97 protein-coding genes and 1 pseudogene are annotated in these 98,191 nt (G+C 64.9%); 58 read left to right on the plus strand and 40 right to left on the minus strand.

What is annotated here, in order from left to right; translation table 11 throughout:
- Positions 1 to 186 precede the first annotated feature (186 nt).
- From EDE08_RS39315 to EDE08_RS35250, 13 genes are all read left to right on the plus strand, one after another.
- The gene (locus EDE08_RS39315; protein ID WP_245524981.1) at positions 187 to 375 is read left to right on the plus strand and encodes a hypothetical protein; all 189 of its coding nucleotides are present in this window, start codon (positions 187 to 189) and stop codon (positions 373 to 375) included.
- A gap of 99 nt (positions 376 to 474) precedes the next feature.
- Positions 475 to 564: a hypothetical protein gene (locus EDE08_RS39445; RefSeq protein WP_283810591.1), complete on the plus strand. Its 90-nt coding sequence runs from the start codon at positions 475 to 477 to the stop codon at positions 562 to 564.
- Positions 565 to 640: 76 nt separating this feature from the next.
- Positions 641 to 820, plus strand: a complete 180-nt coding sequence (locus EDE08_RS39450) for an ATP-binding protein (RefSeq protein ID WP_283810590.1) — start codon at positions 641 to 643, stop codon at positions 818 to 820.
- Between the two features lie 336 nt (positions 821 to 1,156).
- Entirely contained in the window at positions 1,157 to 1,699 is a 543-nt protein-coding gene (locus EDE08_RS35205) for a hypothetical protein (RefSeq protein WP_131874624.1), read from the plus strand.
- 1 nt (position 1,700) lies between these two features.
- On the plus strand, positions 1,701 to 2,228 hold the full coding sequence (locus tag EDE08_RS35210; protein ID WP_131874623.1) for a hypothetical protein: 528 nt from the start codon (positions 1,701 to 1,703) through the stop codon (positions 2,226 to 2,228).
- Between the two features lies 1 nt (position 2,229).
- Entirely contained in the window at positions 2,230 to 2,763 is a 534-nt protein-coding gene (locus EDE08_RS35215) for a hypothetical protein (RefSeq protein WP_165941766.1), read from the plus strand.
- Position 2,764: 1 nt separating this feature from the next.
- A complete protein-coding gene (locus tag EDE08_RS35220; RefSeq protein ID WP_131874622.1) occupies positions 2,765 to 2,974 on the plus strand; it encodes a hypothetical protein in 210 nt (69 codons plus the stop codon).
- A gap of 2 nt (positions 2,975 to 2,976) precedes the next feature.
- A complete protein-coding gene (locus EDE08_RS35225; protein ID WP_131874621.1) occupies positions 2,977 to 3,180 on the plus strand; it encodes a hypothetical protein in 204 nt (67 codons plus the stop codon).
- 18 nt (positions 3,181 to 3,198) lie between these two features.
- The gene (locus tag EDE08_RS35230; protein ID WP_131874620.1) at positions 3,199 to 4,020 is read left to right on the plus strand and encodes a metallophosphoesterase; all 822 of its coding nucleotides are present in this window, start codon (positions 3,199 to 3,201) and stop codon (positions 4,018 to 4,020) included.
- Between the two features lie 517 nt (positions 4,021 to 4,537).
- Positions 4,538 to 5,008, plus strand: a complete 471-nt coding sequence (locus EDE08_RS39760; protein ID WP_502700663.1) for a DUF7693 family protein — start codon at positions 4,538 to 4,540, stop codon at positions 5,006 to 5,008.
- 16 nt (positions 5,009 to 5,024) lie between these two features.
- Positions 5,025 to 5,273, plus strand: coding sequence for a hypothetical protein (locus EDE08_RS35240; RefSeq protein WP_131874618.1), 249 nt, complete (start codon positions 5,025 to 5,027; stop codon positions 5,271 to 5,273).
- A gap of 87 nt (positions 5,274 to 5,360) precedes the next feature.
- Positions 5,361 to 6,740 (plus strand): AAA family ATPase, encoded by a 1,380-nt coding sequence (locus EDE08_RS39325; RefSeq protein ID WP_245524982.1) that lies wholly within the window; start codon positions 5,361 to 5,363, stop codon positions 6,738 to 6,740.
- A 165-nt stretch (positions 6,741 to 6,905) separates the two neighbouring features.
- Entirely contained in the window at positions 6,906 to 7,241 is a 336-nt protein-coding gene (locus tag EDE08_RS35250; protein ID WP_131874617.1) for a DUF6634 family protein, read from the plus strand.
- A gap of 894 nt (positions 7,242 to 8,135) precedes the next feature.
- On the opposite strand, the gene EDE08_RS35260 is transcribed toward EDE08_RS35250, so the two are convergent.
- Complete coding sequence (locus EDE08_RS35260; RefSeq protein WP_131874615.1) at positions 8,136 to 8,357, minus strand: hypothetical protein; 222 nt, start codon at positions 8,355 to 8,357, stop codon at positions 8,136 to 8,138.
- Positions 8,358 to 9,239: 882 nt separating this feature from the next.
- On the opposite strand from EDE08_RS35260, the gene EDE08_RS35265 reads away from it, so the two are divergent.
- The 3 genes from EDE08_RS35265 to EDE08_RS35280 all read left to right on the plus strand — a co-directional run bounded on the left by EDE08_RS35265 (position 9,240) and on the right by EDE08_RS35280 (position 12,187).
- Positions 9,240 to 10,190: a hypothetical protein gene (locus EDE08_RS35265; protein ID WP_131874614.1), complete on the plus strand. Its 951-nt coding sequence runs from the start codon at positions 9,240 to 9,242 to the stop codon at positions 10,188 to 10,190.
- 574 nt (positions 10,191 to 10,764) lie between these two features.
- On the plus strand, positions 10,765 to 11,538 hold the full coding sequence (locus tag EDE08_RS39565; RefSeq protein ID WP_349627715.1) for a MerR family transcriptional regulator: 774 nt from the start codon (positions 10,765 to 10,767) through the stop codon (positions 11,536 to 11,538).
- Complete coding sequence (locus tag EDE08_RS35280) at positions 11,522 to 12,187, plus strand: nucleotidyl transferase AbiEii/AbiGii toxin family protein (protein ID WP_131874613.1); 666 nt, start codon at positions 11,522 to 11,524, stop codon at positions 12,185 to 12,187. The genes EDE08_RS39565 and EDE08_RS35280 overlap by 17 nt, the downstream gene beginning before the upstream one ends.
- Here the strand turns inward: EDE08_RS35280 and EDE08_RS35285 are convergent.
- Positions 12,184 to 13,113: a LysR family transcriptional regulator gene (locus EDE08_RS35285; protein WP_165936358.1), complete on the minus strand. Its 930-nt coding sequence runs from the start codon at positions 13,111 to 13,113 to the stop codon at positions 12,184 to 12,186. The two genes, EDE08_RS35280 and EDE08_RS35285, sit on opposite strands and share 4 nt — an antisense overlap.
- A gap of 84 nt (positions 13,114 to 13,197) precedes the next feature.
- On the opposite strand from EDE08_RS35285, the gene EDE08_RS35290 reads away from it, so the two are divergent.
- Positions 13,198 to 14,184, plus strand: a complete 987-nt coding sequence (locus EDE08_RS35290; protein WP_131874611.1) for an MBL fold metallo-hydrolase — start codon at positions 13,198 to 13,200, stop codon at positions 14,182 to 14,184.
- Between the two features lie 70 nt (positions 14,185 to 14,254).
- Here EDE08_RS35290 and EDE08_RS35295 read toward each other — a convergent pair whose 3' ends face one another.
- The 3 genes from EDE08_RS35295 to EDE08_RS35305 all read right to left on the minus strand — a co-directional run bounded on the left by EDE08_RS35295 (position 14,255) and on the right by EDE08_RS35305 (position 15,770).
- Positions 14,255 to 15,052, minus strand: a complete 798-nt coding sequence (locus EDE08_RS35295) for an adenylate/guanylate cyclase domain-containing protein (protein WP_131874610.1) — start codon at positions 15,050 to 15,052, stop codon at positions 14,255 to 14,257.
- A gap of 279 nt (positions 15,053 to 15,331) precedes the next feature.
- Complete coding sequence (locus EDE08_RS35300; RefSeq protein ID WP_131874609.1) at positions 15,332 to 15,544, minus strand: hypothetical protein; 213 nt, start codon at positions 15,542 to 15,544, stop codon at positions 15,332 to 15,334.
- A 1-nt stretch (position 15,545) separates the two neighbouring features.
- The gene (locus EDE08_RS35305) at positions 15,546 to 15,770 is read right to left on the minus strand and encodes a hypothetical protein (protein ID WP_245524983.1); all 225 of its coding nucleotides are present in this window, start codon (positions 15,768 to 15,770) and stop codon (positions 15,546 to 15,548) included.
- 532 nt (positions 15,771 to 16,302) lie between these two features.
- On the opposite strand from EDE08_RS35305, the gene EDE08_RS35315 reads away from it, so the two are divergent.
- Complete coding sequence (locus EDE08_RS35315) at positions 16,303 to 16,671, plus strand: rhodanese-like domain-containing protein (RefSeq protein ID WP_131874607.1); 369 nt, start codon at positions 16,303 to 16,305, stop codon at positions 16,669 to 16,671.
- Between the two features lie 199 nt (positions 16,672 to 16,870).
- Complete coding sequence (locus tag EDE08_RS35320; RefSeq protein ID WP_131874606.1) at positions 16,871 to 17,050, plus strand: hypothetical protein; 180 nt, start codon at positions 16,871 to 16,873, stop codon at positions 17,048 to 17,050.
- A 468-nt stretch (positions 17,051 to 17,518) separates the two neighbouring features.
- On the opposite strand, the gene EDE08_RS35330 is transcribed toward EDE08_RS35320, so the two are convergent.
- The 5 genes from EDE08_RS35330 to EDE08_RS35350 all read right to left on the minus strand — a co-directional run bounded on the left by EDE08_RS35330 (position 17,519) and on the right by EDE08_RS35350 (position 23,251).
- Positions 17,519 to 18,709 carry an adenylate/guanylate cyclase domain-containing protein gene (locus EDE08_RS35330; RefSeq protein ID WP_131874604.1) on the minus strand — a complete coding sequence of 397 codons (1,191 nt, stop codon included), beginning with the start codon at positions 18,707 to 18,709 and terminating at the stop codon, positions 17,519 to 17,521.
- Positions 18,710 to 18,826: 117 nt separating this feature from the next.
- Positions 18,827 to 19,411, minus strand: coding sequence for a HutD/Ves family protein (locus EDE08_RS35335; protein WP_131874603.1), 585 nt, complete (start codon positions 19,409 to 19,411; stop codon positions 18,827 to 18,829).
- A complete protein-coding gene (locus EDE08_RS35340) occupies positions 19,386 to 20,342 on the minus strand; it encodes an alpha/beta fold hydrolase (RefSeq protein WP_131874602.1) in 957 nt (318 codons plus the stop codon). Before EDE08_RS35340 ends, EDE08_RS35335 begins: the two co-directional genes overlap by 26 nt.
- Positions 20,339 to 20,908 (minus strand): DUF2087 domain-containing protein, encoded by a 570-nt coding sequence (locus EDE08_RS35345; RefSeq protein WP_131874601.1) that lies wholly within the window; start codon positions 20,906 to 20,908, stop codon positions 20,339 to 20,341. Before EDE08_RS35345 ends, EDE08_RS35340 begins: the two co-directional genes overlap by 4 nt.
- A 246-nt stretch (positions 20,909 to 21,154) precedes the next feature.
- Complete coding sequence (locus EDE08_RS35350; protein ID WP_131874600.1) at positions 21,155 to 23,251, minus strand: adenylate/guanylate cyclase domain-containing protein; 2,097 nt, start codon at positions 23,249 to 23,251, stop codon at positions 21,155 to 21,157.
- A gap of 308 nt (positions 23,252 to 23,559) precedes the next feature.
- Between EDE08_RS35350 and EDE08_RS35355 the strand changes: the two genes are divergently transcribed.
- From EDE08_RS35355 to EDE08_RS35370, 4 genes are read left to right on the plus strand one after another with little or no spacing between them, the layout of a single operon-like run.
- Positions 23,560 to 23,865 carry a BufA1 family periplasmic bufferin-type metallophore gene (locus EDE08_RS35355; protein ID WP_061879360.1) on the plus strand — a complete coding sequence of 102 codons (306 nt, stop codon included), beginning with the start codon at positions 23,560 to 23,562 and terminating at the stop codon, positions 23,863 to 23,865.
- A gap of 43 nt (positions 23,866 to 23,908) precedes the next feature.
- The gene (gene bufB / locus EDE08_RS35360) at positions 23,909 to 24,826 is read left to right on the plus strand and encodes an MNIO family bufferin maturase (protein WP_131874599.1); all 918 of its coding nucleotides are present in this window, start codon (positions 23,909 to 23,911) and stop codon (positions 24,824 to 24,826) included.
- Positions 24,816 to 25,595: an HvfC/BufC N-terminal domain-containing protein gene (locus EDE08_RS35365; RefSeq protein ID WP_131874598.1), complete on the plus strand. Its 780-nt coding sequence runs from the start codon at positions 24,816 to 24,818 to the stop codon at positions 25,593 to 25,595. Before bufB ends, EDE08_RS35365 begins: the two co-directional genes overlap by 11 nt.
- Positions 25,595 to 26,104: a DoxX family protein gene (locus EDE08_RS35370; protein WP_131874627.1), complete on the plus strand. Its 510-nt coding sequence runs from the start codon at positions 25,595 to 25,597 to the stop codon at positions 26,102 to 26,104. The genes EDE08_RS35365 and EDE08_RS35370 overlap by 1 nt, the downstream gene beginning before the upstream one ends.
- 8 nt (positions 26,105 to 26,112) lie before the next feature.
- Here the strand turns inward: EDE08_RS35370 and EDE08_RS35375 are convergent, their stop codons facing one another.
- Genes EDE08_RS35375 through EDE08_RS35385 form a run of 3 tightly spaced genes read right to left on the minus strand, consistent with a single transcriptional unit; the run spans position 26,113 to position 28,196 of the window.
- Positions 26,113 to 26,958 carry an SDR family NAD(P)-dependent oxidoreductase gene (locus tag EDE08_RS35375; RefSeq protein ID WP_165936368.1) on the minus strand — a complete coding sequence of 282 codons (846 nt, stop codon included), beginning with the start codon at positions 26,956 to 26,958 and terminating at the stop codon, positions 26,113 to 26,115.
- A gap of 1 nt (position 26,959) precedes the next feature.
- Positions 26,960 to 27,520, minus strand: coding sequence for a carboxymuconolactone decarboxylase family protein (locus tag EDE08_RS35380; protein WP_165936359.1), 561 nt, complete (start codon positions 27,518 to 27,520; stop codon positions 26,960 to 26,962).
- Positions 27,498 to 28,196 (minus strand): TetR/AcrR family transcriptional regulator, encoded by a 699-nt coding sequence (locus tag EDE08_RS35385; RefSeq protein WP_131874595.1) that lies wholly within the window; start codon positions 28,194 to 28,196, stop codon positions 27,498 to 27,500. The genes EDE08_RS35380 and EDE08_RS35385 overlap by 23 nt, the downstream gene beginning before the upstream one ends.
- Before the next feature lie 167 nt (positions 28,197 to 28,363).
- Between EDE08_RS35385 and EDE08_RS35390 the strand changes: the two genes are divergently transcribed.
- From EDE08_RS35390 to EDE08_RS35410, 5 genes are all read left to right on the plus strand, one after another.
- A complete protein-coding gene (locus EDE08_RS35390; protein WP_131874594.1) occupies positions 28,364 to 29,575 on the plus strand; it encodes an ABC transporter substrate-binding protein in 1,212 nt (403 codons plus the stop codon).
- A gap of 2 nt (positions 29,576 to 29,577) precedes the next feature.
- Positions 29,578 to 30,471, plus strand: a complete 894-nt coding sequence (locus EDE08_RS35395; protein WP_131874593.1) for an MBL fold metallo-hydrolase — start codon at positions 29,578 to 29,580, stop codon at positions 30,469 to 30,471.
- Between the two features lie 230 nt (positions 30,472 to 30,701).
- Positions 30,702 to 31,670 (plus strand): Bug family tripartite tricarboxylate transporter substrate binding protein, encoded by a 969-nt coding sequence (locus tag EDE08_RS35400; RefSeq protein WP_165936360.1) that lies wholly within the window; start codon positions 30,702 to 30,704, stop codon positions 31,668 to 31,670.
- 247 nt (positions 31,671 to 31,917) lie between these two features.
- Positions 31,918 to 32,457: a VOC family protein gene (locus EDE08_RS35405; RefSeq protein ID WP_131874592.1), complete on the plus strand. Its 540-nt coding sequence runs from the start codon at positions 31,918 to 31,920 to the stop codon at positions 32,455 to 32,457.
- Positions 32,458 to 32,575: 118 nt separating this feature from the next.
- Positions 32,576 to 33,388, plus strand: coding sequence for a class I SAM-dependent methyltransferase (locus tag EDE08_RS35410; RefSeq protein WP_131874591.1), 813 nt, complete (start codon positions 32,576 to 32,578; stop codon positions 33,386 to 33,388).
- A 28-nt stretch (positions 33,389 to 33,416) separates the two neighbouring features.
- On the opposite strand, the gene EDE08_RS35415 is transcribed toward EDE08_RS35410, so the two are convergent.
- Together EDE08_RS35415 and EDE08_RS35420 are read right to left on the minus strand one after the other, a co-directional pair.
- Positions 33,417 to 34,970 (minus strand): L,D-transpeptidase, encoded by a 1,554-nt coding sequence (locus EDE08_RS35415; protein ID WP_131874590.1) that lies wholly within the window; start codon positions 34,968 to 34,970, stop codon positions 33,417 to 33,419.
- 265 nt (positions 34,971 to 35,235) lie between these two features.
- Entirely contained in the window at positions 35,236 to 36,672 is a 1,437-nt protein-coding gene (locus EDE08_RS35420; protein ID WP_131874589.1) for a lipopolysaccharide biosynthesis protein, read from the minus strand.
- 263 nt (positions 36,673 to 36,935) lie between these two features.
- Between EDE08_RS35420 and EDE08_RS35425 the strand changes: the two genes are divergently transcribed.
- Both EDE08_RS35425 and EDE08_RS35430 read left to right on the plus strand, forming a co-directional pair.
- Positions 36,936 to 38,024, plus strand: a complete 1,089-nt coding sequence (locus EDE08_RS35425; protein ID WP_131874588.1) for a glycosyltransferase family protein — start codon at positions 36,936 to 36,938, stop codon at positions 38,022 to 38,024.
- Positions 38,021 to 39,088: an endo-1,4-beta-xylanase gene (locus EDE08_RS35430; protein ID WP_131874587.1), complete on the plus strand. Its 1,068-nt coding sequence runs from the start codon at positions 38,021 to 38,023 to the stop codon at positions 39,086 to 39,088. The genes EDE08_RS35425 and EDE08_RS35430 overlap by 4 nt, the downstream gene beginning before the upstream one ends.
- A gap of 11 nt (positions 39,089 to 39,099) precedes the next feature.
- Here the strand turns inward: EDE08_RS35430 and EDE08_RS35435 are convergent, their stop codons facing one another.
- The 3 genes from EDE08_RS35435 to EDE08_RS35445 form a co-directional block, all read right to left on the minus strand.
- Entirely contained in the window at positions 39,100 to 40,050 is a 951-nt protein-coding gene (locus EDE08_RS35435) for a DUF6492 family protein (protein ID WP_131874625.1), read from the minus strand.
- A 95-nt stretch (positions 40,051 to 40,145) separates the two neighbouring features.
- Entirely contained in the window at positions 40,146 to 40,940 is a 795-nt protein-coding gene (locus tag EDE08_RS35440; RefSeq protein ID WP_131874586.1) for a protein-L-isoaspartate O-methyltransferase family protein, read from the minus strand.
- 1 nt (position 40,941) lies between these two features.
- Positions 40,942 to 44,403 (minus strand): ATP-binding protein, encoded by a 3,462-nt coding sequence (locus tag EDE08_RS35445; protein WP_131874585.1) that lies wholly within the window; start codon positions 44,401 to 44,403, stop codon positions 40,942 to 40,944.
- 136 nt (positions 44,404 to 44,539) lie between these two features.
- Here EDE08_RS35445 and EDE08_RS35450 point away from each other — a divergent pair, with 136 nt between their 5' ends.
- The 4 genes from EDE08_RS35450 to EDE08_RS35460 all read left to right on the plus strand — a co-directional run bounded on the left by EDE08_RS35450 (position 44,540) and on the right by EDE08_RS35460 (position 53,303).
- The gene (locus EDE08_RS35450) at positions 44,540 to 50,983 is read left to right on the plus strand and encodes a non-ribosomal peptide synthetase (protein WP_131874584.1); all 6,444 of its coding nucleotides are present in this window, start codon (positions 44,540 to 44,542) and stop codon (positions 50,981 to 50,983) included.
- A 139-nt stretch (positions 50,984 to 51,122) separates the two neighbouring features.
- Entirely contained in the window at positions 51,123 to 51,293 is a 171-nt protein-coding gene (locus EDE08_RS38745) for a hypothetical protein (protein ID WP_165936361.1), read from the plus strand.
- A 301-nt stretch (positions 51,294 to 51,594) separates the two neighbouring features.
- Positions 51,595 to 52,326, plus strand: coding sequence for a 4'-phosphopantetheinyl transferase family protein (locus EDE08_RS35455; protein ID WP_131874583.1), 732 nt, complete (start codon positions 51,595 to 51,597; stop codon positions 52,324 to 52,326).
- Entirely contained in the window at positions 52,323 to 53,303 is a 981-nt protein-coding gene (locus EDE08_RS35460) for an LLM class flavin-dependent oxidoreductase (protein WP_131874582.1), read from the plus strand. The genes EDE08_RS35455 and EDE08_RS35460 overlap by 4 nt, the downstream gene beginning before the upstream one ends.
- A 261-nt stretch (positions 53,304 to 53,564) precedes the next feature.
- Here EDE08_RS35460 and EDE08_RS35465 read toward each other — a convergent pair whose 3' ends face one another.
- From EDE08_RS35465 to EDE08_RS35480, 3 genes are all read right to left on the minus strand, one after another.
- Entirely contained in the window at positions 53,565 to 54,590 is a 1,026-nt protein-coding gene (locus tag EDE08_RS35465; protein WP_131874581.1) for a histone deacetylase family protein, read from the minus strand.
- Between the two features lie 277 nt (positions 54,591 to 54,867).
- The gene (locus tag EDE08_RS35475; RefSeq protein ID WP_131874579.1) at positions 54,868 to 55,809 is read right to left on the minus strand and encodes an SMP-30/gluconolactonase/LRE family protein; all 942 of its coding nucleotides are present in this window, start codon (positions 55,807 to 55,809) and stop codon (positions 54,868 to 54,870) included.
- Positions 55,766 to 57,838 carry a PQQ-dependent sugar dehydrogenase gene (locus tag EDE08_RS35480; RefSeq protein ID WP_131874578.1) on the minus strand — a complete coding sequence of 691 codons (2,073 nt, stop codon included), beginning with the start codon at positions 57,836 to 57,838 and terminating at the stop codon, positions 55,766 to 55,768. The genes EDE08_RS35475 and EDE08_RS35480 overlap by 44 nt, the downstream gene beginning before the upstream one ends.
- A gap of 203 nt (positions 57,839 to 58,041) precedes the next feature.
- Between EDE08_RS35480 and EDE08_RS35485 the strand changes: the two genes are divergently transcribed.
- A complete protein-coding gene (locus EDE08_RS35485) occupies positions 58,042 to 58,275 on the plus strand; it encodes a DUF6894 family protein (RefSeq protein WP_061879376.1) in 234 nt (77 codons plus the stop codon).
- A 9-nt stretch (positions 58,276 to 58,284) separates the two neighbouring features.
- Positions 58,285 to 58,461 carry a hypothetical protein gene (locus tag EDE08_RS38750; RefSeq protein WP_165936362.1) on the plus strand — a complete coding sequence of 59 codons (177 nt, stop codon included), beginning with the start codon at positions 58,285 to 58,287 and terminating at the stop codon, positions 58,459 to 58,461.
- 148 nt (positions 58,462 to 58,609) lie between these two features.
- Here EDE08_RS38750 and EDE08_RS35495 read toward each other — a convergent pair whose 3' ends face one another.
- Positions 58,610 to 59,383: an enoyl-CoA hydratase-related protein gene (locus EDE08_RS35495; RefSeq protein ID WP_131874576.1), complete on the minus strand. Its 774-nt coding sequence runs from the start codon at positions 59,381 to 59,383 to the stop codon at positions 58,610 to 58,612.
- A gap of 104 nt (positions 59,384 to 59,487) precedes the next feature.
- Between EDE08_RS35495 and EDE08_RS35500 the strand changes: the two genes are divergently transcribed.
- A complete protein-coding gene (locus tag EDE08_RS35500) occupies positions 59,488 to 61,077 on the plus strand; it encodes a gamma-glutamyltransferase family protein (protein WP_165936363.1) in 1,590 nt (529 codons plus the stop codon).
- Between the two features lie 2 nt (positions 61,078 to 61,079).
- Here the strand turns inward: EDE08_RS35500 and EDE08_RS35505 are convergent, their stop codons facing one another.
- The 4 genes from EDE08_RS35505 to EDE08_RS35520 are packed head-to-tail and all read right to left on the minus strand — an operon-like array spanning position 61,080 to position 64,539.
- A complete protein-coding gene (locus EDE08_RS35505) occupies positions 61,080 to 62,363 on the minus strand; it encodes an NAD(P)/FAD-dependent oxidoreductase (RefSeq protein WP_131874574.1) in 1,284 nt (427 codons plus the stop codon).
- A 13-nt stretch (positions 62,364 to 62,376) separates the two neighbouring features.
- Positions 62,377 to 63,108 (minus strand): amino acid ABC transporter ATP-binding protein, encoded by a 732-nt coding sequence (locus tag EDE08_RS35510; RefSeq protein WP_131874573.1) that lies wholly within the window; start codon positions 63,106 to 63,108, stop codon positions 62,377 to 62,379.
- Entirely contained in the window at positions 63,105 to 63,758 is a 654-nt protein-coding gene (locus EDE08_RS35515; RefSeq protein WP_061879382.1) for an amino acid ABC transporter permease, read from the minus strand. The genes EDE08_RS35510 and EDE08_RS35515 overlap by 4 nt, the downstream gene beginning before the upstream one ends.
- A gap of 22 nt (positions 63,759 to 63,780) precedes the next feature.
- Positions 63,781 to 64,539 (minus strand): ABC transporter substrate-binding protein, encoded by a 759-nt coding sequence (locus EDE08_RS35520; protein WP_131874572.1) that lies wholly within the window; start codon positions 64,537 to 64,539, stop codon positions 63,781 to 63,783.
- A gap of 179 nt (positions 64,540 to 64,718) precedes the next feature.
- On the opposite strand from EDE08_RS35520, the gene EDE08_RS35525 reads away from it, so the two are divergent.
- Positions 64,719 to 65,375: a helix-turn-helix domain-containing protein gene (locus EDE08_RS35525; protein ID WP_165936364.1), complete on the plus strand. Its 657-nt coding sequence runs from the start codon at positions 64,719 to 64,721 to the stop codon at positions 65,373 to 65,375.
- 154 nt (positions 65,376 to 65,529) lie between these two features.
- Here EDE08_RS35525 and EDE08_RS35530 read toward each other — a convergent pair whose 3' ends face one another.
- Positions 65,530 to 66,795: a D-amino acid dehydrogenase gene (locus EDE08_RS35530; protein ID WP_131874813.1), complete on the minus strand. Its 1,266-nt coding sequence runs from the start codon at positions 66,793 to 66,795 to the stop codon at positions 65,530 to 65,532.
- A 70-nt stretch (positions 66,796 to 66,865) separates the two neighbouring features.
- Positions 66,866 to 68,194: an omega-aminotransferase AptA gene (gene aptA, locus EDE08_RS35535; protein WP_131874812.1), complete on the minus strand. Its 1,329-nt coding sequence runs from the start codon at positions 68,192 to 68,194 to the stop codon at positions 66,866 to 66,868.
- A gap of 148 nt (positions 68,195 to 68,342) precedes the next feature.
- Here aptA and EDE08_RS35540 point away from each other — a divergent pair, with 148 nt between their 5' ends.
- Together EDE08_RS35540 and EDE08_RS38755 are read left to right on the plus strand one after the other, a co-directional pair.
- Positions 68,343 to 68,891: a cupin domain-containing protein gene (locus EDE08_RS35540; protein WP_018646206.1), complete on the plus strand. Its 549-nt coding sequence runs from the start codon at positions 68,343 to 68,345 to the stop codon at positions 68,889 to 68,891.
- A 188-nt stretch (positions 68,892 to 69,079) separates the two neighbouring features.
- Positions 69,080 to 69,232 carry a hypothetical protein gene (locus EDE08_RS38755; RefSeq protein WP_165936365.1) on the plus strand — a complete coding sequence of 51 codons (153 nt, stop codon included), beginning with the start codon at positions 69,080 to 69,082 and terminating at the stop codon, positions 69,230 to 69,232.
- A gap of 43 nt (positions 69,233 to 69,275) precedes the next feature.
- On the opposite strand, the gene EDE08_RS35545 is transcribed toward EDE08_RS38755, so the two are convergent.
- Genes EDE08_RS35545 through EDE08_RS35555 form a run of 3 tightly spaced genes read right to left on the minus strand, consistent with a single transcriptional unit; the run spans position 69,276 to position 73,079 of the window.
- Positions 69,276 to 71,537, minus strand: a complete 2,262-nt coding sequence (locus tag EDE08_RS35545) for a xanthine dehydrogenase family protein molybdopterin-binding subunit (RefSeq protein ID WP_131874811.1) — start codon at positions 71,535 to 71,537, stop codon at positions 69,276 to 69,278.
- On the minus strand, positions 71,530 to 72,585 hold the full coding sequence (locus tag EDE08_RS35550; protein WP_131874810.1) for an FAD binding domain-containing protein: 1,056 nt from the start codon (positions 72,583 to 72,585) through the stop codon (positions 71,530 to 71,532). The genes EDE08_RS35545 and EDE08_RS35550 overlap by 8 nt, the downstream gene beginning before the upstream one ends.
- Complete coding sequence (locus EDE08_RS35555; RefSeq protein ID WP_061879389.1) at positions 72,582 to 73,079, minus strand: (2Fe-2S)-binding protein; 498 nt, start codon at positions 73,077 to 73,079, stop codon at positions 72,582 to 72,584. The genes EDE08_RS35550 and EDE08_RS35555 overlap by 4 nt, the downstream gene beginning before the upstream one ends.
- A gap of 251 nt (positions 73,080 to 73,330) precedes the next feature.
- On the opposite strand from EDE08_RS35555, the gene EDE08_RS35560 reads away from it, so the two are divergent.
- Both EDE08_RS35560 and EDE08_RS38760 read left to right on the plus strand, forming a co-directional pair.
- Entirely contained in the window at positions 73,331 to 73,960 is a 630-nt protein-coding gene (locus EDE08_RS35560; RefSeq protein ID WP_165936369.1) for a TetR/AcrR family transcriptional regulator, read from the plus strand.
- A 208-nt stretch (positions 73,961 to 74,168) separates the two neighbouring features.
- Positions 74,169 to 74,345, plus strand: coding sequence for a hypothetical protein (locus tag EDE08_RS38760; RefSeq protein WP_165936366.1), 177 nt, complete (start codon positions 74,169 to 74,171; stop codon positions 74,343 to 74,345).
- On the opposite strand, the gene EDE08_RS35565 is transcribed toward EDE08_RS38760, so the two are convergent.
- Entirely contained in the window at positions 74,342 to 74,698 is a 357-nt protein-coding gene (locus EDE08_RS35565) for a hypothetical protein (RefSeq protein WP_245524984.1), read from the minus strand. The two genes, EDE08_RS38760 and EDE08_RS35565, sit on opposite strands and share 4 nt — an antisense overlap.
- Before the next feature lie 401 nt (positions 74,699 to 75,099).
- Here EDE08_RS35565 and EDE08_RS35570 point away from each other — a divergent pair, with 401 nt between their 5' ends.
- Entirely contained in the window at positions 75,100 to 75,504 is a 405-nt protein-coding gene (locus tag EDE08_RS35570; protein WP_131874808.1) for a DUF4864 domain-containing protein, read from the plus strand.
- Between the two features lie 7 nt (positions 75,505 to 75,511).
- Here EDE08_RS35570 and EDE08_RS35575 read toward each other — a convergent pair.
- A pseudogene (locus EDE08_RS35575) lies at positions 75,512 to 76,051 on the minus strand (hypothetical protein); the annotation flags it as partial.
- Between the two features lie 373 nt (positions 76,052 to 76,424).
- Between EDE08_RS35575 and EDE08_RS35580 the strand changes: the two are divergent.
- Genes EDE08_RS35580 through cydX form a run of 3 tightly spaced genes read left to right on the plus strand, consistent with a single transcriptional unit; the run spans position 76,425 to position 79,275 of the window.
- On the plus strand, positions 76,425 to 77,981 hold the full coding sequence (locus EDE08_RS35580) for a cytochrome ubiquinol oxidase subunit I (protein ID WP_131874807.1): 1,557 nt from the start codon (positions 76,425 to 76,427) through the stop codon (positions 77,979 to 77,981).
- Between the two features lie 13 nt (positions 77,982 to 77,994).
- Positions 77,995 to 79,137, plus strand: a complete 1,143-nt coding sequence (cydB, locus tag EDE08_RS35585) for a cytochrome d ubiquinol oxidase subunit II (RefSeq protein ID WP_131874806.1) — start codon at positions 77,995 to 77,997, stop codon at positions 79,135 to 79,137.
- A gap of 12 nt (positions 79,138 to 79,149) precedes the next feature.
- Positions 79,150 to 79,275: a cytochrome bd-I oxidase subunit CydX gene (cydX, locus tag EDE08_RS35590; protein ID WP_131874805.1), complete on the plus strand. Its 126-nt coding sequence runs from the start codon at positions 79,150 to 79,152 to the stop codon at positions 79,273 to 79,275.
- Between the two features lie 95 nt (positions 79,276 to 79,370).
- Here the strand turns inward: cydX and EDE08_RS35595 are convergent, their stop codons facing one another.
- Positions 79,371 to 80,636, minus strand: coding sequence for an MFS transporter (locus tag EDE08_RS35595; RefSeq protein WP_131874804.1), 1,266 nt, complete (start codon positions 80,634 to 80,636; stop codon positions 79,371 to 79,373).
- A 173-nt stretch (positions 80,637 to 80,809) separates the two neighbouring features.
- Here EDE08_RS35595 and EDE08_RS35600 point away from each other — a divergent pair, with 173 nt between their 5' ends.
- From EDE08_RS35600 to EDE08_RS35635, 8 genes are all read left to right on the plus strand, one after another.
- Positions 80,810 to 81,214, plus strand: a complete 405-nt coding sequence (locus EDE08_RS35600; protein WP_245524985.1) for a hypothetical protein — start codon at positions 80,810 to 80,812, stop codon at positions 81,212 to 81,214.
- 77 nt (positions 81,215 to 81,291) lie between these two features.
- The gene (locus EDE08_RS35605; protein WP_131874802.1) at positions 81,292 to 81,573 is read left to right on the plus strand and encodes a hypothetical protein; all 282 of its coding nucleotides are present in this window, start codon (positions 81,292 to 81,294) and stop codon (positions 81,571 to 81,573) included.
- A 9-nt stretch (positions 81,574 to 81,582) separates the two neighbouring features.
- A complete protein-coding gene (locus EDE08_RS35610) occupies positions 81,583 to 83,007 on the plus strand; it encodes a TolC family protein (protein ID WP_131874801.1) in 1,425 nt (474 codons plus the stop codon).
- 13 nt (positions 83,008 to 83,020) lie between these two features.
- Positions 83,021 to 84,358 carry a copper oxidase gene (locus tag EDE08_RS35615; RefSeq protein WP_131874800.1) on the plus strand — a complete coding sequence of 446 codons (1,338 nt, stop codon included), beginning with the start codon at positions 83,021 to 83,023 and terminating at the stop codon, positions 84,356 to 84,358.
- 32 nt (positions 84,359 to 84,390) lie between these two features.
- Positions 84,391 to 84,846 (plus strand): cupredoxin domain-containing protein, encoded by a 456-nt coding sequence (locus EDE08_RS35620; RefSeq protein ID WP_165936370.1) that lies wholly within the window; start codon positions 84,391 to 84,393, stop codon positions 84,844 to 84,846.
- Positions 84,847 to 84,860: 14 nt separating this feature from the next.
- Positions 84,861 to 85,163: a copper-binding protein gene (locus EDE08_RS35625; protein ID WP_131874798.1), complete on the plus strand. Its 303-nt coding sequence runs from the start codon at positions 84,861 to 84,863 to the stop codon at positions 85,161 to 85,163.
- 347 nt (positions 85,164 to 85,510) lie between these two features.
- Positions 85,511 to 87,652 carry a flagellar biosynthesis protein FlhA gene (gene flhA / locus EDE08_RS35630; protein ID WP_165936367.1) on the plus strand — a complete coding sequence of 714 codons (2,142 nt, stop codon included), beginning with the start codon at positions 85,511 to 85,513 and terminating at the stop codon, positions 87,650 to 87,652.
- Between the two features lie 294 nt (positions 87,653 to 87,946).
- Positions 87,947 to 88,147: a hypothetical protein gene (locus EDE08_RS35635; protein ID WP_131874796.1), complete on the plus strand. Its 201-nt coding sequence runs from the start codon at positions 87,947 to 87,949 to the stop codon at positions 88,145 to 88,147.
- Positions 88,148 to 88,336: 189 nt separating this feature from the next.
- On the opposite strand, the gene EDE08_RS35640 is transcribed toward EDE08_RS35635, so the two are convergent.
- The 6 genes from EDE08_RS35640 to fliI all read right to left on the minus strand — a co-directional run bounded on the left by EDE08_RS35640 (position 88,337) and on the right by fliI (position 94,634).
- Entirely contained in the window at positions 88,337 to 89,557 is a 1,221-nt protein-coding gene (locus EDE08_RS35640; RefSeq protein ID WP_131874795.1) for an NAD(P)/FAD-dependent oxidoreductase, read from the minus strand.
- Positions 89,558 to 89,671: 114 nt separating this feature from the next.
- Positions 89,672 to 90,631 carry a helix-turn-helix transcriptional regulator gene (locus EDE08_RS35645; protein WP_131874794.1) on the minus strand — a complete coding sequence of 320 codons (960 nt, stop codon included), beginning with the start codon at positions 90,629 to 90,631 and terminating at the stop codon, positions 89,672 to 89,674.
- 176 nt (positions 90,632 to 90,807) lie between these two features.
- Positions 90,808 to 91,866, minus strand: coding sequence for an anti-sigma factor (locus EDE08_RS35650; protein ID WP_131874814.1), 1,059 nt, complete (start codon positions 91,864 to 91,866; stop codon positions 90,808 to 90,810).
- Positions 91,867 to 91,903: 37 nt separating this feature from the next.
- Positions 91,904 to 92,449, minus strand: a complete 546-nt coding sequence (locus tag EDE08_RS35655; protein ID WP_061879405.1) for a sigma-70 family RNA polymerase sigma factor — start codon at positions 92,447 to 92,449, stop codon at positions 91,904 to 91,906.
- A 318-nt stretch (positions 92,450 to 92,767) separates the two neighbouring features.
- Positions 92,768 to 93,187 (minus strand): flagellar export protein FliJ, encoded by a 420-nt coding sequence (gene fliJ / locus EDE08_RS35660; protein WP_011084990.1) that lies wholly within the window; start codon positions 93,185 to 93,187, stop codon positions 92,768 to 92,770.
- Positions 93,188 to 93,308: 121 nt separating this feature from the next.
- Positions 93,309 to 94,634 carry a flagellar protein export ATPase FliI gene (fliI, locus tag EDE08_RS35665; protein ID WP_131874793.1) on the minus strand — a complete coding sequence of 442 codons (1,326 nt, stop codon included), beginning with the start codon at positions 94,632 to 94,634 and terminating at the stop codon, positions 93,309 to 93,311.
- A gap of 401 nt (positions 94,635 to 95,035) precedes the next feature.
- Here fliI and ctrA point away from each other — a divergent pair, with 401 nt between their 5' ends.
- From ctrA to EDE08_RS35685, 4 genes are all read left to right on the plus strand, one after another.
- Positions 95,036 to 95,737 carry a response regulator transcription factor CtrA gene (gene ctrA, locus EDE08_RS35670; RefSeq protein ID WP_016848562.1) on the plus strand — a complete coding sequence of 234 codons (702 nt, stop codon included), beginning with the start codon at positions 95,036 to 95,038 and terminating at the stop codon, positions 95,735 to 95,737.
- 395 nt (positions 95,738 to 96,132) lie between these two features.
- Positions 96,133 to 96,537 (plus strand): DUF350 domain-containing protein, encoded by a 405-nt coding sequence (locus EDE08_RS35675; protein WP_131874792.1) that lies wholly within the window; start codon positions 96,133 to 96,135, stop codon positions 96,535 to 96,537.
- 1 nt (position 96,538) lies between these two features.
- Positions 96,539 to 96,922, plus strand: coding sequence for a hypothetical protein (locus EDE08_RS35680; protein WP_131874791.1), 384 nt, complete (start codon positions 96,539 to 96,541; stop codon positions 96,920 to 96,922).
- A 3-nt stretch (positions 96,923 to 96,925) separates the two neighbouring features.
- The gene (locus EDE08_RS35685; protein ID WP_131874790.1) at positions 96,926 to 98,086 is read left to right on the plus strand and encodes a glutathionylspermidine synthase family protein; all 1,161 of its coding nucleotides are present in this window, start codon (positions 96,926 to 96,928) and stop codon (positions 98,084 to 98,086) included.
- Positions 98,087 to 98,191: the final 105 nt, after the last annotated feature.

Raw genomic sequence — 98,191 nt, forward strand, 5'->3', positions numbered from 1 at the left:
AGCCGGGAAAGCCATCTGGCGCGACCGATTAATCGACATCGGATCGTCATCGGCAATGGCGCCATCAGGGTAACATTCGCAGATGCGGCAATACGGGGGGGCAAACTTTGGCGCTTATTCACACGCAAGCGGCAAAATGCGGCCGTGATGGCGACGCAAGAGCTCGTTTCCAATTAGGAAAGAGACTTGGAGCGGGTGAAGGGAATCGAACCCTCGTATTCAGCTTGGAAGGCCGCCTTCGACGAGATCATGGCGACACCGGTCAAGCGCCAGCACGAACCTCAGCGCCTTCTCGGCCACCTGCTCAACGCCGAGATCAACGAGAAGCATGCCCGCTCAATCAAGTACCGGCTCACCATCGCCAAGCCCCGTTGACCAAAGACCTCAAGGACTTCCAGTTCGACTGGGTCGCCGATCAACCGGACGCTGGTCAATGAGCTCGGTGGCAGCGGCTTCATCGCCCAACGCATCGTCTTGGTCGGCGGCACCGGCACCGGCAACACCCATCTGGCCATGGCAATCGTCAGGAGCTGCATCCGATCCGGTGCCCGTGGCCACTTCTAAGTGTTCGATCTCGTCGACCGGCTCGAGATCGAGACCGCACGGACGGCAGGGCCGGCTTGCCGAGTGACTGACGCGGATGAACTTCATCGTCCTGGACGAGCTCGGGCTCTGCCCTTCGCCCGGTCCGGCGGCCAGCTTGTGTTCCATCTCGTCAGCAGGCTACGAGCGCGCCTCCGTCAGCGTCACCACCGATTTCGCCTTCGGCGAATGGCCAAGTGTGTTCGGCGACGCCAAGATGACCACTACGACGGGCTGACCCATCACCGCGACAGCTACCAGCGATTCTAGAGCCGAGACGTCAGCCCGCGCTCGTCTCGTCTCCGCGATCCCGACCTGCTCCGACGAGCCGAGCGCTACCGTCAAACCGCGGCGCGCGAACGGGGGGCAAATTTGAACGCCAATTAACAACGCCGGTTAGGGGTTAAAAGCCGCGCCCAGCCCGGGGGCGGCGCTCCACGTCGGACTCCGAGTTATGGAGACTCGGCGGGCTCTCGGAATCCGAATCATGCAGATAGCTAGCTATCTCGCTATTGACATCACCTGTTGTTCCTGCTCTGTTCTTGTTGGTTGGCGTTTGTCTTGAGGTCGTGTGATGCCAGGCGTCGTGCGAGATTGGCGGGTTGAACTGGTCGAGACCTACCCGGATCTCTTCCACCCGGTCGGCGATCCGCCATCAGCACAAGGCTGGCCCGAAGTTGGCGATGGCTGGCGCGACCTGCTGGACCGGGCCTGCGTTCGGATCCGAGCGGCGATCCAGGCTGACGGCGGGACGTTTCACGCAACGCAGATCAAGGAAAAATACGGGACGCTGCGCTTCTACTGGGAAGGCGCGCTGTCGCCCGAAGCCGACGCCAAGGTTGAGGAAGCGATCGACTTGGCCGAGGCCCGCAGCGCCTGCACCTGCGAAGTCTGCGGCGAGCCGGGCCGGCTGCATGGCTCAGGCTGGCTGGTGACGCGCTGCGCGGCATGCGCCGCGGGGCGGCCTCTCGTCGAGAGTCGCCCCGGCTTCGAGAACATTTTCGTCGTGGAGCGGATCGTGGGAGACCGGCGCGACGTCCGGTGCCGACGCTACGACCGGACGACCGACAGCTTCATCGACATCGATCCCGCGTCCGTCGGTATCGAGGAGGAATGAAATGACGCAGCATCGCGACTGGCGGATCGACCTCATCGAGGCACATCCTAGCCTCTTCCATCCTCCGGAGGGACATCCGGAGCAGGCGTCCGGCTATCCGTGGTGCGAAGCGGGCTGGCGCGATTTGTTGGAGCGCATGTGCGGTCGCATCGAAGCCGCACTGCGCGACCGGGAGACGATCCGCTTCTCCCAGATCAAGGAGAAATTTGCCGGCCTGAGAGTGTATTGGCGCGGCGACTTGTCCCCCGAGACCACGGCACGGATCAACGAGGCCTTAGCGTTGGCTCAGGCGCGCGCGGCCTGCACCTGCGAGGGATGCGGCGCAGTGGGTCAGCTCTATCAGCACGCCGGCAGACACCAGACACTCTGTCTCCCCCATGCGAAGGGCACGCTCATCCCTGCCGAGTCCGGCCGTGAGGACGTGCAGTTCGTCCGGGCTGTCACGGCTCGCGGCTTCAGGATCGGCCCGCGTCGGTACGACCGCGAAGCTGACCGCTTCATCGACCGTCCGCCCGGCGAAGAGCAGTGAGATGTCAATGAACTGGCCGCGCGACCTCATGCTGTGGCACCCGCGTCTTTTTCTGACGATGATGGAAGAGCCCAGCCGCTCGTTCGGCTACCCGCATTGCGAGCGCGGTTGGCAGGACATCCTGATCAGACTCTGCCGCCGGATCGAAATCGCGCTTGGCGAGCGCGAGGAGTTCGAATTCGTCCGCATCCGGCAGAAGATGGGCATCCTGCGCGTCGACTGGGACGCCGAGGCTTCGGAGGACACCGAGGCCAAGATCGGCCACGCCGTCGATCTCGCGGTCGCCCGTTCTGCTTGCACCTGCGAAATCTGCGGCGCCGAAGGCCGCCTCTATCACAACAAGGGTTGGCTCGGGACCCGCTGCGCCGAACACGCCGCGGGAGAGCCGGTGGCGCGCCGGTACGGACACGGCTTCGAGAACATGCGCCGACTGCGGCGGTGGCGCGGCCAGGCCGACATCTATTTTGCGCGCTACGACCGCGAGACCGACACATTGACCGAGGTGCCGCCGCCCTCGCAGGAACGGGAGCGCTGAGATGGCCGTATTTCGCTGCCGCACGTGCGGGAAGGAAGGCACCTGGGCCTACGACCGGGAGCGCTTCACGTGCCCATTGTGCGATTCCATCGACGTGCAGTTCATCATTTCTCGGGATGCAGTGCCCGAGGGCGATCCACTGCTCAATGATCCTGACTCTCCATCCAAGAAGAGCGACGAGACATCGCAATCGAAGAAAGCGGTGGAATAGCGATGGCCAGATTTCGCTGCCGAGCCTGCGGCCAGGAAGGCGAGTTCGTCTACGACCCGAAGCGTCACGAATGCCCGCGCTGCGATTCGCCCGACGTGCAGTTCGCACTCGGCATGGACGAGATGCCCGAAGAACTCATTGACCGGATCGTGCAGGCGCTGAGCCATGCCGAGCCGCTGGACGACCATCCAACCGACGAGGACTGAACCGTGTTGTTGTGGATCATGTCAGATCTGCATGTCGAGCTGACCCGCGGCTGGGACCTGCCGTCCGGCGACGCGCGTCCTCGATTCGACGTGCTGGTGGTCGCCGGCGATCTCATTCCGCGTGCGGAGCGTGGGGTGAAGTGGCTGCGCGAGCGTGTGACGGGTCATCCCGTCATCTACGTCATGGGAAATCACGAGGCCTACGGCACCGACATCCAGCGGACACTCGAGAAAGCCAAGAACGCGGCTGCCGGTACGAACGTGCACGTGCTGGAGAACGAGACCGTTCGGATCGATAACGTCACGTTCGCGGGCGCAACGCTCTGGACTGACTTCGCTCCCAAAGGTGACGCGCATCGCGCGATGATGATCGCCGGCGACCGGATGAACGACTACAAGAAGATCCGTATTGCGGCTTACCGGCGGCCTTTCCTGCCGCATCACGCCCTTACCCGACACTTGAAATCCCGTGCGTTTCTGAAGGCCGAAATGCGCAAGCCGCGCGGCGACGGAAAGCTGGTCGTCGTCACCCGTCACGCGCCTGTGCCCGTACCCGTGCCGGAGATGTCGCATGAAAGCCGAAGATTGGGTACCGATCATGGACTCGACGCCGCCTACCGCAGCGATCTCAGGTCACTAATGTCTCCGGTCCCAGACGATGACTGCGGCGCGCTGTGGCCGCCAGACCTCTGGATCTACGGGCATACCCACGAGTCCGAGGACACCGTGATCTTTTCAACGCGCGTGGTGTCGAACGCCAAGGGCTACGGCCCTTGGCCGCCGCAGCAGCGCGCCTGGGACAACCCGCACTTCGATCCGAATTTAGTAATTGAAATCTAAGCGACGCTAGCCATGACGGACAGACGAGCGCTCAAACATCGACACGAATTGCCCTATCCGGTTCGATTCGTCCCATCCACTGCACAGAGTTTGTCGGTGCTGTCGGCGGCGACAGGAGTCCAGATGAGTACAGATGCGTTAGACGGCGACGATCGCGCCCCAATGGGACTGGTGACGGACCACGCGGAGTGGAAGCCAGTCCTTGACGCTTTGGAGTCTGAGGGCATTCCCGCATCCGCGGCGACGATCCAGCAGGAGCACAGATGGGATCGGCAAGCGGTCCGTTATTTTTTGGGGCCTCACGTCAAGATTGAAGTACGGGATGCGCGCACTTGGGCCATGAACGAGTCCGAACGTATTGGGCTAGATGCGAAGCTTCGCACTGCCGCGCCGCCAGAATGGAACGGGCCTGACCTCGTCATACTCTGGTGCAGGCCGGTGGCCAAGGAGTGGGCGGGCGCTTGGCTCGATGCGATCGACAAGCTCTGGCGCGACTGGCGCCGCCGGCGCATCGCGGATGACGCATTCGAGGACGCCCGAGAGGCCCTCTCCGTGCTTCATCGACGAGTGTGGGACGAGACGGAGGATCACGGCCCGCTCCTGCCGAAGATCGCCGAAATCCTGGCCCAAGCACGCTGTCGTCCCGCCAGCATCGCGACAGTTTCCGCCGTTGTCACCGGGCGAAGTCGACGTTGCAGAGGTGATGAACGTTTTGCGGCGCATCGCGACCGGGTCAGCGCGCCCGCAGGTCGTTTTTCCAGCGGATGGCTGGAAGCATCTTTGGCACGGTGTCGGCGAGTTCATTGTCGATGGCTGGTCGATCGAGGCGTTCAAGCGCAATTTCGGGATGAAGTATGTGCAGGAGGCTCGCTCGCCGGATGGGCGGACGGGCGACTACGAAACGTTTGCCTCGCGAGAAGGCAATCCGTTCAGTCTTCTCGAAGACGATGAGCAGGACGCCATCTGCGAAATCCTCGAAAACCCCTAGGCATGGAGGCATGGAAATGTCCGAGGTCACCTACTATGTCGTTCTGCCTTTTGTCATTACCGACGATGGCATCGCGCCTGGCGAAGCTGTCCAATGCTTCAATCCGGACTCAGCCGTCGTGCGCGCCGAGGTGTTCTCACACAAACCCGGCTACGTCGGCGCAGTTGCGTTCAGCCGGACGGGTGATCCCGCGAGGGGGCACTTCCGGGACGCCAAGATCATACGCAGCTTCGGCAGTGTTCCAAACGATCTGACCGCGTTCTGATGCGGTTCGAGGCGGTTGCGTTTCGCCGCGCTCACGGTTTCGGTACCCATCTCCTCAACCGGCCTGCGCCAAGCGAGGAACCGAGCAATGTCTCAGACAAAAAGCATTCGGATGCCCTTGCCAGTCGAACTCCTATGGCAGAAAGGCTGGCCCGCGGCCGCCCTGCTCTTCTGGTCACGTATTAGTGAAATTGAAGTTTTATCGCGCGATCTGGTTGCCGCTGATTTCTGGTCGGGAGAGAAAGAGCGGTGCAAGGCCGCCTGCCAAACGCTCGCCGACCTCTTGTTCGCGGCAGGCCACGGCGAGGAGGCGATCGCGGCACTAATGCTCGCCGCCGACCCGGTCGAACCGCAAACGTTTGAGATCGTGCTGCCACAGCTTAGCTACGGCATCGAGCATCTCTGGGATTGGCCAGTTGCCACTATCACAAGAAATCACACCTTGCGGCGCTTGGGCGTTTGGTGGAGCGCAGCACGAGGCGATTTTCGAGACGATGAGCATAGCATCTTCTTCATAACTCGGCTCGAGATACTGGATCAGGAGACGGCCTCCAGCGACCTAGCCGTCACAGGTGAGCAGAATCAACCCAAGCATCGATACGAGCCCAGAGATTTCGGTCTTGTCGTCATACAGAAGGACAAGGCAACCTCGCTTAGCAAGGATCAGTCCGGGTTCAAGGAACTCCTCGATGTGCGATTGCCGCTGGTCGTCGCGCGCGATCTCGATATCGTGCGGACGACGCTGATGACGGAATACCCGCACGCCACCACTGCCATCGATCTTGTGCTGCGCGACCTGCGGGAAGGCGAGCCAGTGCGGCTAAAGCCAGTCCTGCTAACTGGACCTGCTGGGGTCGGCAAATCGCGTCTGGTGCGCCGGCTCGGTGATCTGCTCGGAATCGGCGTCTACCGCTATGACGGCTCCGGCGCTTCCGACAACATGTTCGGCGGTTGCCCCAAGGCATGGAGCAGTAGCATTCCGTCAGCACCAGCGCGCGCCATCAACCAAATGCGCATTGGCAATCCTATTGTGATGATCGATGAAGCCGATAAATCGGGCACCTCAACGCAGAACGGCCGGCTCTGGGACGCTCTATTGCCATTTCTCGAGCGCGAGACTGCGGCGAGGCACCGGGACGTCTCGCTCGACGCCGAGCTCAACTTATCCTTTATCTCGTACATCGCTACCGCGAACTCGATCGAGCTTCTCCCCGCTCCTTTGAAGGACCGGTTTCGTATCATCAAGGTGCCAGCGCCTGGAATTCTTGATCTGCCTATCCTTGCAGCAAACGTGCTTCAGGAGCTCGCCGTCGAGAATGGGGAGCACGGATTCGTGTGGCCCCTAGCTCATGACGAACTCGAAGTGATAGCCCGCGCCTGGGAAAAGGCTGGATTCAGCATCCGCAAGCTGCAGAAGATCATGGAAGCTACGATCGAGGCGCGAAATGCCAGCGCTGTCAGGCACTGAATGTCGCTGGTGCGGACGCACCCAGACCGGAACAGCGATCCAAAGCTGGCGAAAACGACAGACCTTGGAAAATGGCGAGAACCTGCACTTCTTCGTCAATCCGCTGACGTTCCAAGCTCGCCCGAAAGCATCGACAACGCCTAGTTGAATTTTGGAATCCTGCACATGTCAGCCGACGATATCGACGCCGCCGGAGAGCTAAAGCTCGACTTCGAGTCATATCTGAAGGGTGAGGAGCCGCCGCCGCCCGAACTCGCCTGCGCCCCACTGCTTCAGAGCTGGCGCGTGACCCTTGTGAAGCCCAAGCTCGAACACAGTACGTTGCCGATCGTCTTCGTATTGGTAGGATATGTGACCGGGCATCCGCTGTACACTAACGCGCGGGCGATTCATACGTCACAATTGATCTGGTTCGACCGTAATCGCAAGTGGGCTCGCACTTGGAATCGACTTTACCGGCTCGGGCACCCAGCAGAGGAGGAACCAGTAGTGGGGACCTAGCAGGGCATAACGATATTAGCGGTATCTGGGACCGTAACACGCCAACAACCCTTATAATCCGCAAAATTCGGCCCAATTGGGCCCGGCGGTTACCGAGATGTGGCCCGAAACCTGCTGGATTTCATGCGTAGTCGAGCAGCTCGCGTTAACACGCTGGTCCATACTTTTCGCTACCGCTTCCGCTTCTCCCTCGACAGCCACTCTTTGATCGCTTCTTCGGCCAACTCGTACGCCGGCTGCTCCCGCTCAAGCGCCGCTCGCTTGAGCGACATGATCAGCTTAGGCGACAAATAGATCAACAGCTGGCGTCGGCCGTCCTCTCTCTTGCGAGAGCTAGATGCCTTCCCTATCGGCTTTTGCACTCCCACCCTCTCCCGCAGATAGCCGGCTATTCGCGCCGGAGATTTCCACTAACACTTTGGCGCAAAAGGGAAAAGCCCAAATCGGCAGTATGCCGGCAGAGGTCCACAGCCTCGTTTTCTCCCTTTCAGAACCCAAACTCAGGCCCCATCGACACGAGTCACCGCGGATCTCCACTCAAATCCCACCAATAGCTATCCAGCTATCTAGCTATCTATTGACTCGTTGCTGCGCGGCGTGGTTATTTCCGAACGAACGTTGCGAGATCTCTAACGTACATAACGGTTGCGAAGAGGAGCGGCAATCGTGGTTCAGAAGACGGAGCTATCGTCGGCTAGCGGTCGGCCTCTTGCTCGCCCTAGAGGGCGTCAGACCGTAGATGCACTGCGCAAAGTTCGACGTGCAAGCTCTAACACGAGGCGTCCTCGAAACACCCCCGATCTTGTCCAAAGCTGCCCTTCTAAGTTTGCCGATCTGGCAATTCAGCTCCTGCTTGATCCGGCGGTTTTTAGACTCCGATACATTAGATCGATCTCATATCAGCGCCGCCAAGTGCCTGTCGAAATGCTGGTTGCTGAACTCGGAAGTGGCCGCGTTGCGTTCGATATTGTCGACGAGCGCCCCTCTAGAGACATCGATGAGGAAGGCCTTCTCCTCCTGGCTCTTGCCCACCATAAGATTCGGCTTATTGAAATTGATTGCGCCGGGATCGACGAGGAACCGCGCGCGGAAAACTGTCGACGCATCTGGAGTCACAGAAACTATGAGGTTCCGCCATCACATAAGACTGGCGTAGTTCGCGCCTTGGCGAAAGCGCCCCATCGACACCTTTCAATCCGCTCTCTAAGCAATTCGATCCGCGTTCGAGATCCAATGAACTTGGTCTGCGCGTTGATCAGTCAAGGCGTTCTCGCCATCGATTTGACCGCACCTCTTACGCTTGATTCAATCGTGGGCCCCCGATCGGACCGCCAGCACCCGCTTCCTCTTTCTGCCGCCGGGCTGGGCCGGTTCGGGATACATGCCAATGAGTAATGCTGCGCGAGTTATGTACGCTGAAATGCGTGGAGTTCGAGACGTCGAGGCCGCCGCGGTTCGGCTACGAACACAGGCGACACATGCCAGTCCTATGCGTCTCTTAGGCACGAAATTTGGCGTACTCCCGGATTATCAATCGTTGGTTAAGGGCGACGAGTGCGCAAAATGCATCTATGACCACGATTGTGCTGGTTTCTACGAGAGCTATGTGGCCCAAGGTTTATTTGAGTTTCGCTGCGTTAGGCCTTAGGCGTTCCGCGCTTTGATATTGGTCCCGTGATGGGATCGCCTTGCTCATCGAGTGACCCGAGGGTGTGAAATCCTTCCGCGCCTCCGAATCTAAGTCCTTCGAGGGCACTAGCGTGATCGCGATCCAATCCCCTCCTCAGACCCTTCGGATACCGCAGCCTTCCGCAGAGGTGAAGGTGGCGGAATTCATGATAGGGGCCGCCGATCGGCTGTCGCTCCAGGTTGAGACTGAGCGAATAGCCGCTATGCCGGTGCTTTGAGCAGGACTTGAGGATGCGCACGCACAAGGACGGTAAGTAAACTCCCGGCGCTCAGTGGATCAAACCTGCGACCTACGATAGGAAGCGCACGATGAGGCGTTCAAGGTACAAGTTCGTGTGCGACTCACGAGTTTTGGTTTTGGGCAAAAATCGACTCACGAATCTTTGGTTTTTCGACTCGCGAATTTTTGGCGACCAACAAGAAATCAATTACTTAGTCGACTCGCATTTGATTGGTCCCGACACTTCGGGCTACGCGTGGCACAGCCACGCAGGGGCCCGAACGGCGAAGCGTGGTGTCCGGCGTAGCTGGAGCGCAGCGGAAGCGAAGACGGACTGTTGCAGCGAGCTTCGGAGCGGCAAGCCGGCGCAACTCATCAAAGTGAGCATAAAGGCTGCCGTCCCGGAGCGGACGGTCGAAGCGGTTGGTGCTTGCAACTCCAAGGATCTTTTCGATAAATTTGCGACCATGACCACCTTTGCTCAAGCCCCGGAGAAAGAGGCTCGTAGGCTCCGGTGGCTCCCCCTTATTGCAGCTATTGCCACGGTTACGACCGCGACTCCGCTTGCGTGGGACAGTAAGAACTTTAGCACGTTTCTGCTTGTCATCTCAGTCTACCTGCCGGCAGTGGTAGCAGTTGGCCTCGGCCTTTGCATCTGGGCAGGAGTTGAGAGGAAATCCCCCCGAGCGCGTTCGATCGTAATCTCGCTGGTGGTCATGCTTACGCTGATCGGCGGAACATTCTGGGCAGTGCCGCCGCTGAAGGATGAACTTCGGCTTCTGACTGTGTCTCTCACTCGCAACGACGCACTGCGAGGGTTCGCAGACAAAGACGCGATCATTCTGGATTGGGAAAGCTGGGGGATGGCAGGTATGGAAAATGACGCTTACCTCGTCTCGAACCCAAGCGACACGCTTGCCGAGGACGGTGGAGCTTCGGAGTGGCTCCGCCACGTCGGATCGAGTTGCGAAATCGCGGATTCGAAACGGATGCGTCGTGGAATCTTTATCGTCACGACTTACAATTGTCCTCTCCGATGAGCAACGGCCAAGCGAGAACGTCAGATCACGAAGCCGGAACTGATCACCACCGTCGCGAGGAATGACCTTGCTGACTGGCGGCAAAAGGGCGGCGCTTTAGGCGTTCAACCTAAAGCCATTGCCTATCCGCTACTACCTCTTTTCAACTCTCATAGCTTCCACGATCCGCATAGTCTCGACGCTCACGGTCGTGACTCGCATTAGGAGATCAATGACCATTTCCTTGTGATCAGATAAACGATAAGCATTGAACTTCGCTTGTATCGTCGGGTCTTTAGACTTCTTCTCTTTGAACTGGTCAAGAAAGTCACTAAGCCGCGAACTGCTGGCAATGAAAGGCGAGACTTAGGACCATTTTCAGTTCGCTTGCCAAAAGACATTCCAGTCCAGCACTGTCGCCGAAATTGGGGGGAAAGCAAATCGGGCCGACGACACGGTGGCGGCGAAAAGCGAGTGAGCGCTGGTCCGAAGTCCGGTGCAGCGATGTGACCCTGCCGTCGAAGATAATACTCCTTTCAGATGTTGCAGTTAATTGGCCGCGGGGCCTATATTGAGGTTAGGAGAGGACCTCACCATGACCACCCACGTACTGCAATTCGTCGAGCTCTCGAACCGCGACCGCAAGGCGGCTACGTCCCTGGGCAAGCTTGGCAAGGGCGATCAGGTCGAGGTCCGGGTCCGCCGCAAGTCGGGCGAGGATCAGGTCGTCAGGCTGCCGCCGGAAGCTGCGGCGCTGCTCGAGACTGCACTCGGCCATCTCCTTCAGGGTGAACGCGTCGCCGTCCTTGTCGAGGATCAGGAACTCAGTCCGAACGACGCGGCAGATATCTTGGGCATCTCCCGACCGCTGGTCGTGCACCGCATGGACGTTGGCGATCTGCCCTTTCGATATGTCGGCAAGCACCGACGGACGAAGCTAAAGGACGTGCTGACACTGAAGACGAAAATGGACGCCCAACGGAAGGCGATGAAGGCCGTTGCCGCCGATGCAGAAGAATACGAGCGGGCCAGTCCCGTGAAGAAACTTGAGAAAAGCATCGGACGCTCCTCCAGCCGAGCGCCCACGCCAAAGGATGTCGATCAACTCGTTCTTGGCACAACGAACGCTCCGTACCGCCGGACAGTCAGTTCGACTGAACTTGTTGCTCGCCTCGCATCGAGAGATTGGCAAAATTGGATTGCACACGTCGTCACATTCTTCACGGAGGTACGACCGGAACTTGTTTTGCAGTTCGCCCAGCTTCACGCTATTCCCATCAAGGATTTGGCTGCCGCCTATCGATCGATGAAGTCGGTCACTGGCGAGACGAACCCCGCATTGGAGCGCGCACTTGAGCGGCTGGCGTAGGCTACTCGGTCGAACGCTCGATGGGCTTTCGGACCTGGAGCAACAGGGCCAGCCGGTGCCCGACTGGTTACTCGGTGGGGGCACGGCCTTGATGCTCCACGCCAATCATCGATTCAGTCGAGACATCGATGCGTTCATCGACGATCCGCAATATCTCGCCGTGTTGTCGCCGGAGACCACGGACGTCTGGAATTGCGACGATTGGGACAAGGCGGCCCACTACCTCAAACTCAGATATCCCGAAGGCGAGATCGATTTCATCGTCAGCGGCGCAATCTCGGATCTTGATCCCGTCGAGAAGGAAATCGACCTGACGTCGATTCGAGCGGGGTGGAAGCCAACGATTGCGATCGAGCCGCCAGCGGAAATCGCTCTCAAGAAGATGTATCATCGGGCGACGATGCTGAAGCCTCGCGACATTTTCGACATCGCAGTTATCAAGAAGATCGATGGCGGCCCCCTCATCGCAAACTTGGGCGAAGTCGCCTCCAAGAAGAATGACCTCGTTCGCCGTCTGGCCAGCATTCGCATCGACTACCTCAAGGCCGACCTTGCCGAATTGGACATCCAATCTGGATGGGAGCACGAACAGGAAACATGCCTCGAAACTGTCCGCTCGCTCGTAGCGCAGATTCCGAACGAGCCCTAGGTGTGCACCACGACACCATCGATCACGAGCCGGCGCAGCCAGATCGCGCCGGGATCGTCGTGGCTTCGTTCGTGCCAGAGCAGGCGATAGCCGTAGGGCGTCACCTGCGCTGGCGGTTTCAGCATCACGAGGCCGAGCCGCGGCGCGAGTTGCCGGGCCGCCCGCGAGGGCATGGTCACCAGGTAGTCCGACGCGGCCGTAATCACCGCGGCCGTTGCGAAATAGGGAACACGCAGCGCGACGTGCCGCTTGTAGCCGCGCTCGGCCAATGCGGTATCGATCGGCCCGCCCTGCCCGCCGAAAATGCTGACCACGATGTGCGGCCAGGCCGTGAACAGCTTGATCGGCAGCACGTCCTTCGCCCCGCGCATCTCCTTGAGCAAAGGGTGGCCTTGCCGGACCAGCGTCACGAAGCTTTCGCGGAACAGCTCGCGCGCCCGAAACGAGCCGGATACCGGATTGTCGGCATACAGCACGAAATCGACCTGACCGTCGGCGAGCATCCGAAACACATCACGCGAGAAGCTGACGATTTCGATCGCCGCATTGGGCGCCTCGCGCGCAAAGCGGGCGGCGACATTGGGCAGGATGGCGAGCGCGCCATAATCGGTCGTCGCGATGCGAAAGACGCGGTCGGTGGCGGACGGATCGAACTTCGGCTTGTGGAGAAATGTCTCGACGCCGCCGAGCAGGGTCGCCAGCGGCTCGCGCATCGCCTCGGCGCGGAGCGTCGGCATCATGCCGCTTGCCGCCTTCACCATCAGCCGGTCCCCGAACAGGCGCCGCAGCTTTGCCAGCGCACGGCTGATCGCCGGTTGGCTGCTGCCGAGACGCTCGGCGGCGCGCGTGACACTGCCGGTCTCGAGCAGCGCATGCAACACCACGAGCAGATTGAGATCGACCTTCGCCAAATCCATTGAACGCATAATGCAATTTCTATCATGATATTTGTGGATGACGCCAGGTGGGCGTACACAGCCTTCCATCGCCGCCAGGCCGGAGGAGCCGTCATGCCATTCCATCTGAACATCAGTCGCCGCCTCCTGCTCGCCGGCAGCACGGCCGGAGCGATGACGCCGCTGCTGGGCATGCCGACAGCGATCGCGCAAACGCCGGCGCCTAAGACCAATTCCGGCCACTACAGCTTCCGGGTCGGAGAGATCAAGGCAACCGTCGTCAGCGACGGCACGCTGAGCGGCGATCCGCGCATCTACGCCTCCACCGCGCAGGCGGAGGAACTCGGCAGGACGTTGAGCGATGCGTTCCTGCCGACCGACACTTTCAGGCTCAACCTCAACACGCTTCTGCTGGAAACCGGCGGCAGGAAAATCCTGATTGAGGCCGGTGCAGCGCAAACCCTCGGCCCCGATGGCGGACATCTGTTCCGCAATCTTGCGGCGATCGGCGTAGAGCCCGAGCACATCGACGCCATCGTGATCACGCATACCCATCCCGATCACGTCGGCAATCTCAGCCGCGCCGACGGATCGAGCGCTTTTCCGAAGGCGGCCGTCTATCTTCCCGAGAACGATTTTGCCTTCTTCATCCGGGGCGAGCCGGACCTGTCGCGGCTACCGATGCCGGAAGACTTCCGGCGCACCTTCATCGCCAACATCAAGCGCAGCGTGGCGCCGGTCGCCAGGTCTGCCGTGCTGTACCGGCCGGGCAGCGAAGTGTTGCCGGGCCTCACGACGATCGCCGCGGGCGGCCACACGCCGGGCATGTCGGCGATCCTGGTGCATTCCGGTGCGCAGCAATTGCTGATCACATCCGATGCCGCGTATAGCCCCCTGCTCAACATCGACAATGCCTGGCGGCCCGGCCCCGATCTCGATCCCGACTCCGCGTTGCAGTCGCGCAGGCGCCTGTTCGACCGCGCCGCGGCGGACCGCATCCCGGTGCTCGGGTTCCATTTTCCGTTTCCGGGCATCGGCAACATCAGGAAAACGGACGGCGGCTATCGCTGGGTGACGGCGAACTGGCGGTTCGAAGGCTGAGCAAGCGCAAAGATGCCAAGGCCGTCATCCGGGGTGACACGCGCATCACGCGCCGTGCTCCTTTGCCGCCTCACCCCTCCACGCGCCACAGCCGCCACCGCTCCGGCACGCCCTTGAGCCGGTGCACGCCGTGATCCCTCAGGCTGATCGTGGACTGCGCCGTCATCAGCTCCTTCACCGCGCTCGACACCAGCACCTCGCCCGCGCGCGCTTTCGCCGCGACGCGGGTGCCGATGTGGAAGGCGAGGCCGACCATTTCGCCGCCGCTGATGGTGTATTCGCCGGCGTGCAGGCCGACCCGGATCTCGAGGCCGAGCGTGCGCATGGCCTTCTGGATCGCGGTCGCGCAGGCGATGCCGGCGGCGGGCTTTTTGAAGGTCGCGAGCACGCCGTCGCCGGTGGTCACGACCTCCCTGCCGCCGCACGTCTTCAGCTCCTTGCGGACGGCGGCGTAATAGTGACCCATCACCTTGGTCCAGCGGGCATCGCCGAGCTTGGCGGCTTTCGCGGTGGAGCCGACGATGTCGACGATCAGGATGGTGGCGAGCGCCTGCTTGAGCTCGGTGCTGCGTGCGGCCGAGGGACGCTGGTTCGCGATGGGTCCGGTCAGCGGCTCATAGCGATGATTGCGGCGCCGCGCGATCGCGGCCTTCGTGTAGTCCTGCGCGCGCTGCGCGCTGCCGCAACGGACCGTCTTCTCCTGCGGCAGACGCGACCAATAGACTTTGCGGCCGGCACCGGCGCCATGCACCTCCACCGCGCCCCACTTCAGGAAGACCGCCGAGCCGACGCGCCTGACGCACCACGCCTTCGACGTGTAGCCGGAGACGTTGGACTGATGGACACCGATGCGAAGGAATTTCGGCATGAACGTGCGGCCAAAGACCGTTTGCGTAGCTTTCGCAAAAGCTAGCCGCACGACCCGGCGTTGGCAACCGGACTCCCGTCCCGCCCCTCCGCCCTGCAGTGCAATCGCATGTGAGAGCGACGTCTCTGTGGCCATCCTTCGAGACGCCCGCCGTTGGCGGGTCCTCAGGATGAGGACGGAGTGCGCGGTAGCAGCTTCAACGGGCACCGATGCCGCCTGGCCTTACGCTGAGGCGACGCCATGGCGATTGCCCTGCCCTGCGCATCCCAGGCTGGCAGCCTAAATTCCTCTGCCGCCGCCCTGCTTGCCGATCGTGCAACGCCACCCGGCCAGACGTTCGGCCGGATGCTGCGCCATCCATGCGGCGAGTTGCGGCGCGCCGATCAGGCAGGACTGCATCGTGACGTCGGCGAGGTCCGAGGTCGTGACGATTTGTTCATGACAGTCGGTCGGAGACGAGAGGCTGCAGAGCACGGCGATGATCCTGATCATCTCACACGAGCTCCTTCGGCCAATCGTATTCGGGCCTGGCCGCCGAGCGCGCCACCGGTTTGGCGGCATCGACGCTCGAGGCCTTTTCGGCGCGGCGCTGATAGTCGTCGGCTAGCAGCTTCAGGCGCGTCGCGACCACCTCGTCGGTCATGCTCATCGCAGCGCGCAGCAGGCTCTGCGCCGTTTCCATGTATTGCTTGCCTCGTCGTGACATCTCTAGGGTCATAGCATCCTCGCGCGGTTTTCTGGAGATAGATCGATGGCGATCGGGACACGGCCGAACCAGTCGCGGTCATCCTGGCGGCGCGTCGCGAGACGTTCGACGCACTTCTTCGAGCAGAGCGGCTTGCGCCAAGCGTAATACCTGACAAGACCGAACCGGCCGTCGCAGACGGCACAGCGTCCGGTTCGACCATGAGGACTTGCGGAGCAGGTTGGCATTGACGTCTCCTCTCGTTGTCGCGCCTGATGTCGCCGATCACCTCTTCTGTTGCACCGGGGCTTGCCTCGCCTCCCGATGACGCGGGCGGCATTCGTCGTCTGAGCCGCCAACGAAGCCAGTCTACGAGTCCTGCGCGGCGATCTCTTTCACCAAGGCGCCCTCAATTGCGCATCCGCACGACGCGCGGCCCGGCACATGACGGGCCGGCTAACGCCGGTCTGCCCGGCGCGGCTTCCATCGACTGGAGGAGGCGCAGCGAAAAGCGATGTGCTATCCTCCCGCAGGGGCGGCGGGATAGAGAACGCAGAGAGAAACCATGGCAACGAGTGTCAAGCAAATGCTGGAAGCTGCGAACGCGGCGGTCCCGAAGATCACCTCCGATCAGGCGGCCGAGATGATCAGAAGCGGCGACACGCTGGTCGTCGACGTTCGCGATGCGCCGGAAGTCGCCGCCAGCGGCAAGATCGCGGGCGCCGTGCACGTCTCGCGCGGGATGCTGGAATTTCGTGCCGATCCGGAGTCGCCCTATCACGACAAGGCGTTCGACAAGACCAAGACCGTGATCCTCTATTGCGCGTCCGGCGGCAGATCGGCACTGGCCGGGAAGGTGCTGAAGGATATGGGCTACGACAAGGTCTACAACGTCGGCGGCTTCAAGGATTGGTCCGGGGCGGTCGAGAAATAGGAACAGGCAGCGCGGTTCCCGTTTCCTGGCGCTTGCACATCACGTCCATGAACGATCGATCCCGGGGCGCGGACCTTGGTGCCGCGCCCCGGGCGATCGGCGGCGCCTGACTTGCTCGGTCGATCGAAGCTTCATCCTTGACGCAACGATCCGCCTTCACGCGCGTTTTCCCTTCGTCGAGAACCGCGCGAGGCGTGTCATGACCAGGGATAACGAACTGAAGCCCGACGATTTCCCGATCGAAGCCGACAAGGACAAGCTGAAGACGCACAAGGGCGAGCCCGTCGCCGAGGCCGAATCGGAGCAGATTGCGGACGAGATCGCCGAGCGGCTGAACGAGCACGCGCACCGGGAAGAGCAGGATCGCTGGTCGGCCTAGCGGCAGCCGCCGCCCAGCGGGATTCGGAACGACCAGGCGCTCCCGCGCATTGGCCCGCGCCGGATCCCACTTGTTCCGGCAATGGCGGCCCCGGCATGAACCGCCCCCGGACGGCCGGGGCCGCCTGACCGCGAGCGAAAGGAGCGAACATGAAAGCGCTTGTTCTTGCAGGGCTCATTGCAGCTCTCGCGTCTCAACCTTCCGCGTTCGCCCAAGGCGGCGCGGGTGCTTCCAGAACCGGATCGAGCATCGATGCAACCGGAACAGGCGGCGCGACGGGCGCGGGCGCATCGAGCCTCAACACGTCATCGGACGCCAACGGCGGCGGCTCGAGCGCACCGGCGAAATCAAAGACGGAACGCCCCGGGGCCAATGACACAAGGCAAAGCCAGGGCGGCCAGATGAACGCACCGGGCGCCGGCACGATGGGAACGAACCGCAAATAGGCGCGGGCGGAAGCTCGCTTCCTTACTCCGGATACGCGAACAGATCGATCGGCTCGTTGAAGCCGCGCACCTCGTGCCGGCCGACATGCTCCAGCGCGAACTCTTTCTCCACCAGCTCGGCGAAGGCACGCGACAGCAGCACCTTCTTGCCGATGGTCTTGGTCAGCGCCTCGAGGCGGGAGGCCATGTTGACGGCCGGGCCGATCACGGTGAAGTCGAGCCGGCTGGTCGATCCGATATTGCCGTACATGACGTCACCGACATGGACGCCGATGCCGTAGTTCAGCGGCGCGCGGCCGGTGCCTTTGTTCCGTTCGTTCAGCGCGGCCATCGCCTGCCGGGCCTCGGTCACGGCATGCAGCAGGTTCGCGCAGGCGCCGGGCGCGCTGAGCGGGAAGATCGCGAGCAGCCCGTCCCCGATGAATTTCAGGATCTCGCCGCCGTGCCGCGCGATCGGCTCCGACATCGCATCGAAATAGTCGTTGAGCAGGTCGATGACGTCGTCGCGCGGCCAGTTGTCGGAGATCTTGGTGAAATCACGCAAATCGCAGATCATGATCGCGGCGCGCACCGTCGTGCCGGTGCCGCGCCTGGTGGCGCCGGCAAGGATCAGCTCGCCGGCATGGGAGCCGACATAGGTCTCCAGCAGCGTGCGGGCCAGGCGGTTCTTGATGCGGATCTCGCTGACCAGCGCCAGCACCGGCAACAGCTTCTTGAGGCCGGCGATATGCGCATCGTCGAAGCCGCCGGGCCGGTCGGTCGCGAAGGTGACGATGTGCCGCTTGCCGAGCGTATGGTAGAGCGGCCAGGCGACATAATCGGTGAGGCCCTTGGCGCGCATCTCGTCGTAGAGGGCGTGCTTGCGGCCGAGCGAGGGATCCTGCTCGAGCCTCTCGCGCAGCTCGGTGGCGCCGTCATTGATTTCGTGGGCGGCGCTGCCGATATATTCGGGCCGCTCGCGCACTTCATAGTCGACCAGCGCAATTTCGGCCTCGCGGCTGCCGTCGGACCACATCATGCGGGCCCCCAGCCATTGCGGGTGATTGATCAACACGTGGAGCGTCGCCCGCTTCACGGGAATGCCGGCCTGCTGGAGGCGGATGCACATCTGCGCGAAAATGTCGTCGATGAAGCGCTCGTCGCGCGTGCCGTTGGTCAGCCAGTCGATGACGCCGTCGGCAGGCGTGGGGGCAAGATTGTCTGGCGCGTTCATATTCTGCCCCTACGAGCTGCGGTCTGCTACCGAAGCAGATATCATGCTCCGGCCCGGCGGCGTCAACCTGGCCAGTTGCATGGATTGTGCGCAGCGGGCGACCGGCGCAGCGGCCGCCTAGGCGAGCAGCCGGATCGATCCCAGCACTGCGAGGCCCGAGACGAGCGCGAGCTTCGCCGGCTCCGTCAACTCGACCTTCAACGTGCCCTCCTCGGGAATCGTAAAATTGTCGTCATCGAGACGGATGCTGCATTCGCCGCGCGCGGCATAGACGAGATGGGTGCCCGCCGCGAGCGGCCGCTCGCCGGGCTCCCTGAGCGCGAGCAGATCAATCTCCGCCGCACCGCGCCGCGCCATGAGGTTCACGACCTCGACCGGGCCGGCCTCGAGCTCGGTGACGATCTCGAGCTCGCCGGTGAAGCGCACCGTCGTAAAAGGTTCACGTTCGTCGAATGCCTGCGTGGGCGACTTCAGCACCAGCCCGCGCCCGCCCACGACCATCTGCAAGCGGTCGATACCGGGCATGTAGGAGAAGGGACCGGGCGCCACGATCGGCGTCGAAGCAAAGCGCCAGAGCAGGCTGTCCCAATTCTTCTGGCGCGCATCGTCCCGATGAGCGTCCGCAATGTCGGTGAAGATGCCGCCGCCGTTCTTCCAGGGCGAGCGGGTGTAGTGTTCAGGATTGAGCAGTGTGGTTTTCATCGAGATCCTCGACACGGTGCGGGTGCGATGAAGCGCCGGCGCGCGCTTCAAGAAACGGTTCGGCTTGCTCCCGCACGGCGTCCAAATGCGTGAACAGCGCCACATGGCCGCCATCGGCTAGCGCCAGCAGCCTCGCCTGCGGAATCGCCCGGCAGACATTCTCGGCATGCGAGAACGGCACGACGTTGTCGGCGCGGCCGTGCACGACGAGGGTGGGCGCCAAGATCGATCCCGCGGGCAACTGTCCCAGCGCGGCAAACTGCGCGATGTCGTTGACGGTCCTTGGAAGCCGCGCATGCAGATGCCAAAACACGCTCGACTGCAAGGCGCCGAACAGCGGACCTGCCGCCGGATGGCGCAAGGTCCGTTCGCGCATGGCGTCATCGGGAATCGAGCGGCGCGCGCCGACTTGCGGATTTCGTTCCGCCTGCCACCTCAGGACGCGCGGCAGCCCGGGAAGACGCGCAAGGTGGCGCATCATGCGCAGGCGCGCGGCGATCTCAGGCGGCGTTCGCAGCGTGCCCGTGCAGGCCGAGACCAGCACCAGCGAGCGGCAGCGCGAAGGGTGCCGCGCGGCAAATTGCAGCGCCGAGGGGCCGCCGGCGGAGACCGCAACGACCGCAACGGTCGAAATCCCAACCGCGTCGAGCAGCGCGCCGTAGACATCGGCCTGTTCGTCGGGCGACGCGCCAAGCTCGAGGGCCGAGCTGAGGTAGCCGGGGCGGGACACGGCCACCACCCGCTTGCCTCTGAGCGTCTTCGCGAGGGCGCGGGCCAGCAGCCACGACTGGTCGTGTCCGCCCATGCCGCCATGGATGGCCAGAATGGCCGGCCCCTCGCCCGCGATTGCGCACTGGATCGTGCCGCGGGAGGTCGTCACCGAGACCGGAGCGGGCCCGGTGAGCGGCAATGCGTCTGGATCTAGCGTCATGTCGCGGCTTCCGGTCGTCCGGCTGCGCCGGCCTTGAGGCAACGCAGAAGCGCCGCAGCCTCCGCCGGCGGCCGACGTTCGATCCGTCGATACGCGCGCCCATCGGAGGTGCGGACGACCAGGCCGTGATCATACAGCGCGCGGCGAAGCAAGGCATCATCGGCGAAGGCATGCAGCCTATTCAACAGCGTCTTCACGTCCGCCTCGGTCAGGCTGCAGCGCGGCGGGAAGCCGGCCCACAACACCCAGAGGCTCAGCTGCTGTAAATTGTGGCGGGCCGGCCAGCGAAGCAGCCTGCCGCGTTCGTCGAAATGGCGCGCCGCGCGCTGCACGCGCTTCAGATCGACCGCCTCGTCCCGGGCCGTCCGTATCCTGCGGTCATCAACGGCAGTGCCGACCGCGCCTGCACGGAAATGCTGATAGTTCCGGTGTCCCGTCGCACGCGCAAGAATGTTGAGCAACTCGACGTGCCCCGGTGGCGACGTGCGCTCCAGGAGCTGGGCGCGCAGGGATTTCGCGAGCGCGGAGATGTCGCCCGCAACGAACGCAATTGATGTTCTGGACATGACCAATCCTCGATGTGCCGATCCACAGGCGGATTGTCGGAGGTCACCGGCTTACGACGCGGCACGAGGTTTGGTGTCGGTTCGACTGAGCCTTGCAGGTTTAGCTTCCCTCGCGGGACGGTGACGCCTGGGTGAACTGCAGACCCGGACAAACCCTTACTATAGACGCCAGGCGAGCTCAAGGGCCCGCCATTTGGGACGCGCTGTACCATGGTCGGAGCGCCGAGCGTTGCGAAATTGGCGACGTCACTTCGTTGTCAATGCCGCTACGGCCCGCCAGGCGGGGTCGGGCGCAGCCGACATGAGCTGCCGGCAGCGGTCGCGCATCAAGGCCGCCGGACGATCGCGGCCGCGCTGCTTCAACACCGCTTCGAAATCGGCGAGCGCATCGGCAAACCGGCGTGCACGATAGGCGGCGAGGCCGCGCTCGTAATCCGCGATCCAGCCGATCGCGTCACTATCATCGACCGTCTCGCCCGCAATCCCGATCAGCTCGTGGACGGAGATCCCCTCCTCGCGTCCGTAGACCGCGATGCTGTCGACCTCGCGCGTGATGACGACGCCGCGCGCCAGACGTTCGGTCGCCGCACCGATCAGGATCTGCGTCCCGTAGGATTTGTTGGCGCCTTCGAGCCGGCTGGCGACGTTCACGGCATCGCCGATCACGGTGTAGTTCAGCCGCAGCTCCGAGCCGATATTGCCGACCAGCATGCGGCCGGAATTAATGCCGATGCGGATCTGGAGCGGCTGGCCGAGATCATCGACCAGACCGGACTCTGCCACGGCCTTGCGGCAGGCGAGCGCCGCGCGGCAGCATCGCGCGGCGTGATCGTCTTGCGGCTGCGGCGCGCCCCAGAACGCCATCACGGCGTCGCCGATGAACTTGTCGATGGTCCCGCCATTGGCGACGATGATCTCCGAATTGATATCGAGATAGCGCGACAGCAGCGGCACCACGCGGTCGCCCAGCCGCTCGGACAGCCCGGTGAAGCCGACAATGTCGATGAACATCACGCTGAGCTCCTGGACGCTGCCGCCGGGCCTCGCCTCGACGCCCTGGCGCAGCAAGCCGCGGACGAGATCCGCCGGGATGAACTTGCGGAAGGCCGACAATCCGGCCGCCATCTCGGCGATCGCGCCCGACAGGCTCGCGATTTCCCTGAGCCGCGACGGATGGCGGCGGACCTGTTCCAGCGCGAAGGCCTCGACATGACGCAGCTCGCCGGCGACGCGCGACAGCGGCGCGGCGATGACTGAGCGCGCCAGCATCGCCGAAGCCAGCGCCGCGAGCACGGCGCCGATGGCAAGGCCAAGGATCAGGCGCCGCAGCGTCGTCTCGACCGGCCCGAGAAATTCGGCCTCGGGGATCACGGTCGCGAGCGACCAGCCGGGAAACGGCAGCGGCGTCAGCGCCACTTCATAGGCGGCGCCGCCCGACATGAGCCGGCTCCGCCAGGCCTCCTTGCCGCCGGCCTCACCCGCCTTGCCGAGCGCCAGGCGCGCGAGCGGCAGCAGTGCCGTGTCGCCGCGCGCCGGATGAAGCTCATCGGCCTCCTTGTCCGGCGCCGCGACGAGCTCGCCGCTGTCATCGACGATGAAGGCGGTCCCCGTGCGCCCGACCTCGAGCTGCGACAGGAAGCGCGCGAGCCTGGTGTATTCGATGACGACGGCCAGTACGCCTTGCCGCTCCTGATAGACATCGATCGGCCCCGCAAAGGCGATCGACGGCCGCACGCCGGTCGCATGGTCCAGCACCCTGAACCATTGCGGATCATCCGCGGTCAGCCCGGCCTTGAACCAGGCCTGGTCGGCGACGCGAAACGAGGTCGGCTCGAAGCGGCGGTTGGCGAACTCGATGTCGCCGGGCACGACGTCATACTCATCGACGCGACGCTGGCCGGCATGGTCGGTCAGCGAGATCTCCATCATCTCCAGCCGGCGATCGCCGAGCTTGTGCGCGGCGAAGAAGGAGCCGTCGGGCCAGCCGAACGCGACCCAGGAAATCGTCGCCTGCGACTGCAATTGCGAGAGAAAGACGAACTCGCGCTTGTCGGCCTCGCGGGTGTCGAGCACGTTCTGGAGGAACAGCGTGCGGATGGCGGTGTGGGCGGCGCGCGCCTCGTCGACGATGGCCGACACCTCCTTGCGCACGGCCGCCACGATCTGCTCGTTGATGGTCGAGGCGAGCTGCCGGCTGGTTGCTTCCGCCGTGCGCCACCACAACAGACTCGACAGCGCGGCCGTCAACAGGATTGCCGCCAGAACCAGCGCGGAGACCGCAAGGCGGATGCTGACCGTCAGCCCTGCGATCGCACGAAGCCGTCGTTCGGGATCGACATTCATCGCTGCTTTCGCGCCTCGTTGCGAGTCACTGACATTGTTTTACGCCGCCGGCGCTCGTTCGTTACGTCTGGCAGGAGCGAGCGCGCGCAGCCAATGCCCGCTGGCTACCATCTCGATAGAAGCTGGGCATTGGCTTCGAGCCGCCGCTTGCCCGCTAATCGCCGCCCGAGCGCACCGCCCGTGCGCCCGATCCCAATCGGTCTCACGGATTCGTGAGCAGCCTGCCGGTAACGCAGGTGGCGAGCGGAGCGAAAGAGATCATGCGCAGTCGCCTGCCAGGCGACGCCGTCTCGAACAGGAGAATCTCGATGTCTGCCAAACATGCTGTCACCTCCCTCGTCCTCGCCGGTGCGATGTCGACCGCGCTCGCGACCCTTGCCGCCGCCGGGCCACTGACGAAGGCCGAGGGCGATGCGGCCGTCGCCGCCAAGAAGGAAAAGTGCTTCGGCGTCGCACTGAAGGGCCAGAACGATTGCGCGGCGGGTCCAGGCACGACCTGCCAGGGCACCTCGACCGTCGACTTCCAAGGCAACGCCTGGAAATTCGTGCAGGGCGGCACCTGCACCAGCATCGAGCTGCCGAACGGCAAGAAAGGTTCGCTGAAGCCGGTGTAACGGCCGGCGCGACATCGCCAGGACGCACGAACGGAGCAGCACGATGAGCACGGTGACCCAGTCGACCGGACCTGCGGCCGTGCCGCTCCGCTTCGCGAAGCCCATCGGTGGCGTTGCCGGGACGAGCTTCAAGCCCGAGCATCTCCCGGCCATCCTCGCGGCAGGGCCTCGGCGCGGCTTCTTCGAGGTCCACGCCGAGAACTACATGGGCGCCGGCGGCCCACCGCATCGTGCGCTGGAAGCGATCCGCCGCGACCATCCGCTCTCGCTACACGGCGTCTGTATGTCGATCGGCGGGCCGCGGCCGCTCGACAAGGCGCATCTGGCGCGCTTCCGCGGCCTGGTCGCACGCTACCAGCCGGCGCTGGTCTCCGAACATCTCGCCTGGTCGACGCATGAGACCAGCTTCTTCAACGATCTGTTGCCCCTGCCCTATACCGAGGCGACGCTGGCTTGCGTTTGCGATCACATCGACCAGGTGCAGGAGGCGATCCACCGTCCGCTGCTCTTGGAAAACCCCTCGACCTACGTCGCCTTCCGCGAATCCTCGATGAGCGAGACCGAATTCATTCGCGCCATTGCCGAGCGCACTGGTTGCGGCCTGCTGCTCGACGTCAACAACGTGTTCGTCTCCGCCACCAACCAGGGATTTTCGGCGCTCGACTATCTCGCGGACTTCCCGCTGTCGCGGGTCGAGGAAATTCATCTCGCCGGCCATGCCGAGCAGGCCGACGACGAAGGCGATCTGCTGTTGATCGACAGCCATGACGGTCCGGTCGCGGACGCCGTCTGGAAGCTCTACGAGATCGTGATCCGGCGCCGCGGCGCGGTGCCGACGCTGATCGAGTGGGACAGCAAGATACCGGACTGGCCGGTGCTGCAGGCGGAAGCCGCCGCGGCCCAGGCGATCCTCGACCGTCATCAGTCCGCCATGCCGGCAGGAGAGCGTCATGCCGCATGAAGCCGGCCTGTCCTTCGCCGCTTCGTTCGCGCCGGCGCTGCTGGAGCCGGCGCGCAGCACGCCCGACGGCGTGACCGGCCCGAACGGCAAGGCCGCCGGCCGGCGCTACGACGTCTACCGCAACAACGTCACGGTCAGCCTGATCGACGCACTGGCCGCGATCTATCCGGCAGTGCAGCGCATCACCGGCGTCGACTTCTTCCGCGCCATGGCGCGGACCCATGTCCGCGGCAATCCGCCGGCCTCGCCACTGCTGTTCGAATACGGCCGCGACTTCCCGGAGTTCATGGCGCGGTATGAGCATGCGCTGGCCATGCCCTGGCTACCCGACATCGCCCGCATCGAACGCGCCTGGCTCGATGCCTATCACGCCGCCGACGCGCTTCCGCTGTCGCCGGCCCGGCTGTCGGCGGTGACGCCCGATCGTTTGGCGGATCTGGTGTTCATTCCGCATCCCGCCACACGATGCGTGCGCTCTCAATATGCCGCCGTGACGATCTTTGCCGCCAACCGCGACGATGCACCGGTCATGCGCATCGATGCCTCCACGCCCGAGGATGCCCTGATCACGCGACCCGAGTTCGACGTCACCGTGCGCCGCCTTCCGGCCGGCGGGGCGGTCTTCGCGGACGGCCTGATGTCGGGGCGACCGCTCGGCGAGGCCGCGGCGGCGGCGCTGGAGGCCTCAAGCGAGTTCGACATCGCCGCGAACATCGCCGGACTGATCGAGGCCGGCGCCTTCACCTCGCTCGCTTGCGGAGACCAATGATGATCACGGACCAGCACATGAGCACCGACAGCGGCTCGCTCGCGCCAGGACTGCTCGTCGACAGGGCCAATCATCTGGTGCAAATGATTGCCGTCCCTTCGCTGGTCCAGCTCGTGCTGCGCGTCGCGCTGGCGGTGCCGTTCTGGCGCTCGGGCATCCTCAAATGGGACGGCTTCCTCAGGCTCAACGACACCGCCGTGACGCTGTTCAGCGACGAGTTCATGCTGCATCTGCCGGGCGGGCCCTATCACTTCCCGGCACCGACGGTGATGGCGTTCCTGTCAGGCTGTGGCGAGATCATGTTTCCGATCCTGCTGGTGCTTGGGCTCGGCACGAGGTTCGCCGCGCTCGGGCTTCTGCTTATGACCGTCATCGTCGAACTCACGGTGCCGGACGGCTGGCCGATCCACCTCACCTGGGCCGCGATGGCGCTCGGCATCATGGCCTACGGGCCGGGGCGCATTTCGCTCGATCATCTGATCTGTCGCGCGCGATCGACGGCGCGGTAGCGCGCCCGTCACATCCCGCTCAGGCCGCTATCCACCGCGAGGGTCTGCGCAGTCACGTAGACGCTTTCGTCCGAGAGGAAGAACAGCACGGCATAGGCGATCTCCCATGCGGTGGCCTGGCGGCCGAAGGGAACATGGCCCTTGCCGCGGTTGGGGCGGCCGGCGCCGGCCTCGCGGCCGTTGGGAGTGTCGACGAGGCCGGGATAGACGAGGTTGGCGCGGATGCCACGGCGCGATCCGAGATGGGCGATGTTGCGCATGAGGCCGCCGAGCGCGGCCTTGGAGGAATCGTACACCGCCATCTGCGAGCCGGCCTTCAGCGCGGCGATCGAGGAGATGAAGACGATGGCGCCGCCATCGTCGAATTTCGGCAGCGCGGCGCGGCAGCACAGCATGGGGCCGCGGACGTTGACGTCGTAGATTCTATTCCACTCCTCGGGGCTGATCGCGTCGAGCCCGACCTTGCCGAAGGTGCCGATGTTCAGCACCATACCGTCGAGCCCGCCCATCACGCGGTTGGCTTCCTCGATCATGCGCTGAACGTCGGCTTCGGAGGTCACGTCGGCCGCGATGGCGAAGCCCTCGCCGCCTTCATCGGTGATGCGTTTGACGGTCTGCTCGGCAGAGGGGCGATTGAGGTCGGCGACCGCGACCTTTGCACCTTCGCGAGCGCATAGAATGCTCATGGCGCGGCCGTTGCCGATCGGGTCGGTGGCGGCGTCGAAGACGCGCTGGCCGCCGCCGACGACGAGGATGCGGCGCCCTTTCAAGCGCCCCCTGCCCGGCGCTTCGCCCAGCGATTCCGCACTCGGCGGACGGACATAGCGCTCCGGCTTGCTCTCGGTCTCCGCCATCTCAGCCACCCGGCCTCTTGCCGCCGTCATAGACCTTCATGCCGGCTGCTGGATCCAGATCGGTCTCGGTGGCCTCGGTCAGCCGCGCCATCATCATGTAGAAGCCGAGCGCAACGATGGATTCGACGATCTCCTGGTCGCTGAAGTGGTTTCGCGCAGCAGCGAAGGTCGCTTCCCCCACACGGACGTTCTCGACCACCTCGCGGCCGAACTTCAGCAGCGCACGCTCGGCCTCACCCAGCGCGGCGGCGTCGTAATCTGCGCGTTCGATCGCATCGATCTGTTCTTGCGTACAGCCGACGCCGAACGCGATCGGCACGTGCTGGCGCCATTCATAGGCGCCGCCTTCGAGCTGCGCGGCCTGCAAGATCAGCAGCTCGCGGTTGACGGCCGAAAGCTTCTGCTTGTGCAGAATCGAATTGCCGAGCCGCATCGCCGGGATCATGTTGGCCTCGGCGTGGGCCATCATGCGGAAGATGTTGAGCTTGACCGGCATGCGGTCGAACGAGGCGCGGATGTCGCCGCTCGTCGTCTCCGGATCAATCAGGGGCAGCCTTGCCACGCGTTTCTCCCTTGGGCTTTCGTTTCTTGTTGTCGCCGTCATTCCCTGCCGCGATCAGCGACAGGAAGAAGGCGAGATAGCGGTCGATCGCCTCGATCACGTTCGCCCGCGGCGAGGGCACCGCGCCCATCACGTAATGCTCGAGCCGGATGTAGATCAGCCCGGCCGCGAACAGCCGCGCGGTCTCGCGCGGATCGGGGGTGGAAATCAAACCGGCTAGCGCAAAGCCGCGGAAGTAGTCCGTCATCAGGTTCTGCTCGCGCGCGTAGAAATGGTCGGCGAACTTGGCGCGGATGCCGGGCACCCGGTTTCGTTCGGCGGTGATGACCTTCTGGAACTGGTGCTCGCGCGGATCGGACCATTGCTCGACGAGGTCGAGCGCGAACTGCCGGCAGAACGCGGCGGGCTGCCGCGCGAGCTGCCTGTAGCGCGGCTCCTCCAGCCGGCTCGCCGAGCTGGCCGGACCATGCTCGGCAACGATCGCCTCCAGGATCGCGGCCTTGCCCGGGAAGTGATTGTAGAGGCTGCTCTCGCGGATGCCGACGCGCCGGGCGAGCTCGCGCATCGAGGCGCCGCCATAGCCGCTTTGCGCAAATAGATTGAGCGCTTCGGACAGGATCCGCTCGCGGGTCGTGGGCGCAGCCGCTTCCGCCGCGCTGGAGGTGTGGACAGCCATGCGGCTTGACTAACGAACGATCGTTCGCTAGTCAACCGTACGAACGATCGTTCGTTTCGCCAGTCTGGCGGCAACGGTCGCGGCCCGCAAGTTCGCTTTCGGGCAATGTTCTCGCGTTTCAACTCCGCTCCATCGAGAGGCGGAGAGCAATTTTGGGAGACGACGTCATGGCGCGCTTCGCCCGCCCTCGGCTTTATGCGGCTTGCATCCTGTTGCCGCTGCTCGCAGCAAGCACTGCCCAGACCCAAAGCGCGAAATACGATCCCGGCGCCGACGACAAGACCATCAAGATCGGCACCACCGCGCCGCTGAGCGGCCCGGTGTCGGCCTTCGCGCAGATCGCGAAATCGGCGGAAGCCTATTTCCGGAAAGTCAATGACGAGGGCGGCGTCAACGGACGGCGCATCCAGATGATCATTGCCGACGATGCCTACAGCCCGCCCAAGACGGTGGAGCAGACCCGGCGGCTGGTCGAGAGCGAGGAAGTGCTCCTGATCTTCGGCGGCGTCGGCACGCCGACCAACAGCGCCGTGCACAAATATCTCAACGAGCGCAAGGTGCCGCAGCTCTTCCTCGGCTCCGGCGCCGCCAAGTGGGACGACCCGAAGAATTTTCCGTGGACCGTCGGCTGGCAGCCGACCTATCGCGACGAGGCGATCGCCTACGCCAGATACATCAAGGCGAGCCACGCCAATGCCAAGGTCGGCGTGCTCTACCAGAACGACGATCTCGGCAAGGATTATCTGAAGGCGCTGGAGGAAGGGCTCGGCAGCGGCGAGGCGATCGTCGCGCGGGCGGCTTACGAGACCTCGGCCCCGACCGTCGACACCCAGATCCTGCAATTGAAGACCGCGGGCGCCGACGTGGTGCTGGTCGCGGCGACGCCGAAATTCGCGGCGCAGGCGATCCGCAAGATCGGCGAGATCGGTTGGAAGCCCGTGACCATCATCTCTAACGTCTCGGCCTCGATCAGCGGCGTGCTGGAGCCGGCGGGCAAGGACAATTCCACCGGCGTCATCTCCAGCCAGTATCTGAAGGACGCGACCGACCCCGCGCTGAAGGACGATGCAGGCTACAAGGAGTGGCTGGCGTTCATGGACAAGTACATGCCGGAGGCCAACAAGAGCGACTGGCTCAACGTCTACGGCTACACCATCGCGCAGACGCTGGTGACGGTGCTGAAGGCATCAGGCAGCGACCTCACCCGCGCCAACGTCATGAAGCAGGCGACCACCATGAAGGACGTTCGCCTGCCGATGCTGATCAACGGCACCGCCGTGAGCAATTCGCCCGAGCGCTTCACGCCGATGACGAGCCTTCAATTGATCCGCTTCGACGGCACGCGCTGGGTGCCGTTCGGTGACCTCCTGAAGAACTGATCATGCGGGGGTTGCGGATCGGCAGCATGCGGGTCGATCTCGTCAGCGAGATTCCCGCGCTCGCGTTCGACAAGAGCTGGTTGTTCGCCAACATCACCGACGATGTGATCGCGGAGAACCGGAGCTGGCTCGACCACCGCTATATCGAGCCGGAGACCGGTCGCTTCATTCTCAGCCACCACTCCTATCTCGTGCGCACGCCGCGCTGGACCGCGATCGTCGACACCTGCTGTGGCAATCACAAACCGCGGCCGCGCGTGCCGGCGTGGAACAACCTGAACCAGCCCTATCTCGAAAATTTGCAGGCGCTGGGCGTCGCCCCCGAGCAAGTCGATTTCGTGATGTGCACGCATTTGCATGTCGACCACGTCGGCTGGAACACGCGGCTTCACGATGGCCGCTGGGTGCCGACCTTCCCCAACGCGCGCTATCTGATGGGGCGGGACGAGTACCGCCATTTCGAGGCAGCGCACAATGTTGCGCCGAACAACCCGGTGAATCACGGCTCGTTCGCGGATTCCGTGCTGCCGGTGGTCGCGGCCGGGCTCGCCGAACTCGTCGAGAGCGACCACTGCCTGTTCAGCGATCGCGACGCGGCCCTGCGCTTCGCGCCGGCGCCAGGCCATACCGCCGGCAACATGCAGATCCACCTCAACGGCGACCACGATCACGCGGTGATGTCCGGCGACGTCATCCATCATCCGATCCAATGCGCCGCGCCGTGGCTGTCGAATGCCGCCGACGTCGATCCGGCTGCGGCACTCGCAACGCGGATGGCGCTGCTGGAGGAACTCGCGGACACGCCGAGCTACCTGCTCACCGGCCATTTCCCGGCGCCGACTGCGGGCCGCGTGATCCGGCACGGCGAGACCTACCGATTTCGTTTCGAGGACTAGACCATGAAGCCGAGTTCGATCGGCGGCCCCGGAGTTCACCTCTCCCCAGCGGGGAGAGGTCGGATTGCGCAGCAATCCGGGTGAGGGGCCGCAATGCGAAGCGAGACCGTAACCCCTCACCCGGATCGCATCTTCCGATGCGACCCGACCTCTCCCTATGGGAGAGGTGATCCGAGCTCGTGGCTCGCAATCGATTCAACCAAAACCTATTCATCTTCAGGAGATGCCACATGATGCTGCGCACGGTCACGCTCTCTTTGCTCGCATTGCTGTCGGCGGGATTGCCGGCACGCGCCGAGGACCCTGCCGCCTACCCCACCCGCAAGATCAAGATGCTGCTGCCCTATGCGGCCGGCGGCGGCGGCGACGTGGTCGGCCGGCTGCTTGCGGACAGGATGAGCAAGACGCTCGGACAGAGCATCTATATCGAGAACCACACCGGCGCCGCCGGCACGCTTGGCACGCAGATGGTCGCGACATCTCCGAATGACGGCTACACCATCACCGTCGGCGGCATGACCACGCATGTGCTTGCCCCCGCGATCTATCCAAAACTGCCCTACGATCCGATCAAGGATTTCACCACCATCGGCCGCGTCGGCACCTCCTCGATCATGCTGGTCGCGACCAAAAACTTCGCCGCCAATGACATCAAGGGCCTGGTCGAGCTGGCCAGGAAGGGCGAGCCGATCCAGTACGGAAGCTGGGGCGTCGGCTCGACCGGTCAATTCTGCGCAGAGATCCTGATGCAGCAGACCGGCATCAAGATGGACCATGTGCCGTTCAACGGCATCGCAAAATTGGCCGGCGATCTGCTCGGCGGCCACATCTCGCTGGCGACGCTCGACGTCGCCACGGCGACGCCGCTGGTGAAGGACGGCTCGATCAAGGCGCTCGCCGCCTGCGGCGAACGTTCGCCGAGCCTGCCGGATGTCGCCAGCTACAAGGAACAGGGCGTGCCGTTCGATCGCAGCCTGTCCTGGGCGATGTATGCGTCGGCGGGGCTCGCTCCGCCGACCGCGCAGAAGCTGTCGGCGGCCCTGAAGGAGGCGCTCGGCGACGAGGTGGTGAAGCAGAAACTTCTGGGCCTCGGCATCACGCCGCAATTCGTCCCCGGCGACGAGCAGCGCGACATCAATGCCCGCGACATCACGGCCTGGAAGCAGGTTGCCAAGGATGCCGGGATCGAGCTCAAGTGAGCGGCTGGGCTGTCACGTACGAAGAAGACGTGGCGGGCAGCTTGCCTGCAGCCCATCCTTCGAGACGCCCGCCTATGGCGGGCCCTCAGGATGAGGTCACGTCTTGCGGCAAGATTTCAGACCCGCATGGTGAGGAGCCCGCCAAAGCGGGCGTCTCGAACCACGCACGCCGTGCTCATGCGGCAGCCCTCCGCTGGTCGTATGCGATAGCGCTGAACTGATTGAGAGCAGAAAAAGGAGCGCGGGCATGAGCCGCATCTTCGGCGCGGTGCGCCAGAATGGATATGTGGTGCGTGACATCCACGCCGCGATGACGCACTGGATCGAGGTGATGGGCGTCGGACCCTGGTACTACATGGACCGCGTCAAGATCGATTGGTTCCGCCATCGCGGCCAGGATTCCGCCGTCGAGATGAGCATCGCGCTGGCCAATTCCGGCGATCTCCAGATCGAACTGATCCAGCAGCGCAACGACGCGCCTTCGCTGTACAAGGAGTTCTTGGACGCCGGGCACGAAGGGCTCCAGCACATGTCGTACTGGAGCCACGACTATCAGGCGCTCTACGACAGGGCGCTCGGGCTCGGCTACAGGATCGGCCATGAGGGCCAGATCGGCGGCGACAAGGGCCGCTTTGCCTATTTCGACACGCAGGCCCATCCGGGCACGGTGATCGAGATCTCCGACATCAGCGGCACCAAGGGACCGTTCTTCGAAAAGGTCCGCCAGGCCGCGATGAACTGGGACGGCACGCGGCCGATCCGCGAGGTCGGCGGCGGAAAATCGTAAGGCTCGATGTCCGGCTTTGCCGATGTTCGACGCCGTCCTGGGCCGGTCTATTTCACATCCTTGCCGGCGCATCCGTGGTAAGGTTTGGCCTCACGTCCGAACCTTCAGCGAGGCAGGCATGTCCGACACTGACAAGGTTTTCGCCGGCTCCATCCCAAAACTCTACGATGAGCATCTCGTCCCGATGATCTTCGCCGGCTACGCCGACGACATCGCAAGACGCGTCGCCGCGCTCTCGCCCTCCGTGCTGCTCGAGATCGCGTCCGGCACCGGCGCCGTGACGCGCGCCGTGGCGGCGGCTTTGCCGGGCCGCGTCCGCTACGTTGCGACCGACCTCAACGAGCCGATGCTCGCGGTCGCGGCGCAGCGTCAGGCGGGCGATAACCGCATCTCCTGGCGCCAGGCGGACGCGTTGGCGCTTCCGTTCGGCGACGCCGAGTTCGACGTGGTCTGCTGCCAGTTCGGCGTCATGTTCTTTCCGGACCGCGTCAAGGGCTATTCGGAAGCAAAGCGCGTCCTGAAGCCCGGCGGCACGTTTCTCTTCAATGTCTGGGACCGCATCGAGGAGAACGTGTTCGCCGATGACGCAACGGCCGCCCTGGGTAAGCTGTTTCCCGACGATCCACCCCGCTTCATGACGCGGACACCGCACGGCTATTTCGAACAGCCGATCATACGGGCCGATCTCGCACGCGCAGGTTTCGGCAACGTCTCGATCGAAACGCTGGCAGCGACCAGCCGCGCAGCGACGCCCGACCTCGTGGCGTTCGCCTATTGCCAGGGTACGCCGCTGCGCGGCGAAATCGAGGCGAGAAGCGGCGGCGATCTTCAGGCCGCGACGGACGCTGTCGCCGCTGCGATCCGCGCGCGCCATGGGTCCGGACCGGTCGAAGCCAAGATCCAGGCCCTGGTGATCACGGCGCGGGCATGAGCCTGCACCGCAGGCAAGCCCGGCTTCTTCACCAGAAGCCGCGCTGCATCGGCTGCGCCGGCTGATAGTACTGATATTGGCTGCGGCGGCGCGGATTGGCCGGCTGCACGTAGGGATCGCGCTGCTGGAAGAAGAAGCCGAAGCCGTTACCGCCGTTGTCCCAGCCGTCGTCGCTCGCGATCATGGCAGGCGCGGTCGGCTTGCGCGTGATGAAACCGCCCTGCGGCTCGTTGCTCAGCACCGCGACGAACTCGGTGCGGTAATTGGTCTCGCTGCTCAGGGGCTCATCCGAGACGACGATCGACGAGCGCGGCAACGCGGTCGGTCCGATGCGATCCCACACGTCCTGCGGGATGGTGATGCGGTCGAGCGCATTCCTCGCCTCGTCGCCGTTCTCGATCGTGACCACGTTCCAGCGCAGGCCGGTATCGGTCTTCGCCATCGCCGTGAAGATATGCGTGCCGAGCGGCTGGTCGGGATTGCGGATCGTAACGGGAACCTCGATGCTGGTGTCGAACACCTCGCCGCCGCCGTCGGGCGCCGGCTTGTGCGTGTTCCGCCGCACGTAGAGCTTCTGCGTGGCGCGGCTGATGTAGACCGAGACCGGCTCGCCTGCGAGCTTCGCGTCGGTCGCCGCCTTGACGGCGTCGGCTTTCCGGGTCGCGGCCGCCTTCGCGGCTTCCTTCGTGGCGGCCACCGCATCGCGCTTCTGCTGCGCGGCGGCCCTGGCGGCGTCGAGCTGCGTCGTCGCGTCGGCCGCCTTGGCCTCCGCCTTTTGCTTCAGCTCCTCGGCCTTGGCGCGGGCCTGATCGGTTTTGGCGTTCGCAAGCATCTTGTCGGCGAAGGCGAGCCCGGCATCTGCGCGGGCCTTCAGCTGTTCCAGCTTGCGCAGCGCGGCGGGAAGCGAGGCAGCTTCCTTCGCGGCAGCGGAAGCGGCCTTCTTGGCCGCATCGGCTGCCCTCGCGGCCTCCTCGGCCTCGGCGGAGAGCTTGTCGGCCAGGCCGGGCACTGCCGCGATGGCGTCCGGCTTCGGCACGAACAGCGAGGGGTGGGAGAAGTCGGTCGGGACTGCGTCGTGCGGCGAGATGATCACGCGCATCCCGATATTCGTCTTGTCGAACAGATTCTCGGCAAAGCCGAACGGCATGCGCACGCAGCCGTGCGAGGCGGCATAGCCGGGCAATGGTCCGCCATGCAGCGCGATACCGTTCCAGGTGATGCGCAGCATGTTCGGCATCCAGGCATCGTCATACATGGTCGAGCGGTGGTCCTTGTCCTTCTCGACGATGGCGAACACGCCGGCCGGCGTCTCGCGGCCCGTGGTGCCGGTCGACACCGGCGCGCGCATGATCCAGCCGTCGGCGTCGTAGAAAGTAACCTGCTGGCTCTTGATCGACACGATCGCCATGATCGGCTCGCCGGCCACACGCGGCGCCACGGCCTCGGCCGCCTGGCGCGGCTGCTTGGCGGCGGTTGCCGGGGTCGCGGTCAATGCGCCCATTGCCGCCAAGGCCACAATTGCGGAAGGGCCCCAACGCCGCATCGCCACGATGGATTTCGCCGTCGTCAGTCGGTTTTTCATGCCATCCTCGGTCGAAATGCCAGTCCGCCTGTGTCGATCACGCGTCAGATTGGAATCATTGGATTAAGAAATCGCAGCTGCCTTACGTTCCGTCTGTGGCGAGATTCGGCACGTTCCCGCGATAAATCTCTCATATACGACGGTCTGCGCTGGCGAAAGACGGCCTGCGGCCGAGGCTGGTCCGAAGCTGGCATCAATCGCTGCGGCAGAATGTCCGGGCACGCCCTGGTGCAGCCTTACGGGCCGACGTCGGACGGCACGCTCGCTAAGCGCCGAGCGCCTTGCGGTTCAACGTTCGCAGGAAACGCAGCGACAACGTCCGCACATTCGCAACATTCAGCAACCAGGCCGCAGCCGCATAAGCGAGGCCGCCGGCGAGACTGACGATGGCGAGCGGCACGAGGCCGGTGCCGCCCGCCTGCGATCGCGCGATCAGGATCGCGGCCGCCATCGCGGCTGCGGAGACGGCAACACCGGCGAGGCGGTTGAACTCGAACGGGACCGGGTGGGCCCGATGCATCAGAACGACGGCAGCGAGGAAGCCGATCGCCTCGGTCGCCAGCGTTGCCAGCGCCGCGCCGTGGAGGCCATAGCCGGGGATCAGCGCGAACATCAGGATCACGCTGACCACGAGCGTGAGGAAGGACTGCGCCGACAGCATGAAGGGCCGCTCGGCGAGCTGAAAGCTGATCTGCACGTAGAACTGATTGGCGATACCGAAGGAGCGGGCGAGCACAAGGGTCGGCAGCAGCGCCGAGACGCCGGCGCGGAAGTCGACGCCGACCAGCGTGCCGGCCACCTGGTCCGCGGCGAGCGCGAGCCAGACCGCAACGGGTGCAACGACGACGAGCAGGAGCTCGAGGCTTTCGGTCAGCCGCTCGCGTGTCGTCTCGCCGTTGTTCTCGGACAATGACCGGAACACCAGCGGCACGGTCGCCGCGGCAACGCTGGATGCGATCATGACCATGAACTGGCGCGGCAGATCGGCGGCAACGCCGAAGATGCCGGCAGCGTCCTTGCCGAGCAAATAGGCGACAATGAGCCGGTCGGAGGCCGAATAGACGGCGACGGACAATCCAGCCAGCGTCAGAGGCAGGCCATAGCGCGCCAGCTGCATGAACTGGCTGCGCTGGAAGCGCGCGATCCTGGTGCGGTCGCCGACGAGATTCAGGATGATGCCCGCAAGCGACCCCAGACCAAACGCGGCGAGCAGTCCCAATCCGCCCCAGCCGAGCCAGATGCCGAGCAGACCGAAGCCGACGCTGGAGACGCTGCGCACGATCGAGATCGCCGCGAACCGGTAGGGGCGCAATTTGGCGCGCTCGAACTCCTGGCCGACATCGACCGCGTTGGCCATGATCGCGACGAACATGCTGGCGAGCAGCAGCTCGACACTGACGTCGCTGCGGAACAGGACAACCAGCGGAGTGGTGGCGCAGAGCACCGCGGCCGTGAGGGCGAAGGCGACCATCGCCGTGCCGCGGAAATCGACCTCCGCCGACATCGCCTGATAGCGGGACACCGACAGCTTGATCCAGGCGAAGAAGATCGCGCCCAGGATGCCCGCAAGGCTGATGCCGACGACATAGACGCCGTACTCCGCAGGGCTCAAGAGCCGCGTATAGGCGGTGACAGCGAAGAAGCCCACCGCCGCGGGCAGGATGTAGGCGACCAGATAGATCGAGAAATGGCGGTTCAGCATGCGGGCACGGGACCGTTGGCGGCCATCAGGATTAACGAGACGTTAAGGCAGTTGGACTTTGGTGTGACAATCGGATTGCGCCGCTGGCATCGGCGAAGATAGCTGCATAAGCCTGCAAATCGGACCGCGAATGGAGCGAGCGCGCGGTTATCGCGCGTTAGCGTTAAATTTGCCCTGTCCTTGAAGCGGCCGGTGCGATCACGGAAAAGAAGCAATGATGGCGAAACGTCGCTCGACTCCTCCGATGCGCTGATGTGACCGACATGGACGTTGCCGAACCAACCCGGCTGAAACCGGCCTCGCTGCCGCGTCGCGGCACCAACGTGCCTGCGGTTCCTTCGGATTTCGGCGCAGGAGGCCGCGACAGGATGGTCCTCAACCTCTTTTTCGAAGAACGGGACGACCGCTGGTTTCCCGGCGACCGTCATCTCCGGCCGCTGCTGCGACGTTTGCTGCTGGGCAAGTCTTTCATCAGCGGCCAGCGGCGCGTCCTGCTCAATCTGTGCGCAGGCCTCGATCGGCTCGGCATCCGCTACCGCGTCAACGACTATCGCCACATCCGGAAGCACCCCGAGGAACTGGCCTGCATCATCGGCCGGCCGTTCGTGCTCGACTGGTTCGAGTGGAAGAACCCGCTCCTGCTCGGCGTCGCCATGTATGACCACCCGATCGATGCGCCGGAGAGCCTGAAGGACCTCGATGTGAGGCGCGTGCTGGTGCCGTGCGCCTGGTATGCCGACATGTTCCGCCCGCACTGGCCCCACGTCGGCGCCTGGCCGGTCGGCATCGAGACCGATCTCTGGACACCCGCGCCGGCGGATCGGAAGAGCGTCGACGTGTTGCTCTACGACAAGGTCCGCTGGGATCAGGGACGGTACGAGCGAGAACTGATCGAGCCGATCCGCAGGCATCTCGAGGCAAGCGGACGTACCGTCGAAGTGATCCGCTACGGGCACTACAAGGAAGACGATTACAAGGCCGCACTGGCGCGTTGCCGCAGCATGGTCTTCCTCTGCGAGCACGAAAGCCAGGGCATCGCCTGCCAGCAGGCGCTGTCGAGCGGCGTTCCCGTCTTTGCCTGGGACCGTGGCGGACCGTGGCAGGATCCGAAATATTTCCCGGACAAGGTGAGGTTCGAAGGCGACGTGTCCTCGGTGCCCTATTTCGACGGGCGCTGCGGCATGACCTTCACCGATGGGAGCGGATTCACCGCAGGCTGGGACGACTTCTGGTCACGCGTCGGCGCGGGGGACTTCGCGCCGCGCGACTATGTGCTGGACCACCTGACGCTCGAGAAAGGCGCGCTTCACTACTACGAGATCGCGGAAGCGGCGATGCAGCGTCACGCGTGACCGGGCTCGACAGACGCGAATTTCTCCTCGGCAGCGCCGCGGCCCTCGCGGCGGGCGCATCTGCGTCCGCCGTGCCGGCATCGAAACGCGCCCAGCGCCGGCCGGGCTATGGCGCTGCGGCGACGCTCTGGGACCTGCAAGCCGATCCCAGGCTCGGCGAGGCCATCAGCACCTATTGCACCCAGGTGGTTCCGGTGCTCGAGTTGAAATGGCCGATGCTGCGGCCGGACGCGCATACGTTCGCCTTCGAACGCGCCGACGCGATCCTTGATTTCGCGCAATCGAACGACCTGACGATGCGCGGCCACGCGCTCGCCTGGTATCACGACATTCCGGACTGGACCAAGCAGATCAAGGATTCCAAGGGCGTCGAGCGCGCGTATCGCGATCACATCGGCACCGTCGTCTCCTATTACAAGGACAAGCTGACGTCGTGGGATGTCGTCAACGAGCCGATCCCGGACAATCCCCGCAGTCCGAAGGACCGGCGCGACACGTTCTGGACGCAGCATCTGGGTCAAGGCTGGATTCCGCTGGCGTTCCGCACGGCGGCTGCGGCCGATCCCTTGGTCAAGCTCGCGATCAACGAATACGACATCGAGTCGGCAAAGGACTCGTTCATCGCCAAGCGGGCAGCCTATCGCAACCTCATCATGGACCTGCTCGACCAGGGCGTTCCGCTCCACGCCGTGGGCCTGCAATCGCATCTGCACGCCGAGCTCGAGATCGACACGCACGGGCTCGCCGCGTTCGTGGCCGAGCTGCGTTCCTGGGGGCTAGAGGTGCTGGTCACCGAGCTCGACGTCGACGACCAGAAGCTGAGCGGCAATCCGGCCGAGCGCGACGCCATCGTCGCCAAGCGCGTCGACGATCTCCTCACCGCGATCTCGACCAGCGGCCCGGTGCGCTCGATCCTGACCTGGGGCATCTCGGACCGCTACAGCTGGATCAACGGCACCTTCGCCCGCAAGGACAAGCAGCCGAACCGCCCGCTGCCGCTCGACGGCGAGTTCAAGCCGAAGCCGTTCATGGACGTCATCAGCAAGTTTACGAAGGACGCCTGAGGCGCCGATCCTCAGCGTGTCTTCGGCGTTTCGAACGCGGGCGCATCTCCGATGTGATCGGGAGCCAGGCTCGGACTGCGACGGTCGCGCGAGGAGAGGCGGAACACGTCGCGGATGTCGTCGATCGAGGTCGACGAATAGGACTGGATGCAAAGCGCGACCTGCTTGGGCGAGGCCGTGCGCATCATGGCCTCGATCGCCGGGCGGTCGAGCGGCGTGTCGTCCCAGTGCGAGACCGCGATACTGTCTTCCGTGACCCGATGGGCCGCCAGATGCTCAGGCGAATTGGCGACGAAATTGCCATACAGCAGGTATTCGGAGAACTTCTTCTTCCGGCACAGTGCCAGCGCCCAGCCGAGGCCCGTCGCCGACTTGATGGCGTTGGTCATCGCACGCGCGGTGCCCTTGTCCCAGACCAGCGCGTTGTCGACATAATCGTCCGCCGGGAACGAGCGCTCCTTGATACCCAGAAGCTGATCGATGGTGCGGAGCCACACGCCATGCACCGGGTGGTCCGCGCCGATCGCGCTGCGGGTGACGAAGAGCGGTGTCTTCTCGCCGCCGGCATATAGGCCGACGTCGAATTCGCGGAAGAACAGATTGTCCGAATCCAGGATGCAGACGCGCTGCTCGGGCGCATTGAGGACCCCGGCGATCTTCAGGATCTGCTGGATGTGCCAGCCATGCACGGGTGACGACAGCAGCGAGAGCCAGACACGCCGGTTGCTGAGGAACTGGAGGGCCGGCGGCACCGCGAACAGCCATTTCGGCAGGTAGCGCGAGGCCGGAACGATGACCCGCTTGTCGGAGGCGAACCGCGCGAACAGCGGAACGTCCTCATCGTTAACGAGAACATAATGCCGCGTATATCCCGACAGCCAGGTGTCGATGCTCTCGCTGAGCAGCGAAAAGCGCTCGATATCCTTGGCGTAGCTGGCAGTCAGCAGGGCAACGGAATGCATGGCGCGCGCTCGAATGGCAGTCATTCCGCACTCATAGCGGCAATGGGGGGCGTTGGAAACTTGCGATCGCAATCAAGGTAAAATGAAACGAAGTATTAGCCATCCGCCGGCAGCCCCTGCGCGAGGCTGCGAAAGCGCAGCGGTGCCAGGGCCGATGCTCGCTGCCACCAGTCGGCGACGCGGTCATCGAGGGCGGTCGTGCCGCGGCCCTGGCCGGGAAAGATCCGGATCTGCTGGATTGCCTCGGCTTCAAACCCCCTGCCCTTGCGCGTGATCCTGAGCGCCGCGCCTTCGCGATCCCGCTGCGTCAGCGGCACCAGGAGGCGGCCGCGCGGACGGAGCGACTGGAGCCAGAGCGGGTGCGGTTGCGGGAAGCCGGCATGCACGATGATCACGTCGGCGGGCTCGCCGACGTCCTTGCATCCGTCGCCGTTGACGACCGTGACGTTGCGATATCCGTGCAAGTGGCTCGCTGCTCGGGCCGCGAGCCGCTCGTCGCATTCGATCGCACATACGCTGCCCCTTGGACCGACCATCTTCGACAGCACCGCGGAGAAATAGCCAAGTCCGCAGCCGATCTGCACGACGCGGTCCCTCTCCCTGACGTCGAGAACGTCGATGAGATGCGCCCACAGGCTCGGCAAGCCGGTATCGAGCTTGCGGCGAGCGTCGATCGCGACCAGCACGTTGTCGTAGAGATGAACGGGATCCGCGTCGGGCGTCAGCCGATAGCTGCGCGCCGCCTCGCTCTTGATGCGCCAGGGCCCCTTCGACAGAAAATCCTCGCGCGGAACGGTGGCGAGCGCCTCGAGCAGGCGGTGCGAGGAAATCCGCTCGCGCCTGGCAATCCGCTCCACGTAGCGCGCACGCGCGGCGGCAAGATCGCGCATGTCACAGATCGGCCTGTTCGCGCGCGGGCGTGTCGGTCCCGAGCTCGGACACGAGCTGCATCGCCTGCTTCAGGTCGGGCGTGTTAAAACCTTCGCTGAACTTGCCCACGACCGGCGCGAGGAGACTTGCGTGCTCGCGCCTGCCGGCTTCGATCGACAGGCGCCCGAGGCTGACGGCGGTGCGAAGCTCCCAGGACAGCGCACCCTGCTTGCGCGCTGTCGCCAGCGACTGGGCGAACAGCTCCTCGGCCTCCTGTACCGAGGCCGGATCGCCATCCGACAGGATGATCTCGCCTTGAAGGCGATAGACCTCGGCGAGGTAGGAATGATCACCGGTCCGCCGCGCGATTGCGAGCGCGCCGTCCAGCGCGCGCAAGGCGGCATCCCGCATCCCGATCTTGGCGTAGGCTTCCGCGAGCAGGCAGCGGAACCAGCAGCCGGCGAGCCAGGAATCCATCGCCTCGTACTCGTCGAGGCCGAAGCGCATCTGGCTGAGGCCTTCGTCGGTCTCGCCGAGCTGCGTCAGCGCCCAGCCGCGCAGGATCGTCGCCTGCTGCTTCCAGTGCAGGAAATTGTGCTCGCTGGCGATGATCATGGCGCGGTTGGCGTGGTCGCGCGTACCCTCGACGTCGCGCAGATGCTGGCAGAGATAGGCGCCAAACACGAGCGCAAAGGCGAGCGTGAAGGGATGGCGGATCTTCTCGGCATTGGCGATCGCCTGCTCGCTGTGCTGGCGCGCCGCGTCGGGCCGGCCGAGGAACCAGAGGAGATAGCCGAGATAGGACCGCGAGACGACGCCGGGATCGGTGCCGTGCCGCTCCATCAGGTCGGAGTGCAAATCGGGGCTGTAGAGATTGATGCAGCGGTGCAGATGATGCTGTGAGGCGGCAAAGCGGCCGCGATAGAGCATGGTCATCGCGATCGCACGGTGCGCCTCCATCAGATACCCGGTCTGCTGCGCCGGCTGCGAACGCTCGCTCAGCCGCTGCCGCTTGGCGAATCTCAACAGCTCGACGCTGAGATCGTGCGCGCGGGTGAGATCGGCGCGGATGAAATGGCACACCCAGAGTCCGCGAGTGGCTGCGAAGACCTTTTCGTCGTCATCGAGCTGATGGCCGAGCTCCAGCGCGCGGATGTAGTTTTCCTCGACTTCCTGCACCGCATAGCCCTTGGCGGCAATCAGCGAATTGCCCAGTGCGATGCGCAGCTCGAGCTCCATCTCGTCGGCCCCCGGTATGCCCGCGCTGGCGTGCACGACGCTGAGGCCGCGGCGCAGATGGCCGATTGCCTCCAGGTTGGCGCCGCTCCTCGCCGCCTGCTTGCCGGCCTTGAGCCAAAAGCTGGCGGCGCCCTCGCTCTGGCCGGATTCGGTCAGGTGATGGGCGAGCAGCTCCGGCTCGCGCTCGGACTTCTCCGGATACATTTCGGAAAGCACCTGGACGATCCGGGAATGCAGCTTGCGCCGCTCGCTGTGCAACAGGCTCGCATGCGCGGCGTTCTGGATCATCACGTGCTTGAAGGAGTAGAGCGCGTCCGGCGGATGGCCGCGGCGCATGATCAGCCCCGCCTCCTCCAGATGATTGAGTGCCGCCACGATCTGCTCGGCCGGCGTGTTGGCGACGGCGTGCAGCGTCTCGTAGGAGAACTCGCGACCTATCGTGGCGCCGATCTGCGCGATCCGCTTGAACGGTCCCATCCGGTCGAGCCGCGCCATCAGCGAGTCGGTCAGGGTTGCCGGGATTGCGAGCTGCCGCCACGGCCCGGACAGCACATAGCGCCCGTGCCGCTCGGTCAGCAGGTCGGATTCGAGAACCGTCTTGGTCAGCTCTTCCAAAAACAGCGGCACGCCGTCGGTCTTGACGATGATCTCCTCGACGACCTCCTTGGGCAGCTCGCGTCCCGCCACGCGCTCGACCAGCGTCGTGCGCAGTTGCCGGCTCAGGCGGTTCAGGACCACGGTGGTGATGTGTGAATGCGCGTTCCAGCTCGGCTGGAATTCGGAGCGCGCGGTGATAATGACCAGGATCGGCCGGTTCTGCACCCGATCGACCAAAAGGTCGATCACTTCGCGAGACGTCGGGTCGATCCAGTGCAGGTCCTCGAACGCGATCACCAGCGGCATCTCGCGCGCAAGGCCGAGGAAATGGTTGACCAACGCCACGACGGTCGCATCCTTCTGCTGCCGCGGCGACAGTTCGAGCGGCGGATAGCGGTCCCCGGTCGGTATCGACAGCAGCGCGGCAAACAGCGGCGTGACCTGCTCGATGTCGCCATGTGCGGCGGCGATCGCGGTCTCGAGGCTCGCGAGCGACAGCGCGGACGACTCCTCGCGATCGAGGCCGAGGGAAAATTTGAGCTGGTCGACGAACGGATGGAACGCCGTGGAGGTGTAGTAGGGCGAGCATTGGAGCGAGACTTGTCCATGGCGGTCGCCCGATATCCGCTCGAAGATTTCCTGGATGATGCGCGACTTGCCGATGCCGGGCTCGCCGAACTTGACCACGACCTGGCCGTCGCCGTCCTTGGCCTGCTGCCAGCGCCCCATCAACAGCGCGATCTCCTCCTCGCGGTTGACGAGCGGCGTCAACCGCGAGCCCCTGGCGGCGGCGAAGCGGGTCTCCACCCGCGAGGCGCGCACCACGTGCCAGGCCTGTGCCTTCTCGGGGATACCCTTCAGGACATGGACGCCGAGATTGCGGTAGTCGAACTTCCCCTTCAGCAGCGACTGCGTCGAGGCCGAGATCACCACGCCATTGGGCGGCGCCAGGGCCTGCAGGCGCGCAGCGAGATTGACGGTTTCGCCGACCGCGGAGTCGCGTTCTTCGGTGCCCTGGCCGACGAGGTCGCCGACCACGACGAGGCCGGTCGCGATCCCGATACGGACGGCGGGTGAATGGCTGAGCGCACCGCGCTGCTCGACCGCGTGCGCCGTCGACAGCACCCGCACGATCTCGAGCCCGGCGCGCACCGCGCGCTCGGCATCGTCCTCATGTGCGGTCGGATAGCCGAAATAGACCAGGATACCGTCGCCGACGAAACGGGCGGCAAAGCCCTCATAATGCTTGACCACGCGAACGCAGGTTTCGCGGAAGCCCGCAATCATGTCGCGGACGTCTTCGGGATCGAACTGCGCGGACAGCGAGGTGGAATCCACCATGTCGCAGAACATCGTGGTGAGCTGGCGCCGTTCGGCTCCGACCTCCGCCCGTGCTTGCGGACGCACCGCCTCGATTGGCGCCTCCGCCGTTTCCGCTCGAAACAGCGCCGCCATCGCCCGCTGGATCCGCTTGCGATCGCCGAGCGGCAATCCGAGTTCGACCAGGTCGGATTCGGTCAGGTCCCCGATCACGTCGAGATCGAGACGGTGCTGCGCGAAGAGATCGGTGTAGTGACCGAGGCCGATACCGTCGAGCCAGCGCTTCAGCTCGCCTTCCGTCCCCGTGCCCGGCTCGTTCTCCAGCATAGTGATTCTGCCCGACCATCACTCCATCGAAGGGCTCCGATGCCCCTCAACCACAGATTTTGGGGCTCAAACTTCACCTCAGACTGGACGCGTTCCCCAACTTCTTGGAAGAATAGCCCAATCGGATCAAAAGGGAATGGCGTTGTCGGACATTGCATCCGGAGCAGACGAAGGATCAGCCGGTGCCACGGCCGAAACGAAGATATTCGCGCATATCAGCGGCCTTCTCGAGTTCTACGCGCGCAGGACACCGGCGGCGCCCGCACTCCTCGCCCCTGGCCGACCGGTTCTCACCTACCGCGCCTTGGGCGACCGGACGCAGGATCTGATCGGCACGCTGCGCGGGCTCGGCATCGCGCCTGCGGACCGCATTGCAGTTGCACTGCCGCGTGGCGCCGACAGCGCGTTGGCATTGATCGCGGTCGCGTCGGCCGCCGTATGCATCCCCGTCAGTCCGGATCTGACGGCGGACGAGCTGCAACGCTATTTCAGCGAATTGAAGCTGGCGGCGCTCGTGACCCGGGCCGACATGAACTCGGCGAGCCGCGACGTCGCCAGGGCGCTCGATATCGCGGTGATCGATTTCGTGCCGGGGCCGGAAGACGATCTCGGCGGTTGCGCGTTCATCGGCCCGCCGGTCGGACCGGCGAGCACCAGTGGTCCCTCGCGCGGCGACGACGATGCGTTCATCCTGTTGACGTCAGGCACGGCGGCGCGGCCGAAGATGGTGCCGCTGACGCATCGCAATGTCTGCCTGTCCGCTTACAATGCCGGCCATGTGCTGTCGCTCACGTCGCGCGATCGCCTGCTCAACGTCCTGCCGTTGTTTCATGCCCATGGCTTGATCTCCGGCCTTCTCACGGCGCTGGCCGCCGGCTCCAGCGTGATCTGCACCGACGGCTTCGATTCTTCGTCCTTCTTTGGCTGGATGCGGGAGCTGCAACCGACCTGGTACACGGCGGTACCCACCATTCATCGCGCATTGCTGACGGCGGCGGAGGCGAACCCGGACCGTGCCCGACCGTCGTCGCTGCGCGTGATCCGCTCCGCCTCGGCCTCGCTCGCGCCTGCGATTCTTCGAGGGCTGGAGGCGACGTTCGGCGTTCCCGTGCTGGAGACCTACGGGATGACGGAAGCGGCTTCGCAGATCGCGGCCAATCCGTTCGAGCTGCGCAAGGTCGGATCGGTCGGCCGCGCCGCCGGCCCCGAGATCACGATCATGGACGACACGGGCCGCACGCTTGCAAGCGGCACGCGCGGCGAGATCATGCTGCGCGGGCCCAACATGAGCCGCGGCTATTACAATGACGAGGCGGCGACGCAGGCTGCGTTCCGCAATGGCTGGTTCCGGACCGGCGACCTCGGCTATCTCGATGCCGACGGCTATCTCTTCATCGTCGGCCGCATCAAGGACGTCATCAACCGCGGTGGGCAGAAGATCTCGCCGCTGGAGGTGGAAGAAGTTCTGCTCGGCCACCCGGCGGTGCTGGAGGCCGGCGTGTTTGCCGTGCCACACCCGAAGCTCGGCGAGAACGTCGCCGCCGTCGTGGTGCTGCGGCCGAATTCCGAGGCCACGTCCGACCAGCTGCGCCAGTTCGCACGAAAGCGGCTCGCAGCCTACAAGGTACCGAGCCTGATCCGCAGCGTCGCGGCACTGCCGAAGGGCGCCAGCGGCAAGGTCAAACGCGGTGCGCTCGCCGGACTGATTGCAGCAGTGGACGGCCGTGACGAGACCCGGCTGCCGCGCAATGCGATGGAGACCCAGCTCGCCGAAATCTGGGCCGGTCTGTTGGAGCTGCCGCAGCTCGGCGCCGACCAGGATGTCTTCGCGCTCGGCGCGGACTCGCTCGCGGTGACGCAGATGCGCTCGCGCCTGCGCGAACGCTTCAATGTCGAGTTCTCGTTCGAGGACATCTTCGATTGCACCACGGTCGCAGCACTTGCGGCACGGATCGAAACCGCCGCAAGCCGGCGCGAGGCGGCGCTGCCGGCGTGGCGCAACGCTGCGGGCGCAGACGCACCGCTGTCGTTCCAGCAGCAGCGGATGTACGTCCTCTCGCGGCTCGACCCGACCCGCTACAATTACAATGTCGTCGAAGTTGCGCTCCTCGACGGCCCGGTCGACGGCGCCGCGCTTTCTGCGAGCCTCACTGCGATCTGCACACGCCATGAGGCGCTGCGCACAATCTTCATCGAACGTCGGGGCGAGCCGGTGCAGCTTGTGCTGTCATCGCCGCCGCAACTCGCGCGCGTCAAGCTCAGGCCCTGCCCTGCCGGCAAGCGGCTCGCGGTTGTCCGGCGCGAGGCGCTCAAGCTCGCGCAACATCCGTTCGACCTGGCTCACGAGCCGCCGCTGAAGGTCACGTTGCTGTCGTTCGACGGGAACAGCCATGCGCTGCTGGTCAACGTCCATCATCTCGTCACCGACGGCTGGTCGCAGCGGCTGTTCTGGCAGGAGCTCGCCGTCCACTACGCCGCGGCACGCAAGACGCACCCGGCCGCGCTGCCTCCGCCTGCCTTCCAGTATCGCGACTTCGCGCTCTGGCAGCAGAGCTGGGCGCAGACGCCGGCGGCGAAGGAGCAGCTCGATTATTGGAGGGCCCAGCTCAACGGCGTCACCACGCTGCCGCTGCGAACGGACCGGCCCAGGCCGGAGATCTGGAGCGGTCACGGCGCGCGCCACTATCTCGAATTTTCCAGAACGCTGTCGGGCGACCTGCGCGCACTGAGCCAGAGCCAGGGCGTCACGCCATTCATGACGCTGCTGGCGGCCTTCCAGTGCCTGTTGTTCCGCCACACCTCGCATGAGGATGTCGCGACAGGCTCGCTGATCGCCAACCGCAACCAGATCGAGAGCGAGCGCCTGATCGGGCTGTTCGCCAACACCCTGATCCTGCGCAACGATTTCAGCGGCGATCCGAGCTTCGGCGAGATGTTGCGGCGGGTGCGACAGGTCACGTTGGACGCCTACCGCAACCAGGACCTCCCGATCGAGGAAGTGTTGCGCGCGCTCCAGATCGCGCGCCGCAGCGACGGCAATCCGCTGTTCCGGATCATGTTCATCCTCCAGAACGCCTCGATCGAGGCGGCACGCTTTCCCGGCCTGTCAGCACGGCGGCTGGAAATCGATCCGAAAGTGGCGCGCTTCGACATTACGCTCGAACTGGTCGAGGCCGATGGCCGCTTCAGCGGATTCTTCGAATACGCCACCGACCTGTTCGACGCCGCGACGATCGCAGGCATGGCCGCGCAGTTCAGGACGCTGCTCAAGGCCGTCATCGCCAATCCGGAACAGCGCATCTCGCGCCTGCCGCTGCTGACCGAGGCCGAACGCCGGATGTTGCTGGCGAAAGGCCGGGGCGTGCCGGCCAATTTCACTACGCGCGGCAATTTGAGCGAACGCTTCGAGCGTCAGGCGAGGAAGACGCCGAACGCCGTTGCGGTGTCGGACGGCCGCACGTCCCTGAGCTATCGCGAGCTGGCGCATCGCAGCCTGGCGGCCGCGCGCTGGCTGGCCCGTGAGGGTATCGGCGCCGAGAGCGTCGTCGCCTTGCTCGCGGAGCGCGGGCCCGACCTGCTCGCCGCGATGATCGCGGTACAACGCGTGGGTGCGGCCTTCCTCAATCTCGATCCCGACCAGCCGACCGCCCGGCTCACGACCATGCTCGGATCGAGCTGTGCCCGCGTGCTGCTGACCGGACGGGCTCAGTTCCCCATGGTCGAGGCACTGCTCGAGCCGCTGGTCGAACGCATGCAGGTGGCCTCGCTCGAAGACGCGATTGCCTCGGGGGTGACCAAGCCCGCTCGCGCCGCACCGCGGGCCGCCTCCAGCCTCGCCTATCTCGTCTATACGTCGGGCTCCTCCGGCGCGCCGAAGGGCGTCATGATCGAGCAGCGCGGCCTGTCGAACCACCTCGCTTCGCTGATCTCCGAGCTCAACCTCTCCGCCGGGGACGTGATCGCGCAGACCGCGCCGCAGAGCTTCGTCATCTCGGTCTGGCAATTCCTCGCCGGGCCGATGGTCGGCGCGCGCGTGCATGTCTGCGGCAACGCGATCGCGCGGGACCCGATCCTGCTGGCGCGGGAGATCGAGCGCGAGGGCATCACGGTGCTCGAGATCGTGCCTTCGCTGCTGCGCGTCATTCTCGATCGCCTGGACGAAGTGCCGATGCTGCGCGCCTTCTCCAGGTTGCGTCTCTTGATCTCGACCGGAGAGCCGTTGCCCGTCGAGCTCTGCCGCGCCTGGTTCGCCCGCTGTCCGAAAGTGCCGCTGATCAATGCCTATGGCGCGTCGGAGTGCTCTGACGACGTCTCCCTGCATCGCCTGACCAAGGCCCCGGCGGTCGCGACCGGCAACGTTCCGGTCGGCGCGCCGCTGCCGAACACCCAGCTCTACGTGCTCGACGCGAACCTCCAGCCGCAACCGATCGGCGTGACCGGCGAGCTCTGCATCGGCGGTGCCGGCGTCGGCCGCTTCTATGTCAACGATCCCGCGCAAAGCCGGCAGCGTTTCCTCCCCGATCCGTTCTCGCGCCAGCAAGGCAGCCGGCTCTACCGGACTGGCGATCTCGCCCGGCGCCGCGCCGACGGAACGATCGAATGCCTCGGCCGTGCCGACCTCCAGGTCAAGATCCGTGGCCATCGTATCGAGCTCAAGGAGATCGAGAACGCGCTTGCCGATCATCCCGGCGTTCGCGCCGGCATCGTCGAGCCGCGCCGCGAGGCGAGCGGCGATATCAGGCTGATCGCCCATATCGTCGCAAAGCCCGGCAGCCGGAGCAGCGCCAGCGAGCTGCGCGAATTCCTCAAAGCCAGGCTCTCGGCCCACGCCATTCCGTCCGCCTTCCTGTTCCTGGATCAGGTGCCGCTCAACGCCCATGGCAAGGTCGACCGCTCCGCGCTGCTGGCCTCCGCCCCGCCGGAAACGTCCGGGCCGGACGCGGCCGTGCCGGCGCGGCGCTTCACCGAAAAGGTGCTCTCCGACATCTGGGTCGACCTGCTGAAGCTCGATAGCATCGGTGTAACCGACAATTTCTTCGATCTCGGCGGCCATTCGCTGCTAGCCGGCCAGACGATGGCGCGCGTTGCGCGCGCGCTTGGCGTGTCGCTGCCGATCAAGACCATCTTCGAGGCTCCGACCATCGAGGAGCTCGCTCGGCGGGTCGACGAGGCCGTGGCGGCGCAGCCGCACAAGCCCGTCGCAGGCGTGCCGCGATTGGCCGCGAGCGGGCCTCCCGCGCTTTCCATCGCGCAGGACCAGATGCTGCGGATCGAGCGGAATCTGCCGGAGCTGCCGTTGTTCAACCTGCCCTTCGCCTTCCGTCTAGAGGGCCTGCTCGATCCGGCCGCCCTGGCAAAGGCGATCGATGATGTCGTGCGCCGGCACGAATCGCTGCGGACCGCGTTCACCTGGAACGGCGAGGAGCCCGAAAGCCGCATCGTCGCGCCTCGCGCCCTTGCCCCCGTCATGACCGTCGAGACGATCGGCGACGGTCAGCCCCACAACAACAAGCGGCGGAGGGCGCTCGAACTCAGGAAGATCGATCTCCTGATCGAGCAGGAAGCCCACACCTCGATCGACACCACGCACGCGCCGCTGCTGCGCGCCCGGTTATTGCGGCTCCACGACGACGATCACGTGCTCTTGCTGACGCTGCATCACGCCGTTGTCGACGGCTGGTCGATCGGCGTGCTGTTCGAGGAATTGTCGAGCCGGTATGCGGCGCTGGCCGGATATCCGTCGGCGCCGCTGCCGAAACCGCCAGCGGCTTATTCGGCTGTCGCGCGCTGGCAGCGCTGGTGGTGCGATACCGACGCCGCCCGCCGCCAGGCGTCAGACTGGACGGAGAATTTGCGCGGAGCGGGCCCCGTCTTCGACGGCGAAGCGCGCCCGGGCGCATCCACCGGGCACCATCCGGTCAGCCTCGAGCGTGAACTGGTCGGCCGGCTGACGGCGTTCGCCGGCCGGCACAATTGCACGCTGTTCATGTGCCTGCTCACCGGCCTGAAGGGCATGCTGCTGGCGCGGACGGGCCGCACCGACATCGCGGTCGCGACCGCCATGGCCAATCGTGCCCAGCCGGACACCGACCGCATCATCGGCCCGTTCGAGAACACGGTGATCGTCCGTACGACGATCACTCCGGAGCTGTCGTTCGCGCAGGCCCTGGTGCGGGTGCGCCAGAGCGTGCTCGACGCGCATGCGCGACAAGAGCTGCCGTTCAGCATCCTGGCCGACCATCTGGAGCGGGAAGGGATCGATCCGGCCTCGCTGCTGCAGGTCTATTTCACGCTGCAGAATCCGCTGCGCCAGCCGCTCGATCTTCCCGATCTCGCGACAACATCGATCGGCAACGTCGCGCGCGAAGGCCAGCCGGTGCTGCCGATCGACCAGACCCGGCTGTCGCTGATGCTCAAGGAGCGGCCGACCGGCATCACCGGCTCATGCAACTACAAGCGCGAATTGCTCGAGGGCCGAATAGTCGGCGAGTGGATGGAGGATCTCGTCGCGCTGCTGACGGCGGCCGTCGCGCAACCCAACACACCGCTCGGCCGGCTACTCGCACGCAGGGCAGCCTGAGCGGATTACGTCGCGGACGAGTGCGGATTCACGTGCGAAGGCTGTGAATGATCAAGTTGCGTCTTGATTATTTGGCGTCGCCGCGCAAGATTATTCCCGCGCTTCGATTTGGACGATTGTTTTCAACCGGGGGAATATTATGGGTTTCGTCAAATTTACCAAGGGCACCTCGTTGAGCGACAAGGACCGCAAGGCCCTCCAGAAGCTGCTGACCAACGAGAAGAAGAAGCTGCAATCCGCGCTGAAGGACGTCGACGCCAGCCTTTCGATGCTGGGCGGGTCGAAGAAGACCAAGAAGAAAAAGAAGTAGAATTCGCCGGCCGGGAGGCCGCAGCAATCTCCAGACTTCAACGTTCGAGCTTCAGTTCTCGGACTTTGGATTTCAGTCTTTGACTTTCGGCCTTTAATTTTTGGCCTTTGGTCTTCGGTCGTGGGCCGCTCGCTGGTCGAGTTTGGGTCTCGCACAAGCTTGCGCCTGTAAACCGGCCGGCAAATCGACAAGAATTCGCCTGGGTGGACCGTTAGGAACGGTCCTCTTGGTGATTCTTGCGCAGTTGAATCTTCCGTCAGGACCGGGGATTTGGCCTCGCCTGACGTCATGGGCCCAAGTGATGGCGAACGACAGAATTGAACTCTTTGTCGGGCTGATCGAGGCCATTGACAGGCCGGGCGCGGTCGAGGCGTGCCGGCGTCTGCTCTCGGTCGACGAACGAGCCCGGGCCGATCGCTTCATGTTCGAGCGGCACCGGCGGCAATACATCTTCGCGCACGCCATGTTGCGCCTCGCACTATCGCAGGTCGCGCGCAACGTCGCGCCCTCCGACTGGTCCTTTGCCGCGGGCCGCTATGGGCGGCCGTTTGTCGCAGCGCCGGTCAGCTCGACCCCGCTGCATTTCAGCCTGTCGCATGCCGACGGCTGCGTAGCCTGCGTGGTGTCGCGGCATGAGGCCGTCGGGGTCGACGTCGAAACCGTGTCCCGGCGCGTCGCCCCGCTGTCCACCGCGCTCCGCTTCTTTGCGCCGGAGGAAGTCGAAACGCTGCGCGGACTGCCCGAGCCCGCGGCCATCGAGCGCTTCTTCGACTATTGGACGCTCAAGGAGGCCTATCTGAAGGCGCGAGGCTTTGGACTCAATCTGCCGCTCGACGCCTTCGCGATGCAGGTGTCGAGCAAGGCCATCGAGATCAGCTTCAAGCCCGACATCGCCGACGATCCGGACGGCTGGCGCTTCTCGCTGTGCTCGCCATCGCCCTCGCATCGCCTCGCGATCGCCGACGGCTCCCGTGCGGACGGCGGCCTGCCCATCAGCCGTCATGCCTGGCCGCTCCAGCAAGCGGCTGAATGATGCCGCCGCGGCTGCGCGTCTTTCCGGCGATTTCACGCAACCGCGATCCCAAGGCCTATGTCGGCGAGATGATGCGGGTGGCCGGGTTCGCCGACCGCAACGGCTTCGAAGGCATCCTGCTGTTCGAAGGCAATGACGTGTTCGTCGAGCCCTGGACGATGGCCCAGCACATCATGGCAGAGACGACGCGGAGTTCGCCGCTGATCGCCGTCAATCCGCTCCACATGCACCCGTTCACGGCCGCGAAATTCGCTTCGTCCTTCGCGCAGCTCTACGGCCGCAAGGTCTATCTCAACATGATCACGGGGACGGCGATCAGCGACTTGCAGGGACTGGGCGACGAGCAGTCGCATGCCGATCGTTACGTTCGGCTCGGCGAATACGTCGCGCTGATGCGCCAGTTGCTGGCAAGCCCGCGACCCGTCAATTTCGCGGGCCGGTTCTACCGCGCCAGCAATCTGCAACTTCGTCCGCGCCTGCCCGCGGAGCTGATGCCGGAGTTCCTCATCGCCGGCCAATCCGAGGCGGCCCGGCGCGTCGCGGAGGAGACCGGCTGCATCAAGATGCAGATGCTGCCGCCCGACCTCGATCGCGGGCTCGACGCAGCAGGCATGAATTTTGGAATTTTCGCGCGCGAGCGGCGCGACGAGGCCCGACAGGCCGCAACGGCGCGCTTCCGCGACAATCAAGATGATCGCGAGCTGCTCGCGCTCACCGTGGAGAACAGCGACTCCGTGTGGAAGCGCCGGCTCCACGAGGGGCAAAGCGGCGAGCTTCAGGACAACGGCTACTGGCTGCTGCCGTTCCTGACCTTCCAGGCCGACTGCCCGTATCTCGTCGGCAGCTACGACGAGATCGGCGCGAAGCTGAAGCAGTTTTCGGCGAAAGGCCTGACCACGATCATGCTCGACATGGTCGCCGACGAGTCCGAGATGCAGCACGTCTGCAAGGCGCTCGCGGCGAGCGGGACGTTCTAGGCTCTTCTCCTTCCCCCGCACGCGGCAGAGCTATGCATATGAGGAAACGCGGCGGGAAACTCGCCCTGCGGCCATCCTTCGAGACGCCCGCCTCCGGCGGGCCCTCAGGATGAGGGCGCGTTTTGCGGCGAGATATCAGACCCTCATGGTGAGGAGCCCGCCAAAGCGGGCGTCTCGAACTATGCAGGCCCGGCTCATCCGGCAACCCCCACTGTCATATGCGATAGCCCTGCTCGCTTGCGGGGAGAGGCGAAAGAGACCTCACCTTGCTTCTTCGAATCCTGCCAGCACCGAGGTCAGGTTCGCGCCGAGGATATCCGAGAGATAACCGCCCTCCTGCACGAACACGGTCGGCAGGCCCATTTTTGCGATGGCCTGACCGATGCGGCGGAAGCCGGGCGTGGTGACGGCCAATCCCTTCAGTGGATCGTGCTCGGAGGCATCGAGACCGAGCGCGATGACGAGGGCGCCCGGCGCAAACGACTCGATCGCCTTGCGCGCGAGGTCCAGCGCCTGGATGTAGCCGTCATCGCCGGTGCCGATGGCCAGCGGAATGTTGAGATTGGTGCCGAGACCGGGGCCTTCGCCGTGCTCATGCGCATAGCCCCACACGAAGGGGTAATAGGCGGTCGGATCGGCATGGATCGAGATCGTGTAGACGTCCGGCCGTGCGTAGAAGATGCCTTGCGTGCCGTTGCCGTGATGGACGTCGACGTCGAGGATCACGACGCGCTCGTGCTTGAGCCGCAGATGCGCGGCGGCGATCGCGCTGTTGTTGAGAAAGCAGAAGCCGCCGGCCATGTCGCGATAGGCGTGATGGCCGGGCGGACGGCACAGCGCGTAGGTCGCGTCCTCGCCGTCCATCACCATCTGCGCGGCGGTAACCGCGACGTCCGTGGCGGCACAGGCGGCTGCCCACGTGCCCGGCCCGATCGGCGCTGCGGTATCTGCGGTGTGCCAGCCGAGCTTGCCGACGATGTGGGTCGGATAGGTCGCAGCATGGCGCACCGGATGGATGTTGCCGATCATCTCCGGGCCGGAATCGCCGAGCGCAGTCCAGGCGTCCCAGGCTTCGCTCAGGAACGACAGATATTCCGGACTGTGAATGCGCGCGCGCGGCCCCTGCCCGAACCTGGTCGGCTCGACCAGTTGATGCTTGCCGTCCTTCAATCCCTTGAGCAGGCGGTCTGCGCGCTCGGGCTGCTCGGTGGTGCGCTTGACGACACCGCGCACCAGGAAGAATTGCGGATCGTGGCTGCGGTGCAGTTCGGTATGGACGGCTTTCACTCAAACACTCCGTTGTCGCATGCTACTGGGCGTGCCGCAGAGTCTTGATCGCCACGGCCGCCGGATGCAAGCAAGAAGAATGCCGCTCCCTCTCCCGCTTGCGGGAGAGGGTCGGGGAGAGGGTCTTTCCTCGATGGGACAATCCCCAAGAGGAGAAAGCCCTCACCCGGCGCGCGGGACGATGCTTCGCATCGTCCGGACGCGCCGACCTCTCCCGCAAGCAAAGCGGGAGAGGTGAGCCACCCGCGGCACCGCTTCAACCTCAAGCCTTTGCTCTTCAGCAACGCCCGCGCTGGAGGCAGTGCTCGCGCCCCTGCTGGTCGGTGTGGAAGGACTCGATGTAACCGCCCTGGCGCTGGGTGACGAAGACGGTCTTGCCGTCGCTGCCGCCGAAGGCAAGGTTGGTCGGCTCCTTGGCCCTCAGCGGGATCTCGCGCTCGACCGCGCCGGTCGGCTTCATCAGCGCGATCGTGCCCTTGAGAATGCGCGCGACGTAAAGGCGGCCGGCGACGTCGGTGCGCAGGCCGTCGACGGTGTCGGGCTGAAACGACTTGACGAGTTTTGCAGCCGTCAGTTCGTTGCCGCTGATCGCATAGGACCAGATCTGGCCGCTGCTGGATTCGCCGACATAAAGCGTCTTGCCGTCCGGACTGAGATCGATGCCGTTGGTGGTGCCCATCGCGCGCGGCGCAGCCATGACCTGGCCCTGCACCATGCCGTCGGCTCCCTTCGCGATGCGCCAGATGTATCCCTGGCGGCCCTTCCAGTTCGGATCGCTCGCATAGATCGTGCCGTCGCGGGCGATGGTGATGTCGTTGGGCTGGTTCATCTCCTCGGAGTGAAACCAGACGGCCGGCTTGGTCGCGCCCTTCGGGATCGCGAAGATATTGTGCTTCTTGTAGTCGGCAATGAACATGGTGCCGTTCCGATCGAAACGGATGGCATTGCCGACACTGCCTTCGGGAAGCACGGTGAACAGCTCCGACGCCGCGCCGCCGGCCGGCAGCCGGCCGATGGTGCCGGGCTTGCCGAGATTGACCACGAAGAGGTTGCCGTCGATGTCGGCGGCGGGCCCTTCGATGCCGAACGTGTATTCTCCCGCAGGCGTCACCTGCACGCTTTCGAACAGCCTGGTTTCGGCCCGGGCGGACGCGGTCGCAATGACGAGAAGAACGCTACCGCACAGGCACCAGAAATTCCTGCCGGATGTAATAGCCATCGCCGTCGGTGCACTCGCCGTTCAGATAGGGATCGGCCGGCCGGAAGAAGCGGCTGAAGCCGGGTTTGTCTACAGCGCTCCTTTGTGTCACGACGACGACCTTGGCGGCCGGTATTTCGCCGCATTCCTTGTTCGTCCTGCCGTAGAACTTGCGCTGCGGCGGACCCGACTTGATCCGCATCCGCGTGCCCGGAACCGTGTTCGCGACGAGCTGATCCGCGGTATCCAGCAGACGTTTGTAGCCGGGCTCGGTCTTCGGCAGGCTCTCGCCGCCCGGCGGCATCAGCTTCTCCGCGCCAAGGCCGCGCAGGCGCGTGCGCAGCTTGCCGGCGTCGGGATCGCCCGGATAGATCCAGCCGTCCTGCGACAGCATGAAGCGCAGCACGGCCCCGTCCTTCTCCGTCTCCGATTGACCCGGCGCCAGGCCGAAATCCGCGTGGCAGCCGACGCAATGCTTCTCGACGAGGCCCTTGCGCAGCGTGGTGAGCCGGGCGCTGTTCTGCGTGTCCCTGGCGACGAAGGCCGCGAGCTGGTCGATCATGGCCTGGCTGCGCATGTCACAGGGCAGCGGTGGCGGCGGATCACCCGCGGCGCGATCGATCCGGATGACGGTCTTGTTCTTGTCTTCGACCAGCCAGATCGCGCCGTCCTCGGCGACCGTCATGCCGACGGGCGCACCTTGCGGCCGCGCGCCGTTGACGCGGTGCCAGCCTGCAATCAGTTCCTCGAACGGCGCGGCAGCGACTTCGCCGGCGTCGGTCTGGAAGCTGCGGGTCGGGTCGGCGGCACAACTGACGTGATACCGCACCGGCGCCGGGGCAGGTTTGGGAAAGCCGTGATCGTCGACGTCATAGACGAGCAGGCGGCTGCCGGTCGGGCGATAGCCATGCAGGCCGACCAGCAGCTTGCCTTCGAGTTCCGGGAATTTGCCGCCGTGATAGTACAGCATCGCGAGCGGCGCACCGTGCGGCGGCAGCAGCGAGAACGGCGCCTTGTAGAGCGCATTGGCCGTGCAGAGCGATTTGTAAATCCCCGATTGCAGCACTCGCCTGAATTCGGGACTCGGCGTCGACAGGTCGTAGCAATAGGGCCAGCCATAGTGCCGGCCCTGCTCGATCGCGTTGATCTCCTCGTTCGGCTTGAAGATGTCAGGCAGATCGCGACCGTTCTCGCCCTGCAGGAAGGCGTAACCAGCGTCCGGAAACATCGGGTGCAGCACCAGCGCCATCGAATTGCGCAGGCCGCGCGCATAGACGGTGTGCGGCGGGTCGGGATCGCCAGGCTTCAAGGCCGGAAACACACCGCCCGCTGGCGGCGTGAACAGCCAGATCGAGGCCAGCGCTGACGCGCCCTCGGCCGCCGCACAGGGTTTTGTGATCGGCGCCGGCGTGACGCAGTCGTCGCTGTGCGAGCCGACATTGACGAACAGCCGGCCGTCGCGATCGAACACGAACTGCTTGAGCGGATGCGCGCTCTCGTCGAGCCTGGTGCCATCCGGCAGCCTGATCCGCCGGCCGGGCAGATGACGAATGATGGTCTCCATCGTGCTCCGCGGATTGTCCGCGAGCGGATCGAACCGGAAGATCGTCTCCGGGGTCGAGGCATAGAGCTTCCTCTCCGGGCCGATGACGAGGCCGAACGGATACTCGATTCCGGTCAGCAGCTCCTTGAAACGTCGGTCCTGTCGCGCGTGCGGGTCGAGCAGCAGCAGCCGTCCATCGGAATGACCCCAGCCGCCCATGTCGGCCACGACGAACAGGTCGCGGCCGGGCACCTGGACGATCGAACGCGGAAATTCGAGATGATCCTCTTCGCTGGCGACGAGCCCGGCGCAGAATCCCGCCTTCATGTCGATCTGAATCCTGGGAAAAGCGAGATCGCCGCTGCCGCAAACGTCCGTGCCGGTCGCATAGCCGCTTTTCCTGACCGGCTCGGAAGAAGCCGGGGCGAAGGCGAGCAACGCGCCGGCGACGGCCGCCGCAAACACGCGCAGGCCTCGGCGTTCGCTCAGGAATGTGAATTGGTTCACGGTGCCCCCGACCTTCCCGGAAAACTTGTTCCATGCCGCCGGAACGCCGTCCAGTTGATCATCACCCGCCTGTGATAAAACCTGTAGCGGCTTCCGCAGCGACCAACCTCCGTAGATTCCCTTACCGGGCTCGACCCGAATGTCTCGCGAATGCCTTGGGTGGTATCGATATGCCATCCCGATCGCTCTCACAGGAGGCGCACATGGTCCAGGTCTATTTCCACTGCTCCAATACCGAGGGCACGCTGATCGACCGCTCCGGCGCCGCCGTGTCCAATCTCACCGAGGCCCGCGACCATGCCGCCCAGATCATGCGGTCGATGATCCTGACGCCGAGCAGCGAAGATTGGCGCGACTGGGTGATTCACGTCAGCGACGATGACGGCGAGGAGATTTTCGATCTCCCGTTCACCGCCATTCTCGGCAAGCCGCATTGAGGTGATGCCATGTTGCTGTCGTCACTGAACCTGCTCCGCCAGCCCCTGACCTTCGTCACCACCAAATGGCAGACGATGATCCGCGTCGCGGGCACCCCCTACCGCCCCGAGCTGCATTACATGCGCGGGCCCGGCCCGAAATGGCGCGCCAAGCATCAGGCCAGCCAGCTGGACCGCTTGCGCTGAGGCGGCGCTTTCGGCGCTTTTTCACACATCTGTATTTTTCGTTATGGCCGGGCTTGTCCCGGCCATCCACGTTTTCGGATGCGGATATGAAGACGTGGATGCCCGGGACAAGCCCGGGCATGACGAGATTGGGGAGCAGCCCCGCACCTCACCTCCCGGTAAACATCGCCTTGCGCTTCTCGATGAAGGCATTGCGGCCTTCGATGGCGTCCGCGCTCTTGCGGATCGTGGCCTGGAGCTCGATCTCGCGGCGGAACTGCGCCTCGTAGGTCGCATGCTCGCTCTCCTCGATCAGCGCGCGCGTTGCCACCAAGGCGCGCGTCGGACCATCAGCCAGACGGCGTGCCAGCGTCAGCGCCTCCTCCATCAGCTTGGCATCGTCGACGACCTGCCGCACCAGGCCGATCTCCTGCGCACGTTCCGCCGTCAGCGGCTCGTTCAGCAGCATCAGCTCGAGCGCGCGCTGCCGGCCGACCAGCCGCGGCAGCAGCCAGGTCGAGCCGAGATCGGGCACCAGCGCGATGCGGCTGAACACCTGGATGAAGCTTGCTGACCGCGCCGCGACGATCATGTCGCCAGCCATCGCCAGACTGAAGCCGCCGCCGGCCGCCACGCCATTGACGGCGACCACCACGGGCACGCGGCACTCGCGCAAGGCCTTGAAGGCCGGCCAGTAGAAGCGCATGACGCCGGCGGCGATATCCTGGCCGAGCGCCTCCGAAGCCTTCAGGTTCTGGCCCGAGCAGAAGCCGCGCCCGGCCCCGGTCAGGATGAGGGCGCGGACGTCCTCGTCCTTCGTCATCTCGGCGAGGGCGGCGGCGAGCGCGCCGAGCAGGTCCGGCGTCATTGCGTTCAGGCTCGCCGGCTCGTCGAGGGTCAAGATCCCGACCGTGCCATCCCGCGCCTGTTTCACACCAGCCATGTCGCTGCTCCCTTTTGATGTTCTCGTTCTCCGCAATGTGCCATGGTCCGCGCGCTCCGCCAATTGCGGAGCCTCGATCTCAACGCAGCACACAAGACGACATCATGCCTCACCAGTTCAGCCTCAACCAAACCGTCCGCAAACCCGCCGTCAGATCCAAGGGCGGCATCGTCGCCTCGCAATCGCGGCGAGCGGCCGAGGTCGGCGCCGAGGTGCTGGCGGCGGGCGGCGACTGCGTGGACGCGATCGTGGCAACCACCATGGCGCTGAACGTGCTGGAGCCCTGGAACAGCGGCATCGGCGGCGGCGGTGCGATGGTGCTCTACCGCGCCAAGGAAAATCGCTACGAGGTGATCGACTACGGCATGTCTGCGCCGCAGAGCCTGCGCGCTGCCGACTATCCGCTCAGCGGCGAAGGCGCGGCCTCCGATCTCTTCCCCTGGCCGCGGGTGAAGGACGATCGCAACATCCACGGTCCCGGGTCGATCGCCGTGCCTGGCGTCGTCGCCGGAATGGAAGAGGCGCATCGCCGCCACGCCAAAATGCCGTGGAAGGATCTGGTCGCGCCGGCGGCCGCGCTTGCCGGTGAAGGCCTGCTGGTCGATTGGTGGACCACGGTGACGATCTCGGGCTCGGCCGCCGATCTCAGGCGCTATCCCGCGAGCGCCGCGGCGTTCCTGAAGGACGGGCTGCCACCGAGCGCACCATGGGGGATCAAGGCCGAGACGCGTTTGCCGCAAGACACGCTGAAAGCAACGCTGTCCCATCTCGCCGAAGCCGGACCGCGCGATTTCTATCAGGGTGACCTCGCCAGGAGCATCGCCTCCGACATCAAGGCTGATGGCGGTTCGCTGTCGGTCGAGGACCTCGCCGCCTTCCGCGCGCATTTGCGCGAGCCGCTGGCGATCCCGTATCGCGGCGGCAAGGTGTTTGCGACGCCGGAACTCACGGCCGGCCCGACCATGGCGCATGCGCTGCGCCTGCTGCAGCAGAATTTGAAGCCGGCAGGCACGCTGGACGCGGCCGCCTATGTCGAATATGCACTCGCCTTGCAGGCTGCCTTCCGCGAGCGGCTCAAGGACATGGGCGATGCCGACGGCAAGCGCTCGCTCGGTGCCGAATATCTCGCGCCCGCCTGCACCACGCATTTCTCCGTGGTCGACCGCCACGGCAACATCGCGGCGGTGACGCAGACGCTGCTCTCGTCGTTCGGCTCGAGATACGTCACGCCGCACACCGGCATCGCCATGAACAACGGCATCATGTGGTTCGACCCGACGCCGGGTACGACCAACTCGCTCGCGCCCGGCAAGCGCTGCCTCTGCAACTACACGCCTGTCATCGCGGAGACGAAGGATGGCAAGCGGCTCGCGGTCGGCGCCTCCGGCGGCCGCCGCATCCTGCCGTCGGTGATGCAGCTCGTGTCCTTTGCGATGGATTTCGGCATGGACCTCGATGCCGCCATTCACCAGCCGCGCATCGACGCCAGCGAGGGCGCGGTGGTGATCGGCGATGCGCGGCTGCCGGCGGAGGTGCGCAAAGCCCTGGCCGCGCGCTTCGACTACGAAGAGTGCCAGGTGCAGACACTGCCGCAGAAATTCGCCTGCCCGAGCGTTGTGATGCGCGAGGGCGACACGAATTCTGGCGCGGTCGAGATCTTTCAGCCCTGGGCCGACGCGGTGGCGGAGGTCTGAGGCTAAACTCCCAACCGGTCCCGCACGCGGCCCGCAATCACCGCGGTCGTCACCCCGACCGGCCAGAACGCGTGCAGCGGGATCGGCTTGATGCCTGTGATCGGCATGTCGATCTCGGCCTTGGCGCCGCCGATCAGTCGGCGCGCAAGTTGCGCCCCCATCGCGGTCGAGAGCGCGACGCCGCGGCCGTTGCAGCCGAGCGAGATCAGGATGTTTTCCGCTGGTTCATGCACGTGGGGGTAATGATCCGCGGTGATGGCGAGGCGGCTATTCCAGCCGTGCGTCCAGGCGACGCCCTTCAGCTGCGGCCACAGCCTCTCGGCATATCGCATAAGATAGGCAACGTCATATGGCGACTTGATCCAGCGCATCGGGCCGCGGCCGCCCATCAAGAGGCGGCTCTGCTGATCGATGCGGTAATAGACCGTGATGTGGCCGCTCTCGTAGAGGACGGGGCGCGTCGGCATGATCGAACGGGCGACCTCGTCGGAGAGCGGCGCGGTGGCGGCGATCGAGGAGAACACCGGCACGATGGTGCGGCGAAGCGCCGGCCAGAGGTCATCTGTGAAGCCATTGGTGGCGAGCAGCACCTTGTCCGCGTACACCACCGCGCGCGGCGTCTCGATGCGCCAGCGCGTGCCGTCGCGGCGCAGGGACAATGCCGGTGTCTCGCCAAAAACCTTCGCCCCCGCCGAGATCGCCGCGCGCGCAAGGCCACGGGCGTAGCTCAGGGGATGCAGATCGCCGCCGCGCGTGTCCAGCATGGCACCGATGTAGCGGTCGGTGCCCGTCATCTCACGGAGTTGCTCACGGTTCAGATGGGTCACCGGCATACCGCGACGGATGCACTGCTGCGCTGTCGTCTCGATCGCAGCGGCGCTGGCCTCATTGTAAGCCGCGCGCAGGGTGCCGTTCTGCCGCGCCTCGCAGGGAATCTGGTAACGGCGGATCAGCTCATGGGTGAAATTCGTGGTGCCGTAGGCGAACTCGATCATGCGGCGACCGAGGTCCGCGCCGAAATCCGCTTCGATCTGATCGGGATCGTGCTTCAAGCCGGGATTGGTGTGGCCGCCATTGTTGCCGGACGCGCCCCAGCCCGGCTCCTGCGCCTCCAGCACCAGCGCCTCGACGCCCTGCTCGGCGAGATGCAACGCGGTGGAGAGGCCGGTGTAGCCGCCGCCGACGATTGCGACCGAGACGCTCTTGTCGGCGTCGAGCGGCGGCGTGGCCACGGGTGCGACGGCGGTGTCGGCATAGAGCGAGGGCGGCAGAGGCAGGCGCGTCATTGGCGAAGACCGGTCAGAGCGGATGCAGCACACGGCGCAGGAAATCCTGCGTGCGCGGATGCTGCGGTTGGTTGAGCAGCGCCTTGGCCGGCCCCTGCTCGACGATGACGCCGCCGTCGATGAACAGCACGCGGTCGGCAACGTCGCGGGCAAAGCCCATTTCGTGGGTGACGACGACCATGGTCATGCCGTCGTCGGCGAGCTTGCGCATGACGCCGAGGACGTCGCCGACCAGCTCGGGGTCGAGCGCCGAGGTCGGCTCGTCGAACAGGATGGCCTTGGGCTGCATCGCGAGCGCCCGCGCGATCGCGACGCGCTGCTGCTGGCCGCCGGAGAGCTGCGGTGGATGCGCATCGGCCTTCTCGGCGAGCCCGACCTGGGCGAGCAGCATGCGGCCGCGCTCGAGCGCCTGCGCGCGCGACTCTTTCTTCACATAGAGCGGCCCCTCGACCACGTTCTCCAGCGCCGTGCGGTGTGGGAACAGATTGAAGCGCTGGAACACCATCGAGACCTGGGTACGGATATCCACGATCGACGGCGCGTCGCGGTCGACCTTCAGCCCCTCGACGCTGATCTCGCCGCGGTCGTAGCTCTCCAGCCCGTTGATGCAGCGCAGGATGGTCGATTTGCCGGAACCCGAGGGGCCGATGATGCAGACCACCTCGCCCTTCTGGACGGAGGCCGTGATGCCCTTGAGCACCTCGACCTTGCCGAAACTCTTGTGGACGTCGCTCAGCTCGATCATCGCTTGCCTGCCCGCTTCTCGAAGTGACGGACCAGCAGGATCAGCGGGATGCTCATGGTGAGATACATCAGCGCCACCAGCGTGAACACGCTGGTATTCTTGAAGGTCGACGAGGCGATCAGCTTGCCTTGCAGCGCGAGCTCGGCGACCGTGATGGTCGAGGCCTGCGACGAGTCCTTCAGCATCATGATCATGACGTTGCCGTAGGGCGGCAGCACGATGCGCACGGCCTGCGGCAGCACCACGCGCCGCATGGTGAGCCACCAGCCCATGCCGATCGACTGCGCCGCCTCGATCTGGCCCTTGTCGATCGCCTCGATACCGGCGCGGAAATTCTCCGCCTGGTAGGCCGAATAGGCGATGCCGAGCCCGAGGATCGCGGCCTGCAGGGCCGACAGCGTGACGCCGAGATCGGGCATCACGAAGTAGAGGTAGAACAACAGCACGATGATCGGGATGCCGCGGATCACGTTGATCAGGCTGGCGCTGAGCATCGACAGCGCCTTGATGCCGGAGACCCGCATCATCGCCCAGACGAGGCCGAGCACCGTCGAGAGCAGCAGCGAGCCGATCGTGACGACGATCGTCAGCGCGACGCCGTTCATCAGGATCGGGAAGAACTCGACGGCGTCGTGCCAGAAGCCTTTCATCGGGCAGCCTGGTCTCTACCGATCAACCCTGGGCCTTCAGGCCCCATTTATCCAGGATCTTGTCGATGGTGCCGTTGGCCTTGAGCTTCGCCAGCGAGGCGTTGATCTTGCCGAGCAGCGCAGTCTCGCCCTTGCGCACGCCGATGCCGACCGAGCCGACCGTGACCGGCTTGTAGCCGTCGACGAGGCGCACCTCTGGGAAGCCGCCCTGCTTCAGATTGTAGGCGAGGATCGGATAGTCGGCGTAGCCGGCCTTGAGGCGCCCGGTATTCACGTCGCGCAGGATGTCGGGAATGGTGTCGTAAGCCTTCACCTCGGCAAACAGGCCGGATTTTTTCAGCGCATCGACGAAGGCGGTGCCGACCTGGGCGCCGACCGTCGCGCCTTTCAGATCGTCCTGCGTGGCATAGGCCTTGGTGTCGGACTTCGGCACCACGAGGCCCTCGCCGTAGCTGTAGATCGGGTCGGAGAAGTCGACGACCTCCTTGCGCGGCGGCGTGATGAACATCGCAGCCGCAATGATGTCGATCTTGCTCGAGGTCAGCGACGGGATCAGGGCCGAGAACTGCATCGGCTCGATCTGCACGTTGAAGCCGGCGTCCTTGCCGACCTCGGTGATGAGATCGACCATGATGCCCTGGATGGTGTTGGTCTTGGTGTCGAGGAAGGTGAAGGGAATGCCCGTCGGCGTCGAGCCGACCTTCAGCACCTGCTGCGCCGAGGCCGGCACCACGGTTGCAATTGCGAGCGCCGCGATCGCGGCCAGACCAAAACGCTTCATCGCATCCCCCTTTGGGCTCGGCCGGTGGCGGCGCTCGCGCATGTCGTGATCAGACGTTGCGAGCCAAGCCATTTCGGCCTATTTTCACCAATATGAAAATTTGGTCATACTTTCACAGACGATGCAAGCGGTTTTCATGCACATGAAGGAAGCGGTTTGACGTGAGCGGTGGCAAAAGAATGCGCAAACCGGCCGCCGCAAAGCCGGCGAACAAGGTGAAGGCCAAGGCCAGGACCAAGTCTGTCACCAGGCAGGCGGAGCCGGCGATGGACGTCGCGGTCGGCCGCCGCATCAGGGATCTCAGGCGGATCCGGCAATTCTCGCTGGAAACGGTCGCCGCGCGGACGGACCTGTCGATCGGCTTTCTCAGCCAGATCGAGCGCGGGCTGTCGTCGCCGTCGCTGCGCGTGCTGGCAACGCTCGCCGACGTGCTCGGCGTCGGCATCGCCGCGCTGTTCGGCGCCAGCCCGGGCACCGACGGCGCCTCCGACCAGGTTGTCACGCGCGGCCTGCAGCGCCCGGAGCTGAAGCTCTGGCGCACCGGCGTGTCAAAACAACTGCTGAGCCCGGCCAGCGCCGACAACAAGCTCAACCTGTTCCTGGTGCACCTGGAGCCCGGCGGCTCCACCGGCGACGAGCTCTACACCCATGACGGCGAGGAAGCCGGCCTCGTGCTCGAAGGCGAGATGATGCTGACGGTCGACAGCGAGACGTGGTCGCTGAAGACGGGTGACAGTTTTCGCTTCGCGAGCCGCAGGCCGCACCGGTTTTCAAATCCGGCGAACGATGCGAAGGCCGTGGTGCTGTGGGTGAATTGCGTGACGGGGGCGGGGTGACTGCTCTCCCTCTCCCCGTTCTTACGGGGAGAGGGTTGGGGTGAGGGGCCGCTTCCGCAAAGACGGAACAGCGGGACTCGCGGAGGCTCCCCCTCACCCGGAATTTGCTGCGCAAATTCCGGCCTCTCCCCGCACGCGGGGAGAGGCGAAGAAATCACCCGAACCGATGATTGTACCTGTCCACCGTCAGCGCACTGACGTCGATCTCAGGCTTCCTGCCCGACAGCATGTCGGCGAGCACGCGGCCAGAGCCGCAGGACATGGTCCAGCCCAGCGTGCCGTGGCCGGTGTTGAGGTGGAGATTGGCGTATTGGGTCGGGCCGATCACGGGCGGGCCGTCCGGCGTCATCGGGCGCAGGCCGCTCCAGAACGTCGCCTTGGCGAGATCGCCGCCGCGCGGGAACAGGTCGGTCAGCGAATGATCGAGCGTGGCGCGGCGCGCGTCATAAAGCTTGTCCGAGAAGCCCGAGATTTCGGCGGTGCCGCCGACGCGGATGCGATCGCCGAGACGGGTGATCGCGACCTTGTAGCTCTCGTCCATCACGGTGGATTCCGGCGCGCCGGAGGCGTCCTTGATCGGCACCGTGATCGAATAGCCCTTCACCGGATAGACCGGCAGCGAGATGCCGAGCGGCGCGACGAGCCGCGACGACCAGCTGCCGAGCGCGAGCACGTAAGCGTCCGCCTGCAACAGGCCGGCGCTGGTCGCGACGCCGCTGACGCGGGCGCCCTCGGTGACGATGCGATCGATGCCGGTGTTGAACATGAAGCGCACGCCGAGCGCCTCGGCATGCTTGGCCAGCGACTGGGTGAACATGTGGCAGTCGCCGGTCTCGTCCTGCGGCAGGCGAAGGCCGCCGACGAACTTCTCCTTCACTCCGCCGAGCGCCGGCTCGACCGCAATGCAGCCCTCGCGGCTCAGCACCTCGAAGGGCACGCCGTATTGCTTGAGCACCGCGATGTCTTCGCCGGTGCCGTCGAGCTGGGCCTGGTAGCGAAACAGCTGCAGCGTACCTTGCGAGCGCTCGTCATACTGGATGCCGATGTCGCGGCGCAGATCGCGCAAGCGATCGCGGCTGTATTCCGCGATCGGAATCATCCGGCTCTTGTTGACCGCGTAGCGCTCACTGGTGCAGTTGCGCAGCATCTTGAGCAGCCAGACCCACATCACCGGATCGAGCTTCGGCCGGATCACCAACGGGCCGTGCTTCATCAGAAGCCACTTGATCGCCTTCACCGGCACACCGGGGCCGGCCCAGGGCGAGGAATAGCCGGGCGACACCTCGCCGGCATTGGCGAAAGAGGTCTCCAGTGCCGGCTCCGGCTGGCGGTCGACGACCGTCACGTCATGGCCGGCACGCGCGAGGTAGTAGGCAGAGGTGACACCGATGACACCGCTGCCGAGGATCAGAACTTTCACGCTTCGTCAAACTCCCGCGGCATCACGCTCGCCGCTGCAAGGAAACAACTCGCAACGGCGAGAGCAATTATCAGGCCACCTTCTTGATGGCGTCGCCGAGGATCGAAACCATCTGGTCGATGTGGCTCTTCTCGACGATGAGCGGGGGCGACATCGCAACGGAGTCGCCACCGGTGCGAAGGTAGAGGCCGCTGTTGAAGCATTCGACCAGCATGTCGTAGCCGCGTGCACCTACCGCGCCGTCACGTGGTGCGAGCTCGACCGCGCCCATCAGGCCGCAGTTGCGGATGTCGACGACGTTCGGCAGACCCTTCAGCGAATGCAGCGCATCGCGCCAGTATTCGGCGAGCGAGGCACCGCGCGTGAGCAGGCCTTCGTCCTTGTAGATGTCGAGGGTCGCGATGCCCGCTGCACACGCGACCGGATGTGCCGAATAGGTGTAGCCGTGGAACAGCTCGATCTGGTTCTCCGGGCCGTTCATCATGCCGTCGTAGATCTTGCGGCTGGCGAACACCGCGCCGCAGGGCACGGTCCCGTTGGTGATGCCCTTGGCGGTCGTCATCAGGTCCGGCGTGACGCCGAAGAAATTGGCGGCGAACGGCGTGCCGAGGCGGCCGAAGCCGGTGATGACTTCGTCGAAGATCAGCAGGATGCCGTGCTTGTCGCAGATCGCGCGCAGGCGCTGGAGATAGTTCTTCGGCGGCGGCAGCACCGCGGTCGAGCCCGGCACCGGCTCGACGATGACGGCGGCGATCGTCTCCGCGCCGTGCAGCGCGACCAGACGCTCGAGATCGTCGGCGAGCTCGGCGCCATGCTCGGGCAGGTCCTTGGCGAAGGCGTTGCGGGCGAGATCATGGGTGTGGCGGATGTGATCGACGCCCGGCAGGAGGGTGGTGAAGGCACGGCGGTTGGCAACCATGCCGCCGACCGAGGTGCCGCCGAAGCCGACGCCGTGATAGCCGCGCTCGCGGCCGATCAGGCGGGTGCGGCTCGCCTGGCCGTTGGCGCGGTGATAGGCGAGCGCGATCTTCAGCGCGGTGTCGACCGACTCGGAGCCGGAGTTGGTGAAGAAGACGCGGTCGAGACCCTTCGGCGCGACCTCGGCGAGCCGCTCGGCGAAGTCGAACGCCAGCGGATGGCCCATCTGGAACGACGGCGCGAAGTCCAGCGTCATCAGCTGCCGCTCGACGGCGGCGGCGATCTGCCTGCGGCCGTGGCCGGCGTTGACGCACCAGAGGCCGGCCGAGCCGTCGATCACCTGGCGGCCGTCGACGCTGGTGTAGTACATGCCCTCGGCCGAGGAGAACAGGCGCGGCGACTTCTTGAACTGCCGGTTGGCCGTGAACGGCATCCAGTACGAATCGGTCTTGATGGTGTTCGGAATCTGATGAAGGGTCACGGCCGCGCTCCTTTGCTGACCCAATAGCTGAGACACGGTTTCGGAACCGCAACAAGTCCTTTTCTGGCGACCTGCAAGCCATTGATTCGACTTGGCCCTTCGGTCCATATTTGCGCGATCCGCAACACCTGTAACAGGGACCAGGGGCATGAGCGTCGACATCGGTGGACGGCTGCGATTCATCCGGGCGCGCCACAAGCTGTCGCAGCGCGAACTCGCCAAGCGCGCCGGCGTCACCAATTCGACGATCTCGCTGATCGAATCCAACCAGATGAACCCGTCGGTCGGTGCGCTCAAGCGCATCCTCGACGGCATCCCGATGGGGCTCGCCGAGTTCTTCGCGCTGGAGCCGGAGTCGAGGCGAAAGATCTTCTACCGTGCCGAGGAACTCACTGAAGTCGGCAAGAAGCCGATCTCGTATCGGCAAGTCGGCGACAATCTGTTCGGCCGCAGCCTGCAGATCCTGAAGGAGCGCTACGAACCCGGCAGCGACACCGGCCGCGTGCATCTCGTCCATGACGGCGAGGAAGGCGGCATCGTGATCTCGGGCAAGCTCGAGGTCACCGTCGAGGACGAGCGCCGCATCCTCAATCCCGGCGATGCCTATTATTTCGAAAGCCGCCGGCCGCATCGCTTCCGCTGCGTCGGCGGCAAGCCCTGCGAAGTGATCTCGGCCTGCACACCGCCGACGTTTTGAAGGCGCGATAGGGTATCCGGACTCTTACGGAGTCACCGGTTTCTTACGGAGCTTGAGCCATCTCAATTTCCCCGGGCCGCACCGCTATATATTGCGAACCGTAGCCGAACAGCCTGGCGCAAAAGGTGCTGAGGTTATCGCCCGGTGTCCCAGGCACGCCGGGGACCGCGTCGTAACAGGGCTCGCAGATGAAGATCACGCTCGCCAATGCAGAAGCCGCGCTCGACGAAGTCCAGCGCGACGCCGACAAGCTCCATTCGCGCGAGCTGCGCAAGGTCATCGCCGACTACATCGCGATGCAGCGAGAGGCGCTGAAGGCGCTCCGCAAGAAGCTGCATTGACGAGGCGCGGCGGAGCGAGAAGATCTCGCCCCGCCCTTTTGCCTCAAAGCTGCGTCAGCAACTCCTCGATCCGGATCGGAAAGCGGCGGACGCGCACGCCGGTCGCGTGCCAGACCGCGTTGGCGACCGCACCGGCGCTGCCGGTGATGCCGATCTCGCCGACGCCCTTGATGCCGAGCGCGTTCACGTGCGGATCGTGCTCCTCGACCGTGATGACGTCGAGCGGCGGCACGTCGGCATTCACCGGGATGTGGTACTCGCCAAGATTGGCGTTCATGATCCGTCCGCTGCGCCGGTCGGTGATGGCCTCCTCGTGCAGCGCGAACGACATGCCCCAGATCATGCCGCCGAACAGCTGGCTCTGCACCATGCGTGGATTGACGATACGCCCGGCCGCGAAGGCGCCGACCATGCGGGTGACGCGGACCTGGCCGAGATCGGGATCGACCTTCACTTCCGCGAACACCGCGCCGTGGGCGTGCATCGCATATTCCTCCATCGCGGCAGGGTTCGGCGCGCCGGTGCCGCGCGCCTCGACCTCGGCGACGCCGGCGCGCGCGAGGATCTCGGGATAGCTCTCGCCGCGGCTCTCGTCGTCACGACGGATCAGCCTGCCATCGCGCGCGATCACGCCGGCATTGCCGGCGCCGAACAGCGGCGAGCGTTCGTCGTTGGTGGCGAGATCGGCGAGCCTGGCAATCACGGCCGCTCCGGCGCTGTGGATCGCGGCACCGGCGGTGGCCGTGTGCGCCGAGCCACCGGCGATGCCGGCATCCGGCAGATCGGATGTCCCCGCCTTGAACTCGACGCGGTCGACATCGAGGCCGAGACCGTCGGCCGCGATCTGGGCGAGCGCCGTCCAGGCGCCCTGCCCCATGTCATGCGCGCCGATCTCCATCAAGCCGGAGCCGTCGCGGCGGATCGCCGCCCGGGCTTCGGCCTGGAACATCAGCGCCGGGAAGGTCGCCGTGCCCATGCCCCAGCCGACCAGAAGGCCGGCATCGTCGCGCATCTGCCGCGGCCGGAGCGAACGCTTCGCCCAGCCGAAACGCGCCGCACCTTGCTCGTAACAGGCCCGCAGCGCTTTTGAAGAGAACGGCTTGCCGGTGATCGGCTCGACCTCGGCGTAGTTCTTGAGGCGGAAGGCGAGCGGATCCATGCCGCAGGCCCAGGCCATCTCGTCGATCGCGCTCTCGAGCGCAATCGAGCCGGTCGCCTCGCCCGGCGCGCGCATGAACAGCGGCGTGCCGGTGTTGACGCGCACGGCGTCATGCGAGGTGCGGATCGCGGGCGCCGCGTAGAGCGTGTGCGAGGCATCAGCGGCGGGCTCGTAGAAATCGTCGAACGTGCTCGACACCGTCCGCGCATGGTGATCGAGCGCGGTCAGACGTCCCTCGGCGTCTGCGCCGATGCGCAGGCGCTGTCGCGTCGGCGCGCGATGGCCGACCGGGCCGTACATCTGCTCACGACGCAACACCAGCTTGATCGGCCTGCCGACCAGCTTGGCGGCCATGATACCGAGGACCGGCGGACCGCCCATCAGCCCCTTGGAGCCGAAGCCGCCTCCGAGAAAGGGACTGCGAATGTGGATCTTGTCGTGCGCGATGCCGAACAGTTCGGCAATGCGCGCCAGCGACAGCATCAGACCCTGGGTCGGCATGTCCACGGACAGCCTGTCGCCGTCCCATTGAACCACGATCGCGTGCGGCTCCATCGCGTTGTGATATTGCGGCGGCGTCTCGTAAGTCGCGTCGATCCGCTTCTCGGCCGAGGCAAGGCCCGCCTCGACATCGCCGTGGTGATTTTCGGCGGGGTTACCGACACCAACGACCGGCGGCACGAAGCTCTCGCCGGCATCGAGGCCGACCAGCGGAGGCAGAGTCTCGTAACGGGGCGCCAGCAGCGCCGCGCCTTCCGTTGCGGCCTCCAGCGTTTCCGCGATCACGACCGCGATGGGCTGGTTGGCGTAACGGACTTCGTTGCTGTGCAACGCTTCCATCCGGAACACGAACGGATTGGTCTTAATCTCCGGATCGATCGCGAGCTCCGGCTTGTGGTCCGGCGTCATGACGTCGACGACGCCAGGATGGCGCTTGGCGGCGGCGACATCGAGCGAGACCACGCGGCCGCGCGCGATGCTGGACACGGCGATCACCGCGAACAGCATCCCGGGCGGATGATTGTCGGCGGCATAGGTCGCTCGCCCCGTGACCTTGAGGACGCCGTCACGGCGGGTCAGCGGCTGGCCGATGTTCGAGCCGTGCCTGAGATGGGCGGGCGCGCTGGTCAGGTTGAGCTCAGGCATGGATGGCTCCGGAGGTCGCGGCAAAGGGAGAAGCCGGCAGCGCGGGGATACGCGCAGGCGTGCCGGCGGCGGCGAGTAGCAGCGCGCGCACGACGATGCGGCGCGCGAGCTCGATCTTGAAGGCATTGTCGCCGGACGGTTTTGCGTCGGCCAGCGCCCGCCAGGCCGCCTCATGGAACGCGTCGGCCGTCGGCGCAACGTTCCTGAGCACGTCCTCCGCGGCACGGGCGCGCCAGGGCTTTGCGGCGACGCCGCCGAGCGCAAGCCGCGCCTCCGCGATCTTGCCGTTCTCGATCCGCAGCGCAGCCGTGGCCGAGACCACGGCGAAAGCATAAGACGTTCTCTCACGCACCTTCAGATAGCGCGCATGCGATGCAAACGCGCGCGCCGCTGGCGGCAGACGCACCGCGACGATGAGATCGCCGGGCTCGAGCACGGTGTCGCGCTCAGGCGTATCGCCGGGCAGGCGATGCAACTCGTCGATCGCGATCTCGCGCCGGCCGCCCCTGCCCTCGATCTCGACGACGGCGTCGAGCGCGACGAGCGGCACGCCGAAGTCGGACGGATGCGTGGCGATGCAGCTCTCGCTCCAGCCGAGCACGGCATGGCTGCGGTTCTCGCCGTCGCGGGCGTCGCAGCCGCTGCCGGCCTCGCGCTTGTTGCAGCGGCTGGCGGTGTCGTAGAAATATGCGCAGCGTGTCCGCTGCAGCAGATTGCCGCCGACGGTTGCGGCATTGCGCAACTGAGCCGACGCGCCGGAGAGCAGGGCCTCGGCGACGGCGGGATAGGACCTTGCAAAGTCCGCATCGTGCGCGAGATCGGCGTTGCTGACGAGTGCGCCGATACGCAGACTGCCGTCGGCGAGACGCTCGATCTGATCGAGGCCGTCGAGATGTGTGACGTCGACCAGCCGATCCGGACGACTGACGCCGCCCTTCATCAGATCGAGCAGGTTGGTGCCGGCGGCAAGAAAAACAGCGCCCGGCAGAGCGGCGGCGGCAACGGCCTCCGCGACCGTGGCGGGCCTGACGTAATCGAACGGCTTCATGCGGAGCGCCTCTGATTGGATTCGTCCATATGTCCTTGCGCCTCCAGCACCGCATCGACGATGCCGGCATAGGCGCCACAGCGGCAGAGATTGCCGCTCATGCATTCGCGGATGCGTTCGGGATCGTTGCCGGCCTGCGCCTCGCTCATCATGCCGATGGCGCTCATGATCTGGCCAGGCGTGCAGAAGCCGCATTGAAAACCGTCATGGGCGATAAAGGCGGCCTGCACGGGATGAAGCTGGTCGCCGCGCGCGACGCCTTCGATGGTGAGGATGTCGGCGCCGTCGTGGCTGATGGCGAGCGCGAGGCAGGAATTGATGCGCTTGCCGTCGACGAGGATGGTGCAGGCGCCGCACTGGCCGCGGTCGCATCCCTTCTTGGTTCCGGTCAGATGGAGGCGCTCACGCAGGAGATCGAGCAGCGTGACGCGCGGATCGTCGAGGACGAAGTCGCGCCGCGCACCGTTCACGGTGAGGCTGATGGAGTGGTTCATACAAGGCTCCGATCAGATTTGGACATGAGTCATCGCGCAGCGCGCCACCGCCGTGGCCGCCGTCGATAGCGCGCCGCCCGGACACGATGCGGGTCGACGCTCGACCGAAGATACGGAGGCACCCTCCGTTTAACAAGGGTCGCCCGCAAATATTTGGAATTCGTCAAAAGCCCTTGCGCTACCAACGCGATGCGGCCCTTTTGGGTTCGACGAGGGTTCAATCTAACCAATTCGTGATCTACATTGCCGCCATGGACGACCACGCCGATCACACCCGCAAGCCTCGCGCCGATGCCGTGCGCAATCGCGAGCGCGTGCTCGAAGCGGCCAAGCTGGTGTTCAATGCGGGCGGTTCGGAGGCGAGCCTGGAAGCCGTGGCGAAGCGGGCCGGCGTCGGCATCGGCACCTTGTATCGGCATTTTCCGACGCGCGAGGCCTTGTTCGAGGCGGTGTACCGGCGCGAGGTCGAGCAACTCAGCGAGCTGGCCGAGCAACTGAAGAATGCGAAGGATCCGGTCGAGGCGCTGCGACGCTGGCTGCGCTCGGGGGTCGAGTTCGTTGCGACCAAGAAGGGAATGATGGCAGCACTGGCGCTCGCGGTACAAAGCGGGTCGGAACTGCATGCCTTCTCCTTCGAGCGTCTGACCAAGGCGATCGGCTCGCTGCTCGACCGGGCGGTTGCGGCCGGCGAGATGCGCGCCGACATCGGCCCGGAGGATCTACTACGCGCCTTCTTCGGCATGTGCTACGTGCACGACCAGCCCGGCTGGCAAGAGACGGCGCTGCGCCTGCTCGACGTGTTCGTCGACGGCTTGCGCGTGCCGCCGCCCGACAAGGCCAAGGCGCGCGCGTCGAAGCCGGCGTCGAAGCGAAAGCGGTAGCGGCGTGTACGCATAAAAGAATGTCGGCTCGTGAAGGCCCAGTGGAAATCTGCTGATCGGCCAGAGCACTTCCGAGGGCTGAGCGAGAGAAGCGCCGCGGCGGAGCTGCCGAGGCAGCCTTTGTCTGCTGACCTTGTCACGCCGCGTGCCGACCGTCGGCCTTTAACCGGTGGCTGACGTCGATGGCCAGTGAGCAACGACCGCTAAAATGGGCACACCCAACAACAGAAAGGCGGCCACCCAAAACAATATGCCGATGAAGACTTCAACGAATGGATTTGATTTCATCCGCCAATGGGACAGGACTTTTCGGCCTGTGCTTTCGAACACCCCTTCGATCAAAAACGCCAATGATGCGCAGGATGATTTCGGCCATCGGCACTAGACAGGGTAGCGCCATTTCAACGCGCGGCGCAGGAAGAGCAAAGCTGCAATGATCGCGAGGGCGGCGAGCCAGAGGAAAGCTGGAACGGGCGACTGATCGTGTATGTGGGCGATGTACAACACGAGGCCCGACAGGACAGCAACCAGCGCGTTCGACACCCAAAACAACGGTGAGCGCCCAATTCCCGTTACTGCGAGTTCGGCGGCTCGTTCGCGTACTTTTGCTGCGCGCCACCAACAAAAGCCGGGAAATGCAAGAGCAATGAGCCAGTCCATCGCATCACAATCAATTCGATTTGCGTCGTTCGTCTTCGAACGGCGGACGACTGAGATGCCTCGTGAGGCGCCCTTCATTGCCCCACCCGTAGCGCTTAGCGAACGGAACGTACAGAAGGCCGGCTACGCCCAACCCTATCAGTACCATGATCAGGCTGAGGCCAAGGAACACGAACATGCTGGACGTGCCCCCGACGACGAGGGCGAGCATAAGGGTGGAACGAATGCTGAAAAGCGACATGCTCGCCAAAGTAGCATGAGGACGAACTTAGGTGGCAGCTCTCTGGCGAACAGGGTTTGCAGACCATTAAGTCAGCTTCTGGCCCATCGGCGCCCCTCAACCATCTCTGCTGTTGGTGCCGCCGTTGAGGGATCAGCGGGCATCCGGGGCACCAAGCCAAGCGCGTGATGAGTCCCCACCGCTGGCGCCGCAACTGTGCTAAAATCGCCTCCGCCGGGATCTCAACGCGGAGCCTGCCATGCGCATCGCAGCCTTGCTGATCGCTCTCATTGTTGCCTGTCATCACGCAGCGTTTGCCGGCGATGTCGCGGCGGCCCAAGGCGTCATTCGCGCCCAGGAGCAGGCCTTCATTCGCGACGATGCGGCGGCGGCCTATTCCTATGCGGCGCCGGCGATCAAGGAGATCTTTCCCGCACCCGACATCTTCATGTCCATGGTGCAGAGCGGCTACGCGCCGGTCTATCGTCACAAGAGTTTCGAATTCGGCGACAGCAAGACCGATAGCGACTGGATCGCCCAGCGTGTCCATATCGTCGATGCCAACGGCGAGGCCTGGGAGGCGCTCTACACGCTCGAACAGCAGGCGGACGGCAGCTACAAGATAACCGGCTGCTCGCTGCTGAAGGCGGGACAGTCCGTCTAGGTGGCAAACCCGCCCCCGTCTTGACCGAGCCCGTCCGCGCGCGGATCAAGAGCAGCACGACGATGCCGATGTTCAGCGCATTCCAGGCGACGCCGTTGGCGAACGCCGCCGCATACGAGCCGGTGGCGTCGAAGATGACGCCGGACACCCAGCCGCCGAAAGACATGCCGAACACGGACGCAAAGATCACGATGCCGACGCGGGTCGCCGCTTCGCTCGCAGGCATTGCCTCCGTACGATGATGGCATAGCTCGGCACGATGCCGCCCTGGAACAGGCCGAACATCGCGGAGGTCAGATACAGCGAGGTCAGGCTGTCGAAGAACAGATAGAACACCAGCGCAAAGCCCTGCGCCAGCGATCCCACCAGCAGCGTGTTGGTCGAGAGTTTGAGATCGACCCGCGGCGGCGGCGCATCGGCGTGATCGCGAACCTTGTCGTTCCCCATCTGCGCGCGCAGCACCAGCACCGTCATGAGGCCAGCGCAGACGACGCCAATGCTGAAATGGGTGAGATGGCCAACCGCAAGTCGAAGCGCGAGCGCTGATTGGACAATTTGTCCTGTTGAGCGACGCATCTCCTCGCACGAGTGTCTCACACCGATGTGAGGATGCGTTTTGCGCTCGATCAAGCCGCACCCGCCTCAGGAGATCTATCGGTATCCGTGGACCGGACCCGCTCGGATCTTCGATCGTGGTCGGCTGCATGGACCGAACGCATGTGCTTCAAGCTGGACGAATGACTCATGGCCGCATCCGGTCTGAGACGTAGCCTTACGATCGTACTCACGATCAAGATCGCAGTCATCCTTGGAGCCGCGATTTTCGTGTTCGCGCCGAGCAAGCGCCCTCGGATCGACGCCAGCGCCCTCGACCGCCAGTTTCTCGACCCCACGAACTCCGCCAATCAAGGACGCACGCAATGACATCGCTGGACGTCGTGTCGCTTTCACGGCTGCAATTCGGCCTGACCGCGCTGTATCATTTCCTTTTCGTTCCTCTGACGCTCGGACTTTCGATTCTGCTCGGAGTGATGGAGAGCGTCTACGTGATGACCGGACGCGCGATCTGGAAGGAGATGACGAAGTTCTGGGGCCTCCTGTTCGGGATCAACTTCGCGATGGGTGTTGCCACCGGCATCACCATGGAATTCCAGTTCGGCATGAACTGGGCCTATTACAGTCACTATGTCGGCGACATCTTCGGAGCCCCGCTCGCAATCGAAGGGCTGATGGCCTTCTTCCTGGAGGCCACCTTCATCGGTCTTTTCTTCTTCGGATGGGAGAAGCTGAGCGCCCTGCAGCATCTCACCGTCACCTGGCTCGTCGCGCTCGGCTCGAACATTTCGGCATTGTGGATCCTGATCGCCAACGGCTGGATGCAATATCCGGTCGGCGCCGAGTTCAATCCGGCAACCATGCGAATGGAAGTAACGAGCTTCATGGAAGTGCTGTTCAACCCGGTCGCACAGGCCAAGTTCGTTCATACCGTCAGCGCCGGCTACGTCACCGGATCGATGTTCGTGCTCGCGATCTCGGCCTACTACCTGCTCAAGGGACGACATGTCGAGTTCGCCAAGCGCTCGATGACCGTGGCGGCCAGCTTCGGCCTTGCCTCCGCCCTGTCCGTCGTCGTTCTCGGCGACGAGAGCGGATACACGGCCGGCGAAAACCAGAAGATGAAGATTGCGGCGATCGAGGCGATGTGGGAGACGGAGCCCGCGCCGGCATCCTTTACGCTGTTCGGATTCCCCAATCTCGAAAAGCACACCACCGAATATGAGGTGAAGATCCCCTGGGTGCTCGGATTGATCGCGACGCGATCCCTGGACAAGGAGGTGCCGGGCATCAAGGAGCTCGTCGCGCAGGCCGAGCAACGCATCAAGAACGGCCTCGTCGCCTACGACGCGCTCGAGAAGCTCCGTGCCGATCCATCCAGCGCAACCGAGAAGGCGCGCCTGGATGCAACGGCGGCGGATCTCGGCCACGCCCTGCTGCTCAAGAAGATCCGCCCCGACGTCCGCAATGCAACGCCGGAGGAGATCGCGAAGGCGGCGTGGAGCACCGTGCCGGCGGTGTCTCCGCTGTTCTGGAGCTTCCGCATCATGGTCGGGCTCGGCTTCTATTTCATCGCCCTGTTCGCGGTCGCCTTCGTGCTCGCCAGCAAGCGGCGGCTCGATCGGTACCGCCTCTTCCTGTGGGCGGCGCTGCTCAGCCTGCCTCTGCCCTGGATAGCGGCTGAGCTCGGCTGGATCGTCGCCGAGGTGGGACGTCAGCCATGGGTCATCGAGGGCGTGCTTCCGACCTTCCTGGCGGTGTCCAACCTTTCGGCCGCCAACGTCTGGACCACCCTGATCGGCTTCGTCGTGTTCTATTCGACTCTTGCGGTCGTCGACGTCTTTCTGATGGTGAAGACGGCCAAGGCCGGGCCCCAGGAGCCCCGCACCGAGCCGACCGTTCGTCTTGCCGCTGCCGAATAGGAGCATCACCGCCATGTTCGACTACGAAACCATGCGACTGATCTGGTGGGCACTGCTCGGGATTCTGTTGATCGGCATTGCCGTCATGGACGGCTTCGACTTCGGCGTCGCGATCCTGCTTCCCTTCGTGGCCAGGTCGGACGTCGAACGCCGCATCGTGATCAATACGGTCGGGCCCGTCTGGGAGGGTAATCAGGTCTGGTTGATCCTCGGCGGCGGCGCCATTTTCGCGGCCTGGCCGTTGCTCTATGCCACGGCGTTCTCGGGCTTCTATCTCGCGATGTTCCTGGTGCTCGCTGCACTGATCCTGCGTCCGGTCGCGTTCAAGTTCCGCAGCAAGGTCGACGATTTGCGATGGCGCGCAACCTGGGACGTCGCATTCTTCATTGCAGGCCTGGTGCCGGCGCTCATCTTCGGCGTCGCATTCGGCAACGTCATCGTCGGCGTTCCCTTCCGCTTCGACGACACGCTGCGAATGACCTACGAAGGCACCTTGCTGGGCCTGCTCAATCCGTTCGCGCTGGTTTGCGGACTGGTCAGCGTCGCCATGCTCACCCTGCACGGCGCCAACTACCTGGCCCTCAAGGCCGAAGGTCCGCTGGTCGCGCGGGGCATACGCATCGGGCGGATGGCCGCATTGGCAGCGCTCGCACTGTTCATCGTCGCCGGCATCTGGGTGGCCTACGGCATCGAGGGCTATTCGATCGCTCAGCCCATTCCCCATGACGGCCCGTCCAACCCGTTGCTGAAGACGGTGACGAAGGAGGCCGGTGCCTGGCTCGTCAACTATCGCCTGTTTCCGTGGACCAAGGCGGCCCCGATCGTGGCCATCCTGATGCTGGCGGCTTCCGCGCTGCTGCTCGGCAGGCAGCGCGCCGGGCTCGCACTTCTGGCCAGCGGACTCGGCATCGCCGCCATCATCGCGACGGCCGGCCTTTCGCTGTTTCCGTTCATGCTGCCGTCATCGCTCGATCCGCGCGCCAGCCTCACCGTCTGGGACACGTCGTCGAGTCTCCTGACGCTGCGGATCATGCTCGCGGCAACGGTGATCTTCCTGCCCGTGATCATGCTCTACACCGCCTGGGTCTACAGCGTGCTGCGCGGACCGATCAACGAAGCGTTCGTCAGGGACGACGGGCATTCGACGGTGTACTGACTGGAGACGACAATGTGGTACTTCTCGTGGATTCTCGGCGTCGCCTTCGCAGGGACCTTCGCCATCCTCAACGCGCTGTGGTTCGAGGCCAACACGCAGCGGGAACTCGGCGATACCGACACCGGACATCATGACTGAAGCGGACACCCGCACGCAGCCGTCCGTGCCGGTTCGTCGAACTTTCGCGCCGGCAGCTCCGGTCGACGCAGCCGGCAACGTTTGGGACGGAAGGCCTAAGTCGCGAAACCGGGACCGGTCTTCGTCGCGCTCATCCGCGAGCGGATCAGCAGCAGCACGACGATGCTGATGTTCAGCGCATTCCACGCCACGCCGTTCGCGAACGCCGCAGCGTAGGATCCGGTGGCGTCGAAGATGACGCCCGACACCCAGCCGCCGAAGGACATGCCGAACACGGAGGCAAAGATCACGATGCCGACGCGCGTCGCCGCCTCGCTCGCCGGCATCGCCTCACGCACGATGATGGCATAGCTCGGCACGATGCCGCCCTGGAACAGGCCGAACATCGCGGAGATCAGATACAGCGAGGTCAGGCTGTCGAAGAACAGATAGAACACCAGCGCAAAACCCTGGGCCAGCGATCCGACCAGCAGCGTGCGGATGCCGCCGATCTTGTCGGCGAGATAGCCGGAGCCGATCCGGCTGACGATGCCGCATGCCATCATCAAGGACAGCATCTCGGCGCCGCGCGCCACGCCATAGCCGAGATCGCCGCAATAGGCGACGATGTGCACTTGCGGCATGGCCATCGCCACGCAGCAGGCGATGGCCGCAATCGAGAGCAGCACCGTCAGTGTGTTGGTCGAGAGCTTGAGATCGACCCGCGGCGGCGGTGCGTTGGCATGATCGTGGACCGTGTTGCTGCCCATCTGCGCGCGCAGGACCAGCACCAGAATCGTCATCAGGCAAGCGCAGACGATGCCGATGCCGATATGCGTGTAGCGCCAGCCGATCTCCTGCGTGCCCCAGCTCACGATCGGCGGCCAAATCGCGCCCGCGACATAATTGCCGCTGGCGACGATCGTCACCGCCAGCCCGCGATAGCGCTCGAACCAGTGCGAGGCCTCCGCCATCAACGGGGCGAAGGTCGCCGCGGTGCCGAGCCCGATGAGGAAGTAGGCCGCCACGAACTGCCAGAGATGGCTCGACAGACCCGCGAGCACGTTGGCGACGCCGAGAAAGGCGATGCTGATCGCCATGGCCGGTACGATGCCGAACCGGTCGGTGATCTTGCCGGCGATCACCCCGCCAAGCCCGAAGCCGAACATCATGAGGGTGAAAGCCAGCGACACCGCGCCGCGCGTGGCGCCGAATTCGGCCTGCACCACGGGAATCACGACCACGACCGCCCACATGCCGACGGCGCCGATCGAGCCGATCAGCAGCGCAATGATCAGCCGCATCCAGGCCTGACGGGAATCAGGGCTGAATGATTGAGGCGTCTGCCCTGGATGATTTGGCGCGTGCACGGGCCGGACCATGGCCCGCGGATCGCCACAGGGTCAAGCATTGTGGCGCGATATTGGGCATGCGCGGTGCACTGCGGTAAGAAGGAGCTTGGCGACCGCGCAATTTGCCACTAGTTTGCAATCCGCGTGTGCACCTTTGCCGCGCGAGAGCATGCCGGCGGATGTTGCTGCGATTGACGCGATCGATGCGGATCAGGGTGGGGCGGATCATCGCCCTCGCCTACCTGTTCTGCGTGCTCGCACCGGCGGCAAGCCTTGCCTGGGGCAGCGCTGCGCCCTGCCTTGGCGACGAGGGTCTCGCTGACCTCGCTCCGACGCATCAACATATGGCTGCGAGCCATGGCGATGTTCCGCACGAGCATGCAGGAACACCCTCCCAGACCGCCGCGAAGGACGCACCTGCTCCGAATCATCACGACGGCAAGGGAACAGTGGGCCCGTGCTGTGCGATGATGTGCGTCAGCGCGCTGCCGGCCGATCTGCCCAGCGTCGCTACGCCGGTCCGCCCGATGTCGACCTGTGCGCCCGAGATCGCACCCAGCTTGCACAGCGCCGCGCCGCCCCAGCACTACCGCCCTCCCATCGCCTGATCTGACACGACGATTTCGGTTTCGATGCGCGCTTTTGCGCGCGCGGACCTGTGGTCTTTCAGATCGGGAATTAAGACATGGTTGCGCTTTCCGGGGCGAAATCTGCCGCATCTGCGGTGGGTGATCGACACTCTCATTTCATTTGGCTGCTGCTGGCCTTTGCCGCGCCGGCACTGTCCGGCTGTATGCCGGCAACGACGCACATGGCCAGCGCGGATCCTGCCGATCCGGCGGCGAAGGTCGCCCCAATCGGCTATCGCTCGACCATCGCGTCCTATACCAGCCTGCGCCCTGCGACGCTGGCGCCATGGCGTGGCCGCAACGAGGCGGTGACGCCGCAGCCGAAGCAAGAGCGGTAGGAGCGCGCCATGTCACAGCATTTTGCGCGAGGCCTGCTCGTGCTCGCCGCGCTCGGTCTTTCCGGCTGCGCCGCGTTCTCGCCCGACGGCGGCATGACTGACGTCTCGGGTGTGACGAGCCGGACCATCAACAAGGACGTCGCCTTCGTGCGCTCGGCCGAGGGCGCCGCCGCGGTCGACGCCCGCGTCCGCCAACTGCTCTCGCGCACGCTCAGCGGCGACTCCGCCGTGCAGATCGCGTTGCTCAACAACAAGGGACTGCAAGCCGCCTATAACGAGCTGGCGCTGGCCGAGACCGATCTCGTCGAGCAGAGCCTGCCGCCCAATCCCGTGTTCGCGATCTCGCGGATATCAGGCAACGGCGCCAGCGAGATCGAGCGCCAGGTTGTCGGCGACATCCTCGCGCTGGCCACCCTGCCGTTCCGTTCCGACATCGCCCGCGACCGATTCCGCGGAGCGCAGCTGCGCGTGGCCCTGGCGACGCTGCGACTCGCCGCCGACGTCCGCCGCGCCTATGTCCGCACTGTTGCCGCCAACGAGATGGTGGTGCTGCTAACTGACGCGAAGGCGACAGCGGAATCGACCGCACAGCTTGCGGTCCAGCTCGGCGAAACCGGCTCGCTCAACAAGCTCGACCAGGCCCGCGAGCAGGTATTTTATGCCGAGACCACCGCCGACCTTGCAACGGCACGCCAGGCGGCGGCGAGCGCACGCGAAAGGCTGGCGCGGCTGATGGGGCTGTGGGACGACGGTCTCGACTTCCGCCTGCCAGATCGACTGCCGCCGCTGCCGCGTCGGCCGCAGGCCTTGCCCTCGATCGAGACCGACGCAGTGGCGCACCGTATCGACCTGCAGATCGCACGGCTGGAGCTGGCCGCGCTGGCGAAGGCCCTGAACCTCACCGAGGCGACGCGCTTCGTGACGCTGCTCGATCTCGCCGGCATCTCCCGCCGCACCCAGGATCCGGAAGGGCCGCCCTTCCGCGAACGCGGCTTCGACGTGCAGTTCCAGATCCCGATCTTCGACGGCGGCGAGGTGCGGGTGCGGCAGGCCGCCGAGACCTACAATCTCGCCTTCAACCGCCTGACCGAGCGCGCCGTGAATGTGCGCTCCGAGGCGCGCGATGCCTATCGTGTCTATCGCTCCACCTACGACATCGCCGGCCATTACCAGCGCGAGATCATCCCCTTGCGGAAGATCATCACCGAAGAGATGCAGTTGCGCTTCTCCAGCATGCAGGTCGACATTTTCGCGCTGCTCACCGAGGCGCGACAGCGTCTGGCGTCGCTGCGCGGCGCGATCGACGCCAGGCAGCGATTCTTTCTCGCCCAGGCCGATTTGCAGACTGCCATCAACGGCGGTGGCGTGCCGGCGGCCGGCGGCGACAATCCAACCACCATCGCCGCGGCAGCGCCTGCCGGCGGCGGCCACTGAGATGGAGGCCAGCATGTTTTCCCGCCGAGGATTCTTAGGCAGCGCCGCGCTTGCCGGCGCGTCGGCCATCAGCGGCCGTGTCCAGGCCGCTTCGATTCCGGAAGCACCCACCATGGACAAGGCGGTGATGCAGCCGCCGCTGCATCCGAGCAGCGGCCCGGAATATCGCCCCGTGGTCACGCTCAATGGCTGGTCGCTACCGTTCCGCATGAACGGCGACTGGAAGGAATTCCATCTCGTCGCCGAACCCGTGGTGCGCGAATTCGCCGAGGGCATGAAGGTGAATTTGTGGGGCTACAACGGGCAATCGCCGGGCCCGACCATCGAAGCCGTCGAGGGCGACAAGCTTCGCATCTTCGTCACCAACAGACTGCCCGAATACACCACCGTGCACTGGCACGGCATGATCATTCCGAGCGGGATGGACGGCGTCGGCGGGCTGACCCAACCGCACATCCAGCCGGGCAAGACCTTCGTCTACGAATTCGAGATGAAGAAGAGCGGGACCTTCATGTACCACCCGCATTCCGACGAGATGGTGCAGATGGCGATGGGTATGATGGGCATGGTCGTCGTGCATCCGCGCGACCAGAGCTTCCGGCCCGTCGACCGCGACTTCGTCTTCGTGATGAGCACCTATCGCGTCGACCCCGGCACCTATCTGCCGCATGTCAACGAGATGACCGACTTCAACATGTGGACCTGGAATGCGCGGGTCTTTCCCGGCATCGATCCGCTCCCGGTCAGGCTCGGCGACAGAGCGCGCGTGCGCATCGGCAATCTCAGCATGACCAACCATCCGATTCACCTGCATGGCCACAGCTTTGCGGTCACCTGCACCGACGGCGGCTGGATCCCGGAGAGCGCACAGATCCCGGAGACGACCACCGACGTGCCGGTGGGAGCTGTCAGGGTGTTCGACGTGCTCGCCGACAATCCGGGCGACTGGGCGTTCCACTGCCACAAGTCGCATCACACCATGAACGCGATGGGACACGACGTGCGCAATCTCATCGGCGTGTCGCGCAAGGATCTCGCCAAGGCCGTCGGCAAGCTCGCGCCCGACGGCATGGCGATGGGCTCGACCGGCATGGCAATGGGCAACATGGAGATGCCTGCGCCCGACAACACGCTGCCGATGATGACCGGCACCGGCCAGTTCGGGCCGATCGAGATGGGCGGCATGTTCACGGTGATGAAGATCCGCGAGGACCTCGCGCGCGACGATTACCGCGATCCCGGGCCGTACAAATTCCCGCAAGGCACCGTCGCCTACGAGGTCACGGCGCCGGCCGCAGAGCCCGCCCGGCAAAAGCCAGGCGGCCCGCCAATGAAGAACATGAAGATGTGAGCGTTTCGATGAACCACCAACTGGAGACCACGATGAAGACCACCATCAAGCTCGGCCTCGCGCTAGCCGCGCTTTCGATCGCGCCGGCCTTTGCCCACGACAAGCACGGGCACGGGACCTTTTCGGCGGGCGAGCCCGGCGATCCCAACAAGCCCGCACGCACCATCGAGGTCCTGATGAACGAGATGGACTACACACCCGCGAGGATCGAGGTCAAACGCGGCGAGCAGGTCCGCTTCGTGCTGCGCAACGTCGGCAAGGAGGACCACGAATTCCTGCTCGCCACACCGAAGGAAAATCTCGCGCATGCGGTGGAGATGAAGAAGCACCCGCACATGGAGCACGACGATCCCAACGGTGTCCGGCTCGCGCCTAACAAGACGGCCGAGATACTTTGGAAATTCAGCAAGGCCGGCACATTCGAATTTTCCTGCCTAATTCCCGACCACCGCGACTACGGCATGGTCGGCCACGTCACCGTGAAGTAACGAAGGAGACTGCCATGAACCGCGTCATCCGTATCACTGCTGCGCTCGCGCTTGCTGTCGGCCTTGCGACCGGGACCCTCGCAGCCGAGGGCGCTTCGATCAGCGGCGAGGTGAAGAAGATCGACGAGGGCGCCGGCAAGATCACGCTGAAGCACGGACCGGCCAAGAGCCTCGGCATGGAGGACCCCATGACCATGGTCTACCGGGTCAAGGATCCCGCGATGCTGAAGCAGGTGAAGGTCGGCGACAAGATCACCTTCGAGGCCGAGGAGGCGGCGTCGGGGTACACGGTGACGAAGATGGACAAGGCGAAGTAGGGGCGATTTCCCTGGCACCCTTGAGTCGCCAATAGCTCCGTCATGGCCGGGCTTGGCCCGCCATCCACGCCTTTCCGCGCGGCACGGAGAACGTGGATGCCCGGGACAAGCCCGGGCATGACGAATTCTCCGCAATCTCCGCCCCGTTCTCTTCCCACCCTCCGTTAACCCTTTGCTAACCATACACCCGGCAAGAATTGCCGGGTGAAGTCGAGTGTCGTCAGCCGCGTAGAACGGGAGCTCCCGTGGACGCCAGTGCGGTGCCTCACTTTCGGAACGGCGGCCCATCGGCCGCCGCGCAGACGTTTGGGGCGCGCGGACGGCAGTCGCGCGGGGAGGCAGCTACCATGGTCGACGTCACGGCGGGACAGGGCGTAGGCACCGCGAAGCCCGGCATCCCCTCAATCAACGAGATCGTCAACATCCTCAAGCGCGGCGACATCGCGCTGGCGCTCGGCGTCCTCACCATCCTGGTGGTGCTGATCCTTCCCCTGCCCGCGATCGTGCTGGACCTGTTCCTGGCGATCTCGATCACGCTCTCGATTCTGATCCTGATGACGTCGCTGTTCATCCAGGCGCCGCTCGAATTCTCGGCCTTCCCGACCGTCCTCTTGATCTCGACCATGCTGCGCCTGTCGCTCAACATGGCCTCGACCCGCCTGATCCTGTCGCACGGGCACGAGGGCACGGCCGCCGCCGGTCACGTCATCGAAGCCTTCGGCAACTTCGTGATGGGCGGCAATTTCGTCATCGGCATCATCGTCTTCGCCATCCTGATCATCGTCAACTTCGTCGTCATCACCAAGGGTTCGGGCCGTATCGCCGAAGTCGCGGCGCGCTTCCATCTCGACGCCATGCCCGGCAAACAGATGGCGATCGACGCCGACCTCTCCGCCGGCCTGATCGACGAGAAGGTCGCCAAGGAGCGGCGCAAGGAGCTGGAGGACGAGAGCGGCTTCTTCGGCGCGATGGACGGTGCCTCCAAATTCGTCCGGGGCGACGCCATCGCCGGCCTCCTGGTCGTCTTCATCAACGTGGTCGGCGGCATGATCATCGGCGTGGCGCAGCAAGGCATGTCCTTCGCCGACGCCGGCCGCACCTACACGCTCCTGACCGTCGGTGACGGTCTCGTCACCCAGGTGCCGGCGCTGATCGTCTCGACGGCGGCCGGCCTGCTCGTTTCCAAGGCCGGCGTGTCCGGCGCCGCCGACAAGGCGCTGATGAAGCAGTTCTCCGGCTATCCGCAGGCACTGGCGATGTCCTCGGCAGTGATGCTGGTGCTGGCGGCCCTGCCGGGCATTCCGACCCTCCCGTTCCTGACGCTCGGTGCCGGCGCCGGCGCGCTGGCCTGGAACGCCCGCAACCGCAACCGCGCCACCGCCAGGGCCGACGAAGCCGCCAAGGCCGCGCCCGCGGCAGGTCAGCCCGGCGCGCCGGGGGCCGCTGCGACCGAAGAGCCGATCTCGGCCGCACTCAAGATCGACGACCTCAAGATCGAGCTCGGCTATGCGCTCCTGCCGCTGGTCAACGGTCCCGACGGCACCGATCGCCTCACCGAGCAGATCAAGGCGCTGCGCCGTTCGCTCGCCATCGAGATGGGTTTCGTGATGCCGGCGGTGCGCATCCTCGACAACGTCCAGCTCGAGGCCAACACCTACATCATCAAGATCAAGGAGGTCGACGCCGGCACCGGCAAGATCTGGCCCAACCAGTTCATGGTCATGGATCCCGGCGGCGGCCAGGTGCAGGTGCCCGGCATCCACACCACCGAGCCGACCTTCGGCCTGCCCGCGACCTGGGTCGACGCCAGCCTCAAGGAAGAAGCCTCTCTCAAGGGCTACACCGTGGTCGACGCAGCGACCGTGCTCTCGACCCACCTCACCGAGCTGCTCAAGGCCAACATGTCGGACCTGCTCTCCTATGGCGAGGTGCAGAAGCTTCTCAAGGAGCTGCCGAAGGAGCAGAGCGAGCTGGTCAAGGACATCGTTCCCGGACAGGTCACGGTCTCCGGCATCCAGCGCGTGCTGCAACTGCTGCTCGCCGAACGCATCTCGATCCGCGACCTCTCGACCATCCTCGAAGGTATCGCCGATTCGCTCGCCTTCTCGCGCAACCCCGCGACCATGGTCGAGCACGTCCGCGCGCGTCTGGCCCGGCAGATCTGCGCGCAGAACACCTCGTACGCCGGCTATCTGCCGCTGATCGCGCTGTCGGCGAAATGGGAGCAGGCTTTTGCCGAATCCATCATCGGCCAAGGAGAGGAGCGCAGCCTCGCGATGCAGCCCTCGAAATTGTCGGAGTTCATGACCGCCGTGCGCGAGGCGTTCGAGCGCGCCGCTCGCGAGGGCGAAGCGCCGGTGCTGGTCACCTCTGCGGCAATTCGTCCGTTCGTCCGGTCCCTGGTGGAGCGGTTCCGGGCCCAGACGACCGTGCTGTCGCAGGCCGAAATCCACCCCAGGGCGAGGCTGAAAACGGTCGGAAGCATCTGATTTGCCTTAAGAAGCCGTGTGTTTTTCAGCCACAGGCAAATGGTTTTTGAGTTCCCGGCGCCCTGTCGACCAAACGCTGCCAAGACGCCCAATCTGCAAACTATATCATTGAAATAATTATATAATCGAACGATCCCGGATCGCCTTCGATCGCGACCTTTCACGTCCTATCACGCTCTTGTGATCGCCCCTTGGGAACGAATCCCGCCAATACTAGGTTGTTGGGCACCGGAAGCATGAACCTGCCTGAACTGGCTGGCGACTACTTCGGGTAGGTGGCGGCAGGAGGCTTCCATGAACCACTCGATCTACAGCGCAGATCGCTCGACCCACTTGAAAATCGTGGTCGTGGCCCTCGTCGCGGGGATCGCGGTGGCAGGTCTCGGCATTACGGCGCGTTCGGGTTCGGATGAAGGTTTGACCCAGACCGCCCGCGTCATCAAGGCCGGCAAGCCGGTCGTTGTCACCAGTTCGGACACATCTCTCGTTCGATAAGGAGATCCAGAGTTTCAGGAATTCACGCGGCTCTTTACCAGCCCCCCAAAGTCGCCACGTGGATATGTAGACGACCCCAACCCCAAGTCGACTACAGAAAGCGCCCGCCCCCCACGGGCGCTTTCTCATGTCTGGGGGTATCTTGGGGCACACTCAGCCGACGTCCTCCAACCAGCATCAATCAGATTATCACCGCCCGCCATAAGTCGGCGGCGGCGCCTGCACGGTCGGCGCTGCGGCAGCGAACAGCTCGTCCTTGCTCCCGGTCAGCGGCGGATAGATCCGCTTGCGGTTGATGGTCTGCTTGGTCGCCTTTGCGGCCGCGCCGATGGCACGGACCTTGCGATCCCACCCCTCCGTATAGAGCGCACCCCAGCCGCCGAGATCGAGCACGGTGACGTACCAGTCGATCCGCAGCGGCAGCATGGGCAGGCCGACGAGATCGGCCACCACGTTGTGGCCTGCGAAGCGGCCCATGGGGCGGGCGAACTGACAGGACATCACGGTCGGATGCAACCCGTCGATCACGCTCGAAGCAATGTCGCCCGCCGCGAACACGCCGCCGACATCCGCAACCCGCATCAAGGGATCGACCAGAAGGCGCCCGAGGCGATCGCGTGCGCCCGGAAAGCTCGCTGCCAAGGGGCTTGCACGCATGCCCGCACACCAGATCACCGTCTGCGCCGCAATGAACTCGCCCGAGTTCAGGCGCATGCCAGCGGCCTCGATCGACACGACACGCACACCGAGCCGCGTCTCGATGTCGAGCGCAGCCAGGGCCGTCTCGACGACCGGGCGCGCATGCGCGCCGATCGTGGCGCCGACCGCTGGATTGGGATCGACCAGGATGATGCGGCGGCTGCCGCTGATGCCCGCACGCGCCAACCGGTCAGGCATCTCGGCTGCGACCTCGATGCCGGTGAAGCCGGCGCCGACCACCACCACCGTTGAACGTTCCGGACACGGCGCGCTGCGGCCAAGCGAAACCAGATGTTCTTCGAGGCGGAGCGCCGCGGCATAGGTATCGACGTCGAAGGCGTGCGCGGCAAGGCCGGGAATGTCGGGGCGCATCAGCTCGCTGCCGAGCGCCAGCACGAGGCGATCATAGCCCAGCGCCTCCTTGCCGCTGCTGGTGACGAGCGAGATCTCGCGCCGTACCGGATCGATGGCCTCGACCTCGCCGAGGCCGTGGCCGACACCGATCGGATCGAGCAGTTGCGGCAGCGGCAGCGCGACCTCGCCGAGATCGGCCTCGTAGTTGCGCACACGGATATTGTGATAGGGGTTGCGCTCGATGACACGGATCTCGATGTCGCGGTCGCTCGCGCCGATCTCGTCGCGCTTGCGCGCAGCGCCGATGGCCGCCCACAGGCCTGCAAATCCGGCACCGAGCACGACGATACGCGCCATGTCCGCCTGCACACCTTCCAGAGGATCCTGCGGTCTCGCCGCCTGGACAGACTAGCTCAACGGCCGGCGTCGACCAAATGCGGCAGCGCCCGCACCGCCGCACGAAATCGCGACTTACGCCTCGCGCAGCTCCGACGGCGTCGCCCCGAAGCGCTTGCGAAAGGCGCGATTGAAATAGGACAGATCGGAGAAGCCGGACGAATGCGCGATGTCGCTGATCTTGCGCGCCCTGGCGCGGGGATCACCGAGCAGCTTGCGGGCCTGGAGCAGGCGCTGCTCCAGCACGAATTCGGTGAAGGTCGTGCCGGCCTGCTCGAACAGGCGCTGTGCCTGGCGCGGGCTCAGTCCTGAGCGCGTCGCGACTTCGGCGAGGCAGAGGTCATTGCGGCCGAGCGAGGCCATCACGTCGGCGCGCATCAGATCGAGGCGAGCCGCCGCCTGCCCGCGGCCGTGTGCCCGGCTTGCATGCTCCGCATCGGTGCCGAGCAGGAGACCGACGAGATCGACCATATGCTGCGCCGTCAGGCGCTGGCCTACCGCATCGAGATGCGGCGCGTGGTTGGCGGCGAGCGCATGGTAGCGGAGGATGGTCTCGGCGACGGCGCCGTCGCAGAGCACCTGCGAGAGCTTGTCCTCGGCGCGCGGATTGATGTCGAGCAGCGCACGGCGCGGCATGCGAATGGTGGTGAAGCGGTCTTCGTCGGTGTGGCCGACGGTGCCGGTGATGCTCATGTCGACGAGCACCATCTGCGCGGGCGTGAGCTCCACGGTATGCCCATTCTGTCCGACGCGGACGAGCCCCGCATGCGCCGCGATCAGGACGAGGTCGTCGCTGCCGTCGGCGAGGTGGCTCTGCGTACGGGAATATTGCGCGGAGGCGCCTTCCGGAATGGCGAGCACGATGTTGTCGATGACGCTGACCTGGAGCCGGCAATCGATGCTGTCGCCCTGGCTCGGCCCAATGTCGAGGCCGCAACGACCGAAGGCCCGCCCGCGCCAGTCTTCGAACGCCGGGCCGTGCGGCAGCCCCGCATATTGGTGAAGGAAGATGCCCGGCGTTCTCGCTGCATCCATCTGATTCTCTCGCCCTCTCCGGCATCGCCGACTTCAAATTCCGGGGATTTGACGCCCGGGATCGGGCGGAGGTTCAAATCGCGGGTGGATTCGGAGGGAGTTGTCGGGATACGACGACGGGACGGACCGTGGCGACAATTCGTAGCCCGCATCGTCCGGCGATATCGGCTACGGAATTACTTCGTCGCGGGCGCCTGGGGCTGGGCCGGCGGCACGGTCTCGATCAGCTTGCCGGAAAACACCGGGGCCGAGGTGGGCTGGCCGTTCGGCGAGCCACCGGCCTGTTCGACGGTGACGGCGTAGGTGGCGCCGTTGACGACATCGGCATCGTAGGAGGCGAGCAGCGGACGCGCGGTGAAATCGCCGGCCCCGATGACGCCGAGCGAGCGCGGGCGCGGCAGCTTGTCCGAGATCAGCCAGAGCTCGAAACTCTTGCCGGGCTCCGGCGTCGCACCGACTTTCCGCACCGTGAAATTCCGCGTCGCGCCATCGATGGTAAGGATGAAGGCGGGGCCGCCGCCCTGGTCCTGCAGCAGCGCGACATATTGCGCGGAGGCGGCGAGCGGCGCGGCCGGAGTTTTCACCTCGACCGTCTGGATGCGGGGCGCAGGACGCAAGACGCCCGGCAGCGCATCAGGCAGGAATATCTGAAGCGACAGCGTCACGAGCAGCGCGGCCGCGAGCGCGCCGACGACGGATGCAATGTTGCGCCAGCGCTTCACGCGTCCCTCGAGGCGGATCACGTCACCATCGACGACCGGCGCCAGCTGTGCGCGCAAAACATTGATATCCGGAGCATGGACCTGCGGAATAAATTGCGGCGCGATGTCCGGGATGGCATCGGGTTCGGGGCGCGACGACCCGGGCTGCTCCGCGGCGGGATGCGATGTCTGCGGGAGCCCGTTCTCCGCGGAAGATTCCGACGTCGCAGCTTCCTCCGCGGGCAGGTCCGGCATGGGCGCAGGCGGCGGCGAAGCTTCGGCAGGTGCAGGCGGCTCCTGCGCAAGCGCGGTGCGCGCGATTTCGGACTTGATGTTCTCCCACACGACCGGACGCGGCTCGACCGAGCCGACCATCTGGTTGAGCGCGCCAAGTCGATAGGACCAGGACTGCACGATACCGGCGAACGCCTCGTCAAGCGCCATCATGGCCTCGACCTGCGCACGCTCATCGGCGTCGAGCGTACCGAGCGCGTATTCCGCGGCGAGCGCGATATGATCCTCCGTGTAGGCCATCAATTGCGGTCCCAGAACCATCCTCATCATCAGGCCATCACAGCCCGAGGCACTCCCGAATATCCAGCATGCTGCGCCGGAGCCACGTCTTCACCGTGTTGACGGGCGCGGCGAATTTCTCCGCCAATTGCTCGCGGCTCCAGCCGTTGTAATAGGCGAGAAGCACGAGCCTCTGACGGTCCGGCTCGAGCCGGCCGATACATTCCAGGAGCCGCTTCAGCTCCTCGGTCATCTCGCGGCGCGCCAGCGGATCGGGACTCTCGGCCGCGACCTCCATCGCCTGAGGCTCTTCCTCGATGGAGACTTCCGACTTCTTGCGCACGATGTCGATTGCGCGGTTGCGCGCGATCGAGGCCATCCACGTGATCGGCGACGACAAGGCCGAATTGAACCGGCCGGCGCTGTTCCAGATCTTGACGTAGGTCTCCTGGATGACCTCCTCTGCGAGATCCTGTCGGCGCAAGATACGGAGCACGACGCCATAGAGTTTCGCGCGCGTGGCGGCGTAGAGGCGCTCGAACGCGGCTTGATCGCCCTTCGCCACCGCCTCGATCAACTCGACCAGCTCCGCTGGCGTCAGCATTCAGCCCCCCAACGCGCGGCCTGCCGCTTCCTTTCACCTCTCCCCACCGGGGAGAGGTCGATTTGCGCAGCAAATCGGGTGAGGGGGCGCAGGGCAAATGGGGGACCGTCACCCCTCACCCGACGCTCCGCGCCGACCTCTCCCAAGGGAGAGGTGGACACCGCCGTCGCTGGCACAGCATTCATCGCGGCCACCATAGCGCGGGGCAAAGCCGACCACCAAGGGGCGCGGTGCCCCGCTGTGGACAGCACATACGAAAACCCGGACCTTGCGGGTCCGGGCTTGGCAAATTCCAACGTGGTCTGGCTGCCGGCCGGCTCAGGCTACCGCGCCGATGCGGGCCCGCATCAGGCCGATGCTGTCGAGGTCGGCCTGCTCACGGGCGTTTTCCTCGGCGCGCTCGCGGGCCTGGTCGCGCTCGTCCAGGAGCTCGACCTTCTTCAGTTCCTCGAAGGCCTCGGCCAGGGCGGCCTTGGCTTCGTCGAGCTGGCCCTTCAGCTCATCGGCTGAACGGGTCAGGTTCTCGCGGCGCTGGATCGCGGCCTTGGCATAGGTCGGATAGGCGAAGTGCGAGGGATCGTTGATCCCGGCACGCTCCTGCTCGGTCTGGATCTCGCGTTCGAGATCGACCGACATCCGCTGGAAGTCGGCGATCATGGTCTCGATCTGGGTGACCCGGCGGCGCTTCTCGTCGACCTGAAACTTCTTCAGGCGGATAAGCGTATCTCGTGACTTCATCGACTCGTACTCCCCAGAAGTCCCCCCGCTGCACGTGGGACGGCACCGGTCGCCCCCCAGGCCCGATTGAGGCCAAGACCGGCTCTGCTACTCTGTGGGAACGGATGATGACCTGACAAAGTTAGCGTTCCGTTTCCAAATTGCCGAGGATCTGCGCCAATTGGCGGTAGCCGTCCGCCAGGGATGCATTCTCGTCCTTGCGCTGGCGCAGGAAGGCCTCCAGCGGCTCGTGGAGCCGGATCGCCTCGTCGACCTCCGGGCTGGAGCCGGCGCGGTAGGCGCCGAGCCGGATCAATTCCTCCATGTCGGCATAGGTCGCCATCACCTGGCGCGCCCGCTGGATGACGGGCCAGAACTGCGGATCCGCCGATTTCGGCATGGTGCGCGAGACCGATTTGAGGATGTTGATCGCGGGGTAACGGCCGCGCTCGGCGATCGAGCGCTGCATCACGATGTGGCCGTCGAGGATGCCCCGGACCGCATCCGCGATCGGCTCATTATGGTCGTCGCCGTCGACCAGCACCGTGAAGATCGCGGTGATTGCACCCTCCCCCAGGCCCGGCCCGGCCCGCTCCAGCAGCTTCGGCAACTCGGTGAAGACGGTCGGCGTATAGCCCTTGGCTGTCGGCGGCTCGCCGGCGGACAGGCCGATCTCGCGCTGGGCCATGGCAAAGCGCGTCACCGAGTCCATCAGGCAGAGCACGTCCTTGTCCTCGTCGCGAAAATATTCGGCGATCGCGAGCGTCAGATACGCCGCCTGGCGGCGCATCAGCGCGGGCTCGTCGGAGGTGGCGACCACCACGACCGAACGCGCGAGGCCCTCCTCGCCGAGATCGTCCTGCAGGAATTCCTGAACCTCGCGCCCGCGTTCGCCGATCAGCCCGATGACACTGACGGCGGCATCGACGTTGCGCGCGAGCATCGAGAGCAGCACCGACTTGCCGACGCCGGACCCCGCGAAGATGCCCATGCGCTGGCCGCGGCAGCAGGTGAGGAAGGTGTTCATCGCACGCACGCCGAGATCGAGCGGCGCGCCGACGCGCTTGCGCGAATGCGCCGGCGGCGGCGTATTGCGGAACGGCATCGGCGAAGAGCCTTGCGGCAGCGGCCCCTTGCCGTCGATCGGCTCGGCCAGCGCATTGACGACGCGGCCGAGCCAGGCTGCGGACGGCCGCACCTGATTGGCGGCATTGGCAATCACCGCCTTGCAGCCGCGGCGCACGCCGTCGAGGCCGGCGAACGGCATCACGACGGCATTGTTGCCGGAGAAGCCGATCACTTCGCAGGGAATGGTGCGGTTGGCGCCGGTCTCGATCACGAGCCGTGCGCCGACGGACATGGCGTGAATCGGACCGGCCACCTCGACCATCAGGCCGCGGACCCCGACCACGCGGCCGTAAATATTGACACCGTCGATGTCGCCGATCTGTTCGGCAAGAGCCTTCATAAGGTGGTCGCCTTCGTCATCCGGGGCATCACGGTGAAAGCCTTAAGTTTCGCCACATTTCTGAACGGCGCTTAACCTCGTGTTTACCCGCATCATTAATCATTGCGTCACTGTCTTTGTGACTGAGCGTGACTCCCCTTCAGAAGAAGGCTGAGTCGCGGGAGTCGGTTAGGCCCGTCTCTTAAAGTGGAGCTTGAACGGAATCGGGTAACGAAAGCTGCTTCATACGCAAGACCTTAGGGCGATTCGGCAAAAATTGCACCGTGGGGACTTGCGTTCCAGAATCAGAGTTTGTTAACCATCTGTCGTCAGGATCCGAATCAGTTGTTCAAAGGCGTTTTGTTGAGTGCCGCGAATGCGGCCGACCTGACGCCCAGGAGCGGCGACTATGGGGAACTGGCATGCGCGTTTTGCTGATTGAAGATGACAGCGCCGTCGCGCAGTCGATCGAGCTGATGTTGAAGTCAGAGAGCTTCAACGTCTACACGACCGATTTGGGGGAAGAAGGCGTCGATCTCGGTAAACTATACGATTACGACATTATTCTCCTCGACCTCAATCTGCCCGACATGTCCGGCTACGACGTGCTCAAGCAGCTCCGGGTTTCCAAAATCAAGACACCGATTCTGATCCTCTCCGGCCTCGCCGGCATTGAGGACAAGGTCAAGGGTCTCGGCGTCGGCGCCGACGACTACATGACCAAGCCCTTCCACAAGGACGAGCTGGTGGCCCGCATCCACGCGATCGTGCGCCGCTCCAAGGGCCATGCCCAGTCGGTCATCCAGACCGGCGACCTCGTCGTCAACCTCGACACCAAGACCGTCGAAGTCGGCGGCCAGCGCGTGCATCTGACCGGCAAGGAATATCAGATGCTGGAGCTCCTCTCGCTCCGCAAGGGCACGACCCTCACCAAGGAAATGTTCCTCAACCACCTCTATGGCGGCATGGACGAGCCGGAGCTGAAGATCATCGACGTCTTCATCTGCAAGCTGCGCAAGAAGCTCGCCAACGCCTCCGAGGGCCGCAATTTCATCGAGACCGTGTGGGGCCGCGGCTACGTGCTGCGCGAGCCGCACGAGGCCGACGAGCGCATCCCCGCCTGATCTTCTGGGTTACGTCGCGAGCCTCCGGTCTCGCTCCTCCCAGCCTGGACCCCGCCGCAAATGGCGGGGTTTTTGTTTTTGTGGGCGCCTTCGCGCTTTCCCGAAAGCGCGGGATTGCCGCTATCGCATTTTGCAAGACCTGAGCGCGCGCCTCGTCCTTCGAGACGCGCGCAAGGGCGCGCTCCTCAGGATGAGGCTAAGAGGCAGTGGTGCTCGTTGAAACTGGCGCAGCTCACGCGGTCCTCATCCTGAGGGCCCGCCAATGGCGGGCGTCTCGAAGTATGGCCGCAGCGAAATCGGTGCAGCAATCCTGCTGATGCGACTTCATCCCTCACTAACGTTTGAACCACTAGCCTTCCCCTGCCGACGAATGGTCGCTGCACGATGGGGGAACGATGATCCTGCAATCACTCGCCGGCCTGCCCGCCTTCCTGGTCTATTTCTGCACCGGGTTGATCGCGATCGTGGCCTATCTGTTCGTCTACACCCGCATCACGGCCCACAACGAATTCCAGCTCATCCGCGACAACGAGCCGGCCGCGGCGATCGCGCTCGGGCTCAGCCTGCTCGGCTTCGTGGCGCCGCTGGTGAGCGCGATCGCGCATTCGGCCAACGTGCTGGACTGCCTGATCTGGGCGACCATCGCGCTCATCGTGCAGGTCATCGTGTTCTATCTCGTCAAGGTTCCGGTGCCGAACCTGTCGAAGCGCATCGATGCCGGCGAGCTTGCCCCCGCGATCTGGCTCGGCCTGTCCTCGCTCGCCGCGGGGCTGCTCAACGCCGCCAGCATGATCTACTGACATGGCCGACAAACCCTCCAAGAAGGACTTCGGCAAGCGCCGGCCGGTCGCCGAGCCGGCGCCGCCGCGCCCGCCGGTGAAGCGCTCCGGCCATGTCGCGCTTCTGGTGATGGGCACGCTCGCGGTCGGCACCACCGCCTACACCTTGATGCCGCGGCAAAATTGCGAACCCACGCCGGGCGCCGTGCCGGGGCAGACGACGACGACCTGCACTAGCAGCAGTTCTTCGGGCAGCAGCGGCTCGCGCTGGTCGTCGCGATCGAGCTTTTTCAGCAGCGACTCCTCGAGCCATCCCTCGTCAAGCACGTCGTCCGATGTCGGCCACAGCAGCGTGAGCCGCGGCGGCTTCGGCTCGTTCGGCCATGGCTTCTCGGGCGGCGGCTGATCCATGCAACGCATCGCCTGTCCCGAGCGTGACGACTGGCGGCAGACCGCCGAGCAATGCGGCTTCGTCTTCCACACCATCGACGGCGAACGCTATTGGGACGAGAGCGCCTATTACGGCTTCACGCTCGACGAGATCGAGCGCGGCATCGAGGCGCCGACCGGCGAGATCGACGCGATGTGCCTGGAGCTCGCCGGCCGCGTCATCGGCGACGAGCGCGACCTGCGGCGCCTGAAGATACCGGAAGCGTTCTGGAGCCTGATCGCCGAGAGCTGGGAGCGCGACGACCGCAGCCTTTACGGCCGGCTCGACCTGAAGTTCGACGGCAAAGGTCCGGCAAAGCTGCTCGAATACAACGCGGATACGCCGACCTCGATCTTCGAGGCCGCAGTGTTTCAATGGACCTGGCTCGAACAGGCGATCGAGCGGCGCATCATCCCGTCGCGCGCCGATCAGTTCAACTCCATCCATGAGCGGCTGATCGCGGCGTGGAAGGAGATCGCGGCCGGCCACCACGTCCATCTCACCGGCATCACGGGCAACGAGGAAGACGCCGGCACGCTCGCTTATCTCGAAGACACCGCGCGCCAGGCCGGGCTCTCGACCAGGCTGCTCGACATCGAAGAGGTCGGCTGGCGCGACGAAGGCGGCGGCTTCGTGGATCTCGACGATGGCGACATCGCGCTGGCCTTCAAGCTCTATCCCTGGGAGTGGATGTTCCAGGACGCGTTCGGTGCAAAGCTCAAGGACGCAACCACGCGCTGGATCGAGCCGCCGTGGAAGGCGGTGCTCTCCAACAAGGGAATCCTGCCGCTGCTCTGGGAGATGTTTCCGAACCATCCCAATCTGCTGCCGGCCTTCTTCGAGGACGATCCGCGCGCCGCGGAACTCGGAACGTCCTATGTCCGCAAGCCGCTGCTGTCGCGCGAAGGCGCCAACGTCACGCTGGTGTCCGGCGGGATGCCGCTCGACGAGCAGGCGGGTCCCTACGGCGCCGAAGGTTTCGTGCGCCAGTCATTGTCGCCGCTGCCGAACTTCTCCGGCTTCTATCCGGCGGTGGGAAGCTGGCTGGTGAACCACGAGCCCTGCGGCCTCTCGATCCGCGAGGACGAAAGTCCGATCACGGGCAACCACTCGCGGTTTCTGCCGCACGCGATCTTGTGAGATGGTTTTCTTCCTTCTCCCCTTGTGGGAGAAGGTGGCGCGATGTCCAGACCGGATAGATAGGTAACACAGTAGACCGGATGGATGGGTGACAGTTCTCTATCG

It is taken from the genome of Bradyrhizobium sp. R2.2-H (genome assembly GCF_004346455.1).
GTDB classification, from domain to species: Bacteria; Pseudomonadota; Alphaproteobacteria; order Rhizobiales; family Xanthobacteraceae; genus Bradyrhizobium; species Bradyrhizobium diversitatis.

Excerpts from the sequence above, each read along its gene's own strand:
- EDE08_RS39450 (WP_283810590.1), top strand. The coding sequence starts at position 641 with ATGAACTTCATCGTCCTGGACGAGCTCGGGCTCTGCCCTTCGCCCGGT.
- EDE08_RS35205 (WP_131874624.1), top strand. The coding sequence starts at position 1,157 with ATGCCAGGCGTCGTGCGAGATTGGCGGGTTGAACTGGTCGAGACCTAC.
- EDE08_RS35210 (WP_131874623.1), top strand. The coding sequence starts at position 1,701 with ATGACGCAGCATCGCGACTGGCGGATCGACCTCATCGAGGCACATCCT.
- EDE08_RS35215 (WP_165941766.1), top strand. The coding sequence starts at position 2,230 with ATGTCAATGAACTGGCCGCGCGACCTCATGCTGTGGCACCCGCGTCTT.
- EDE08_RS35220 (WP_131874622.1), top strand. The coding sequence starts at position 2,765 with ATGGCCGTATTTCGCTGCCGCACGTGCGGGAAGGAAGGCACCTGGGCC.
- EDE08_RS35225 (WP_131874621.1), top strand. The coding sequence starts at position 2,977 with ATGGCCAGATTTCGCTGCCGAGCCTGCGGCCAGGAAGGCGAGTTCGTC.
- EDE08_RS35230 (WP_131874620.1), top strand. The coding sequence starts at position 3,199 with ATGTCAGATCTGCATGTCGAGCTGACCCGCGGCTGGGACCTGCCGTCC.
- EDE08_RS39760 (WP_502700663.1), top strand. The coding sequence starts at position 4,538 with ATGACGCATTCGAGGACGCCCGAGAGGCCCTCTCCGTGCTTCATCGAC.
- EDE08_RS35240 (WP_131874618.1), top strand. The coding sequence starts at position 5,025 with ATGTCCGAGGTCACCTACTATGTCGTTCTGCCTTTTGTCATTACCGAC.
- EDE08_RS39325 (WP_245524982.1), top strand. The coding sequence starts at position 5,361 with ATGTCTCAGACAAAAAGCATTCGGATGCCCTTGCCAGTCGAACTCCTA.
- EDE08_RS35250 (WP_131874617.1), top strand. The coding sequence starts at position 6,906 with ATGTCAGCCGACGATATCGACGCCGCCGGAGAGCTAAAGCTCGACTTC.
- EDE08_RS35265 (WP_131874614.1), top strand. The coding sequence starts at position 9,240 with ATGAGGCGTTCAAGGTACAAGTTCGTGTGCGACTCACGAGTTTTGGTT.
- EDE08_RS39565 (WP_349627715.1), top strand. The coding sequence starts at position 10,765 with ATGACCACCCACGTACTGCAATTCGTCGAGCTCTCGAACCGCGACCGC.
- EDE08_RS35285 (WP_165936358.1), bottom strand. The coding sequence starts at position 13,113 with ATGCGTTCAATGGATTTGGCGAAGGTCGATCTCAATCTGCTCGTGGTG.
- EDE08_RS35290 (WP_131874611.1), top strand. The coding sequence starts at position 13,198 with ATGCCATTCCATCTGAACATCAGTCGCCGCCTCCTGCTCGCCGGCAGC.
- EDE08_RS35295 (WP_131874610.1), bottom strand. The coding sequence starts at position 15,052 with ATGCCGAAATTCCTTCGCATCGGTGTCCATCAGTCCAACGTCTCCGGC.
- EDE08_RS35300 (WP_131874609.1), bottom strand. The coding sequence starts at position 15,544 with ATGATCAGGATCATCGCCGTGCTCTGCAGCCTCTCGTCTCCGACCGAC.
- EDE08_RS35305 (WP_245524983.1), bottom strand. The coding sequence starts at position 15,770 with ATGACCCTAGAGATGTCACGACGAGGCAAGCAATACATGGAAACGGCG.
- EDE08_RS35315 (WP_131874607.1), top strand. The coding sequence starts at position 16,303 with ATGGCAACGAGTGTCAAGCAAATGCTGGAAGCTGCGAACGCGGCGGTC.
- EDE08_RS35320 (WP_131874606.1), top strand. The coding sequence starts at position 16,871 with ATGACCAGGGATAACGAACTGAAGCCCGACGATTTCCCGATCGAAGCC.
- EDE08_RS35330 (WP_131874604.1), bottom strand. The coding sequence starts at position 18,709 with ATGAACGCGCCAGACAATCTTGCCCCCACGCCTGCCGACGGCGTCATC.
- EDE08_RS35335 (WP_131874603.1), bottom strand. The coding sequence starts at position 19,411 with ATGAAAACCACACTGCTCAATCCTGAACACTACACCCGCTCGCCCTGG.
- EDE08_RS35340 (WP_131874602.1), bottom strand. The coding sequence starts at position 20,342 with ATGACGCTAGATCCAGACGCATTGCCGCTCACCGGGCCCGCTCCGGTC.
- EDE08_RS35345 (WP_131874601.1), bottom strand. The coding sequence starts at position 20,908 with ATGTCCAGAACATCAATTGCGTTCGTTGCGGGCGACATCTCCGCGCTC.
- EDE08_RS35350 (WP_131874600.1), bottom strand. The coding sequence starts at position 23,251 with ATGAATGTCGATCCCGAACGACGGCTTCGTGCGATCGCAGGGCTGACG.
- EDE08_RS35355 (WP_061879360.1), top strand. The coding sequence starts at position 23,560 with ATGTCTGCCAAACATGCTGTCACCTCCCTCGTCCTCGCCGGTGCGATG.
- bufB (WP_131874599.1), top strand. The coding sequence starts at position 23,909 with ATGAGCACGGTGACCCAGTCGACCGGACCTGCGGCCGTGCCGCTCCGC.
- EDE08_RS35365 (WP_131874598.1), top strand. The coding sequence starts at position 24,816 with ATGCCGCATGAAGCCGGCCTGTCCTTCGCCGCTTCGTTCGCGCCGGCG.
- EDE08_RS35370 (WP_131874627.1), top strand. The coding sequence starts at position 25,595 with ATGATCACGGACCAGCACATGAGCACCGACAGCGGCTCGCTCGCGCCA.
- EDE08_RS35375 (WP_165936368.1), bottom strand. The coding sequence starts at position 26,958 with ATGGCGGAGACCGAGAGCAAGCCGGAGCGCTATGTCCGTCCGCCGAGT.
- EDE08_RS35385 (WP_131874595.1), bottom strand. The coding sequence starts at position 28,196 with ATGGCTGTCCACACCTCCAGCGCGGCGGAAGCGGCTGCGCCCACGACC.
- EDE08_RS35390 (WP_131874594.1), top strand. The coding sequence starts at position 28,364 with ATGGCGCGCTTCGCCCGCCCTCGGCTTTATGCGGCTTGCATCCTGTTG.
- EDE08_RS35395 (WP_131874593.1), top strand. The coding sequence starts at position 29,578 with ATGCGGGGGTTGCGGATCGGCAGCATGCGGGTCGATCTCGTCAGCGAG.
- EDE08_RS35400 (WP_165936360.1), top strand. The coding sequence starts at position 30,702 with ATGATGCTGCGCACGGTCACGCTCTCTTTGCTCGCATTGCTGTCGGCG.
- EDE08_RS35405 (WP_131874592.1), top strand. The coding sequence starts at position 31,918 with ATGAGCCGCATCTTCGGCGCGGTGCGCCAGAATGGATATGTGGTGCGT.
- EDE08_RS35410 (WP_131874591.1), top strand. The coding sequence starts at position 32,576 with ATGTCCGACACTGACAAGGTTTTCGCCGGCTCCATCCCAAAACTCTAC.
- EDE08_RS35415 (WP_131874590.1), bottom strand. The coding sequence starts at position 34,970 with ATGAAAAACCGACTGACGACGGCGAAATCCATCGTGGCGATGCGGCGT.
- EDE08_RS35420 (WP_131874589.1), bottom strand. The coding sequence starts at position 36,672 with ATGCTGAACCGCCATTTCTCGATCTATCTGGTCGCCTACATCCTGCCC.
- EDE08_RS35425 (WP_131874588.1), top strand. The coding sequence starts at position 36,936 with ATGGACGTTGCCGAACCAACCCGGCTGAAACCGGCCTCGCTGCCGCGT.
- EDE08_RS35435 (WP_131874625.1), bottom strand. The coding sequence starts at position 40,050 with ATGCATTCCGTTGCCCTGCTGACTGCCAGCTACGCCAAGGATATCGAG.
- EDE08_RS35440 (WP_131874586.1), bottom strand. The coding sequence starts at position 40,940 with ATGCGCGATCTTGCCGCCGCGCGTGCGCGCTACGTGGAGCGGATTGCC.
- EDE08_RS35445 (WP_131874585.1), bottom strand. The coding sequence starts at position 44,403 with ATGCTGGAGAACGAGCCGGGCACGGGGACGGAAGGCGAGCTGAAGCGC.
- EDE08_RS35450 (WP_131874584.1), top strand. The coding sequence starts at position 44,540 with ATGGCGTTGTCGGACATTGCATCCGGAGCAGACGAAGGATCAGCCGGT.
- EDE08_RS38745 (WP_165936361.1), top strand. The coding sequence starts at position 51,123 with ATGGGTTTCGTCAAATTTACCAAGGGCACCTCGTTGAGCGACAAGGAC.
- EDE08_RS35455 (WP_131874583.1), top strand. The coding sequence starts at position 51,595 with ATGGCGAACGACAGAATTGAACTCTTTGTCGGGCTGATCGAGGCCATT.
- EDE08_RS35460 (WP_131874582.1), top strand. The coding sequence starts at position 52,323 with ATGATGCCGCCGCGGCTGCGCGTCTTTCCGGCGATTTCACGCAACCGC.
- EDE08_RS35475 (WP_131874579.1), bottom strand. The coding sequence starts at position 55,809 with ATGGCTATTACATCCGGCAGGAATTTCTGGTGCCTGTGCGGTAGCGTT.
- EDE08_RS35485 (WP_061879376.1), top strand. The coding sequence starts at position 58,042 with ATGGTCCAGGTCTATTTCCACTGCTCCAATACCGAGGGCACGCTGATC.
- EDE08_RS38750 (WP_165936362.1), top strand. The coding sequence starts at position 58,285 with ATGTTGCTGTCGTCACTGAACCTGCTCCGCCAGCCCCTGACCTTCGTC.
- EDE08_RS35495 (WP_131874576.1), bottom strand. The coding sequence starts at position 59,383 with ATGGCTGGTGTGAAACAGGCGCGGGATGGCACGGTCGGGATCTTGACC.
- EDE08_RS35500 (WP_165936363.1), top strand. The coding sequence starts at position 59,488 with ATGCCTCACCAGTTCAGCCTCAACCAAACCGTCCGCAAACCCGCCGTC.
- EDE08_RS35505 (WP_131874574.1), bottom strand. The coding sequence starts at position 62,363 with ATGACGCGCCTGCCTCTGCCGCCCTCGCTCTATGCCGACACCGCCGTC.
- EDE08_RS35510 (WP_131874573.1), bottom strand. The coding sequence starts at position 63,108 with ATGATCGAGCTGAGCGACGTCCACAAGAGTTTCGGCAAGGTCGAGGTG.
- EDE08_RS35515 (WP_061879382.1), bottom strand. The coding sequence starts at position 63,758 with ATGAAAGGCTTCTGGCACGACGCCGTCGAGTTCTTCCCGATCCTGATG.
- EDE08_RS35520 (WP_131874572.1), bottom strand. The coding sequence starts at position 64,539 with ATGAAGCGTTTTGGTCTGGCCGCGATCGCGGCGCTCGCAATTGCAACC.
- EDE08_RS35525 (WP_165936364.1), top strand. The coding sequence starts at position 64,719 with ATGCGCAAACCGGCCGCCGCAAAGCCGGCGAACAAGGTGAAGGCCAAG.
- EDE08_RS35540 (WP_018646206.1), top strand. The coding sequence starts at position 68,343 with ATGAGCGTCGACATCGGTGGACGGCTGCGATTCATCCGGGCGCGCCAC.
- EDE08_RS38755 (WP_165936365.1), top strand. The coding sequence starts at position 69,080 with ATGAAGATCACGCTCGCCAATGCAGAAGCCGCGCTCGACGAAGTCCAG.
- EDE08_RS35545 (WP_131874811.1), bottom strand. The coding sequence starts at position 71,537 with ATGCCTGAGCTCAACCTGACCAGCGCGCCCGCCCATCTCAGGCACGGC.
- EDE08_RS35550 (WP_131874810.1), bottom strand. The coding sequence starts at position 72,585 with ATGAAGCCGTTCGATTACGTCAGGCCCGCCACGGTCGCGGAGGCCGTT.
- EDE08_RS35555 (WP_061879389.1), bottom strand. The coding sequence starts at position 73,079 with ATGAACCACTCCATCAGCCTCACCGTGAACGGTGCGCGGCGCGACTTC.
- EDE08_RS35560 (WP_165936369.1), top strand. The coding sequence starts at position 73,331 with ATGGACGACCACGCCGATCACACCCGCAAGCCTCGCGCCGATGCCGTG.
- EDE08_RS38760 (WP_165936366.1), top strand. The coding sequence starts at position 74,169 with ATGGGCACACCCAACAACAGAAAGGCGGCCACCCAAAACAATATGCCG.
- EDE08_RS35565 (WP_245524984.1), bottom strand. The coding sequence starts at position 74,698 with ATGAAGGGCGCCTCACGAGGCATCTCAGTCGTCCGCCGTTCGAAGACG.
- EDE08_RS35570 (WP_131874808.1), top strand. The coding sequence starts at position 75,100 with ATGCGCATCGCAGCCTTGCTGATCGCTCTCATTGTTGCCTGTCATCAC.
- EDE08_RS35580 (WP_131874807.1), top strand. The coding sequence starts at position 76,425 with ATGACATCGCTGGACGTCGTGTCGCTTTCACGGCTGCAATTCGGCCTG.
- cydB (WP_131874806.1), top strand. The coding sequence starts at position 77,995 with ATGTTCGACTACGAAACCATGCGACTGATCTGGTGGGCACTGCTCGGG.
- cydX (WP_131874805.1), top strand. The coding sequence starts at position 79,150 with ATGTGGTACTTCTCGTGGATTCTCGGCGTCGCCTTCGCAGGGACCTTC.
- EDE08_RS35595 (WP_131874804.1), bottom strand. The coding sequence starts at position 80,636 with ATGGTCCGGCCCGTGCACGCGCCAAATCATCCAGGGCAGACGCCTCAA.
- EDE08_RS35600 (WP_245524985.1), top strand. The coding sequence starts at position 80,810 with ATGCGGATCAGGGTGGGGCGGATCATCGCCCTCGCCTACCTGTTCTGC.
- EDE08_RS35605 (WP_131874802.1), top strand. The coding sequence starts at position 81,292 with ATGGTTGCGCTTTCCGGGGCGAAATCTGCCGCATCTGCGGTGGGTGAT.
- EDE08_RS35610 (WP_131874801.1), top strand. The coding sequence starts at position 81,583 with ATGTCACAGCATTTTGCGCGAGGCCTGCTCGTGCTCGCCGCGCTCGGT.
- EDE08_RS35615 (WP_131874800.1), top strand. The coding sequence starts at position 83,021 with ATGTTTTCCCGCCGAGGATTCTTAGGCAGCGCCGCGCTTGCCGGCGCG.
- EDE08_RS35620 (WP_165936370.1), top strand. The coding sequence starts at position 84,391 with ATGAAGACCACCATCAAGCTCGGCCTCGCGCTAGCCGCGCTTTCGATC.
- EDE08_RS35625 (WP_131874798.1), top strand. The coding sequence starts at position 84,861 with ATGAACCGCGTCATCCGTATCACTGCTGCGCTCGCGCTTGCTGTCGGC.
- flhA (WP_165936367.1), top strand. The coding sequence starts at position 85,511 with ATGGTCGACGTCACGGCGGGACAGGGCGTAGGCACCGCGAAGCCCGGC.
- EDE08_RS35635 (WP_131874796.1), top strand. The coding sequence starts at position 87,947 with ATGAACCACTCGATCTACAGCGCAGATCGCTCGACCCACTTGAAAATC.
- EDE08_RS35640 (WP_131874795.1), bottom strand. The coding sequence starts at position 89,557 with ATGGCGCGTATCGTCGTGCTCGGTGCCGGATTTGCAGGCCTGTGGGCG.
- EDE08_RS35645 (WP_131874794.1), bottom strand. The coding sequence starts at position 90,631 with ATGGATGCAGCGAGAACGCCGGGCATCTTCCTTCACCAATATGCGGGG.
- EDE08_RS35650 (WP_131874814.1), bottom strand. The coding sequence starts at position 91,866 with ATGGCCTACACGGAGGATCATATCGCGCTCGCCGCGGAATACGCGCTC.
- EDE08_RS35655 (WP_061879405.1), bottom strand. The coding sequence starts at position 92,449 with ATGCTGACGCCAGCGGAGCTGGTCGAGTTGATCGAGGCGGTGGCGAAG.
- fliJ (WP_011084990.1), bottom strand. The coding sequence starts at position 93,187 with ATGAAGTCACGAGATACGCTTATCCGCCTGAAGAAGTTTCAGGTCGAC.
- fliI (WP_131874793.1), bottom strand. The coding sequence starts at position 94,634 with ATGAAGGCTCTTGCCGAACAGATCGGCGACATCGACGGTGTCAATATT.
- ctrA (WP_016848562.1), top strand. The coding sequence starts at position 95,036 with ATGCGCGTTTTGCTGATTGAAGATGACAGCGCCGTCGCGCAGTCGATC.
- EDE08_RS35675 (WP_131874792.1), top strand. The coding sequence starts at position 96,133 with ATGATCCTGCAATCACTCGCCGGCCTGCCCGCCTTCCTGGTCTATTTC.
- EDE08_RS35680 (WP_131874791.1), top strand. The coding sequence starts at position 96,539 with ATGGCCGACAAACCCTCCAAGAAGGACTTCGGCAAGCGCCGGCCGGTC.
- EDE08_RS35685 (WP_131874790.1), top strand. The coding sequence starts at position 96,926 with ATGCAACGCATCGCCTGTCCCGAGCGTGACGACTGGCGGCAGACCGCC.